This window comes from Kitasatospora sp. GAS1066B, from assembly GCF_041262605.1.
In the GTDB taxonomy this organism is placed as follows: domain Bacteria; phylum Actinomycetota; class Actinomycetes; order Streptomycetales; family Streptomycetaceae; genus Kitasatospora.
Map to the genome: position 1 here is coordinate 1 of NZ_JBGCCO010000028.1, position 114367 is coordinate 114367.

A 114367-nucleotide genomic window follows, 5' to 3' on the forward strand; every position below is an offset into this window, starting at 1 on the left:
GATCAGGCGAAGGCCGCTTCCGCGTACGGCGGTTACCGATACGAGTGATCAAGTTCGACGGCTCGTTCGAGGCGATTGCTTAAAGATCAAGCTAGCCCTCTGGGAGCTTCCATGACTGAATCCAGCCAGGTCGAGGTGTGGGCCGCCGGCGACCACGAACTCGGCGAAGGTGCCCGCTGGATCGACGGACGACTCGTCTACGTCGACATCCTCGCCGGCCGCCTCCTCGAAGTCGCCGACCTACCCGGCCCGCGAACTGCGAGCGAAATCACCCGCGTTGACGTACCACTGGGCGCCGTCGCCCCGGTCGTCGACCGCCCAGGACACTGGATCGCCGCCGCCGGCACCGGCATCGCCCTGCTCGCCCCGGACGGCAGCCTGGACTGGCTCGCCCGCCCCGAAGACCGCTCACCCGTCCCCACCAGGATGAACGACGGCGTCTGCGACCCGCACGGCCGCTTCTGGGCGGGCAGCATGCCCTACGACGGCACCAAGGGTGCCGGATCCCTCTACCGCACCGACTCCGACGGCTCCGTCCACCGTGTCCTCGACGGCCTGACCATCGTCAACGGCCCCGCCTTCAACGGCACGGGAGATCTCCTCTACGTCGCCGACAGCGCGGCCGGCATCATCCACCGCTGCACCCTCGACCCCGACGGCAACCCCACCGGCCGCGAGGAGTTCACCCGCGTGAACGCCGGCGGCTCACCCGACGGCATGACCGTGGACACCGACGGCTGCCTCTGGGTGGCGATCTGGGGACACGGCGCCGTCCACCGCTACCACCCCGACGGCACCCACCTGGCCACCCTGCACCTGCCCACCCCCCAACCCACCTCCGTCTGCCTCACCCCGACCGGCGGCCGCCTCCTCGTCACCACCGCCCGCCACGGCCTCACCGATCCCGGCAGCCAGGACGGATCCGTGCTGAGCGTTCCCGTCGAGGCCGCGGCCCCGCCCGCCTGCGCCTACCGACTGCAGTAGGACCTGCCGACCCTCGGCTCCGGCGCAGCGCGGCGGGACGCCTGGCGGGTCAGATCCAGCCGTGTTGGCCGGCTTTGAGGCCGGCTTCGAAGCGGGAGCCGGCTTCCAGACGGCGCATCAGCTCCTCCATCCGACGCTTCACGGTGCGTACGGAGACACTCAGGCGCTTGGCGGCGGCTTCGTCGGTCAGGCCTGTGGAGAGGATCCTCAGGAGCTCGCGTTCGCCGACGGTGATGCCGGTGTCCCGGTCGGGAGTGGGGGCCTGGTCCAACGGGACGGCGTCCGCCCAGATCCGGTCGAACAGCTCGGCCAGGGCAGCCACGATCCCGGGGGTGGTGACCAGCACGGCGCTGGGGGCCGCTGCGGCCGGGTCGAGCGGGACGAGGGCGGTGGCCCGGTCGACCACCAGCAGGCGGTGCGGCAGCGCCGGCGCGGTGCGCAGTTGCGCACCGACGGCGACCATCGAGCGCGCGTAGGCGAGGGAGCGCGGGTTGGTGCGCGCGCCCTCGTGGCAGAGGGTCTTGAGGGTGATGCCGCGTCCGAGCAGTTCCTCGTCCAGGGCGCGGGAGGCTTCCAGGGCCTCGGGGGGCATCTGGCCGGGGACGATCGAGCAGATCTCGGTGGTGGCGCTCTGGATCAGGGATTCCAGGCGGGACTGGATCTCGTCCAGGCCGTCGAGCTGTTCGGTGCCGGTGGGGATCCGCTGCTGCTCGCGGGTCGCCTGTTCGGCCGCGGTGGCGACTGCGATGCGGTTGGCCTCCAGGGCGGCGTGGCGGGCCCGGAGTTCCTCCTCCTGGCGGCGCAGCAACAGCGCGCGGGCGCGCTCCGGGCTGACCGGGCGCCGCTGCTCCGGTGCCTCGCGCGACATCCGCAACAGTGCGAGGTCGGCTAGCGTGTCCAGGCTCGCACCGACCTGATCCTGGCTCAGGCCGAGGCGCTCGGCCAGCAGCGTTGCGTCCAATGTCGGTTCGGCCAGCAGTTCTTGGTACACCTGCTCGCAGACCGCATCCAGCCCCAGAGCGCGCAGCACCGCTCCAGCCCCCGTCCCCTGTGTGATGCCGATGTGATGCCTGTGTGTGGCGTCCGAGCGTGACACGACCGGTCCGACCGGAGCAAGGTCCGCACCGGCCGCACCGGGCCTGGCCCGATCGTGCCATGGAACTTTCGGGCCAATGGCCGCCGCTTCCGCCCGCCTGAGCTGCGCGGAAGACTTCTGTTCACCGGAGGGCGCCGACAGCCCGACGGATCCGGCACCGGAGCGACCGGCCATGCCGACACCACACAGACACTCGACGGAGGCCCCGCCATGCCCGGAACACTGCGATTCGTCCTGTTCGGCCTGATCGCCCTGTTCGGCATCGGACTCTCCGCCGCGCCCGCCGTCGCCGCGCCCGCGGCACCCGCTCCGGTGACCACCGCCGCGGACACGGCCCCTGGCCTGGTCTGCGGCGCCTGCTGGAGCTAAGCGTTGACCGCGCGCTATGTGGTGGCCGCTCACCTGACCGGACCACCGGCCAGGCATCGGAACCCGCACCCCGCCACCGTGGTCGATCTGGTCTGGGCCCACGCGACCACGGCCGATGGGCTCGACCACGTCCGCGTCCAGGCCCTGGTGACCGCCGACGAGCTTGAGCTGGTCGTGCTCCTGCGGGCCGAGACCGCTGCCGACGCCGTCCGAACCGCCGAAGGTCTGTTCGGCAGAGCCACCCGAAGCCCTGCCCTCCTCCACTGGCACACCGACGACTTCAACGTGCTGCCGCTGGCGGCACTGGACAACTGACCCACACCTCGTCACCTACCGCTACCCGCCATCACTACAGGGGGAATCCCGCATGTTCACCAAGACCCGCTCCGCCCGCACCAAGTCCACCCGCCGTCGGCTGTCTGCCTCCCTGCTGGCCACCGCGACCATCGCGAGCCTCGCCCCCACGCTGCTGGGCGCCACCGCCGCACACGCCGTCGGCTCGTACAACAACGCGGACCTCGCCGACAAGGCGCTGGCCTACGTGGGCGGTTCGGGCACCACGGCCTGCGCCGACGCCCACGAGAGCGGCGGTGACCAGTGCAAGCAGTTCGCCAACTGCATCGTCTACATGGTCAGCGGCCACTCCCAGTGGCCGGTCGACGCCGGCGGCAACTACCAGCACAGCTACCTCGACGCCGGTGGCGTGGCGGTCACGGCGGCGACGGCGGTCAAGGGTGACATCATCCAGGAAGGCACCCTTGACGGCGACCAGCTGCACACCGCGATCGTGGTCGCCAACAACCACGACGGCAGCTTCGACGTGGTGGACGCCAACTTCGTCGGGCCGGGCCTCGTCGGGCACCACCGATGGGTGCCGCCCACCACCAACATCGGCTACTACCGGATGGGTACCGTCGCTCCGGTCATCCCGTCCGGCTTCAACGTGAACTTGTGGGGCTTCAACTCCGGCCAGACCCTCTCCGGCACCGTGAACCTCACCGCTCACCCCACCCAGAGCGGCGTCATCGAGTGGGTGGACTACGTGATCGCCGGCCCGGGGGGCTCCAGCGAGGTGCGCGCCGGAGGCGGCGCACTGAACTACCCGTACGCCCTCAACACCGCGAACATGGCCAACGGCAACTACTCGATCAGCATCGTCGCCAACGAGATCGACGGTCAGAACCACACGTACGGGGGCGGCTCGTTCACCGTCAACAACACCACGGCCCCCGCCCCCGTCTACAACACCGTCCTCGCCAAGAACGGCATCGGGCTCTACAGCTGGACCCAGGAAAGCGACCCCGTCGTCGTCGCCCAGGCGACCGGCGGTGGCGTCCAGATGATCCTGGACAACAACGGCGTCGTGTGGGCCAAGAGCAGCATCGGGCTCTACAGCTGGACCCAGGAGAGCGACCCCGGCATCAAGGCCATCGCGGTCGGCTCCGACGGCACCCAGATGATCCTCGACAACAACGGCACGGTCTTCGCCAAGAACAGCATCGGGATCTACAACTGGACCCAGGAGAGCGACCCCGGCATCAAGGCCGTCTCCACCAACGGTGGCGTCCAGATGATCCTGGACAACAACGGCGTCGTGTGGGCCAAGAGCAGCATCGGGCTCTACAGCTGGACCCAGGAGAGCGACGCCGTCGTCAAGGCCATCGCGGTCGGCTCCGACGGCACCCAGATGATCCTCGACAACAGCGGCACGGTCCTCGCCAAGAACAGCATCGGGCTCTACAACTGGACCCAGGAAAGCGACCCGGTGGTGGAGGCCATCGCCACCAATGGCGGCGTCCAGATGATCCTGGACAACAACGGCGTCGTATCGGCCAAGAGCAGCGTCGGGCTCTACAACTGGACCCAGGAGAGCGACCCCGGCATCAAGGCCATCTCCACCAACGGCGGCGTCCAGATGATCCTCGACAACAGCGGCACGGTCCTCGCCAAGGGCAGCGTCGGGCTCTACAACTGGACCCAGGAGAGCGACCCCGGCATCAAGGCGATCGCGGTCGGCTCCGACGGCACCCAGATGATCAGCAAGTGACCGCCTCAGCCGCGTACTGAGCCGTTCCGGGCCGGACTCGTCGAGTCCGGCCCGGAAGCGGTCAGGGGTTCCTCAGGGTCGATATCAGGGGCGGCCCGGAGGCGTCGATGCTGCATACGGCCGTAGCTTCGGTGCGGCGAGTGAGAGCGATGCCGCCGACCGATGCCCCCCATAGCGAAGGCGTGAGAGTGTTCCGGAACCAGGCTCCAGCAGCGTCGTCATGTTCTCCCGGCGATGGGTGGGTTTCGGGCTTGTCATGCGTCGGTGCGGCGAGCGTGGGCGACGTCGTCGGTCTGACCGGTGTGCACAAGACGTACGGCCGTGGCGACAACCGGGTGCAGGCGCTCGACGGGGTGGACGTGGACTTCGCGGCGGGCACCTTCACCGCCATCATGGGCCCCTCGGGGTCGGGCAAGTCGACGCTGCTGCAGTGCGCGGCGGGCCTCGACCGGGTCGACGCGGGTCAGGTCCTGCTCGACGGCGCGCCGCTGCACAAGCTCTCCGAGCGGGCCCTGACCGAGCTGCGCCGCGAGCACATGGGCTTCATCTTCCAGTCCTTCAACCTGATCCCGGCGCTGACCGCCCGACAGAACGTCGAGCTGCCGCTCCGGTTGGCAGGACGCCCGATCGACGCGGCGGCGATCGACCGGGGGCTGGCCGAGGTCGGCCTCGCCGAGCGCGGCGGGCACCGCCCCGCCGAGCTTTCGGGCGGTCAGCAGCAGCGGGTCGCCATCGCGCGTGCGCTGGTGACCCGGCCCAAGGTGATCTTCGCGGACGAGCCGACCGGCGCGCTGGACTCGGGTACCGCGCGCGAGGTCCTGGCGCTGCTGCGCGGCGTCGTCGAGCAGCACGGGCAGACGGTGATCATGGTCACGCACGACCCGGTGGCCGCTTCGTACTCGCAGCGGGTGGTCTTCCTCGCCGACGGCAAGGTGACCGGCGAGTTGTTCGAGCCGACGGCCGAGAGCGTGGCCCTGCGGATGGCCGCGCTGGAGCCCGGCGGGAGCGGGACGAAGCCGTGCTGAGGATTGCCGTAGCCACCCTGCGCCACCGTCTGATGGGCTTCGTGGGCGCCTTCCTCGCCCTCGCGCTCGGCACGACGATGATCGGCATGATGACGCTGACCCTGGCTGCCACCTTCGGCACGCCGCACCCAGGGCCGCAGCGGTTCAAGGAAGCCTCGACCGTCATCGCGCCGCAGGGCTTCGATGGGTACCCGATGAAGGCCCCCGCGGTGCTGCCGACCGAGGTCGTGACGAAGGTGACCGCGGCCGGAAAGGCCACACCCGACCGCAGCTTCCCCGTACGGCTGAACCCCGGTCCAGGGGGGACGACCGGCCACCCCTGGTCCTCGGCCGCCTTCGCGGGCTACCACCTGGTGGCCGGGCGCGCGCCGCAGGGCGCGGACGAGATCGTCGTCGGCGGCGGTGCCGAGTCGCTGATCGGGCGTCAGGCCGAGGCCACCACCTCCGCTGGCACCGGCCGCTACCGGGTAGTGGGGGTCACCGACGCGCTCTGGTTCGAGAACGCGGTCTTCTTCAGCGGTGCCGAGGCCGAGCGCCTGTCGCCGGGCGTCAACACACTGGTCACCGACCAGAACGCGAAGCAGCTGACCGCCCTCGTGGGCGGCCAGGCCGTGGTCCTCAGCGGCGGCGACCTGACCCGGATCGACCCCGACTCCACCGGCGGCGCCCAGGCGCTGGCCAGCGCCCAGGCGATGGCGGGCAGCACGACCGGACTCGCGGTGTGCGTCGCGGTGTTCGTCGTCATCGCGACCTTCGCCTTCGCCACCGAGCAGCGCCGCCGGGAACTGGCGCTGCTGCGGCTGGTGGGTGCCGCGCCCCGCCAGGTGCGGCGCATGGTGCTCGGCGAGGCGCTGCTGATCGGCCTGGCGGCGGCGGTCGCCGGCTGCGTCCTCGCCCCGCTGTGCACCGTGCCGCTGCGCTCCTGGATGCTCGACCACAACGTGGCCCCGTCCTGGTTCACCATCCCCTTCAACCCCCTGCCGCTGGCGATCTCCTTCGTCATCGGCGTGGCCGCGGCGCTGGCCGGCTCGGCCGCCACCCTGGTCCGGGTCTCGCTGATCCGGCCGATCGAGGTGCTGCGCGAGAGCGTGGTGGAGCGCCGCGCGATGACGCCGATCCGGTGGCTGCTGGGAATCGGGATGCTGATCGGCGCGGTCATCGCGGGGATCGTCATCGCCCGGACCGAGCCGTACCTCGCGGCCAGCGCCCGCAAGTACGAGGCGGTCCCGGTCCTCTACGTCGGCGCGGTCACCCTGCTGGCGCCGATCCTGTTGCGGCCGGTCACCCGGCTGCTGATCGGTCCGCTTCGCGGCTCGGCCAAGGCCGGCCCGCTGCTGGTGCGCGAGAACATCCTCACCTCCCGGCGGCGTACGGCCGCCACGGTGGCGCCGATCGTGGTGGCCGTCGGGCTGGTCGGCACCCTGCTGACGATGCAGAAGTCCGGTGACGCCGCGGTGCTCGCCCGGCAGCAGCAGGAGATCCACGCGGCGGACGTGGTCGTGCCCGACGGTTCCGGGATCGACGCCCGCACGCTGGGGCGGCTGTCGGCCGTTCCCGGGGTCCGGGCCACCCCGGTCACCTCGATGAACATCCGGATCGGCACCGCCCAGGGCAACCAGATCGACTCGCTCAGCACGAACGCGCTGCCCGCGGCGGCGCTGGGCGCCACCGTCAGGCCGCCCGTGCTCTCCGGTTCGCTCTCCTCGCCGCCCGAGAACTTCCTGGTCATCGACGAGCACGCGGCCGAATCCGACGGCCTGTCGGCGGGGGACGAGGTGGTCACGCTGCTGCCGACCGGTGCGCGGGTCCCGACCGTCATCGCGGCGGTCGTCGCACGTGGCCTGAACGGCGACGACACGTACCTCTCCTCCTCGCTGACCGGCGCGGTGCCCCCGAGCCGGGTCTACCTCGACTCCTCGACGGGCGCGGGCCTGCCGCTCGACGAGCAGCAGTCGGCCGCGGTGAACCAGGCGCTCGCAGGCTCCGGTGCGCACGTCATGACCTACGACGCCTACCTCGAGGCCCAGCGCGCGGACGCTGCCCAGCAGGCGGACAACGCCGCGGTGGTCATCCTCGGGATCGCGCTTGCCTACGCGCTGATCGCGGTCGCCAACACCCTGATCATGGCGATGGCCGGGCGGCGGCGGGAGTTCGCCCTGCTCGGGCTGGCCGGCGCGGTGCGCAGCCAGATCGTGAAGGTGACCGTGGCCGAATCGGTCGTGGCGGTGGTCGTCGGCACCGTGCTCGCCGCCGTGGCGACCGGGCTCGCCGCGGTCACCCAGCACGTCTCGCTGAGCAAGCTCGTGGCCGGCGCGCCGACGGTGATCCCGTGGACGCAGATCTGCGGAACCGTCGCGCTCTGCGCCCTCGTCACCCTGGTCACCGCGTCGGGAGCGACCGGACGGGCGACCCGCCAGCGGGCGATCGAAGCCGCCGGCATCCGCGCATAGGACACGGCCGGAACCACGCGCGAGCCGCGCCAGCTGGTTTTCAGATCTCGTCAGCGACGGCCGCCAGCGAGTGCACGGAGCCAACGCCCTTGGTGTTCTTGCCAAGCACTGGCGCTGTCGAAAGCGGTGAACATTTCGACTCGCTCGCGGCGGCCAAGCGCCTCCCGAACCGGCGCACACATGCTGTCCGTTCTCGCGGACAGAGCCATCGCATGCCTGGTGGACGCCGGACTGGTCCGCCGACAAGGCCGGGTCCGCACCGACTCGACGCACGTACTGGCAGCGGTGCGAGAGCTCAACCGCGTCGAGCTCGTCGCCAGGGCGGCGCTGCGGTCGGCTCGGTCTCTGCGGCGGCCGTCGTCCTGCGCGCCGTCACCGACCACGTAGGGGAGGAGCCCAAGAGCTGACCCCGTGCCCCGGGCCGGGCCGGCTCCGCGCGGCGGCATCGTCGCCGGCCGGCCCGCTGCTCGTGGCACCGCTCACAATCCCGGTCGAGACGTGCTCGAACAGCGGGTGGCAGAACGGATGAGCGCTGGTCACCTATCCGAATCGCTTGGATCGCGTCGGAGGCCACGGGCCGGAGGGTGCCTGCCCGAGCGGCCGTTGGCGTACCGCGATGACCAGGGTAGCCAGCGTGGTGGCCAGGTAGCCGAGCAGTGCGGCCTCGCCGAGTTCGGTGAACAACGTCGCCTTGTTCGGTGACAGCTCCCGTTGGCCGGTCAGGACACTCAGTGGGGCGTAGGAGTAGGAGTCCCCGGCGTCGGGGAGCAGCAGTGCGAAGGTGAGCAGGAAAGCGTCGGAGGTCAGGAAGAGCGCCAGCAGTGGTGCGCGGACGCGGCCGTGCGGGACCGGTACCAGGGTCGCGGCGAGCAGCGGCAGTGCGACGATGAGCGCGCCCAGCCCGAGGGTGAAAACGACCGCGAAGAGGAACAACCACCCGATCGCGAGCGACCGCAGGGCGAAGGCGGCGATCAGCACGGTGATCTGCACGGTGATATTGGCGCCACGAGGCATGTGGATCATCCTTTCAGATGGTCGCGCGGCCCGGGTTCCGGACACCATCATCAAGTGGTGCTGCGGTACCGGTCGGACCTGCACCTCGCTGGTGCCGGCCCAACCCGGTCCCGGTCGTCCGATTGCGCTCGGGAATCGAGAGCGGCGGGATCCAAGGGTGCATCGGCGGGGACGACGCGAGTGGGGACTTGCCGTTGACCCCGCCGGGCCACCTCGATGACCATGCCACCCCCTCCGGCCTCGATGTCACTGGCCGTCAGTACTGTCGACGGCATGGCAATCGTGATGTTCGTCGACGAGACGACTGCGGGGGACCGGAGCGAGGGGTGGGGCCTGGAGATCGCCGAGGAGAGGCTCACCGTGCGTGAGCTGATCCGGCGCCGGGTGTTCCAGGAGGTCGCCGAGTACAACGCGCGCACACCGCAGGTGTTCCAGGGGCTGGTGCAGCCGACGAACGCCGAGCGCGTGCTGAACGGGTTCGCGCTGCGCACGCCCCGCCGGATCGACCCCGAGGTGCAGAGCGAGCTGGCCCTCAGGGCCTTCGCGGGCAACGGCTTCCTGGTGCTGGTGGGGGACCGTCAGGTCACCGATCCGGCGGAGGAGATCGAGCTCGTGCTCGGCGCGGAGGTCACGTTCCTGAAGCTCGTGGCACTGGTCGGGGGCTGACGATGGGGGACATCGAGAAGATCGCTCACCTGGCCCGGCAGCACGCCGCCGCGGGGGAGTGGGACGCGCTCGCCGTCGAGCTGCTGAAGCTCGCGGTCGCCAACAGGGGCATCTGGAACGGGCCGTGGGCCCGCGTGCTCGACGAGCTGCGCGCGCTACCGCCGGAGAGCCGCACTGCGCTTGCCGACGCGCTGGTGGCGCAGTACCACTCGGCCGCGGCTGGCCCGGTCGCCCGCGGCAACGTCCTGACCCTGATCGGTGTCATCGGGCGTGGCCTGCCCGGCGACCGGCTCCCGGAGGAGCGCCGCGAGAAGCTCGACGAACTCGGCCGCCGGCCGTCCTTCTTGTACCTGGAGCGCCACGAGGTCCTCGCCGAGGCCGAACTCGCCGCCGGTCGTGCCCTCGCGCCCGCCGTCGTGGCCGTCTTCCGGCGGGCGGCCCTGGACTACCGTGACGACGCGCTCCGCGCGCTCGTCGAGAAGCTCACGGACCCGGTGCTCAACGTCGGCGAGGAATGGGCCGAGCAGGCGCTGCGGGACGCCGAGGACGCGCCTGAATGGCAGGCCCTGCTGCGGCATGTGACGACCGCCACCGCGGCCAAGCCCACCCGCACATGGGAGCAGCAGGCCCGCGCCCTGATCGAACCGCTGGGCGCCGACCGGGTTCGGGCGACCGTGGTGCCCTGGCTCGCCCTCGTGGGTCGTCGCACCTTCGAGCTGGAGCGCCGGGAGTTCGAGCCCGACATCAACAACGCCTACGACCCCTGCAACGCCAATGCCCTTCGCGGCCTGACCTGGGTGCTGGCCCTGCTGCCGTCGCACCAGGACACCGCCCGCGCCCTCGGCACGCTGGTCGAGACGTCGCTCAAGAAGGTCGCCGGGCTCGGCCCGCGCAACCCGAAGGTCGCCAACGCCGGTGTCAACGCGCTCTCCCGCATCGACGGTGAGGCCGCCCTCGCCGAACTCGCCCGGCTGGCCACCCGGGTGACCTACAAGGGCACGCTCAAGCTGCTCGACGCCGCTCTGGAGACCCGGGCCCAGGCGCTGGGCCTGTCCCGCGAGGAGATCGAGGAACTCGCCGTCCCCGCCTATGGATTGACCGAGGTCGGGCGAGCCGAGCGGCAGCTGGGCGAGGTCACGGTCGTGTCGGAGATCCGGGGCACCAAGGTGGTCCTCGGCTGGCGCACCTCGGCGGGCAAGGGGGTCAAGAGTGTGCCCGCCGCGGTCAGGCGTGACCACGCCGAGGAGCTCAAGGAGCTGAAGACGGCGGTCAAGGACATCGACAAGATGCTCTCCGCGCAGAGCGACCGCCTGGACCGGCAGTTCGTCGCCAACCGTAGCTGGTCCTACGCCGGTTGGCGCGAGCGCTATCTCGACCATCCACTGGTCGGCACCCTGGCCCGGCGCCTGCTGTGGACGGTCGACGGTACGACCGTCGGGTTCGCCGACGGTGAGCTGCGCACGCTCACCGACGACCCGGTGTGCGAAGGAGCCGAGGTCCGGCTGTGGCATCCGGTGGGCCACGAGCCCGCCGAGATCGTGGCCTGGCGCGACTGGCTGGAGCGGCACGCGATCACCCAGCCGTTCAAGCAGGCCCACCGCGAGGTGTATCTGCTGACCGACGCCGAGCGCGCGACGGGCAGCTACTCCAACCGTTTCGCCGCGCACATCCTGCGCCAGCACCAGTTCAACTCGTTGGCCGCGATCAGGGGTTGGCGCAACAAGCTGCGGCTGATGGTCGACGACTCGGCCCCGCCGGCCACGCGCGAGCTGCCGCACTGGGGGCTGCGCGCCGAGTACTGGGTCCAGGGCGAGGGCGACAGCTACGGCGACGACACCACCGACTCCGGCAGCTACCTGCGCCTGACGACCGACCAGGTCCGCTTCTACCCGATCGACGCCCCGGAGAACTCGGCGTCCTGCTACGGCGGCGACTACCGGATGTGGCTGCCCCATGGTGCCGAACCGGTGGAGTCCCTCCCGATCGCCGACATCCCGCCCCTGGTGCTGTCCGAAGTCCTGCGCGACGTCGACCTGTTCGTCGGCGTGGCCAGCATCGGGAACGATCCGACCTGGCAGGACGGCGGACCCGAGGGCCGCTTCCAGGAGTACTGGACGTCCTACGGCTTCGGGGAGCTCAACCAGAGCGCCGAGACGCGCCGCGTGCTGCTGGAACGGCTCGTACCCCGGCTGGCGATCGCCGACCGCTGCACCATCGAAGGCCGCTTCCTGCACGTGAAGGGCGAGCGCCACACGTACAAGATCCACCTCGGCTCGGGCAACATCCTGATGACGCCGAACGACCAGTACCTGTGCATCGTCCCGACGTCCAACCCGGCCGCCCCGCAGACCGGGTACCTCCCCTTCGAGGGCGACCGCATGCTGGCCGTGATCCTCAGCAAGGCCATGCTGCTGGCCGACGACACGAGCATCACGGACCCGACGATCCTGAGCCAGCTGTGACGCCCCGCGAGGCGGGCCGCACCCGAAGTTCGAGGAATTGGTTCTGAATCCGGAGAAGCCGGGAAGAAAGGACGGTGGCAAGCTACAGGAGGACGAGCAGCTTGGTACCCGAAACCAACTTCCGGTTGACGGAGGTCGATTGGACGAAAACGGTGTACGCCGGGTTGTCGCCCGGCTTCACCGTGACCTCCGACTCCGGCAGGCCGAGGAGCTGGCGGGCCGCCGGGCCCGAGAACACCCTGCCTGTCGTCCGTCCGGTGGCCGGGTCCTTCTCCGCCACGGCGAGTTGCTTGTTGCCCTGGATCTTCTCGCGCTTGGACAGCTCGTAGAAGGCGCAGCCGGTCTTGTACGGGTGCCCGGCGCGGGTGACGAAGTCGCGGATCGGCGTCTGCTGGTCGACCGGGATCAGGATGTACTTGCCGGTTTCCAGGGCGTCGAGATTGGCCTTCACCTCGGCGGTGCTCAGATCCTGGCCCATGGCGAACAGGTTCCTGGTACCGCGCACGCCCTGTTCGCGGCCCCGCAGGAAGCTCGTGGCAGCCGTCTTGACGGTGCCGATGGCCTCCTCGACGCCCTTGCTGGAGTCCGCGTCCCAGATCGCGATGTTGCCCGCCGGGAAGCCGTACTCCTGGGCGGTGCGCTTGGCCAGGGAGTTCGGGACCAGGATCGCCGAGGTCCAGTGGTCGGGAAGGGTGTCCAGGGCACCCTGAATGCGGCCCAGCCACCTGCTCAGGACGGCGCTGCCCTGGCTGCCGCCCATGCGGATGTGCATCTGGCCGGTCTCCGAGAAACCCGAGGCGTTCTCCTCGCCATCGGTGACGACGACCTGGAGGAAGGAGTGTTCCCCATATCCTTCCCAGATGTTCTTCAGGTCGGCGATGGATTTCACGGCCGCCTCGATCAGCGCCGTCGCACCGTTGTTGACCTCGTAAAGGCCTCGCAGGGACGGCAGGTGCTTGACGTCCATGTCCCAGACCAGGTTCTGCACCGCGTGATCGAAAGCGTAGAGGCTGATCCGGGTCTCGTGACCGAGCCGGTCGGACTCCTCCTGGAGGCCCTTCACGAATTCGTCCACCACACGAACAAGCTGCGCCTTGTGCTTGCGCATCGAGCCGGAATTGTCGACCACCAGCGAGACGTGGTTGACCTTGTGCTTGATCCTCTTCGCAGACATGGTTCTGCCCCTTTTCCAACGCTCTCCCGACGCCTTTCCGGCGTCCCCTCCAACGTTGGTTCCACACTACGAGGGAGCACTGACAATGCATTCCGACCAGGGGCCCCATAGCTGCTGACCGCCCGTCAGCGCCGGCCTTTCGGAAAGCTGGGCACTGACGGGCGGTCAGCAGTACTGGTCAGATGAGAGCCTGCGCTTCGAGCGCGGTGCTCGTCGGTGCCGGCGCGTCAGACGGCCGGCTTCTGGACGGGGGTCGGCCCGGCGGTGAGAAGTGCCGTGATCTCATCGGCGAGGCGCGGGCCGAGCTCGCCCCAGCCGTCCTTGTAGCCGTAGACGCCGGCCAGGGTGCGGGCCTCGTAGTCGCCGTTCATGATCTCGATGTCGTTGGCGGTGATGAGTGCCGGGTGGGCGACACCGACCGCCGACGAGACCTTGATCAGCTCCTTGCGCAGGGTGCGCAGGTAGACCGCGGCCCGGGTGGCCTTCGAGGTCGGGTCGATGCCGCGAGCCAGCCACGGGTTCTGGGTGGCGATGCCGGTGGGGCACTTGTCGGTGTGGCACTTCTGCGCCTGGATGCAGCCGATGGACATCATCGCCTCACGGGCCACGTTGATCATGTCGGCGCCCAGGGCGAAGGCGACCATGGCGTTCTCGGGCAGGCCGAGCTTGCCGGAGGCGATGAAGGTCAGGTCGTCGGTCAGCCCCAGCTCGGCGAAGGTGCCGTAGACCCGGGAGAAGCCCATCCGGAACGGCAGCGCCACCGAGTCGGCGAACATCCGCGGTGCCGCCCCGGTGCCGCCCTCACCGCCGTCGATCGTCACGAAGTCGACACCACGGTCGCCACGCGCCATCAGCGTGGCCAGCTCCTGCCAGAAGCTCATCTCGCCGACCGCGCTCTTGACCCCGACCGGCAGACCGGTCTCGGTGGCCAGCAGCTCGACGAAGTCGAGCATCGAGTCGACGTCGCTGAACGCGGTATGCCGCGACGGGGAGGCGCAGTCCTGGCCGACCGGGATACCCCGGATCGCGGCGATCTCCTCGGTCACCTTCGCGCCCGGCAGCATCCCGCCCAGCCCTGGCTTGGCGCCCTGGGAGAGCTTGATCTCTATCGCCTTGACCGGGGCGCCGGCGACCACGTCCTTGAGCTTGTCGAGGTTGAAGCTGCCGTCCTCGTTGCGGCAGCCGAAATATGCCGTACCGATCTGGAGGACGAGGTCGCCGCCGTTGCGGTGGTACGGCGAGAGGCCGCCCTCGCCCGTGTTGTGCATCGTGCCCGCCAGCGCTGCCCCCTTGTTGAGCGCGGTGATGGCCGCGCCGGAGAGCGAACCGAAGCTCATCGCGGAGATGTTCACCACGCTCGCCGGTCGGAACGCCTTGGCGCGCCCGCGCGGCCCGCCCAGCACCTTGGCCGAGGGCAGTGGGGCCTGTGGGTCGTGCGCGTCGGGCAGAGCGCCCGCGAACGTGCGCTGCTTCAGATAGGCGTGCCCCTGCACGTGCTCGACGTCGACTTCGGTTCCGAACCCGAAGTAGTTGTTCTCCTCCTTCGCCGACGCATAGATCCAGCTGCGCTGGTCACGACTGAACGGTCGCTCCTCCTCGTTGGAGGTCACGATGTACTGCCGCAGCTCCGGCCCGATCGTCTCCAGCAGGTACCGGGCGTGCCCGACCACCGGGAAGTTCCGGAGCAGCGCGTGCCGCTTCTGGATGAGGTCGCGGGCAGCCAGAAGCGCCAACGCCGTTGCGGCAGCCGTGCCGATCCTCCGGGCGTGCATGAACGTTCCTCCTCGATGCACGACTCCATCGCCGGGCGGCGGAGTCGTTGTGTCGTGTTGCTCGTTGGACGGCGGGCACACGACCAAGCGGGCATCAGCGTCCGTCGAAGAATGCGGAACGATAGTAAGAGGCGGCTTGGACAGGCAGGTGGCCAGGGGCTGGTCCGGGGTTCGACCTCCCACCTGCCCCGTGCGACATCGGCCTCTGCGACCTGGAAGGGTCGCAGAGGCCGATGTGGGTGTGGCGGTGTCAGGAGGTCGGGGTGCCCGAGATCAGGCCGGTGTTGGAGATCGTCACCTCGCGGCCCGACGCGCCGGTGCCTGCGCCGCCCGCACCCCCGGTGCCGCCGGTGCCCGTGGCCCCGCCGCCGGTGAACGCGCTGGTCCCGTTGGGCGTGCCGAGCCCGGTCGGGCCGTCGTAGCCGAGGCCCGCGGTGCACAGGTAGCCGGGGGAGCAGGACGCGGTGGCGCCGCTGGTGACGTCGTTGAGGGCGGCGGCGTGCGCGTACGGGTAGGCGGCCGGGATGGCGCCGACGGCCGGGGTGCCGGCCAAGGCGTAGACCGCGGCGATGATCGGGGCGGCGACGGAGGTCCCGCCCTCGACGTTCCAGCCGCCGTTGCCGTTGAAGGTGTCGTAGCTCGCGACGCCGGTGGCCGGGTCGGCGACGGCGGCGACGTCCGCGACGGTGCGCTTGGCGCAGCCCTTGTCGCTCTGCCAGGACGGCTTGGGGTCGAAGGCGGAGCAGCCGGAGCCCGCGCCCTCGGAGGGGGAGGTCGACCAGACCGACTCGCTCCAGCCGCGCGCGTTGTTCGCCCGGTTCAGCGCGGTGCCGCCGACGGCGGTCACGTACTGGGACGCGGCCGGGTACTCGACGCCGAACCCGGAGTCACCCGAGGAGGCGGTGATCGCTACACCGGGGTGGTTGTAGTACTGGGTGTCCTCGGTGGTCTCCCTCGGCGACTCGGGGCCGCCGTAGCTGTTGGAGACGTATTTGGCGCCGAGTTGGACGGCCGCGTTCACGGCCGTGCCGAGGTCGGTGTCGCTCGCTGAGTTCGCCTCGACCAGGAGGATGCGGCAGTTCGGGCAGATGGCCGAGACCATGTCGACGTCGAGCGACTCCTCGCCGGTCCAGTCGTTGTTCGCGGGTGCCGGCGCGGGCAGTTGGGAGGTCTGGCCGTTCTGACCGACCTTGCTGAAGCAGCCGCCGGCCGCGGTGCAGGCGGGGAGGCCGAACTGCTTGCGGTAGACGGCGAGGTCGCTCTCGGCGTTGGGGTCGTCGTAGGCGTCGACGATGGCGACCGTCCGACCGCTGCTGCCGGCGGAGGCGGCAGCAGCGGCGAGGCCGTAGGCGGACTGCAACTCGCTCGGGCCGTAGCCGGGCACGGCCGCGTTGCGGGTGGCGTCAGGCCGGGCCAACTGCGGCTTGAGGTCGGTACGAACCAGGGCGTTGCAGGAGTAGTGGCCCGGGGAGGCGGGCGGGCAGGCCTCGCGGTAGTGCTGGGCGGCGGCCGCGTCGAGGTGCACGGCGGGGGCGGCGATGACCGCCGCACCGGCCGAGTTGAGCGCGATGGCGCCGCCGGCGAGCAGTCCGGCTATCGAGGAGGCGATCCCCGCCACGCGAACCCTGCGCTTGAGCGTGGGGCGCCTGCGGGACCGCCTGGTCGGGGGCTGCTGAGAGTGTGACAAATCGAGTCTCCTGTCGGACGAGCGGAGCGGTTCCGGTGGGCGTGCCGGTCGGCGACGCGGCATCCTGCTCCGGCAGCGGGGGAGAGAGGCACGAGCGACCCGAGCTGGTGCGTCACCGGGTCTGCTGGGCCGATCCTAGGGGCGCCGAAACGGTCAAAAGCCGCATAACAGTCGGCAAGAGGAAGCCCTAAGGAACAGCTCACTCTCGCCTTCGGCAGCGCGGGCCATCGCTTGCGACCGGCCTCGACGGGCGACGGGTCGCCGGTTCGGCGCCCAGGTCGGCCAGGGGCTCTTCGACTTCCTCACCCAGCGCCTCGCGGCCTCCCTCACCGCGCGAGCCGGCGCCGGGCTGTGACCAGCGGTCCCGCCGTTCCGCGGCGAGCTCTTCCTGCCGGAGGCGGTTGATCTCGGCCCGGCGTTCGTGGGCGGTGAGCCCGGCCCAGATGGCACCGCCTGCAAGCGCGGGGTTGGCGAGCGTCCAGCTGAGGCACTCGGTGCGGGTGCTGGTCCGGCAGTCGCCGCACAACTGTTTCGCGGTGGCGGTGCGCGCCTCGGCCTCGGGGCCTTCGGGCCAGAAGGTCTCGGGGTCGACGCCGAGGCGCCGGCAGGGCTCGTCGCCGAGCAGCCGAGGAAAGGGGACGTCGGCTCGGGAGGAGGGCCGGGTGGACTCGGTACGTGGAGCCTGGTCACGTCCGGGCCGGCTGCCGGCGTCAGCGCTGGAGACGCGCGCATCGCCGTCCGAGCGGTCGTCCTGCGGGCCCAGTGCGTCGGCACCGGCGGCCGGCAGGACGATCTCGAAGCAGCAACCGCCGCTGACGTTGCGTACGCTGGCTCGCCCGGCATGTGCCTCCACGATTCCCCGGACGATCGCCAGCCCCAGACCGGCCCCGGCGCCCAAGGGCGGGCCGGCCGCCGCGCCGCTGGTGTTCAGGACGCCCGCGGAACGGGACGATCCCGCAGTTCGGGTACCGCCGCCTCGCCATCCGGTGTCGAACACCTTTGCCAGTTCTTGTTCCGGTATGCCGCCGCACTCGTCGGTGACGGAGACCACCACTTCGCATGCCAGCTGATGGGCGGCGACCGCCACCACGCCTTCGGCCGGGGTGTGCCGGATGGCGTTGGTCAGCAGGTTGGCCAACACCCTTGCGATCTCCCGGTCGTCCACCTGGACGGGGGCCGCCTCGACGTGCGCGTCCAGCAGCCGCACGCCACGCTCGCGGGCCAGCGGGGAGGCGCCGGCGATGGCGTCGCCGACCAGGTCGTCAACCGAGACCCGGGAGGGCGAGAGGCGCAGCGTGCTGCTCTGGAGGTGGGAGAGCTCGACGAGGTCGTCGACCATGCGGGTGAGGCGGTGCACTTCGGTGCGCATCTGGCCGTAGTAGCGGTGCGGGTCCTCGGCGACTCCGTCCTCCAGCGCCTCGGCCATCGCGCGAAGCCCGGCCAGCGGCGCGCGCAGGTCGTGCGAGAGCCACGAGATGAGCTCACGTCGGGACGATTCCAGGGTCTGGTCCCGTCGGCGGGCCCCGGCCACTCGTGCCTCGTCGGCGCCGACCCGCGTGGGCTCGCCTTCCGCCGGCCAGGTCAGGTTCGCGGACCGGGCACCGGTGCCGGCCGTTCGGGCCTCGCGTGTCAGCGCGCGACTGCCGGTCGTCGACCGCCTGCCCGGCAGTGCGGTGCTCGGGGATGTCAGTGGTGCGGCGCGTTTGATGGAAACGGCCTTGCGCGGGGCGTGGTCGAGGCTCACGGTCGTCGTCCGTTCACGGGTCGGGGTCTGGGTGCTGGTCTGAGCCGGAGTCAGGGCGTCCGCGGTGACGCGCCACGGCACCCGCATGCCGGCTAGCCGTGTGGGCCGGTGCGTGGACCCCGGTAGCGAGGTGATCGCGACGCGTTCTCCGGCGCCACGTCAGATTCCGTGGCGGATAAGGCTTTTCCTTCGGGCAGGACGCCACGAGTGAGAGCGAACCAGGCCCGCCATTCCAGCGGTGAGCCTACGGGCGACGCGACGCCGGAGCACCCGGGCACAGAATCCGCTAAGGAAGCCCTAAGCCCCGATTCACCGCCCGTGGACGCGGCCGACGAGTCGGCTACGGTGTGCGCCATGACGTCCGTCCTCGTCGTCGAAGACGACCCCACCATCCGAACGTCCCTGATAGAGATCCTCACCACGCACGGACTTCTGGTGCGCAGTTCTCCCGACGGGTTCGGCGCCCTGCGGGAGATCACCCAGTGGCCACCGGACGCGGTGGTGCTCGATCTGGGCCTGCCCGACCTGGACGGCGCCGACGCCCTGCGGATGATCCGCGGCCTGTCCCAGGTCCCCGTGGTGGTGGCCACCGCCCGCGACGACGACCGGGAGATCATCAAGCTGCTCAACGCGGGCGCCGACGACTACCTGGTCAAGCCGTTCTCCGGTGGTCAGTTGGTCGCCCGGCTGGCGGCCGTGCTGCGCCGCAGCGCCGCCCGCACCGGGGCCCTCGAAGCGGGCGACGTCAGCGTGTTGGGCAGCGGCAACACGCCGCTGGTCACCGGCGAGCTGCGGATCGACCCGATGGCGCGAACCGTTCATCTCGCCGACCAGGAGGTGAGGTTGACCCGGCGTGAGTTCGACCTGCTGGCGTTCCTGGCCCGCAACTGCGGTCGCGTCATCTCCAAGCGCGAGCTCCTCGACGAGGTGTGGCGCCAGCCGTACGTGGACGAGCAGACCGTCGACGTGCACCTGTCCTGCCTGCGCCGCAAGTTGGGCGAACGAGCCTCGCTGCCCCGCTACCTGCACACCGTCCGCGGCGTCGGAGTGAAGCTGGTGTCCCCGCTGTGAGAGCCACCCTGGCCATGGTCGCGCTGCTGGCGACCTCGATGGTGGCCGTGTCGTTCCTGATTCCGCTCGCCCTGCTGCTGCGCACACAGGTGCACGCCGAGGCGACCGCAGCCGCGCAGCAGCGGGCCGCGGTGGCGGTGGCCGCCCTCGCCCAGTCCAGCCAACCCGCTGACCTGGCACCGGTGGTGGCTCGGCTGGACTCCTCGGATCGGCTCTGCCTGCACCTGCCGGACGGGCAGGTCGTCGGCACCCCGCACGCGTCGGCCCAGCTGCTGGGCCAGGCCGTCCAGGACCGGGAGTCCGTCAGCCGTGACGTCGCCGGCGGGTGGGAGTACCTGCAACCGGTCTTCCTGAACCTCGACCGGGTGGCTGTCGTCGAGGAGTTCGTGCCGCGGGCAGAGCTCACCCGGGGCGTGACCCGCGCCTGGGCGGTGATGTCACTTCTGGCGCTGGGCCTGGTGATCGGCTCGGTGCTGGTGGCCGACCGGCTCGGTGCGCGGGCGGTGCGGGCGTCGCGCCGGCTCGCCCACGCCTCGGCGGCACTGGGGGCCGGCAACCTGGACGTACGGGTGGAGCCGGCGGGGCCCACGGATCTCTACGAGGCCGGCCTGGCGTTCAACTCCATGGCCGACCACGTGAAGCAACTCCTCGCGACCGAACGAGAGTTGGTCGCTGATCTGTCGCACCGGCTGCGGACGCCGTTGACCGCGCTGCACCTCGCGGTCGAGCAGATCGGCCCGGTCCAGGGGGCGGAACGGGCAGCCGCGGCGATTCACCATCTCGAGGCCGAGCTGGACTCGATCATCCTGGCCGCCCGGACACCGCTGTCCACCCGACCGGCGGGCCCGAGCGGCGAGATCGGGCGTCGGGAGGGCGGCGCCCGCTCCGAGCAGTCCGCCGCCCCGTCATGCCAGGTGGCCGAGCTGGCCGGACACCGCGTCGGCTTCTGGTCGGTGCTCGCCGAGCAGCAGGGCCGCGCGTGCGCCTTCGAGGTGACCGACGAACCGACGCCCGTTCGGCTGCCGGAGGACGACCTGGCCGCGGTCGTCGACGCCCTGGTCGGCAACGTCTTCCGGCACACGCCGCAGGGGACCGACTTCGCGGTGAGCGTGCAGCGGACGGCGCAGAGCGTCGTCCTGGTGGTCGAGGACGGCGGGAGCGGCATCGAGGACCCGGCCGGCGCGCTCTCGCGCGGGGTCAGTACGGGCGGGTCCACCGGCCTCGGGCTGGACATCGCCCGCAGCGCCGCCGACTCGACCCGCGGTGACGTGCGGATCCTGCGCAGCCCACTGGGCGGAGCGCGGGTGGAGGTGATCCTCGGCCTGGCCTCCGATCCGCGCCGGGTTCTCGGCCGGCCGTGGGGTCACCGGCGCCGAAGGGCCGGGGAGGCCCGGCGCGTCGCCCGGGGAGCCTGAGCGGCTCCGCGCTGTCCGGGAACTTTCGGTTCCGCTGAGGAGCACCTCAGCTGCGGCTTCGGCGCAGGTGTCGGGAAGCTCACCGGGCGGCCCCGAAATCGCGGGTGAGGGAAACCTTATGCGTTGGTTAGAGGCTCTCGTTGCCTGCGATTTCAGCCCCGAGCCGTTCATACGATCAACGGTGTCGGCAAGTGGTTCCGGACCGAGACCGACCTGCCTTTCCCCAGCACCGACATCGGCCAAAGGATCTCGTATGCCTCGACCGTCAGGAAAGCACCATTGCCCGTCCCGACGTGGCCGGGTGACCAACTGGAGCCTCGCGCTCGGGGGCGTGCTCGCCGCCGGCGCCTCGCTGCTCAGCGTCTCCTTCGCCGACACCGTTCCCACCGCTCCGCCGGTCGTCCTGTCCGATCCGAACTGCACCCTCACCGTGCCGGCCGACCCGCTCACCGCCCGAGGGTTGGCCACCCCCTACACCCTGACCGCCACCGATCCCGCGAAGGGCCCCTGCCACGAGTCGAACGCCGACCAGGCGGCGTTCGTCCAGGCCACCGTGCTCGACCCGGTCAGCGGCGCGGTCGCGGTCTACGACCCCCTGGTCATCGACAAGGGCAGCGAGCCCGCCGCCGCTCCGGTGCGCCCCGCGCTGCCGGAGCGGGCGGTGGTCGGCATCTGGGTCAGCTTCAACGGAGCCGCCCTCCGGCTGAACGGTCAGACCGCCGCCGGGAAGTGCGCCGGCCGATCCGCGAAGCAGCCGTTCAGCCAGTTCGCCTCCTGCAACGGCTCCGCGTTCTTCGCCGCCGCGACGGCCGCGGAGCGCGCCGGAAAGCTCACCGTTCCGCCGCTGGGCACGGCCCGTGACGGCAAGCCCTGCCCGACCACCCGCGACCTGGGCCTGGTCGACCAGGACCGCGCCGGCAACGTCACCACCGAGTACCTGACCACCGCACACGGCCGGACCGCGCAGAAGACCGCCGCGAACTCCGGGCGGCTGCACGACGGTGCCCTGATCCATGGCGGCGTCGCGCCGCTCAACGGCAGCGACAACGTGCTGCTGGACACCTTCCAGGACCCGGCACTGGGCTGCACCCCGTGGATGGCCCCCGACCTCGCCGACCCGGGCAGCAAGGCCACCGCGGTCGCCCTCGATGAACTCCAGGCGGCCAACTTCCAGGCGTCACCGATCGCGTTGGTCCCGCTCGGTGGCCCGCTGGGCCCCGGGGCCGGGCAGCAGAACCAGGGGCAGACGACGCGCTACGTCGCCGACGGAACACTGCCCCGCGACAGCGCCGGCGCACGCCGCGACCTGACGGCGTACTGCACGGACCTGGCCACCTTCGGTGCCCAACGCCTCAACCTGGACCGGACGTTCACCGCCGGGGCGGCGTCCCCGCAGGCAGCTCGGAGCCTCTTCGACTTCCTGACCCAGCGCCTGGCCGCCTCGCTGGCCAGCCTCGGCTGCCCGCCGGCCGGCCCCACCCCCGGCCCGACCGCGAAGCCCACCGCCACGCCGGGCACGACCAGCACGCCGAGCGGCAGCGCGATGGCGACCAGCACGCCGCCTCCCACCACGGCACCGACCGTCGCACCGCGTCCCACTGGGACGCCGACCCCCACCACGGCGCCGAGCCTCGCCACCTCACCGATCCCGACGATCACGGCCTTCGGCAGCCACTGGTAGGCCGGTGGCCGCACCTCTGGATCGGGCCGGACCGCTCCCCTGGGTCGCATACCTTCACCGGGTCGGCTGGACGGACCTCCGGCCGACCCGTCAGTACGGCACCCCTGTAGCCGCGCCCCCTGCTCCGGGGGATCGTCTTCGCGCCCTGCCCGGCGCCGACTTCAGCGGCTCACCGCGTTCGCCTGGCTGTCGCAGGTCCACAGCTGAAGCGGGGCACCATTGTCGGTGTACCCGTTCAGCACGTCCAGGCACAGGCCGAACTCGGCACTGACCAGGCCGCCGTCCGGCCGGACGTGCCACTTCTGGTTGTCGGCACCGGTGCAGGAGTTCGCCACCAGCCGGGTACCGGGCTGCGCGGGGTCCTCCGCAGGAGCCAGGCAGAGCGTGCCGCCCTCGGTGCTCAGCTCGGCGGCGGCGGTGAGGGCCCACTGCTGACTCGCACGGCCGTCGCAGGACCAGATGCCCACCTCGTTCCCGCCGGTCGTGACGTCGAGGCAGCGGCCGGACGCCGGCTCGACCAGCACGGCGGCGGGCACCGGGGCCGCGGTGATCGCCGGCGGGGGCTGGCTGACCGGCGGCATGCTGACCGGCTGCGTGGGTGCGGCTGGAGTGGGTGCCGCGGGCGTGGGTGCGGCGGGCGTGGGTGCGGCTTGAGTGGGTGCCGCCGGCGTGGGCGCGGCGGGCGTGGGTGCGGCTGAGACGGGCGCGGCCGGCACGGGAGCGGTGGGTCCGGACGTCGGCACGGCGGGCTGCGAGCCGTCCGGCCCCGGGGAGGGATCGCCGAACACGGCGACGGGCGTCCCGCCGGACTGGACGGCGGTCGGCGTGGTCAACGCGACGAGCTGGACGCTCACGGCGGCCGCCGCGGCCAACGCCACCAGGGCCATCGCCCCGGCGGCCCAGGGCCGGCGCCGGCCGCCGCCGACCGCCAGCAGGGCCCGGCGGCGGCCGCGCTGTTCCGCGTCGGTCGACTCGGCGGAGCGGACCGACGCCACGGACGGGAGAGGAGCGGTCTCCCACTCCGAGCCGGCCTGCGCCGGCACTCGTACGCCGTCCGCGTAAGGCGGTACACGGAGCTGCCAGTCGGCTTCCGGATCCGTCCGGTTGTTGCCTGTCATTGGCCCAACTCCTTCTCTTGGCGCGGAAGTACACGGCGCCGATGCGCGGTCTTCACGACCGCCTACGTGCTCGATCGTAGGAGCTGACCAGGGCCGAAGGGCCCCACCGCACGACCCCCTAAACATCGCTTAAGGTCCCGCTCACCCGGTCCGCCCGTCGTCCTCGGGTCAACACAGGCTTAGGGGTTGGTGAGACGCTCCTGTGCTCCGGGATTTCCGTCTCGCGACGATCCTACGATCGGTGTCGCCTTCCTCGGCACGACCGCAAGACCCTTACGGAGCAAGGAATCCATGACCTCGATTTCCGATGCTGTGCCGACCCTCGACGCCAAGGGCACGCTGCCGGGCGATGTCCGGGTGCGACTGCGCCAGGCCGTCCTGGTGCTCGTGGTGGCGGTGGCGCTCGTCGCGGTGCTGTCGCTGGTCTTCGCTCAGCCGGCATCGGCGGCGACCCCCATACCGGGCTCGCCGTTGGACGCCTACGACCGGCGGATTCCGTACGACACGGGCGTCCACGAGATCGCTCGCCTCTTCGCGATCATCTCCTACACGCTGATGGTGGCGACCGTCCTGCTCGGCATCGTGCTCCGCATGCGCTACTTCCAACGCAACGTCAACCGCAAGACGGTGTACGGGGCACACATGACCCTCGCGCTCTCCGCGTTGATCTTCGGAGCGCTGCACGGTGTGACCTTCTGCTACCAGAGCGTCTGGGACATCAGCACCGTCGACCTCCTCGTTCCGTTCACGGGCGGTCTGCAGCGGGTGCCGGTCGGTTTCGGCGTGCTGGGCACCGAACTGGCTATCGCGGCCGGGTGCTCGGTGTGGCTACAGCAACGACTCGGCTACGCGAAATGGCTGAGGCTCCACCAACTCGCCTACCTCGCCTTCGGGTTGATCTGGCTGCACATCTTCACCGTCCATCCGGAGCCGCGCCACGTCAACGTCGTCGCGGTCGGGGTCGCGGCAGGCGCCCTGGCCTGCCTGCTGGCCTTCCTGATCCGGGCACTGCCTTCCACCTCCAGGCTCCGCCAAGAGAGGCCGTGAGATGGCCACCGGCCACCGCGCCGTACACTCCCTCCGCACCCTGTACTCCTGGACCGCCGACGAGCCGAACCCGACGGCCCATGCCCGGCGTCGCCTGCGCGACGCCCTGACCGGTCTGCGCCTTCCCCCGGAGAGGGTCGAGGACGCCCTGGTCATGGCGAGCGAACTCACCGCCAACGCGCAGTGCCACGCCACAACTCCCTGCCTGTTACGGCTGATCCTCACCCGAGCCGCCGTCATCGTCGAGGTCCACGACAGCGACCCCCGGCAGCCGGTCCTCCCCGTGCGCGTCGACGGCGCGGGCACCCTCGACCCCGAGGACGACGACGTCGACAGCCGGTTACCCACCCTCGCCGAGAGCGGTCGCGGACTGCAGATCGTCGACGCCCTGTCCCAGGGCCGCTGGGGATTCCGGTCGGCGCACCTGGGGAAGGCGGCCTGGTTCGTGCTCGCCAGCGCGGTCCGCTGACCTGGCGGCCGGCCGGCGGCTCAGCAGAACCTTATGGCTTGGTTAGCGACTCCCGCCGCCCCGGACTTTCGCCTCGCAACGACTCTACGATCCGTCAAAAGCCCTGCCAGGGGCTCTTCTCGAGCGATTTGGACTCCACCCGATGACTATCCCGGCCATATGGTCGAACGAAGCATGGTGGCCGCAGGACGAACAGCGTCAGCAGGAACAACGGCCGCCGCAGCAGACCTCCCAGGCCCAGGGGCCATGGCCTGCCCAGGAACCGTGGGCCGCGCAGCAGACCGTGCAGCCGTGGGAGCAGTGGCAGCCGCAGAGCGTGCTCGACGCCTGTCAGCCCGCTTCCGCCCCGCCCGCCGAGTGGTCCCCCTGGTGGACCGAGCCCCAGCAGTGGGTCCCCGGCCACGACCAGCAGGTCCCGTTCGCCGGCACGATGCTCTCGTACGTGCCCGCGTACCCGGTCCCCACCTACCCGGTCCCCACCTACCCGGTCCCCACCTACCCGGTCCCCACCTACCAGGTCCCCACGGACGAGACGCCCGGCTACCCGATGCCCGCGCTCGAACTCGAGGCAGCGCCCGCACCCGAACTCGGCTTCGACCTCGGGCTCGAGACCGACCTCGACCTCGAGCTCGAGCCCGAAGCCGGGGCGGACCTGGAGCGCTGGCTGGAATACACCCCCGAGGAGTTCCTCCCCAAGCTCGTCGACGAGGCCGAGCCGGTGAAGGTCAGCGTGGACAACAACCGCTGCCACATCTACGGCATCTGCCAGCAGGAGGCACCCGAGGTCTTCCGGATCTCCGAGGGTGGTTCGCTGCACTACACCGGGACCGTGCCGGCGGAGTTCGCGGCCCAGGCCCGCCAGGCGGTCCGCTGCTGCCCGATGCAGGCCATCGCCATCCGCGGCGGTTCGCTGCCCGGCCCGGCCCGCCGTTCGCGCGGCGCCGCGGCGAGCCGGGACGGCTACCGGCGGATCGTGGTCGCCGGGGGCGGGCTGGCGGGGCTGAGCGCGGCGAGCCGGCTGCGCGAACGGGGCTTCGACGGCGAACTGGTCCTGGTCGGTGAGGAGGCGCGCCGGCCCTACAGCCGACCGCCGCTGTCCAAGCAGTTCCTGGCCGGCGAGCTGGTCGAGGACGATCTCACCTTCCGGGCCGACGAGTCCCTGGACGCGCAGTGGCTGCTCAGCACCCACCTGCTCGGGCTGGACACCGAGCGGCGGACCCTGGAGCTCCGCGGCGGCGAACGGCTTCCCTACGACGGCCTGGTGATCGCCACCGGCGTCGACGCCAGGCGGCTGCCCGAGACTCCCGTCGTCAGCGACCGGGTCCGCACGGTCCGTACCGTAGCCGACGCGGTCGCCGTCCAGCAGGCCATGCAGGAGGCTCAGGCCCACCACGTGGTGGTCCTCGGCGGCGGCTTCGTCGGCTGCGAACTCGCCTGCACCGCCCGCGAACACGGCATGGACGTGACCCTGGTCGTGCACAGCGCGCCGCTGCTGCGCCGGGTGCTGGGCGGCAAGCTCGGCGAGGTGGTCGGGCGCATCCAGGCCCGGGCCGGGGTCGACGTCCGGCTCAGCACACAGATCAGCGAGTGGACCGACACCGGCGCCGGACTGCGCCTTCGGCTGGACGACGGAGAGGTGATCGACGCCGACTTCGTCGTACTGGGACTGGGCAGCGTGCCCCGCACCGAATGGCTGGGCGGCAGCGGACTGGACATCTCCGACGGCGTGCTCTGCGACGAGACCTGCCACGCCGTGGACCTGACCGGCCGGCCGATCCCCGGCGTGGTGGCGGCAGGCGATGTGGCCCGGTGGCCCAACCTGCGGTTCGACGCCACGCCCCGGCGGGTGGAACACCTGATCCACGCGGTCGAGATGGGCCAGCACGCCGCCGACGCCCTGCTCCAGGGCCCCGCTCAGGCCGCGATCTTCACTCCGGTCCCGCGATTCTGGTCCGAACAGCACGGCAGGCGCCTGCAAGCGGTCGGGATGCCCGCGCTGGGAGATCGGATGGAGATCGTCGAAGGGTCGCTGCGCTCCGAGAACTTCGTGGCCGCCTATCACCGCGACACCCCACAGGGCAGCCAGCTGGTGGCCGCCGTCGCGTTCGACATGCCCCGCCAACTGCTCGGCTACCGCGACCGGATCGGCCGCACCGAGCGTCCCGACCGCACCCGTCCGCTCACGCGGTCCTCGGCACCGGCCGTCAGGAGGCGCCGATGAGCCGGCGACGATCCCGTCGTGGCCGCGGCTCCGCCCGGTCCCGGTCCCGGCGGACCGGCAGCCTGCTGCACCATCTGCTCAGCAAGCCCGCCCGAAGGAACGTCCGGTGGCGCTTCATCGCCACCGTCATGGTCGTCACGACGGGCCTCTACCTACAGGTCATGCTGACCGCGCCGCCGATGCCGCCCAGCAAGGCACCGGTGCCCGGCAGCAGCAGCGTCGCGCCGCAGCCCGCGGACGACCAGAACACCTGAGGACCACTCCTCTGGTCAAGCTGTGCGGGCGTCCCGTTGATGGCTCAAGCACAGTGCTCTTCAGCCCAGTTGGCCCACCGCAACGGTTCTGGCGCTCATTGACCGCCAGCTTTCGAGAAAGCGATCCCCATGTCCGAGAACACGGCCGCCGAAGCGCGGCAGTCCACCCCCTCCCGCCGTGCAGTGCTCTGCGGAACCGCCGGTATCGGCGGTGCGGCGGCACTGGCCCTGTGCGGTTGTTCGTCGTCCGCGTCAGACGGATCCGGCTCGATGGGCGCCGGGAACGCCGCCACTCCCACCGCCATGGGTGCGGGCGGCCCCGCAACCGGCTCCTCGGCCGCCGCCGGCTCCCCCTCGCCCGGCAGTGCCGCCGCGAACGGTACGGCCGACCCGTCGATGTCCGGCGGCCCCACCGTGCTCGGCAAGGCGATGGACGTTCCGGTCGGCGGTGGCGTCGTCTTCCCCGCCGCCAAGGTGGTGGTCACCCAGGCGACCGCGGGGCAGTACAAGGCGTTCAGCGCGGTCTGCACCCACAAGGGCTGCACCGTCTCCAGCGTCGCCGACGGAGTCATCAAGTGCCCCTGCCACGGCAGTACCTTCAAGATCGCCGATGGCTCGGTCGTCGGGGGACCGGCGATGTCCGCGCTGCCCACGGTCGGGGTCAAGGTCGACGGCGGCAACCTGGTGCTGGGCGACTGATCCGCCCGCGGTCCGGTGGCGCGAGAACGCACGAACCATGCGCGGAGCGGTCGGGTTCCGCCCGGTAGCAAGGGTTGGTGACCGTGGAGACGTCCGAGGTGGTGTCGGGAGCCGCGTCGGGGTCACGCGCCGTCAGGGGACGTGTGGAGCGGCGCCGCAGCGCGCGCCGGGCGGCCCGCCGACGGAAGCGTTCCCTCGTGCGCGAGCTGCCGGTGATCGCGATGGCGGCACTGGTGATGGCCCTGCTGCTCAAGACCTTCCTGGTGCAGGTGTTCGTGATTCCCTCGGGCTCGATGGAGAACACCATCGACGTCGGCGACCGGGTCATGGTGGACAGACTCACCCCGTGGTTCGGCGGCGGGCTGCGGCGCGGCGACGTGGTGGTGTTCAAGGACCCCGGTGGCTGGCTGGAACCCGGCCGGCAGAACGCCTCGGACCCACCGGTGCTGCGCGGGGTGAAGGAGGCGTTCTCCTACGTCGGCCTGCTGCCCTCGGACAGCGGGCAGGATCTGATCAAGCGGGTGATCGGGGTCGGCGGGGACACCGTGGCCTGCTGCGACGCCCACGGCCGGATCACCGTCAACGGCACCGGGATCAACGAGCCCTACCTCGCCGACGGCAACGTGCCCTCCCGACTCACCTTTCGCGTCACCGTGCCCGAGGGGCGGCTCTGGGTGATGGGTGACCACCGTGACGTGTCCGCCGACTCGCGCTATCACATGCGGAGTCCAGGCCAGGGGACCATCCCGCTGGCGAACGTGGTCGGCCGAGCGATCGCGATCGCCTGGCCCGTCTCGCGCGTCCAGCCGCTGGACACCCCGGCCGCACCGTCCTCGCTGCCGGCCGCCATCGGACCCGGGACCGCTCGCCGACCGCTCGGTCTCGACCCGCCCCTGCGGCAACCCCGGCCCACCGTCGGCCTGTTGGGAGCCCTCCCGTGCCCGGTGCGGCGGCGGCCGGCGGTTCGGCGGCGCGAGCGGTGCACCGGCTGAGCAGGAACACGCCCCACGTGCAACTGCGCAATGCCGCGACCGGGTTGTGCCTGGCCAACGCTGTTCAACGGCTCACCGGCCGCACCGAGGGAGTTTGGCAAAACTCCGGCAAAACGCCGGGATGCCCACCCGCAGGCCTACTCTTCTTTCCCTGTCGGGTGTCCCGGCGCGGCTCGCTCAGCGTCGCGTACGGGTCCCCGACCCAGCCGCACGATGAGCGGGGCAGGCTCCGGCCGCGCACCCGGCGGACCGGCGGGCGCCCTGCCGAGCACGGCATCGCTCCCGTCCCGCACCCTGCTGAAGGTGGGAGAGCAGTTGTCAGGCACGCCGATGGGCAGTCCTTCCGACGCCGTTCTGCTCGCGATCCTCCAGGCGGGGGCGCAGCCGTCGGTGGATCAACCGGTGCAGGGGGACCCGTCGTCGGGCGGTGTCGAGCCCACGGACCCCCTTGCCGAACTGCGCTTGCGTCATACGTCGGCCCTGCTCTGCTACGCCCGGTTGGCCGACGGCGACGGCGACCCGGCCCAGCTCGTGGACATGGCGTTCCAACGGGCGCTGTCCGGAGAACACTCGGGCGCCCTGCGGTACCGGTTGCTCGAACTCGTCCAGCAGTGCGCCCCGAGTCCAGCGCCGGCCGGCACGGGCCTGCCGCTGACCCGACGCGTCTTCACCGCACTGCCCGGGGTCACGCAGGCCCTGCTGTGGCACGTCCTGGTGGAGCAGGACGATCCCGAGCACGTGGGTGTGCTGCTGGATCTCGAACCCGACGAGGTGCCCGACCTGTGCGCCGACGCGTTGGGCCGGCTGCGCACCTCCTACCTGCGGGCGTTCACGGGTTGGGTGCCGCAGGAGACCTGCCGCCGGTTCACCGGTCTGCTGGACGCCGCCACCCGGCCCGTCGATCCCCGGGTGGACGAGGACTTCGAGCGGCACGTCAGCGGATGCCACGACTGCCGCCTGGCGCGCGGGGATCTGGAGGGCCTGAACGCGCGCCCCGGCCCGGTCCTGGCGCGTGGGTTGCTGCCGTGGGGCGGGGCCTACGTCGCCGCCCGGACCCTGCGCGCCGGCGACGTCCCGGCGCGGTCCGGCACACCTGCCGCGGCGGGCCTCCCGGCCGTCGCAGCCGCGCAGGAGTCGGTCACGAGGCGACCAGCGGCCCAGGCCCCGCGCGTTCCCCGTCGTGGCGCGCAGCCGTCCGACCGTGCGGCCGGCCGGCCGCACGACCCGGTGACGGCGGCGGCCCGACGTCCGTGCGGTCCGGCCCGGCGGGCGGTGGCGAGCGGTGTGGCGTTGGCCGCCATGCTGCTGGGCCTCGTGGTGGCCGGTACCGTGAGCGCCCTGCTGCCCCGCAGTGGCGGGGCCGTGGTCACGGTCTCCGCCGCGGCGGACGGTCCGCCGGCTGTCGGCGCGGTCTCGCCCCCTTCCTTCCCCACCACGTCCCCAGCCCACCAGGGTTACACCTACGTCCAGTTGGTCAACGCCGGGTCGGGTCTGTGCCTCGACGTCCGGGACGGGGTCCTGCGGGCGGGCGCGGACGTCGTGCTGAACCCCTGCACCGGGGACCCGATCCAGAAGTGGGCCGTCAGCCGCGGCGGGGTGATCCGCAACCTGGCCGACCCCACCTACTGCCTGGCCTCCGACACCGGTGCCAACGGTGCCGCCGGGATCTGGCCGTGCTTCGCCGCGGGCGTTCCCGAGCGAGCGGACGAGGTCTTCGCCATCACCGAGGCCGGTGCGATCCGTCCGGTCGCCGGCCCTGGATCCCCCTCCGCAGAAGTCGAGTTGGCCCCGGACGGCGACGATCCGGGCAGCGGCGTGACGGCGACCACGGTGAACGACGGGTCGTCCCGCGACTGGCGCGCGGGGGGTGCGGTGACCACCGCCGTCGGTTGAGCGGCGCCTTAGGTGTCCCTTAGGGAATCACCCGGCGGTGGGATCCGGCCCCGGACGCCTCCTACGATCGATCACATCGGCGTTCGCTCGATGTCGAGAGCCGAACTCCTCCTGTGGTCTCGAAGCTGACACCTGCGCGCCATTGAGCACCCGTCAGCGATCGGCCGTCGCCCTCATGGACGTGTCCCACCGTCATGGCACCTTCTTCAGAGGATCTCCCATGCCCCCAACACCAACCCGCCATCGCTCCCGTACCCGAAGCCGTCGGGTGACCACGCTCAGCCTCAGCCTGGCCGGTGTCATCACCGCAGGCGTCGCCCTGCTGGGGGTGTCCTTCGCCGCCACCACGCCGCCGGCCGCCCCGCCGGCCCAGCCCAACCCGAACTGCACCCTGCGGGTGCCGGCCAACCCGCTCACCGCCCAGGGCCTGGCCACGCCCTACAGGTTGACGGCCACCGATCCGGCCCAGGGCGCCTGCCACGAGTCGAACGCCAACCAGTCGGCCTTCGTCCAGGCCACCGTGATCGACCCGGGCACCGGCACCATCTCGGTCTACGACCCGCTGGTCATCGACAACGGGAGCACCCCGGCGGCCGCCCCCGTCGTGCCGACCCTGCCGGCCAACGCCGTGGTCGGCATCTGGTTCGGCTACAACGGCAACACACTCACCCTGGCCGGCCACACCGCCGCCGGAAACTGCGTGGGCGGCGTTCCGGGCGGGCAGCCGTTCGGCCAGTTCGCGTACTGCGACGCCCCCGCCTTCTTCACCGCGGCCGACACCGCCGAAGGCGCCGGCAGGCTCACCGTCCCGCCCCTGGGCACCGCGAAGGACGGCCGACCCTGCCTGACCACCCGCGACTTCGGCCTGGTCGACCAGGACCAGAGTGACAACGTCACCACCGAGTACCTGGCCACCACGCAGGGCACGATCGCCCAGAAGACCGCGAAGAACGGCGCCGCCCTCGGAGGCGGCGCGACGATGCAGCCCGCCGCGCTGCTCAACGGCAGCGACAACCTGCTGCTCGACAACTTCGAGGACCCGGCCCTGGGTTGTACCCCGTGGACGGCCCCGGACCTCGCCGACCCCGGCAGTATGGTCACCTCGCTCGCCCTCAACGAACTGCAGGCGGCCAAGTTCCAGGCGGACCCCGTCGCCGTCGTCCCGCTCAACGACCCGATGGTCACCGAGAACAACCAGCAGAGCCGGAACAAGACCAACCTCTACCGCGCCGGTGTCGATCAGCCCGCGCTCGGCGCCACCGCCAACGGTGACCCGGCCGCCTACTGCACCGACCTCGCCACGGTCGGCACCCGACGCATCAACCTGGACAAGCCGTTCACCTCCGTCGCCGCCTCCCCGCAGAACGGGCAGACCCTCTTTGACTTCCTGACCCAGCGCCTCGCGGCCTCGCTCACCAACCTCGGCTGCCAGCAGGCCGGTTCGACGCCAACCGCCACGCCGACAGCATCGGCATCGGCATCGGCCACCGCCGTCCCGACCGCGATGCCCACGTCCACCGGCCTGCCGACCGCGATGCCCACCTCCAGCGCCGCTCCCACCACCGGATCGACTCCCACCTCCAGCGCCGCTCCCACCACCGGATCGACTCCCACCGCCAGCGCCGCTCCCACCACGCCGGCCGGCGGCTGCACCCCGGCCCAACTGCTGGCCGACCCCGGCTTCGAAGCCGGCACCGCCCCGCCCTGGCAGGCCACCCCGTTCGTGATCGACAACTCCGGCGGGGAGCCGCCCCACTCCGGCACCTGGGACGCCTGGTTGGACGGCTACCTCACCCCGCACACCGACACCGTCTCGCAGCAGGTGACCATCCCGGCAGGCTGCAAGGCGAGCCTCAGCTTCTGGCTGCACGTCAACAGCGCCACCCCGAACAGCACCGCCGACACCCTGACCGTCGTGGCCGACTCGACCACCTTGGCGACCTACTCCGACCGGAACTCGGCCAGCGGCTACCAGCAGAAGACCCTGGACCTCTCGGCCCTCGCCGGCCGGACGGTGACGCTCACCTTCACCGGTGTCGAGGCCAAGGGCTCCTCGCGGGTCAGCTTCGTGCTCGATGACACCGCCCTCAACGTCTCCTGAGCGCTGCCACCCGCAGGTCCGTGGTGTCCCCGCCGTGCCCGCGCGCAGCGGGGAGACCACGCCCCGGCACTGCGCCCCGGGCCGACTCACCACGGCTGTGGACCCCGGCGCGAAAGCCTGTTCCAGGTTTTCCGTTATCCGCTGACGTCCTGGGGGTCTCCTGTCACGAAGGGCCGTCGATTGAAGGAGTGCCGATGACGCAGTTCACCACCGGAGCCGAGTCGGTTGCGCAGCCCTGGGGCGGTGAGGGGCCGGCAGGCTGGCACGACCCGGGTGCGGCCGCCCGCAGGCCCGGTGGTGGGGCCCATCGCCGGGTCGGCAACGGGCGGCACCGGGCGAGGCGGGCGGTGCCCGGCGCCAAGCCGCTGCTCGCCGCGGTCGCGGTGGCGGCGACGGCGGCGAGCGCGGTGATCGGCGGCGGGGCCCTGACGTCCGGCCCGCGGGACGGCAAGCCGCTCTCGGCTCCGGAGCCACCGCCGGCGACCGACGCCCTGGCGAGCACCGCGTCCGGCTCACCTGCCGGGGCTCCTGCCGTTTCGGCGGCCCCGGCTCCGCAGACCACCGGACCCACCCGGCTGCCCGGCCCGTCCGCCAGCACGACGCCGGTGAACCGTCCCACCACCGCTGCACCGTCGAGCGCGCCCACGCCGGCCGACTCGCAGACCGCCGCTGCCTCCCAGACCCCGTCCGGTCCCGCCCCAAGCTCGAGCTCCAGCACCGTCGCCGTCCCCGCTCCCGTCCCCGCGCCGAGCTCCACCGCCGCCGGAGCCCCCGGCTCCGACCTGGACGCGGCTGCCGCCCAGGTACTGGCCGTCATCAACCAGGCACGCGCCGCCCAGGGCGTCGCACCGCTGCAGATGCTCGCCGGCCTGCGGACCAGCGCGGACGCCCACAACCACACCATGGCCGCGGGCTGCGGACTGCAGCACCAGTGCCCGGGCGAGCCCGCCTTCGGCGCCCGCGAGAACGCCGGCGGCGTGCAGTGGACAACGGCCGGCGAGAACATCGGCGAGGGCGGCCCGGTCGCCGGCACCACGGCCGCGATAGCCGGCATGGCCGTCGGGCTCACCAACAGCATGCTCGCCGAGCAGCCGCCGAACGACGGCCACCGTCGCAACATCCTCGACCCCGCGTTCCACCACATCGGTATCGAGCTGCTGCGCGACTCCTCGGGAACGGTCTGGATGACCCAGGACTTCGCCGACTGACACGCGCGGCAGGACGACGACGCCCGGGAGCTCCGCTGCTGACCCGGTTCTCCAACGCGGTCCTCGGGTGCACGGCCCGACCTCCACCGTGGCAACGGGAGTTGACAGGGCACCAGCACCGGCACGCACGCGTTGTCGGGCCCGGCCGGCGGGTCCGCTCCGGTCCGGTCCGCCCGGGAAAAAGGTGGTGTGACAGGCTGGCGGTCATGCGAATCGGACTTCTGGGCACTGGTCCCTGGGCGCGACGCGTCCACGCGGCGGCACTGGCCGCGCACCCCGAGGTGGAGTTCGCCGGCGTCTGGGGCCGACGGCCCGAGGCGGCCGCGGAGCTCGCCGCCGGCCACGGCGTGCCGGCCTTCAGCGAGGTCGACGCGCTCCTCGCCGCGGTCGACGCCGTCTCGATCGCGTTGCCGCCCGACGTGCAGCCCGCGCTCGCCGTGCGCGCCGCCGAGGCCGGCCGCCACCTGCTCCTGGACAAGCCGGTCGCGATGGAGGTCGAGCAGGCCGCGGCCGTGCTGGCGGCCGCCGAGCGCAACCAGGTCGCCGGCCAGGTCTTCTTCACCCTGCGCTTCGACGAGGGGCAGTCACGCTGGGTCGAGGAACAGGCCGCGGCCGGGCCCTGGTTCACCGCGCACGCCCACTGGCTGTCCTCGGTCTTCAGCTCGGGCGACAGCCCCTACGCCGCCTCGCCCTGGCGGCAGCGCAAGGGCCCGCTCTGGGACGTCGGCCCGCACCTGCTCTCGGTGCTGCTGCCGACGCTCGGCGACATCGAGCAGATCACTGCGGCGCCCGGCGCCGGGGACACTCTGCACCTGGTCCTGCGGCACGCGGGCGGCGCCTCCAGTTCTGCCGCGCTGAGCATGACCGCACCGCCGAAGGCGGCCGAGATGGCCATCGAGCTGCGCGGCGAGGACGGCGTGACGCGGATCCCCGGCTCAACCGCGGGCCCGGTCGCCGCCTTCCAGCGGGCCGTCGACGCGCTGCTGGCGGACGTCCGCGGGGCGGGCGCTGGCGCCGCGCGGGCGGGTGTCGCACCGTGCGATCTGGCCTTCGGGCTGCGGGTGGTGCGAGTCCTGGCGGCTGCCGAGGAGGCTCTGCTCACCCAGCGCACGGTGCGGGTGACCGCGGGCTGAGAGCCCGGCGGCGGGGCCCACCTCCCGGTGCTCCCGATCAGCCGGCCGGTGCCGCGCTCGCGTCGGCCTGCCGCTGTGGCAACGTCCGCGCGCGTTCTCAGGCCCCTGCCGGGCTGCCCGGCCAGCGCGCTAGAGTCCCTGCCATGCGATGGCGGGGCGAGCAGAACACTCGATGGCGTTTGCGGCAGGACCGCCTGGCGTGGCGGGCCAGGGTCAAGCTCGGGATCATCGACGAGCTGACCCCCGGCGGCCTGGGTACCGACCCGATCTCGTTCGTCCTCGCCCTTCCCGCGTTGCTGGTGGCCGCCGTGCTGGTGCCGTTCTGGCTGGTCGAGTTCGCCCTTCGGCTGCTGCTCGCACCGGTCGCGGCGGTTCTCCGGGCGACCGGCGTGGTCCCGTACCGCCTGGACGTGCTGCGCAACGGCAGCGTCGTCGCCACACACACCCCGGTGGGCCGACGGCGCCGTCGCGAGGTGCGTGCGGCGGCCTCGCGCACCGGACGCAGCTCGCTTGCCGCGAACTGAGGACGTGCGGATCATCAACTCGCCTCGATGCCCACCCTGGTACGGGCCTACAGCCAGCGGTCGTACCAGGCGCGGATGCGCCGGAGGGCGTCGAGTTGATGAGCGCGCTCGTGAAGCCCGTGGCCCTCTCGGGGGTAGACGACGAACTCGTGCTCGACGCCGAAGTGGCGCAGTGCGCGATGGAAGTGGACCACCTGGCCGAGTGGGACGTTGGTGTCCTGCTCGCCGTGCAGGATCAGGACCGGGGTGCGGATCCGGGACACGTAGGAGATCGGGCTGTTCCGGTCGTGGACGTGCGGTCCCGGCCCGTTCCAGCCGGTGCTGCCGCCGAGCGCCGCGTCCATGATTCCGTCCTCGCCGGTCCCGGCCTGCATGCCCCAGTCGCTGATGCCGGCGCCCATCACGGCGGCCTTGAACCGCTCGGTCCGGCCGATGGCCCAGGCCGCCATGAAACCGCCGTGGCTCCAGCCGGAGATGCCCAGGCGTTCGGGATCGGCGACTCCCTCGGCGACCAGCAGGTCGATCCCGGCGAGGATGTCGGTCCACTCGTCGCCGCCCACCGCGCCCGCCACCACGGCGGCGAATTCATGGCCGTGGCCCGACCCGCCCCGGGGATTGGCCAGGAAGACCGCGTATCCGGCGGTCGCCAGCCACTGGCCGCAGTCGACCACAGTGAGGGTGAACTCGTCGGCATGGCGGAAGTAGGGGCCGCCGTGGACCAAGGTGACGAGCGGGAAGGGACCCTCGTCCCGAGTCCGGCCGGCCGGCAGGATCAGCAGGCCGTCCAACTGGAGTCCGTCGGACGCCTGGTAGCCGAGCCGCTGCTGGACACCCCAGCGGATCCTGCGCAGTTCGGGACTGGTGTCGCTGAGCTGGAGCAGTGGCCCGCCCGTGGGTCCCGCGTGGACGTTCTTGGGCTCGCGCGCGGTGCTCATCAGCACAGCGAGGGTCTCTCCGGAGTGACTCGCAGTGAGCCCGGCCAGCGTGCCGGTCGCGCAGGACAACCGGTGGAACCGTAGCGACTGCGGATCGAGCCGGTACAGCGCGGTATCCAGCCCCTCGGCGAACAGCGCCAGCGGCGGCCCGTCGGCGACCTGCACCAGCTCGGTGGGGCAGGCGGACCTGCCGACCGTGAGATTGCGCTGTTCGACGGTCGGGCCGGTCGCCGGCGGGACCGTGTCGATCACGGCGAGCGCGCCCACCAAGTGCCCAGGGGTCACCGCCAGGTGGGCCAGGTGCCAGTCACCGTCGTGATTCCACCAGACCGGGGACCGGGCCTCGAATCCGACCGGACCCAGGTCCTGGACGGCTCCCGTCTCCGGGGCGACCAGATGCAGTCCTGCCGTCGTGGCGCCGGGATCGAGCTCGGGGGTGGCCCAGCTCAGCACGGCCAGCGGGCCGCCGTCCGGACGCTGGGTCACCTCCACGACATGGCGGTCCCCGAGGCCGTCCACGGTGCGGGCCGCGCCGGTCGCCAGGTCGAGCAGGCGCAGCCGGGTGACCGGGAGGTGCCGGCCCCAGACCTTCGCGTCGTCACCCTCGGCCTCCCGGCGTTCGTCCGCCGCGGTGGGCTCGTCCTCGGCGAGCAGCGCGACGGTGCGGCCGTCGGCGAGCGGGTGGTAGTCGCAGATGCCCCCGCGCCACCTGGTCAGGGCCGCTGCCCTGGCGATGTCCGCGCTGCCGTCCAGCGGGATCCGCTGGAGTTGAGCGGTGCCCCGCTCCTCGCGGTCGGAGGTGAAGAACAGAGAAGCCGAGTCCGGCGCCCACCTCGGGGCGGCGTCGCAGGCCGTGCCGTCGGTCAGCCTGCGCGGGGCTGCGCTGCCATCGGCGGCGGCGACCCAGACAGAGCTGTGCGGATGTCCGTCCCTTCCGCTGTTCGCGACCACGCCGTAGGCGACCAGGCGACCGTCCGGCGAGATGGCCGGCGCCACGGGGGCGGCCATGTCCACCACCAGGTCCGCGGTGAGCAGGTCGGTCGACCCGGGAATCGGTCGCGGTGCAGGGTGCGGCATGCGGACTGCCTTCCACTCGTCAGTACGACAAACGGACATCCTGTCGCACGGACGCGTCTGTGTCAGTCGGGTTTCGGAGGCATCGGCCGGCACATGCGCTCTCCGTTCCGGTTGCTCGACCGGCTGCCGACGCCGGCCAACCGCCGCTTCCGCCAGGCGTGTGCCACCGTGAGCCAGGTGGTCGAAGACGCGATCGCCGCCCGCCGTCAGCCGCCTGGACCTCGCCCACCGGGTGGTGGCGGAGACGTTGCGGTACTACCCGTCCGCGTGGTTCTTCAGCCGCACCGTCACCGCACCTGTCGAACTGGCCGGCAGCAGGCTCCGGCAGGGCAGCGCGGTGCTGCTCTCCCCCTACCTCATCCACCACCGCCCCGACCTCTACCCGGAGCCTGAACTCTTCGACGTCGACCGGTGGTTGCCCGAGCGCCGGGCCGCTCTGGCGCGCGGGGCCTACATCCCGTTCGGGGCGGGCTCCCGCAAGTGCATCGGGGACGTCTACGCCCTCACCGAACCTCGGCTGGGCCCTCAACTCACGCCGCTACCTGGAAGTCGACACCCTCCGCCTGACCGACAACCCGGCACTGCTCACCTCGCGGTCCGGGCCGGATCCGTCGCCGACGCCCACCGCCACCGAGCAGGCCGGAGACCCTCGGTGATTGTACGGATGGTCTACCCGTAGGTAACTTACTTCGCAGTCAGAAGTGGGACCCACCTCACGACTTCGGGGAGCCATGTACAGAAGATCTGTCCGTCGCCTGGCCATCGTCGCTGCCACGGCGATGGCGTTGGCCACCGCCCCGTCGGCCTGGGCCGCGACGGCAAGCAGCACCGCGAGCGATTCCTTCTACACCTACGACGGGAGCGCGCCACTGTCCGCGTTCGCGCCCGGCACCGTGCTCAAGACGCGGACGGTGCGGTACCACATCGTGGGCATCGCCACACCGGTCACCGCGATCCAGCTGCTCTACCGCACGACCGACGCCCAGGGGCGCCCGGCGGCCAACGTGACGTCGGTGGTGCGCAGCAGCACGGGTGACAGCACGAAGGCGGTGTCCTACCAGTCGTTCTACGACTCCCTGAACCCGCAGGACGGGCCGTCCCGAGCCATCGCCGGGAAGGTGACCCTGGGCGGCACGCTCGCCAACTTCGAATCCGCGGCCCTCTCGGCGCTGTTGCTGCAGGGCGACAACCTCGTCATCCCGGACACCGAGGGCCAGTCCGCGGACTTCGCGGCCGGACCGGAGTACGGCTTCAACACCCTGGACTCGATCCGGGCCGCGATCAACTCCCCGTCGACCGGCCTGAACGGCGCGACCAAGTTCGGCCTGCTGGGCTACTCCGGCGGCTCCATCGCCACCGATTGGGCGGCGGCACTCGCCCCGACCTACGCGCCCGACGTCAACGAGAACCTCGTCGGCTTCGCGGAGGGCGGGCTGCTCGTCGCCCCGGCGCACAACCTGAAGTACGTCAACGGCTCCGTCGTCTGGTCCGGCGTCATCCCCATGTCGATCGTCGGGGTCTCCCGCTCGTTCGGCATCGATCTGACGCCGTATCTGAACAGCTACGGTCTCCAGGTCTACCACCGGCTGCAGAACGGCTCGCTCCTCGACGCGTTCGGCCACTACCCCGGCCTGACCTGGCAGCAGATCGCGAAGCCGCAGTACGCCGACCCGGACTCGGTGGCCCCGTTCGTCGAGGCGGTGAACAGGGTCAACCTGGGCTCGGCCCCCACCCCGACCGTCCCCGGCTACATCGCCCAGGGTGACGGGGGCGTGCTGGAGGGAACCTTCGCCGACCCGCCCGGCATCGGAACCGGCGACGGCGTCATGGTCGCCGGCGACGTGCGGGCACTGGCCGACCAGTACTGCGCCACCGGCGACCGCTCGATCAGCTACGACCAGTACGACCTGCTCAGCCACGTCGGAACGGCGCCGGTGTGGGCGCCCAAGGCGGTGTCCTGGCTCGACGACCGGTTCGCGGGCAAGCCGGCCCCGTCCGACTGCGGACACATCCCGGCGGGCAACTCGCTCGCGCCGGAGCGGACGGTTCCCCCGTCCTGACCGCCGGCCGGGGCGCACGCGGTCAGACGGGCTGGAGCCGGGTGTGCAGGAGGCAGAACACGTTGCCTTCCGGGTCGGCCAGGACGTGCCAGTTCTCGGTGCCGGTCTGGCCGACGTCGGCGCGCTTGGCGCCGAGGGCGAGCAGCCGCGCCAACTCGGCGTCCTGGTCACGGTCGGTGGCGTTGACGTCGATGTGGAGCGGGAGCTTCCCGGTCCGCGGGTCGCTGCTGGGGCTGAGGACGAGGGTGGGCTGCGGGCCGCCGAAGCCGGTGCCGGGCGGCCCGATCTCGATGCTTCCGTCGTCCTCCCGGCCGAGTTCGACGTAGCCGAGGACCTGGCTCCAGAACGCGGCGAGCAGGTCCGGGTCGGCGCAGTCGATGACCAACTCACTGATGCGGCATGCCATGCGCGTCAGTGTACGTGGACGACCCGAGATGGCTCTGTTCACGGCTTCGGGCACCACGGGCCCCTGCCGAGTCGGCAGGGGCCCGTGGTGTGGAGAGCCGGGACAACAACGTCCAGGCCGACGCCGCCTACCGGCTGCTGCCGGCCTGGCGGCCCGGTCTCACTTCAGGTGCCGAGCGAAGAACCCGGCCGCGTCGTCCCCGGCGAACTGCGGGACGCCGGTGTGCCCGCCCATGTTGGCGTGCAGCGTCTTCTCCTTGGAGCCGAAGGCGTCGAACAGGTCCAGGGCCGCCTGCCGGTCGTTGCCTTCATCGTCCCACTGCAGCAGGACGTGCAGCGGAATGGTGACCTGGCGCGCCTCCTCGAACATGGCGCGAGGCACGAAACTCCCGGCGAAGAGTCCGGCGGCCACGATGCGCGGCTCGACTACCGCAAGGCGAACGCCGATGGAGATCACTCCCCCCGAGTACCCGACCGGGCCGCCGATCTCGGGCAACGACAGGAGGGCATCCAGGGCGGCCTGCCATTCCGGGACCGACTTCTCGACCAGCGGGAGGATCAGGGCGTCGATGATCTCGTCGCTGACCGGCTCGCCGGCTTCCATGGCCCGGCGCAGGTCGGCGCGAGCCTGATCGGCGGCGGGCCAACGGGGCCGGTCACCGCTCCCGGGAAGCTCGATGGTGGCCGCGGCGAAGCCATCCGCCGCAGCGTGCAGGGCCCGCGCCACCAGTCGGGGGTACATCCTGTGCAGTCCGAGCGGGGGGTGGCCGAGCAGGATCAGCGGTGCCGGTGCGGTTGCGGAGGCGGATCCGGGCGTCCACAGGATGCCGGGGATCTCGCCGAGGGTGAATTCGCGTTCGAGGACGCCGTTGTCGAGGCGCTGCTCGGAAGTGAAGTGCATGGTCGTGCCTTTCGGGAGGGCTCTTGAACGGCGCTCCCGGACGACCTATCGCCCGACCGTGACCTCGGAGAGGAGCACCCATGTCGAAACTGCGTTCACGGGTACCACCTCCTCGTTCTCTCGCACGGCCTCCGGAAAGGTAGCAGGGGTCGCGGGGGTCCGCCAAACGAATTTCCGCCGGGTGGAGCGCGGTGGCGCTCACTCGCCGCGCAGCTCCTCGATGACCGGGGCGAAGGCGGCCATGGCGGGCTCCACGACGGTGATGTACGTGAAGCCGTACCGCTCCCGCTGCGCCCGCAGCTGGTCGGCCATCTGTCGCACCGTGCCGACGAGGAAGGTCGGCAGCTCGAGGGCCTCGTCCTCGGTGAGGTCCGGGATGGTGAGGTACGGGACGCTGCCGAGGGATCGCCGCAGGGCGGCCCGGCGGTCGTCGGTGACCATGACCGTGTAGATCAGGAGGTTCAGCTCGGCCGGCTCGGCGCGGTCGGCGGCGAAGCGCTGGTACGCGGCCACGCGTTGGTCCAGCTGCGCGGCCGTGATCATGATCGGCTTGCCGTTCGGGTCCGCGCGCCCCCCGGTGAACGCGGCGATCTCGGCGTGCCGGGCGGTCAGCTTGAGGACGCGGTCCCCGTTGCCGCCGATCAGCAGCGGCGGGCGGGGCCGCTGCAGCGGCTGCGGCGCGAAGTCGTCCGAGCCGTACCGAAGGTCCAACTCCTCGATCGTGCGCTGGAGATGGGTCACGCGCTCGCCGGGCGTGCCGAAGGGCAGGCCCGCCGCGTCGTGCTCCGCCTTCAAGTAGCCGGTGCCGAGCCCCAGTTCGAGGCGGCCGCCGGTGAGCTGGTCCGTGGTGGCGACCTCGCGGGCGAGCAGTGTCGGGTTCCAGAAGCCCGAGTCGAGCACGAACGTGCCGAGCCGGGGACGCTCGGTGGCCTCGGCCGCGGCGACCAGGGCGGGGAACGGCGCCGGCCTGCCCAGGTGGTCGGAGACCGTGATCACGTCGTAGCCGAGCAGCTCCGCTGTGCGGCACTTCTCGCGCCACTCGCCCCGCGCGGCCGGGGTGAGCAGGGTGACGCCGAAACGGAACGAGCGGGCCATGAATGCTCCATGTGCGTAGACGAATTGGCGGCGCTTGTGTCCAATCGGCAAGCACCGCCCGCCAGTCCATCACCTGTGCGCGATCACCGCCAGCAGATTCGTGCGGGGCGAACCGGGCCCGCACCGGCTTGCGGGAGTCGCCTCGGACCGCCCTGAGTGAGGCTCTTGACCCTCACGTGGCGTCAGGCCGCATAGTCGGTGCCGTGGAAGATCACTGGACCGTGGGACGCGTGGCCGAGCTGGCCGGCGTGAGCGTCCGCACGCTGCATCACTATGACGGGATCGGGCTCGTTCGGCCGTCGGCGCGGACCCTGGCCGGGTACCGGGCCTATTCGGAGGGCGACGTGGAGCGGTTGCGGGAGGTGCTGGCCTACCGGCGGTTGGGCTTCGGGCTGCGGGAGGTCGCGGACCTGGTCGGCGACCCGTCCACCGACGCGGTCGCGCACCTGCGCCGACTGCGCGGCCTGCTGTTGGAGCGGCGTGATCGCGCCGACGCCATGGTGGCGGCCATCGACAGGGAACTCGAGGCACGAGCGAAGGGACTGAAGGTGACACCGGAGGAGCAACTGGAGATGCTCGGTGCACGGCTGTACGACGCGATCGGCGGCGCCTACACGGCAACCCGGCGGACCGAGCCGCGGATCGCCGCGCAGGTCTGGGACGCGCTGGGGGACGCGCAGACGGTGCTGAACGTCGGGGCGGGCACCGGCTCCTACGAGCCCGCTGATCGCGACGTGATCGCGGTGGAGCCGTCGGCGGTCATGCGGGGGCAGCGACCTGCCGGCTCGGCGCCGTGCGTGGCCGCCGCCGCGGAGCGCCTGCCGTTCGAGGACCGCTCCTTCGACGTCGCGATGGCCGTCTCCACCGTTCACCACTGGGGGGACCCGATGGCGGGGCTGCGCGAGATGCGGCGGGTGGCCCGGCGCGTGGTGGTGCTCACGTTCGACACCGACGAGCCCGGCTGGCTGGACCGGTTCTGGCTCACCCGCGACTACCTGTCCGAGTTCGCCGCCGTCCTCGCGGAGTTCCCCTCGCTCGCTGGGATGGCCGACGCGATCGGCGCCCGCGCTGAGCCGGTGCCCGTCCCGTGGGACTGCGCTGACGGTCTGTTCGAGGCGTACTGGCGCCGGCCGGGGGCGTATCTGGAGGATCACGTGCGCCGTGCGATGTCGGTGTGGACGAAGGTCGGGCCGCAGGCCGAGCGCCGGGCGGTTCGAAGCCTCGGCGACGACCTCGACTCCGGCCGGTGGGCCGAGCGCAACGGCGACCTCGCCGACCTCGACGCGGCAGATCTCGGCCTGCGCCTGCTCATCGCCTGAACCACGGCGCGGCCGCCGATGATCGGTGGATCTGCCCGGACGGGCAGTCAGCGTTGCCCGAGTGGCGACCCGTTGGACCATCCTGGCTGGAGGCGGTGGTGGCTACCGTTCGACGGTGAGTATCTGGACCTCCCTGGAACCCGCGTCGGCAACGGTCGACGCCGGCGCGAGCACCACCGTGGCCTTGCGGCTGCGCAATACCGGCGACGTCGTCGAGGAGTACCGCATCCAGCTGGTGGGTGACCCGGCCCTGTGGGTTCGGGTCGAGCCCGCCACGCTGAAGCTGTACCCGGGCACCAGCGGCACGGTCGAGTTGACCTTCGTCCCGCCGCGCACCCCTGACGCCACCGCCGGGCCCAACCCGTACGGCGTGCAGGTGCTGCCCGTCGAGCAACCCGACGCGACCGTGGTGGTCGAAGGGATGCTGTCGATCACGCCGTTCACCGAGTTCTTCGCCGAGTTGCTACCGCCGGTCTCCCGGGGCCGGCTGCGCGGGCGCCCGCGGCTGGCGCTGGACAACCTCGGCAACACCCCGCTGACCGCCTCGCTGGTGGGCCGCGACCGCGCCGACCAGCTGGACTTCGAGCTGCAGCCGTCCTCGGTCCAGATCGCCCCCGGGCGGGCGGCGTTCGCCAAGGTCACGATGCGCCCGAAGCAGCGGCGCTGGATCGGCGGCAAGCAGGACCTGCCGTTCGGCATCGCGGTGCAGCGCTCCGGGTTCGAGCCGACCACGGTCGACGGCACCTGGATGCAGGGCGCGCTGCTGCCCCGGTGGATCATGCGGTTCATGGCGGTCCTCGCGGTGCTGACGGCGGCGGCGGTCGCCCTGTGGCTGGCGGCCGCGCCCCACGTGAGCACCAGGGCCGCGGAGGTCGCCGCGACGGTCGCCCCGTCGGCGATCCCCACCACGGGCGCCGCGGCCCAGGCCGCGGGCGCGCCCAGCACCCTGCCGCAGACGCCGGTCGGGCAGCCGAGCACCGACCCGGGCGCTCCGCTGTCGGTGCCCGCCGGGGGCGGCAACGTCGCTCCGGCGCAGAACCCGGCCCCGCTCCAGGCCCCTGGCGGTGGCGGCGGCGGTGGCGGTGGCGGCGGCGGTGGTGGCAACCCGCCGGCTCAGCCGGCCCAGCAGCCGGCCGGTGGCGGTGGCGGCGGTGGTGGCGGCGGTGGTGGCGGTGGCGGCGGTGGTGCCGCGGCTCCGTCGGGGCTCGCCCTGCCGATCACCACGACGAGCAGGACCCCGGCCAACCTGATCGTGCAGTTCGCCCAGCAGCGGCTGGCGAGTCTGTCCAGCAACAACCCGTGCAAGCTGACCGCGGCCGTCACCCCGGGGGTGCTCGACCAGGCCACCGCCGCCCAGATCGCCTGCTTCCAGGCGGCCACCGACCGCAACGCGCAGCACCCCGGGAACCTGGGGGCGAGCGATCCGAAGGGCGCCCTCGGGCGGGCCACCATCACCGCGATGATCATGTTCCCGGTGATCGGCACGCCGGACAACGTCGAGGGCGACAAGACCACCTGGGAGAACGCCTGCACCAACGCGGCCCTGGTCTGGGCCGACCAGGACAGCCTCAGCCAGAACGACCTGAACACCGAGGCCACCTTCCTCCAGCAGGTCATGGCCAACCTGAGGCACGCGACGGCCAACCCGACCGCGGGCTACAACACCCAGGGGATCCACCAGTACCAGCAGGACGTGCACCCCCCGGCCGGCACCTCGGGGACCACGAACATGGTGAACGCGCTGGTCGGCGGCTGGGTCAAGGACTACAACACGCAGCCCGGCGTCATCAACGCCTCGGGCTGGCCCGGCCTGTACACCGGCTGAGGCCGGTGCGGAACGGGTCCGCCGGTGGTCGGCCCCGAGCCGGTCGCCGGCGGACCGGACCTACTTCCGCTAGCTGTTCTTCCTGTTCCACCGTCACCCACGCTGCTTTGCTTGAACCGTTGGGCAGCCGTGAGTCGACACAGGGAAGGACGCCTCCGTGCAGGACACGATCGCGACCGGTCACCTCCCCCGCTACGCCCCGGTCGGCGCGGCGCGGCCGGTCGGACCGGCGCAGACCGTGCTGAGAGCCCTCGAAGCTGCCCGTTCGGGCACCGCGGGGGCTCTGTTGGTGCGCGGCGAGTGCGGCATCGGCCGGACCACCTTCCTCGCCGAGGCCGCACTCGCCGCCACCGGCGCCGGCTTCCGCACGGCCCGGGCTCGCTGCCACCCGCAGGGCCACCAGGAGCAGTTCTCGGCGGTGCGCCAGCTGCTGGAGGATCTGGGCTCGCTGCCGCAGACCGCCACCGGCTTCGCCCGGCGGGTGACCGCGGCACAACTGGAGCGACCGGTCCTGCTGCTGGTGGACGACCTGCACTGGTGCGACACCTGGTCGCTGCAGGCGCTCAGCCACCTGCGGCACCGGCTGGCCGGGTTGCGCGTGGTGCTGCTCGCCTCGATCCGCGGCGACCTGCCGGCCAGTCACCCCGAGCCCTGCCGCGACCTGGTGACGGAGCTCCGGCAACTGCAGCTGCGCGGCCTGGACCGCAACGACGCCGAACAGCTGGTGTGCGAGATCCTGCCCGGCGACCCCGATCCCGGCTTCGTCACCGAGTGCCTGCGCCGCACCGGCGGCAACCCCCGGCTGCTGGAGGCGCTGCTCACCGAGCTGGCCGAGCACGAGGTCGCCCCCGACCGGGTCGGCGCCGGCCTGCTGCCCCGGTACGCGCCGCAGAGCGTGGCGCAGCACGTGCAGGCGATGGCCGGTGGTCCGGGCAGCGCGGCCTGGCAGCTGGCCGGGGCGCTGGCGGTGCTGGGTGGGCAGGCGAGCCCGGCGTGGACCGCGCAGGTCGCCGGGCTGGCGCCGGAGCGCGCGGTCGAGGCGGCCGACCTGCTCTTCCGGGCCGAACTGCTGGCCCCTGGAGGGACGCTGACCTTCCGACACCCGGTGCTCGGCGACGCGGTGGCCCGCCACCAGCCGGTCGGCTCGGCCGCCCGGCTGCACGACCGAGCCGCTGCGCTCGCCCGCGATGCGGCGGCGGGCACCGGGCTCGGTCGGCCGGCGGGAGTGACCATCCCGCTCGCCCGCCCCGGTGCGCGGGGCGTCACCGGTCGCCTCGGCAGTCCTGATACGCCGACGGTACCCGTACCCGTACCCGCGCTGCCCGACCCGTCGGATTCGTCGGGCCTGTCCGGCCAGGGCGTCGTGCCGCCGGTCGTCGTGCCGCTGATCGTCGACCGACGGCGGTCGGCTCCGCCGCTGCTGGAGCTGCGCTGCCTGGGTGGCTTCCGGATGTTGATCGCCGGGGCGCCGGTGGACTGCTCGGCGGCCCGCCCCAAGACCCGGCGGCTGCTGCGGCTGCTGGCGATGAACGGTGGTCGACCCGTGCACCGCGAGGTCCTGCTGGAGGCGTTCTGGCCCGACCTGCCTCGTGTCACCGGGATCCGCAACCTCCAGGTCACCGTCTCGCGCCTGCGCGAACTGCTGGGCGCGGGGCTGCTCTGCCGCACCGGTGACGCCTACGGACTGGCGCTGGGAGCGCAGCAGGAGGACCAGGTGGTCAGCGACGTGCGTGAGTTCGAACGCGCGGCGGACGCGGCCCGGCCGCTCGACCGGACCCGCGACGCGGCTGTGGCCCTCACCGCGCTGCGCACCGCGCGCACCTGGTACGTCGGCGACCTGCTGCCGGAGGAGGGCCCGGCCGAGTGGGTGGTCCAGGAGCGGGAGCGGCTGCGGGCCCGGGCGGCCGAGGTCGGCGCCTGGCTGGCGGACGCCGAGCTCGCGGCCGGCCGGACCGGGGCCGCCGTGGAGGCGGCCGAGTACAGCCTGCGCCTCGAGCCCTTCCACGACGGAGCCTGGCGCGCGCTGATCGGCGCCTACCACCGGGCCGGTGACCTGGCCTCCTCGGAGCGGGTGAGCCGGCAGTACGACAGCCTGCTCGCCTCCCTGGACTGATCCCCGGCCCGGCTAGCGGACCCCGGCTACCGGACCCCGGCTACTCGGGCAGCACCTCGACCCGGAAGTCGACGTGGGCCGGGCGCTCGCGTTCCACCACTGCCTCGATCCGGCGCAGCGGCACCGCGCCCGCGGCCCGGACCCGCACCAGCACCGCGGGCCGGGGTGTGCCGGGCAGCGGGCCGTTCGGGGTGGCGGACCAGGTGGAGCCGCCGCTGTCGAGCACCTCCGCCTCGACCCCGAGCAGCCGCAGCTGTTCGACCAGGCCGCGGTTGGTGCCGCGCAGTCGGTGTGCGGGGATGGTCTGCGCCACCAGCGAGCGGCGCTCGGCCAGCGGCACCGGCTCGCCGTCGACGCGGGCGGTGTGCTCGGCGGCCACCCAGCCGGCCAGCCAGTCCAGGAAGTCGGCCGGCGCCTGGCTCGGGGTCCAGTAGGCGTCCATGCAGTCCAGCACCGCGTGGACCGGGGCGAGGACGTCGTCGAACGCGCCCAGGAAGCGCTGGGTGAAGTCGTCCTCGGCGTAGACGCCGGGCAGTCGGGCGCCCAGCGGGTGCGGCGAGGCCAGGCCGTCCACCGCCCGGCGCCCGCCCGGGTCCGGCTCACCCGCCGGCACGGCAGCGGTCGTCACAGCTCCTCCACCCTGACCTGGTGCTGGTGCGAGAAGACCAGCGCGTTGCGGTCCAGGTCGACCCGGTCGCTCGGGTCGCCGCGCTCACCGGTCAGCGGGTTCGCCGGGAACAGCTGGACGTGGTCCACGAGTTCGACGCCGGGCAGCCGCTGCAGCACCGCGTACGCCTCGCCCGCCTGCACCGGACGGCCGAACGGCCAGCCCTGGCCGTCCGGGCCGCCGGTCAGCGGGTTGAGGTAGCGGTAGAGCGCGTCCAGTGCCCGCTCGCGGACCTGCCCCACCGGCACCCCGCGCCGGGCCATCACCCGGGCCACCACGGTGACGCCCTGGTAGAACGGCGGCTCCACCACCAGCCGGGCGCCGATCGGGCGCCGGTCGTCCAGGTAGCGCGCGATGGTGTCGAGCAGGTCGTCCGGCGGCACCATTTGCTCGAAGCGCAGCCGGTCGCCCGCGTCCGCGGTCACCCCGGGCACCACCAGCACCCGCACTCCGCCCTCCGCGGCGCCCGGGCCGGCCGCCAGCGCGCGGATCCGGGCCGTGGACGGCGCCGCCCGGCGGGCCAGCAGCTCGTAGTCGGCGGCGGTCACCGCCCGGTCCTGGGTGCGCAGTTCGACCGGTCCGCGGAGCATCGCGGACTGCACCGTCTCGCCGTCCACGCCGCCCGTCGCGCCCTCCCGGTTGGCCACCCGGGAGACGTAGGGGACCGAGCTGCGCAGCACGCTCAGCGCGCCGCGCGCCACATTGCCGCGCCGCCCGCCGCCGGTGCGGTAGCGGCGGACCCTGATCCGGGCTCCCTTGGCGGGCACCGCACCGTAGTGGCGCAGCGTGCCGTCGGCCTCGCGCACGGCCGGTCCGAAGGCGACCTCGCCGGTGGTGCGGTCCAGCGTGAAGTGCGGGTCCGCCGGGCCGGTGTCGCCGAAGGTCTCGACCTCCGTCCACTCCTGCCAGCCGTCGCCGTCGGCGACCTCGACCACCAGCGGGCCGGGTTCGGCCAGTACCGGCGGGCGGGCGACCGGGAAGCGCTGCCCCGGGGTCCCGCCGGAGTCGCCGATCCACTCCTCGTCGACGGTCTCGGCGTGCAGCGCGCCCACGGTCCCGCCCACGGTGCCGGCCGAGACGGCGCGCACGGTCGGTGTGGCGGAGTAGAACGGCTGGCCGGGGCGGCTGCTGACGGTCCGGCAGCGCAGCCAGCCGGCCCGCCGGCCCGAGACGGCGGCCACCGCGTGGCCGGCCGGCACGTGCAGCACCACCTCGCCCGGGCGGTTCAGGCCACCGGTGCCGTCGCTGTCCACCTCGCAGGGCAGCCAGGTGTCCCCGTCGTAGGCCTCCCAGACCAGCGGCGGCTGCCGGGGGTCGACGCCGACGCCCTCGACCTCGCTGTCCAGCGCGAGCAGCACCGCGCAGTTCGGCACCGCGGCGGACAGGCCGAGCAGCATCACGTCGCCGACCTGCGGGCTCTCGGTGAAGCAGGCGACGTCCCGGCCGTCCAGCAGCTCCTCGGTCCGGTCGCTCGGCCGGCCACCGGCCGGCTGGGTCAGCAGCGCGCTGAACTCGCATGGCACGATGGCCAGTTCGCGCTCGGTGGCGAAGACCACCCGGTCGTCCTGCCCGGTGCTGACGGTGGAGACCTCGGTCCCTTCGCGCAGGCGCAGTTCGGCCTCGCGCGGTGCGGAGAGCCAGAAGGTCAGCCCGGCCCGGGCGGCCGAGGCGGGGAAGAGCTTGACGCCGATCAGGTCCAGGAAGGCGAGGTAGTTCTTCTCGGGCACCCGGTTCAGCCGGTAGATCAGTTGGTCGGTCATGTGCGCGAACGCCTCGATCAGCGTCACGCCCGGGTCGGAGACGTTGTGGTCCGACCACTCCGGGCAGCGTTGCTGGACGAACCGTTTGGCCTCGTCGACTAGTTGCTGGAAACGGCGGTCGTCCAGGTTGGGCGCGGGCAGGGACATCAGTGGGAGCTCTCCTGCTCATGCTCGGGGATCACGTAGAAGGGGAAGACCAGGCTGCGCGGGTTGTTGGTGCCGCGCACGGTGTAGCGGATGTCGATGTAGAGGGTGCCGGTCTCGACCCGGTCGTAGGAGACGTCGACGGAGTCGACCTCGACCCGGGGCTCCCAGCGGTCCAGCGAGCGGCGCACCTCGGCGGAGATCCGCCCGGCGGTGTCGGCGTCGGTCGGTGCGAAGACGTAGTCGTGGACGCCGCAGCCGAACTCGGGCCGCATCGGCCGCTCGCCGGGCGCGGTGCCCAGGACCAGCCGGATCGACTCGACGATCTCGCGGTCCGAGTCGACCAGGGCGATCGCCCCGGTCGGGTCGGTGCGCAGCGGGAACGCCCAGCCGGAGCCGACGAACTGCTGGGGCATCTCAGGCACCCCCGATCAGCACGGTGGGGTCGCCGAAGCTGACCGACGCCTGGCAGAGCGCCTTGTCGCCCTCGCGCGCCGCCGGGAACCCGCCGATCAGCACCTGGCTGCCCAGTGAGAGCGCGGGCAGGATCACGTTGGGCTCGATCTCGGCGTGCAGGGCGCAGAGGCACTCGGCACCGACCACGGCGGCCGGTGCGCCACCGATCCGCACCGAGGGCACGCCGAGCAGCGGCTCGAAGACCGGCATCGGGGGCAGCAGTTGGCCGCCGGGCAAGCCGACCGTCCCGTTCGGCAGCCCGCCCACCTCGGGTATGTACTCATGGCTGATGGGGTCCCCCACCCTCGCGGCCGGCGGCATCGGTCGTACTCCCTTGTTCTGCTGCGGTGCTGGCAAGATGACGCGGCCGCCTGGTCGGCCGAGTTGACGTGACGTCAGTTGAGCTTGATGAGCGGCGCGTTGACGCTGACCTCGGCCTCTCCCTTGATTGAGACACTCCCGCCGCTGAGGCTGAGCGGACCGGCTCCCGCGTCCAGGGTGATCCCGGTGGCGCCGCGGATGGTGACCTTGCCCTTGCTGTCCACGGTGATCTCGGTCTGCTGCCGGTCCAGCCGGACCGTCAACCCGTTGTCGCCGGTGGAGATCAGCACGCCCTTGCCCTCGCCCATGGCGCCCTGCAGCTCCAGCCGGTCGCCGTTGCGCGAGGAGAGCGTTCGGCCGGCCACTTTGCCCGAGGGGTCGATGAGTTGGCCGCTGGCCGGGGACGGGCTGTCCTTGCCGTTGTAGAGCCCGCCGAGCACCACCGGGCGGTCCAGCAGCCCCTGTTCGAAGGCGACCAGCACCTCGTCGTCGATCTCCGGGCAGAACAGGCCGCCGCCGCCGACCCCGCCGAGCTGCACCGTGCGCACCCAGTCGGTCACGTACACGGGCGTGCCCTCGGCCGGACTGTCCGACAGCCAGGGGAACTTGAGCTTCACCCAGCCCTGCTTGGCCTGCTCGCCGTAGCCGTCGGCCGGGATCTGCCCGGGCCGCAGCACGTCCACCACCACACCGATCGCCACCGACGGGACCCGGGGCGAGCGGGCCGGGGCCGAGGCGCCGGTGGCCAGACCGAAGAGCGTGCGGTCCTGGCGCCCGCTGACCGTGACCCGGGTCTCGTAGCCGAGCCCGCGCAGGTAGCTGTGCGAGACGGCGGTGATCGTGTAGCGCCCGTCGAACGGCGTGCCCGCCCCGCCGAGGGCGACCGGGGTACCGACCCGCAGCTGCGGGTTGCCGTCGACGCAGATCTCGAACTCGCCCAGCGCGGCGGCGTTCTCGGCGGCCAGCGCGGTCGCCACCGCGGTCACCTCGGCGTCCGTCCCGTACGGCACGTCGGCCACCACCAGGTCGGCCGGCGGGAACTTCGCGGTGGCCGCCGCCGGGGTCAGCCCGAGCTGCTGCCCCACGCTCGGCACCACCGGGGCCCGGTAGCCGACCGCCTTCTTGGCGCCCACGTCCCAGCCCCGCGCCTCCACCGCGGAGACCTGGTTCACCGAGGTCGCCGCAGCCCGCACCGACCGGGTCGTCTTGCCCAGCTCCACCACGAACGGGTTCTTGTCCGCATCGGTCGACGGATCGGGGGCACCGGTGGCCGCCACCGGCTTGCGGAAGTGGAAGATGCCGTTCTCGACCACCATCTCGCGGTCGTTCTCCAGCGCCAGCCCCTGCAGGAAGTCCCAGTCGGAGACGTTGGGTTGGGTGGCGTACGGATACACCATCGTGGTGGCGTCGATCTGCACCTGGCCGATGCCGGCCTTCTCGGCCACCTCGGCGGCGATGTCGGAGGCGGTGCTCTGCGGATAGCCCGCGATCCGCCGCCCGCGCCGCAGCCGGTGCGAGACGTCCATCGCGCGCACCGTGGTGAAGCTGCCGGCGCCGTCGAACTCGGCCTCCAGCGCGACCACTTCGCCGGTGAACAGCGGCTCCAGCGGCGACCCGGAGTCGCGCTTGGCCTGGATCGTGAAGAGCGCGCCGATGGTGATCCCGGTCTGCGCCAGCAGCGCGCGGCTCGGGTCGAGGAACCGCACCACGGCGACGGCGGCGAGCCCGCCGCCCTCCTCCACCAGGATGTCCATCGGAGCGGAGTCCCAGACCGGTGGCAGCGCGCCGGGGACGCCGATCTCGAAGCCGCTGGTGTCGGCGCCCATCAGGCCGCCCCCGCCCGGCGCTCGGTGCCGGAGGGCACCAGGACCTCGGTGCCCGGCCGCAGCCGCATCGGGTCGTCGATGTCGTTCGCCTCCGCGATCCGGCGCCAGGCGGTGGCGTCGCCGTACTCCTGGTACGCGAGCATCTCCAGGCTGTCGCCGCCGACCAGCCGGTGCACCCGGCGCGCTGTCAGCGCGCCCGAGGTGGGGTTCTGACCCGGTGTCGGCTCGCCGGACTCGGCGAGTGCCACCGTGCAGGTCGCGCGCAGCGGCTTGCCGTCGGTGTCGAAGAGCGTGAAGGTCGCGTTGACGCTCTCCAGGTAGCCGGCGAAGGTCACCGCCTGGAACGTCCCCCAGGTGAACACCACACGCGGCGGGCAGGGCGCCTTGGCCGCGATCGAGGCCTCGGTCGGGGTGCACCAGCCGAGCACGGTGTCCACCGCCCGGGCCACGCTGTCGTCGTGGGTGGCCGTCGCGTCCAGGAAGAGCTCGACGTTCAGGCGGCGCGGCTCGGCACCCTGGAACTCGGGGGTGCCCACCTCCGGCGACTTGGCGGCCGGATTCTGCAGCCAGCGCGCGCCCTTGCTCATCGCGAGGGTGTGCGGGTTGAACTGGAAGGTGACCGGGCTGCCGATCTTGCCGCCGGGCATGGCGCCCGGGGTCTTCGGTGGCTCGTAAGCCGTCAGGATGGCCTTGGCCGGCGCGACGGTCATGGTCTCCGCTCCCCTCGTTCTGCTGGTGGGTGGTGGGTGGTGGGTGGTGGGTGGCTGCGGGCGGTCGGTGGTGGGCCGCTCGATGCTCAGATGAAGCCGTGGTGCGCGATCTCGATGGTCTCGACGGCCGCTTCGGAGCGGCCGGGGTCGAAGGACGGCCCGCTCCAGCGCACCAGGATCACCTCGCGCAGCGACCAGGTGGCGATCGGCGACTGCAGGTTCGCGGTGAGCGCGGTGATCTGCGCCGTGCCCCGGGTGACCTTCTGCTGAAGGCTCGCCAGGTAGGCGGCGATCTTGGTGCTGTCCGCGGTCAGGCCCCGGGTCATCGTCACGTTGGGGTAGCTCACCCGGGTGGGCAACTGCCAGACGAACCCGTTGTTGCCGCCCTCCGGACGCTGCTCCACCTCCACCTGCGCACCCAGGCCGCTGCACGTGGTGAAGACGCCGAGGTCGACGCCGGTGAACTGGAGGCGGAAGTGGACGCTGGTTCCGGGGTCGGGGGTACTCATCGGGTCGCTCCTGCGGGTGGTGGTGCGGTCTCGTTCATCGCCCGCCGTCCGTCAGGCGGCCGGCCCGCTCGCGGCCGTGACGCAGCTCCGAGCGCAGCAGCCGGCCGATCGGGCCGGCCAACCGCCGGGCCAGCTCGTCGAGATGGCCGCGATCGAGGGCGGCGAGCACGCCCGCGCCGTCCGGGGCGGGCGACTGGGGCGCGTTGTCGGGGGTGGCGGTGGACGTGGTGGCGGTGGGCGAGCTGGCTCGGGTGGGGGTGCTCGGGGTGTGGGGCGCGGGGGAGTGGCCGAAGAGCTGCACGGTCGTGGCGCCGGTGGGGGCGGGGGGCGCGGGCGGGGTCGGCTGCTGCACCTTGCGGAGCACCACGGGAACGGCCGGCGGGGCGGCCGGCGCGCTCGTGACCGGGTGCTCCCGCAGCCGCTGGACCATCGGCGCCGCGGGGCCGGCCGATCGACCCGGGCCGCCCGCGGACTGCGGGACCGGAGGCGCCCAGTTCGCGGTCTGACGGTGGGGGGCCGCCGCGGGGAGGGGGGTGGGAGGGGTGGTGGGGGTGGACGTGGGCGTGGGGGTGGGGGCGGCGGGGCGCAGTGGGACGGGGGGAGTGGTCTGCTGGGCGCGGCGCTGCACGGGCGGGGTGGCGGGGGCTGTGGGCGTCGCTGGGGAGGACGGGGCTGTCCGGCGTTGCGCCGTCATGGCTGTGGCTGTGGCGGTGGCTGCGGTTGGGGCTCCCGTGCCGTGGGCCTGGGCCTGGGCCTGTGTCGCTTCCCGGGTGGTGCGGCGGGCGAGGGTGCGCTGGGCGACGGCGCGGAAGCCGCCCGAAGCGGGGTGTCCCGGGCTCGGCCGCACGTCGCCGCCGGCGATCGGCTCTTGCGACGCACCGTTGCCCGGGTCGGCCAAGCGCTGTACCAGCGGCGTGGCGCCGGTGCCCGGGGTGCTGTCGCCCGGCTCCGGCGCGCTCGCGGCCACCGAAGCCCGCGCGGTGCGGGTACCGCGCCGCTGGACGACGGAGGAGGCGCTGACCGCCGACCCGCCCTGCGCAGCGCTGCCCTCGGCGGCCGAAGCCCGACCAGTGCGTCCGATCCGGCGCTGAACCGCCGAGACGACGCCGGCCGGCGACCGCGACGCACTGGTGCTGCCCCCCGATTCCGGTGCGCTCCCGGCCGCCGTTGCCCGAGCACCGCGCGCACCGCGCCGCTGCACGACGGGCGCGCCGCTCGGTTCGGCCGGGCTCTCGGCCGCCGCCGACCGCCCGGTGTGCCCGAGTCGTCGCTGGACCGCCGAGGCGGCACGGGCGGTGGCACGAGCGGTGGCACGCGAATCCGCGCGCTGCGCCGTTACGCCGGAGTCGGCAACGTGCGCACCTGCCACCGTGCTCGTGGCGCGCCGTGCTGAAGATCCGTCACTCGTCGGACCCGCCGGTGCCCCGGCGCCTGCGACCGTGGCGGACTCGCCCGACGGCCGGAGCCACCGCAGCGGCACTGCTGCGGGCGCCGCCGGGCTCGCCGGCCCCGTGCCGGCCGCCGCCGGGCCGCTCTCCGCTGTGAGCAGCGGGGCGATCGGCCGGGAGGAGAGCAACTGAACGCTGGGCACGGGTCGTTCGGTGCGTCGCTGCACGGAGGGGGTGCTGCTGCCGGCCGCCGCAGCGGTGGCATCCGCCCGCCGAGCCGCCTGCACCAGCGGCACCACCGGCGTCGCGGCCCGCCCACCGGCAGGTGCACTGTCCGCACTGCGCTGCACCGCGCTTGCGCCGGGCACGCCGGCCGCGCCGCCCGGTCCGTCTGCGGCTGCGCCGGCGCCGGCGCGCCCCGAGCGGTCACCCGTCACCAACGGCGTTGCCGGCGGCACGGGCGCGGCCTGCGCAGGTGTGCCCGCCTCGTCGGCACTGCGCTGCACCACGGCCGCGCGGCCCGCGCCGTCCGCACCGATCAGCGGTGCGACGGCTTCCGGGGCAGCGGCCCGGTCCGCGCCCGACGCCGCCGCTGCGCTGCGCTGCACAACTGCGGCCGCAGGCGCGCTCGATGCAGGCACGGTCGATGCAGGCGCGCTCGCAGCTGGTGTGCTTGCAGCAACCGCGCTCGCAGCCGCACGCGTGCTCGAGTCCGCGCCCTGCGTGGCACTGCGCTGGACGGGCGAGCCCGGACCCGTCGGCGGGCTCGGCACGGCTGCCGTCTGCGGCAACGCCGACAGCGGCTTGCCCAGGCCGACCCGCCGTTGCGGCAACTTCGGCGACTCCGGCGCGGCGGGTGGGCTCGGCTGAGCGACCGGGCTCGCGGCAACGGCCGTTGGGGCCGGGCGAACGGCCCGCTGCACCAGCGCGGGCCCGCCCGCCGCCGATTCGGCCGACCCGGCAGCCGGCCCCAGGGGGAGAGCCGGCACCGCCGAGCTCGGCACTGTGGTCATGGGGGCACCAAGTCCGCTACGGGACACCGGAGATGTCCCGCCAGGTGCTGATGCCGATGGTGATGCCGTGGACGGGGGCGTGGACGGGGTCGTGGTCGCCCCGCCGGTCGCCCCGTGGCCCCGGTGCGCGCTGGCCACCGTGAGCGGCAGCGCGGGCAGCGCCCGCGCGTTCCCGGCGACCGGCTGAGCCGTCGTCAACGGCCTTGCCGGAGCGGCACTCCTGCCGTCACGTCCCGCCGTGCCGGCTCCGGCCCCAGCTCCAGCCCGGCCGCCGACCGTCGCGCGCTGCACCGCGAGCCGCGGCAGCGCGGGCGACTGGCCTGCGCGGGCCTCGACGGTCCGATGAGTCGCTCCACCGTCACCCGCTCCACCGTCACCCGCACCGTCCGGGTAGCCGCCCCCGCTCGCCCCGTCCGCCGCCTGCTCGGGCAGCGGCCGCACATAGCTCAACGCCTCCTCGCCCGCCCGCTGCACCGGCACCCCGGCCACCGGGCGCAGCACGCCGTGCAGCAGGCCGGCCGGTGCCGAGGAGCTGACCAGGTGGCCGAGCGAGCCGTGAAAGGAGGGGTTCTGCCGGGTCGCCAGCCGGCTCACGAACCGGTCGGGGTCGTCCAGGTCGCCCGAGGCCGGCCCAGCGCCCGCCGAGGCCCGCTGGATCGCGGGCAGCGCACGCCACTCGGCCCGGGCAGCTCCGCCACCCGCGTGGTCGCCCACGGTGGCCGCCGGTGCGTCGACAGGTGCGTCAACGGGCCCGTCCACCGGCCCGTCCACCGGCGCGGATCCGGACGCGTCCACCGCGGGCGCGCGCCCGGGGCGTCGCCGTCCCAGTCGGTCTCGCAGTGCCACGTCCGCTCACTCATCCTTCGTTGATCCTGGTGTTGATCCGCGCGATCTCCTCGACCCAGCGCACCCGTTCGGCATGCGTCAGGTCGAGGATCTGCTCCTGCTGCCAGTGGAAGTGGTACGCGATGTACGCGGCCTCCTCGTACAGACGGTCGGCCGCGTACGTCACGATTCCCCCAGGCGCCCGCCCGCGAGGTCGACTTCGAACGGGCTCTCGCAGGACGGGCAGGTCACGGCGGCGCGGGTGTGCCCCTCCGCGTTGATCCGCCGGTAGAAGTCCTGCAGGAAGGCGAGGTCGGAGGCGAACAGCTCCTCCACCACGCCGGGCCCCGGGGCGGACAGCGTGCCGAGCCGGGTGATCACCGTGCCGAGCAGTACCACGGTCAGGTACGCCGGGTTGCTCTTCACCCGCAGGTCGATCAGCGGCATCAGCTCGTCGCGCGCGGTCGCCAGCCGCATCGAGCCGTGCCGGTGCACCGTGCCCCCCGCGTCGACGTAGCCGCGCGGCAGCTCGAACTCGAACTCGGTGCGCAGCGGTTCGACCGCTGCCACCGCGGGCGGGGCGGCCTCCTCGAATGCCTCTTCGGGGTCGAACCCGGCTGCCCCGCCCGCGACCGTACGTCGCCTCATGCGAAGTCAACATCCTCGAAGACCAGGGTGACCTTCTCGATGGCGGCCGTGGCTCCGCCGGCCGTGAGGGTCGGCCCCTCCCACTTCTTCGCCCATGCCTTCTGCAGGTTGATCGTTCGGATCGTCTTGTCCGCCGAGTCCTTGATGATGATCGAGATCGTCTGCCGGGCTGAGGCCACGTCGCCGCTGATCAGTGACTTCTTGAGCCACTCGGTGAACGTCGAGCTGGTGTCGACGCCGCGGGAAATCGTGACCTCGCCGCCCTTGCGCGCACCCGCGAGCTTGCGGACCAGCAGCTTGCCGGCGCTGGTCACCTCGGCGTGGTCGATCGAGTCGAGCTCGAAGGAGAGCCCGCTCACCTCCTGGACGGTCTCCACCTCGTAGGCACCGAGCTTGACCGTGAAGATATGGGTGGCAACCGCGTAACCGGCGTCCGTCATCTCGGACCACCGCCTTTCTGAGTCTGCTGGGATTCTGGGGAACTACGGCTACTCGGCGACCAGGCTGGTGCTGTCCGAGAACTGCGCCAGCCGGAAGACCACGAACTCGGCGGGCTTCACCGGGCAGATGCCGATCTCGCAGACGACCTGGCCGAGGTCGACCGAGGACGGCGGGTTGGTCTCGGCGTCGCACTTCACGTAGAACGCCTGGGCGGCGGTGGCCCCGAAGAGCGCGCCGCGCCGCCACTCCTCGGTGAGGAAGGCGGTCAGGTCGCGCCGGATGCTGATCCAGAGCAGCTCGTCGTTGGGCTCGAAGACGGTCCACTGGGTGCCCAGCAGGATCGATTCCTCGATGTAGTTGAAGAGCCGGCGGACGTTGATGTAGCGCCAGGCCGGGTCGGAGGAGAGCGTGCGGGCGCCCCAGATCCGGATGCCGCGGCCGGGGAACGCCCGGATGCAGTTGACGCCGATCGGGTTCAGCAGGTCCTGCTCGCCCTTGGTGACGTTGACCGCCAGGTCGATCGCCCCGCGCACCACCTCGTTGGCGGGCGCCTTGTGCACGCCGCGCTCGCTGTCGTTGCGCGCCCAGACGCCCAGCATGTGGCCGCTCGGCGGGACGAACCGGTTCTGGCCACTGGCCGGGTCGAAGACCTTGATCCACGGGTAGTAGAGCGCGGCGTACTTGGAGTCGTAGCCGGCGCCCTCCTGCCGCCACTCACGGACCTGGCGGGGCGTCATGTCCGGCAGCGGGTCCAGCACCGCGATGCGGTCGCCCATCAGCTCGCAGTGGGTGATCATCGCGCTCTGCACGGCCTTGACGCCCTCGGCGTCGATCAGACCCTGCTGGTGGGCGGCCATCAGGTCGGGCACGGCGAGCATGGTGATCTCGTCGATCGCCTCCAGGCCCGCGAACCCGGTGCGGGCGTCGGCGTCGCCCACGTACTCGGCCACCGAGATACCGGTCGGCACCACCTCGGCCGGGCCGGCCGGCACGGCGAGCGTGACGGTCTGCTTCTGCGGCTTCGCCAGCGCACCGCCGGCGGCCGCCGCCTCCTCGAGCAGGATGAGCGCCGAGCGCTCCTTGACCTGCGTCACCACGTAGTTGCGGGCGCTCTTCTTGGCCGATACGTCGAAGGTTTCGACCGGCTTGCCGCCCTGCTTGACGACCAGCTTGAACCGGTCCTCGCTCGGGCTCTCACCCTCGGCCTCGGCCACCTCGACGGTGAGCTCACCCTCGACCCCGGCCAGCGCGGCGACCTTGAACGCGCCCAGCGCCACGGCCTCGCCGACCGGCAGCGCCTTCGGCTTGGCAAGCGCGCTCTTGGCCTTCGCCGCCTCGCCGACCTCCGAGCCGACCCGCACCACGTACGCGATACCGCCGCCGTTGGCGAAGTACCCGTACACCGAGTGCGCCAGGTAGGCCCCCTCGGTGAACCCGCCGAAGGCCTGCACGTACTGGCTCCACGTGGTCACCAGCGTGGGCGTGTGGAACTGCCCCTTCTCGGCGAACCCGACGAAGGCGGCCACGGACGTGCCGACCCCTTCGATCGGGCGAGGTCCGCTGGAGACCTCCTCCACATACACGCCTGGGGACAGGTACGACGGCATCCTTGGCACTCCTCTTCGGTGGACTCCGATCCACTCAGAGCCTCGCCCAGCGCCCCCATCCCCTGAAACGCCCGCGGGGCAGGGGGTGGGGCACCACCTGCTGCCCGATCAGGCACGCGCCCATCCGGGCAGTCGTCGCTGCCCCCGTGCCTGCCCGTCTCGGCATTTACCACCCGAGCCGTCCACGCCAAGGCTTGACTCGACGTCCACCCACACCCAGGAGCCCGTCCATGCGCGCCCACGACGAACACCCGGACCGCGCCGACCCGCGCGCCCGGCGCACGACCCCACGCTCCAGCGAGACCCCTGCGGCCGCCGAACTCCTCGCCCTCCAACGGGCCGCCGGCAACGCCGCCGTCACCGCCGCGCTCGGCCAGGAGCAACACGCCCACAGCGACTCATGCGGCCACTCGGCCGCTGTGCAGCGCTCGGCCTTGCACGACGTCCTGGGCTCTAGCGGCCGCTCCTTGGCGGAGCCCGTGCGCACGAACATGGAGGACCGGATGGGGGTGGCGCAGGGCGCCTTCCAGCGCGTCCGGATCCACGACAGCCCCAGCGACATCAAGGCCGCCAACAGTGAGGGCGCCCTCGCCCTCACCTCCGGCTCCCACGTGGTCGGCGATGTCTCCAACCCGGTGACCCTCGTCCACGAACTCACGCACGTGATCCAGCAGAGCCAGGGCCCGGTCGCAGGGACCGACAACGGCCGGGGGCTTTCCGTCAGCGACCCCAGCGACCGTTTCGAACGCGAAGCAGAGGCCAATGCGACGCGGGTGATGCGGAGCAGCACGTCGCTTCCGCAGCAGAATGCGGCACCCACCGAAATGGGCGGCGGCCCGGTTGAGGGCGCGATCCAGCGGCGGGTGAGCCTCAAGGATGCGCAGGATCCGCAGAAAACTCGGGATTTGAGCAACGAGCCGAGCGTTCGGGCATTCTTCAAACAGTACGATATCTCGGTATTCGAATCCGTCAAAACCCTTATGCGCGCGCCCCTCGGTGTCGCGGCGGCGGTGGCGGTGGAGATCAAAGCCAAGAGTGTGATCCAAGACTTCACAGCCGATGAAAAGACTCGTGTCTACGAGGACAGCAAGGCTGGCGCGCAGGAGCTGGCCGACGCCATCGGCAAGCAAGTCGTCAGTTCCCTCGCGGCGCCACACGCGCGGTCCGCCCGCCCCCTTCCAAGCGAGATGGTGCGGCAGATGAGTCAGCGGCAACCGAGTAGCAGCAATCTCGAACCGTCCCTGGGCGGTCCGGGGCACGGGGCCGCCGACCTGCTGTCGCAGTTGGCCCGGCAGAAGATGGTCGAACACACGCCGGAGAACCCGCTCTTGACTGGGCTGGGGGAGGGAGTGAAGTCGGCTGTCACTGGTCGTGCCGCCGGGCTCACCGGGTCTATGCCGAGTTCAGAGAGCATGTGGGAAGGGATGCGTTGGGCTGCCTGGGTCGCGCTTGAGGGTGAAGATAAGGTGCTCCAGGCAGTGAACCAGTCCGCACAGCACGTGAGTCCGGAGGAGGGCCGGAGGCTTCGGGAGCAATTCGATGACACACTGGCGGCGAAGAAGCAGGAATTTGAGGGGAGCATCCTCGGCTCCGTGGCGGCGGGTGGGGCGATCGGCAAGGCTGTGGATTTCCTCCCGATAATCCCGCCTCCCGCCAAGGTGGCGGTCAAGGCTGTCTCGACGGGCGCCGGACTTCTGGGGACGGCCAAGAAAATCGGCGACGGCGCGGACGCCGTCAAGAAGATCGAAGAGGTCAGCCCCCAGGCCTACGGGAAACTCCGGAAGACTCGTGACGAGGCTCTGGACCAGGCCATCAAGGAGCTCTCGGAGAGGAGCAGGGAGAGTACGATGGAGCAGATGAGGGACTTCGGCAACTTCGGGTGATCCCCTGTGCCCATGGCAGGCCCCGTCCCCGCGATCGAGCGGGGGCGGGGCCTGCTTCGTCGTGTGCGGAGGCGAGCTGAGATCCGTGCTGGTACTGCAACGGTGCTTGCCGTGACTGGTGGTCGGCTTGGTCGTTGATGCAGTTTCGGGTGGGGACCTTGGTGATGTCAGGTTGTGGGCGGGTGAGATCGAGGCGGTGCATGAGCGGTTTGTGCACCGGTTTAGCCGGGAGGAGCCGTGTCAGTCGGCGCTGGCCTATATGCGGGGGCTGGTTGCTCCACTGGAGCGGAAGAACGGCTGGACGCTGGCGGAGGAGACCGGGCATGCCGGTCCCGATCGCATCCACCGGCCGCTGAACCGGATCAGGTGGTACGCCGACGAGGTTCTGGAGAGCGTGCGTGACTTCGTCATCGAGCACCTGGGTGACCGGGATGCCGTCCTGATCGTCGATGACACCGGCTTCCTGAAGAAGGGGGGTCCGTTCGGCCGAGGTCCAGCGGCAGAACTCCGGCACCGTGGGACGCACCGAGAACTCCCAGATCGGGGTGTTCCTCACCTACGCGACAGGCCGCGGACGCACGCTGATCGACCGCCGTCTGTATCTGCCCACGTCGTGGACGGACGACGGTGAGCGGTGCTTCCAAAGCGCGAAGCCGGGCTACCGGTCGTTGCCTCACCAGGTCGGGGCATCCCCCCACGCCCCGAACTCGCTCGGCAGCACCAGTCGCCCCAGCTTCCGGTACTCCCGCTGCACCGCCGCCACCAGATCGCCCATCCCCACCGGCCGCTCGCCCGCCGCCGCGAGGTACGCGGCGGTGACCACGCACGCTCGGATCGAGCCGCCCGCCAACTCGAAGCGGGCGCAGAAGTCGAGGTCGAGGTCGTCGGCGCGGGGGACGGCGGGGCCGAGGCAGCGGTCCCAGAGGGCACGGCGGCCGACCGGGTCGGGGACGGGGAAGTCGACGATGACGTCGAGGCGGCGGGTGAAGGCCTCGTCCAGGTTGGCGCGCAGGTTGGTGGTGAGGATGGCGATGCCGTCGAAGGACTCCATGCGCTGGAGCAGGTAGGCGCTCTCCATGTTGGCGTAGCGGTCGTGGGCGTCCTTGACCTCGGAGCGCTTGCCGAAGATGGCGTCGGCCTCGTCGAAGAGCAGGATGCCGTTGATACCGGCGGCCTCGGTGAAGATGCGTTCCAGGTTCTTCTCGGTCTCGCCGACGTACTTGTCGACCACGGTGGAGAGGTCGACCACGTAGAGGTCCAGGCCGAGGTCGGCGGCGACCACCTCGGCGGACATCGTCTTGCCGGTCCCCGAGTCGCCCGCGAACAGTGCCATCACGCCCCGGCCGCGGCCGCCGCCCGGGCGCATCCGCCAGGCGCCGAGCACCTGGTCGCGGTGCCGGGCGCGCAGCGCGAGGTCGCCCAACTGCTCGGCGGTGGCGGGCGGCAGAACCAGGTCGTCCCAGCCGACGGCGGGCTCGACCCGGCGGGCGAGGCGCTCCAGGCCGGCGGCGTTCTGGGCGCGCACGCCGGTGCGCAGGTGGCGTGCGTCGATCGGGACGCCGCCGTCGAGCAGGGCCTGCCGGCCCGCGGCCTGGGCGGCGCGGCGCAGCTGGTCGGGGCTCAGCAGGTAGGGGGCGAGCAGTCCGGCGGGGTCGGTCGACGGGTCGACGGCGGCGCCGGCCAGCGCGTCCCGCCAGAGCACGGCCCGCTCCTCGACGGCGAGTTGAGGGGCCGTCAGCAGCAACGGGCTGTCCTCGGCCCAGAGCGGGTCCCAGGCGGTGTGGCCGGTCAGCAGCACCGGTACCGGGAGCTGGGCCAACCGCCGCAGCAGCCGGGCCCGTTCGGGGCGGCCAGCCGGCTCCAGGGCGTCGACCGGGCCGGCCACCAGGCCGCCGCCGCGCAGCCGTGCCTCGCGGGCCGCGCTCGGCAGCAGCAACTCGGGGTGCGGTTCGGCGGCCAGCGCGGCGAGGTCCAGGCAGACAGCGGGGCGGCCCGCCAGGCGCAGTGCGGTGGCGGCCACGGCGGCGGCCGAACCGCCGCCCTGCTCGCGCAGGTAGACCAGCCGGACGCCGCAGGCCAGCGCCTCGGCGAGGGCAGCGGCGGCGGGGGAGGAGGGGAGCTTGGCCGCGGTGGTCAGCAGGCCGCGCAGCTCGGGGTCGGGATGGTGCTCGCCGAGCAGGTGCGCGACCACCCGGTCGGGGACTCGCAGCGGGCGGCTGAGGAAGGGGCGGTCGGGCTCCTCGACCAGCAGCAGGCCGCCCGCCACCAGGGGAGCGGCGGGCGACAGCCGGGAGCGGACGGACTCCTGCAGCGGGCTCGCGCCGAGCAGTTCGAGGGCCAGGCCGGTGCTGGCTCGACGGCGCGACACGTCGTCGTTGAGGTAGCCGTAGAGCTGCTCGAAGCGGGCGTCGGCGTCCGGGAGCAGGGCGATCAGCAGCAGCTCGGTGTCCAGCGGGCCGAGGCCGAAGTCGGCGGCCAGCGCGCGCAGCGGGAGCACGGCGCCGGCGGCCTCGGCCTGGTCGGCCCACTCCTCGACGGCCGCGCGCTCGACGGCCTCGACGGCCGCGCGCTCGACGGCCTCGACGGCCGCGCGCTCGACGGCCTCGACGGCCGCGCGCTCGACGGCCTCGCGCTCGCCGGCCGCGCCGGACGCGCCGGACGCGGGGTCCGGGTCGAGGGCCGGCGGATCCTCGGGGGCGGCCCGGTCGAGCAGCCGCTGCGCCGACTCTGCGGAGAGGTAGAGGCCGCGGAAGGCGTCGTCCGGCTTGGGGTCGGTGGCCTGCCGCGCCGCGACGGCCGCGCGGACCCGGTGCTCGACCAGGGCCAGGCGCTGGAGCAGGTACTGCGTTCCGGGCGAAGTTCCGGACACTGTCGCCGTCGTCCTCACGCGTCGTGCCCCGCTCCGCCGATTCGCCCCGGCCGGGCCGTGCGGGCGGCCGCCCCGCGGGCCCGGCGGGCGCCGAGCGGCGTTGCGGCCGGCAGCGCCGAGCGGTCCGGCTCGTCCTCGAAGCGCAGCCGCCTGACCTCCAGTTGCTCGTCCGTGGCGACGTCGGCGACGCTCAGCAGCAGCGCGTCGGTGACCTGCGGCGCGGCCTGGTGGCGGGCAGCGGCCAGCGGTGCGCTGACCACCAGGTCCAGCGAGGGCTTGAGTTCACCGCCGAGCGCCGACCAGATCTCGGCCAGCGCGCGCTTCTCGGCCGGCGGCACGGCGACCGTGTACGGCAGCGGCAGGCCGAACTCGGCGATGCTGCCCGCGAGTCGCTCCGGCACCAGGGCCGACTGGCGCAGCAGGCCCGCCAGCAGCGCGGAGAGCAGCCGGTGCTCGTCCTGCGGACGGGCGGTCCAGGCCGTCACCAGGTAGGAGAGCGCGTACCAGCGCGGCGGTTCGTGCTCGGCCACGACCTCGCCCGCCGGGCCGTACTCGCGCACGCCGCCCACCTGGCGCATGCCGAGGTCCTCGCGCAGGTCGTAGAGGAAGACGTTGATGGTCGGCCCGGTGCGACGAGCCGACCAGTCCTTGGTCGGGGCGTCGAACGCCACCTCGATCTCCCCGCCGCCGAGGACGTCGTCGCGGAGCAGTGTGTGCAGGGCCTCGTCGACCTCGTGGATCATCGGTTTCCGTCTACCCCTCGTCTGCTCCGGCCGGCCCGGCGGATCCGACCGACCTGGCCGCACCTTTGAGCCTGCCCGTCCCCGGCCGGGACCGGAGCGGGCGCTGGTGCGGGCTCGCGGGCAGGGGGCGGTGCCCGTTCGGGCAGGGAACGCGCCGAGCTGGCGTCAGATCAGGCCCTGGCGCATGGCGTAGGCGACGGCGTGCGAGCGGTTGCGCAGCTGGAGGCGGCTGGTGACGTCGTGCAGCACGTTCTTGACCGTGCGCTCGGAGTAGGCGAGGTGCTTGGCGATCTCGCGGGTGTCGTGGCCCTCGGAGACCAGTCGCAGCACCTCGATCTCGCGCTGGTGCAGGCCGGAGAAGGAGAGCCCGCGCGGGTCCAGGATCTGCCGCTGCAGCCGGCCCATCTGCTGGAGCAGCCGGCCCAGCAGGTCGGGCGGGATGGCCCCTTCACCGCGCACCGCCGCCGCGAGGGTGCGGACCAACTGGTCGGCGGTCGCCTCGGCGCGGCGGACCAGCCCGACCACCCCGCACTCCACGGCCGTGGCCATCGCCGCGTCGTCCATCGTCGACACCACCAGGACCAGCGCCGAGGGCACGGTGCGCCGCAGGCTGCGCAGTTGGGTGGCGACCTGCTGGTCCACGCTTTCCGCGACCACCAGCACCGCGTCCGCGTGCTCGGTGTCGGCAGCCTCCAGCAGCCGCAGTTCGGGCCGGATCCGCAGCTGGGCGGCGACTCCCGACTGCGAGATGGGGTCGTCGGCCTGGATGCGGACGGCGATGCGCTGCACGGACATGGATCAGTCTCCGGTGGGGCGTAGGTGCGGTGGCGGGACAAGGCAGGGGGAACTGTCGGGTTGCCCTTGCGGACCGCCCCTTCGGTCCCGGGCGGTTGCCCGGAAGTCTGGCGGGCGGCTCCTACCAGGCACTTACCAGGTACCTACCAGGAAGCTGCCAGGGACTTGCCGGGGACCTCCCGAGCCGGATCGGTTGCCCGAAGCGCTGCCCCGGCGTCTCTGCCGGTGCCCGTGACGGCCCTGGCGGCGGCTCCCGCGCCGGTGGTGGCCACGGCACCCGCAGGGCCCGCGAGTTCGGTGGCGAAGCACTTGACCAGCGGGTCGATCCGGTAGGCCCAGGGGTGCTCGGGAGCGCGGGCGCCGCGCGATCCGAGGGGCCCGAGCGTCCCGAGGGCGCCGCGGGTGTCCAGCGTCTCCAGCGGGCCGAGCGTCTCCAGCGGGCCGAGCGCGTCCATCGGGCCGGGTGCGTCCAACGGGCCGAGCGCGTCCAGTGGTCCAGGCAGCTCGCCCGCGTCGTGCTCGTCGACCGGTTCGAGCAGGTGGCGGTCCGCCAGCGCCGCCAGCGCCGCCCTGACCTCGTCCTCCGGCAAGCCGGAGCGGGCGACCAGGACGCGCCCGTGGATCCGCTCGCCCGGCAGGGTGCCGATCAGTCGGAAGAGTGCGGCGGCGAAGGCCCCGGAGCGCTCCTGCTCGGCGGGCAGCGCCAGGTAGCTCTCCCGCAGGGCCCGACGGACCGACAGGTCGCCGGCCGTCAGCTCGTCCAGCAGCCGCCTCGGGTCGGCGAGCCGGCCGGCCAGGGCCGCGATGCCCCAGGCCGGCCGGGCCGCCAGCCGGGCCCCGACCACGCGCAGCGCCAGCGGCAGCCCCTGGCAGGCCGTCAGGACGGCCGCCGCCGCCGCCGGCTCGGCCGCCGTCCGGGCGGGACCCACCAGCCTGGCGAGGAACGCGCCCGCCTCGGCCCGCGGCAGCGGGCCCAGCCCGACGAGAGTGGCACCCGGCAGTCCGCGCAGCCGGACCCGGCTGGTGACCAGCACCGCGCAGGTCGCGGAGGCGGGCAGCACCGCCGCCACCTGGGCGGTGTCCGCGGCGTCGTCCAGGACGAGTAGGAAGCGACGGCCGGCCACCAGCGCCCGGTAGCGCTCCCAGCGGTCCGCCGCCGCGGCGGGGACCTGCGTCGCGGGGACGCCGAGGGTGCGCAGCAGGGTGCCGAGCAGCTGGCCGGTGGTGGCCGGGACCGGGGCGCTGCCCCGCAGGTCGAGGTGGAGCTGCCCGTCCGGGAAGTGCTCACGTGCCCGGTGGGCTGCGCGGACGGCGGTCGCGGTCTTGCCCACGCCGGCGGGGCCGGTGAGCACCGCGACCCGCGGGCGGGCCTCGGGGCGGACCGGGCCGGCTGCCCCCGTGGCGGCCGGCCCGTGCGGCCCGAGGATCGCGCACAGCTCGGCCACCGCCTCCGCCCGCCCGGTGAAGTCGGACAACTCGGGCGGCAGCTGGGCGGGCCGGACGCCCGGCACCGGCTCACCGGCGCGCGGCATCCGTTCGGCGATCGCGGCGCGCAGGAATTCGCTGCGCGGCTCGCCGGTCAGCTGCAGCGTGTCGGCCAGAGCCGCCACCGAACGCCGCTGGGGCACCTTCGCGCGGGCCCGCTCCAGGTTGCCGACCGTCCGCGAGCTCAGCTCCGCCGCGGCCGCGAGCGACTCCTGCGTCAGCCCCGCCGCCTTGCGATGCCGCCGGAGCAGTTCCCCGAACCGCACTGTTCCGCGCCGATCCGCCATCCCGTGCCGCGTCTCCATCCTGTCTCCTGCCGTTCCCGTCCTGTTCATCGGTCCGCACCCGCGCGGCCGTTCCAGGGTCCCCCTCTCCTCGAGACGCGCTGACGGGGCCCCAGGTTCATAGGCGAACTGATGATCTTGTATTTTTCTGTCACTGGCTCTTCACGTTCGGTGCGTCGGGTGCTTGCGTCCGGGTCAGCAGAACAGGGGGGCCGATCCACCATGGTCGTACACAATTCGAACCAGCAGACGCCGACGGTCAGCTTCGGCCGCCTGCTGATCGCCCACCGCCAGTCGGCGGGGCTCACCCAGAGTGAGCTGGCCGCCGCCTCGGCACTGAGCGTGCGGGCGATCAGCGAACTGGAGACCGGGCGCAGCCGGGCCCCGCAGGACCGGTCGGCCCGGGCGCTGGCCGAAGCGCTCGGGCTCACGCCGCAGGACCGGTCGGCCTTCCTGGCCGTCGCCGCCAGCGGCCGCACGCGTACCGCGCAGCGGAAGAACGCCGCGGCCGCCCACCCCGGGAGCGGGTCCGCCACCGGGGCCGGCCCGGGATCCGCGGCTGCCGCCCCAGCCCATGCCGGGCCGGGGGCGGCGGCAGCCGCGGGATCGGCCCAGCCGACTGGCGCACCGTCACCGACACCGGCACCGGCAGCGTGGCCGCTGACCGCGCTGTCGTCCCGTCCGCCGGCCGCGCCCACCGACTTCACCGGCCGGCGCGCCGAGCTCGACCGCCTGCGCGCGGTGGCCGAGGCCGGCGCCTTCACGGCCGGCCGCGGCTCCACCCTGGTCATCGCCTCCGGGCAGCCCGGCCTCGGCAAGACCTCGCTCGCGCTGCGGCTGGCCGAGGAGCTGGGCCGGCGCTTCCCGGACGGCGCGCTCTACCTGGACCTACGAGGCGTGGACGTCCGCCCGCTGACCACCGACGAGGCGCTGGCCCGGCTGCTGGGCTCGCTCGGCGTGCCGCACGACCGGCTGCCGCTGGAGACGGCCGAGCGGACCCGGCTCTACCGGTCGCTGCTCTCCGAGCGGCGGGTGCTGGTGCTGCTCGACAACGCCCTCGACGAGAGGCAGGTCCGCCCGCTGCTGCCCGGCGGCCCGCACTGCCTCACCCTGGTCACCAGCCGCCGCGCGCTGGCCGGCCTGGAAGGCGCCGAACGGCTGCTGCTGGAGGTGCTGCCGGCGGCGGACGCCATCGCGCTGCTCGAACGGATCGGCGGTCCGCGGCCCCGGCGCCAACTCGCCGAACTGGCCTCGCTCTGCGGCTACCTGCCGCTCGCCCTGCGGATCGTGGGCCGCCGGCTGGCCGTCGCCGAGGACGGCAGTGCCGAGCTCCTCGCGGAGCAACTACGCGACGAGGAGCGGCGGCTGGACGGCATGGCCGCGGGCGAGTTGCAGGTGCGGGCGGCGTTCCAGCACTCCTACCGGCAACTGGCCGCCGACCGGCAGACGTTCTTCCGGCGGCTGGCCCTGGTGCCGGGCGCCGACTTCGGGCCGCAGACGGTGGCGGCGCTGTGCGACCTGTCGGCCCCCGCCGCCGAGGAGCTGCTGGAGGGCCTGGTCGAGGTCGGCCTGCTGGAACCCGCGCACGCCGCCTTCCGCTACCGCTTCCACGACCTGGTCAGGCTCTTCGCGGGCGAGGCGCTGGCCCGCGACGAGCCGGCCGCCGAGCGCGAGCGGGCGCGGGTCCGGCTGATGAGCGCGCTGCTGGGGACGGCGATCGAGGCCGGGCACGCCTTCGACCCCGCCGCGCAGCGGCCGGCTTCCGGGCAGGGGTGGAGCGGCGCCGCCGACTGGCTCGACGGCGAGTTCGCCCACTGGACCGAGGCGGTCCGGTGGGCGGCGGAGCAGGGCGAGCACCGTCTGGTGCTCGACACGGCCGTGGCCATGCACTGGTACTCGGACGTCCGCCTGCACCAGGCGTACTGGTGTGAGCTGTTCGGGTTCTCCGCCGCCGCGGCCGCCGCGTTGGACGATCTGCCGGCCGCCGCCGTCCACCTCAACTACCTCAGCTGGGCGCTCAGCTGCAGCACCGGCCAGCACGCCGAGGCGGTCGAGGTCGCCGAGCGGGCCGCGGCGGCGGCGCGGGCCGCCGGGGATGTCCTGCAGCAGGCGTGGGCGGCGATGTACCGGGCCGCGGCGCTGCGCCGGCTCCGGTCGCTGCCCGAGTCCGCGGCGGAGTCCGCGCGGGCGGCCGCCCTGATGATCGAGGCGGACTTCCCCCTCGGCCGCTGGGTCGCCGAGCGGAACCGGGCGACGGCGCTGCGCATGATGGGCCGCGCCGAGGAGGCCGCCGCCGTCCATGAGCGGGTGGTGCTCACCTACGACACCCCGAACGGCGCGGCGGCCGACGCGCCTTCCCAGCACGGTCTGGCCCTCGCCCTGCGCGAGTTGGCCGAGGACCACGCCGAGCTGGGCGACTGGGCGAAGGCCCTGGCGGCCTACCGGCGCGCCATCGGGCTGTACCGGACGATCGGTTTCAGCTACGCCATCGCACAGCTCCAGGTCGCGGCGGGCCGGGCGCTGCACGAGCTGCGATCCGCCGAGGCCGCCCGCGAGCTGGACGCGGCCCTGGACTTCTACACCGGGCAGCGCGACCTGGCCGCACCCGCCCGGACGCTGGCCGGGCTCGCCCAAGCGATCCGCAGCGGCGAGGCACCCGAACGGCTCGACCAGTACTGGGAACGGGCCGTGCGGGAGTGCTCCACGCTGGCCTGAGTACCCGGTTCGCGGTGCGTACTCGGCGTGCGGACCGGGGCGGTGCTCACTTCGTCGTGCCGAAGAACTCGACTTCGCCGATCGCGACCTGCTTGTCCGCGGCCGCCCCGTAGGCGCTGAGGATCACCAGCCGGGCGCTGACCACCTGGTGGAGGCGGAGGCTGAAGGTCTGCGGACCGTCGGGGGAGAGCTCGATGTGCGTGGTGGTCTTCTGGCCGCCGTTGTCGGTGGTCACCAGGTCGACCTGGTGCGGTCGGGCCTGTGCGTCCAGCTCCTCGGGGGAGGTCCCGGTGCCGGGGGTGATGATCACGTCCAGCAGGCGGACCGGTGCGGTGAACTTGGCCTCCAGCCAGGTGTCCACCGGCTGTCCGGCATAGCCGTTGCCCCACCAGGTGTTGGACTGGCGGTCGATGGTCAGCTCGGGGCCGTGGCCCGGGTAGGAGTGCGAGGCCGTCATCGAGTCCACCTGGATCGGGGCCGGGTCAGCGAAGTGGTCGCTGACCGCCTGCACGGCCGGTCCGGTCCAGATCACCGCCGTGCAGACCAGGGCGATCACCAGCACGCCCGTGACGATCCAGCGCACCAGCTGCCACGGGCCCCGGCTCAGTCGCGGCCGCTGCCCGGCCCAGGGTGCCTCGCGGCCGCGGAAGTCGAGCACTCGGCGCCACCAGGGGCGGTGGGCCTGGATGGGCTCGGCCGTCGAGAAGCGGGTGGCGCAGCGGCGGCAGAAGTGCCGCTCGCGCGGGTTCACGGTGGAGCACCACGGGCAGGCGATCCCGTCCAGGACCTGATCCTCGACCACCCCCCTGACCCGCGGGCCGTTCTCCTGCGGCCGCCCCGGCAGCACCGGCGCCACTGCGGGGCCGACCCCGGCGGGATCGGGCACGGGCACCAGGAGGGCCTGCGCCCGCTCCGTCGCGAGCACGTCGGCCAGGCTCACCGGCGGCATCTCGGTGGTGTCGGCCTCCACCTGACGCGCGGGAACCTCGCGGGCGGGGACCTCGCGCACGGGAGCGGGGCTCGGTGCGCCGGCGGCGGGCTCGGCCGCGGCTGCCGCCGGCGCCGCCGTCGTCGCCTTCGCGGCGCCGGGCTCCTCGCCCGCCCGGCCGCTGCCGGCCGCCACCTGGCCGGCTGTCGCTTTGTCGGCTTTTGCTTTGCCGGCTTTCGCGGTGTCGGCCGGCCCGGTGTCGGACTCGGCGGACCAGCTCAGGAAGGCACCGCAGGCGTCGCAGAACGAGCGCTCCGGCTGGAGGGCCGCACCGCACTCGGGGCACTCCCCGCGGTCGGCACGGGACCGAGTCTCACTGACGCTCACCGGCAGGGTCCTCTCCGGCGCGGGACTCTCGGACCGCGCGGGGCATCGGGCGTACAGAGCTGAAGGGCCCCCGCCGACCGGCACTCGTCCGGCGCGGCCGCGGGACCGCGGAGGCATGGCGCATCGCCCCTGATGGGATACGCGCGCCGCCTCACGCCACCACCCTGGCCCGCCCGGTCTCTCGCGGACAGGACCGGAGGTCCCCCCGCGCAGGCACCGACGGCCGCCCGTTCGCCCTCCCCGAACTGCCCGAAAGCGCAGCCGGGCTGCCGGAAGGACACAGCGGGGCTCGCAAGGCACCGTGGCCTCGCGGCGCCTCCCACGCGCCTCGGCCGGATGGTCGTCAGAACTGAGAGCGACCGGCAATCGGTGGGGTGCCGGACGGGTGAAGGGGCGTCATCTACCAACGGCCATGGGGAGTTGACGCTGAGTTATGGCCCACCCCCTACTGCGTGAGGAGATCAACTTCGCGTAAGCTGGCGGGGCTTTGGCATGGCACGACCGAGGCGCGACAGCGCCCGGCCAGTACTGGCACCGGCTTCCCATTGTCCTCAACGGAGTTCTGATGGACCTGATCACCTGGTATCTGCGGCAGGCATCGTGTGGCGGCCCTGTCAGAGACCGGTGGAAGCACCGCTGCTGATGAACCGTCGGCCGTCGGAGGCACGTTCCTCCGATGGAGCCGCCGCGCCGGCAGCGCCGCGAGAGATCCCCGCGGGCGTGGCCGGCCACTCGCTGCTCAGGCGGCTCCCCTGACCGGCCTGAGCGCGCTTCGCAGCAGCCACAACCTGCCGCGAGGTCTGCACCACCTCCCTCGTCCGCTGGCGTCCCGGAGGCCGGCGCCCCGCCGAGCCGAACCCGGGGCCCAACCCCTACCCCCTAGGACCCCTCCCCCGTGACATCCCACTCAGAACTGGCTCTCGGGCTGGGCGCCGTGGCTGTTCTCATAGCCATCGCAGCGCTGCTGCTGGCACGATCGCGCAGGGAACTCGCCCGTCGCAACCAGGTGCTGGCGGCATCTCTGAAGTCCGCCGAAGAGCTGGCCCGGTCCGCCGAGGAGCTCGCCCGGTCCGCCGACCAGCGCCGGCTCACCGCGGACTCCCAGGCGCAGGACGCGGCAGCCCGCGAGGCCGGGCTCCGCGACGAAGTGCGTCACCTGCGCTCCGTCCGGCTTCCCTCCCTCGCGCTGCACCTGATCAGCTCCCATCTCCCCGTCCCGGGGCTCCTGCACGAAGACCTGGCGGGGTCGGAGGGCGCGGAGCTCGTCGATTCCGTGATCGAGGTCGTGACCGGCATCGTCCTCAAGGAACGCCGTCGGGTGGACGCCGCGGCCCGGGCGGCGCTGCGCGGTTCGAGCCAGGACTCGCAGGCCCTGTCGTACCGTCTGCAGACGGAGATCGAGGCCCTGCAGAACGAGTTCAGCGCGCCGCGGCGCCTGACCGAGCGGCTGCTCGCCACGGACCACCTCAACGAGCAGAACCTGCGCCTCATCCAGCGGACCGCCATCGTCTGCGGGGCCTGGCCGGGCCACGTCCGCAAGGACACCTACGTGGCGGAGGTCGTGCAGGGCGCCTCGTCGCGACTGCGCGGCTTCGACCGCGTCAAGATCAACTCTCGGCTCGGCTCCTCCGACATCGGTGTGGTCGGGCGCGCGGCCGAGCCCATCGCGGTGGTCTGCGCCGAGCTCATGGCCAACGCGCTGGAGCACTCGCGGGACGACCTCGCCGTGGAGGTCAGCCTGATCCAGACCGGCAACGGCAGCGTCTGCATCACGATCGACGATGCGGGCATGGGCATGACCTCGGAGGCTCTCGCCCGGGGTGTCCGGCTGACCTCCGGTGAGCAGCAGGAAGTGATGCTCACCGAACTCGGTGACCCGCCGTCCCAGGGCTTCGCCGCCATCGGCCGCCTGGTCGCCGACTACGGGTTCCACGTCTCCATCGACCATCCGTCTCCCTATGGCGGGGTGCGCGCTGTGGTGTCTGTTCCCCCGAACCTGCTGACCTCGATCGACCAGGAAGCCGAGCCCCCGTCGGCGATGGCTCCGATGCCCACCGTGGCTCCCCAGGTCGCCAAGCGGCCCGCACCGGCTGCCCAGGCCGCGCAGGACGCCCAGGCCGACTGGGACGCGGGCCCCACCGCGCCGACCGCCGCCGGGGCCGCGCCGGAGCTGCCGCAGCGCCGCCGTCGCGCCGCCACGGCGCCGACCACCGCGAGCGCCGCCACTGCGACGACGCCGCCGCCGTACCGCGCCCCGGACCCGGAACGCGAACGCGACATCTGGACGGCCTTCCAGGAGGGCCACGCCAGCGGCCGAAGCGACACGAATTCAGAGGGAGAGCTGTGACCGCGCCCGACAACTACACCGGAACGGACCAGTCCGCCTGGTACCTGAATCCCATCACCGAGATCAGGGGCGTGCGGCATGCCCTGATCATGACGCTCGATGGGATGGTCCGGGGCAAGTCCCAGAACCTCACGGTCGACGAGGCCGACGGCATAGCCGCGATGACCGCGGCGATGCATGCCGCCGCCCGCGCCGCCACGAACACGGCGCTGGGTGCGGGGGAGAACCTTCCCATCCAGACCGTCACCGCGGTGAACGCGCTGGGCACCTACATGGTCATGCCGGCAGGTGCCGGGACCAACACCTTGATCGCGGCCGCCGGCGACGAGGAGATGCCGATGGGTGTGGTCGCCCACACGATGGCCCGCCAGGCGAAGAAGCTCGGCGAGCAGGTCATGTCCGTTCCCGTCCGCAGCGGAGAGGCCGGGTCGTGAGTCGCGGTCAGCAACAACGACGTCTGCTGCCTGCCTATTTGGCGACTGGAAGCAGCAGCATTCCCGTCCCCAGCACTCTCGATTCGCTGACTGCCCTGCGTGCCACGGATGTTCCGCTCGCCTCGTACCACACGGCGGTGCACCAACGACTGGTCCAGCTCCTCGCCGACGGTGCGCTCACCGTCGTCGAGGTGGCGGGCTATCTCGGTCTACCGGTCAGCGTCAGCCTCGTGTTGGCCGAGCAACTCGTCAGCGACGGTCGGTTAAAGGCCACTGTGCCGCTCCCGGGCGCCCTCGCCCCGTCGAGCGCCGGGCGCCCGTCGAAGGAAGTTATGGAAGAGGTCTTGAGTGGACTCCGCGCCCTCCTTGTCTAGCCCGCGTCCCGTCTACCTGCCCGAGGGGGACCACCGAAGGGTCAAGATCCTCGTGGCCGGCCCGATCGGCGTCGGCAAGACGACGGCGATCAGAACGCTCTCGCAGATCCCGACGCTGCACACCGACGAGGTCATGACGGACGCCGCGGTCGGCGTCGATGACCTCAGCCTGGTCGGACTGCGCAACAAGAGCACCACCACGGTGGCCATCGACTTCGGCCGGCTGACCCTGCCCGGCAACCGGGTGGTCCTCTACCTGTACGGCACGCCGGGGCAGCGCCGGTTCCTCCCGCTCTGGGACGGCATCGCCCACGGTGCTCTCGGTGCGCTCGTCCTGGTCGACACGCGGCGCCTGGACGAATCGTTCGAAGTGATGGATCTCATCGAGGAACGCGGTTTGCCGTACGCCGTCGCGGTGAATGTGTTCCCGGAGTCTCCCGACTACGACTTGGAGCTGTTGCGTTCGAAGCTGGACCTTGCCCCGGACACCCCCCTGGTGACCTGTGACGCTCGCGTGAAGAACAGCAGTCTGACTGCTCTGGTCGAGCTGACCGCCCACTCCTTGTCCTTTACTGGAGCAGAAGCGTGACGATGACACCTGCCGCCGTGCCGGTGCCCCTGCACGGCGCCGAGCACGCCGCCGACCCCCAGCGCAGCTACGAACTGCTGCGCCTGCAGGGGGCCGTCGGCCTCGCCGAGATAGCCCCCGGTGTCGTGGTCCACCTGGTCACCGACTACCGCGCCGCACTCGACCTCCTCCAGGACGTCGAAACCTGGACCAAGGACACCCGCGGCTGGCTGCCCCAGGTGCCGCAGGACAGCCCGATCCGGCCCAACGTGGAGTGGCGGGACAGCCTCTTCTACGCCGACGGCGAGTACCACGCCCACCTGCGCAAGGTCATCACGGACAGCTTCGGGCTGCTCGACCCGCACGACGTGCGCATGGTGACCTTCCGTTACGCCGACACGCTCCTCCAGGAGTTCGCCGACGCCGGCACCGTCGACCTGGTCAGCCAGTACGCGCGGCAGCTGCCGTTGATGATCTTCAACGCGCTGTTCGGCATGCCGGACGAGTTCGGTCCCCAGCTCGTGGACGCGCTGTCGGCCATGGTCGACAGCGACCCGGCGCGACAGGCGGCGGGCGGCCAGGCGTTCGGCGCGTACCTCGGCACCCTGTACCAGACCAAGGCCGCACAGCGGGGCCACGACCTGACCTCCTGGTTCATCGACCACCCCAACGGTCTGAACCAGGAGGAGGCCGTCAATCAGATCCTGATCACCCTCGGTGCCGGGAACGAGCCGCTGTCGAACCTCATCGCGAACACCTGTGTCCGGATGCTGAGCGACGAGCGCTACTTCGGCACCCTCACCACCGGCAGCCTTCCCGTCCAGCACGCCATCCACGAGGCGCTGTGGAAGAACTCGCCGCTGGCCAACTACAGCCTCCACTTCCCCAGGAAGGACCTGACCTTCCACGGCACGTTCCTGCTGGCCGGCTCGCCGGTCATGGTCTCGTACGCCGCCGCCAACACCTGCCCGCACGCCGGCGTCCCGGCCGACGGCTACCGCTCCGGCACCAAGGCGCACCTGGCCTTCGCCGCCGGTCCGCACGCCTGCCCGGCCCGTGACCTGGCCATGCAGATCGCCACGGCCGCCATCGAGCGGCTGGCCAGCTACCTGCCGGACATCGAACTGGCCGTTCCCGCCGATCAACTGACCTACCAAGAGGGCCCCTTCCACCGGACACTCACCGCGCTTCCGGCCCGTTTCACCCCGCTGGCCCCCGATGCCAGGGGAGCCACCCCCTGGAGCCGGAGCCCGGCCGACACCGCACCGGGCACGTCATCGGGCACGTCACCGAGCTCGCCGGCGGGCCCGCTGGCCGCCACGGCGTCGCCGTAGCCGGCCCGCCACCACCGTGACGCCGGCGGAGAAACCGCCGGCGTCACCACGCGCGGAGCGGCGCGTGCCGTCCCCCTGTCCTCTGTCCGGGCCGAAGCCACCGTTGTCCAGGCGGAAACCCCCAGCACGGCCACCGACCGAAAGGGAACCCAGGATCCAATGACGGACACGCTGCCAGAGACCGCGCTGCCCGACCTCGTCTCACTGCGGGACCAGGTCGGTGCGGCCCTCACCGGCTTCCTGCACGCCAAGGACAGGAACCCGCCGGGCATCGAGGTGATCCACCTCACCAGCACCCTCCGCAAGCTCCTCTCCGGCGGAAAACGACTGAGATCCGTGCTCTGCCTCTACGGTTGGCATGCCGCCGGAGCAACCGGCGACGCGACGGCCGTCGTCCGCGCGGCCGCCAGCCTCGAACTCTTCCAGGCCTTCGCCCTGGTCCACGACGACGTGATGGACAACAGCGACATCCGTCGCGGGACGCCGTCGGCGCACCGTGCGCTCGCCGCCGCCTACAGCGCCGACGGCGGTCCGCGGGACCGGGCCCAGGCGTACGGGCTGGGCGCGGCCATCCTGCTGGGCGACCTGGCCCTGGTGTGGTCCGGTGAACTCCTGCACACGGCGGGCCTCGACCCGGACCGCCTGGCCCAAGTGCTGCCCCTGGTCCACGACATGCGCAGCGAGGTCATGTACGGCCAGCTCCTCGACCTGCAGACCACCGGCCGGCTCTCCGCGGACATCGACACGCCACTGCACGTGATCCGGTACAAGACCGCCAAGTACACCATCGAACGGCCCCTGCACATCGGAGCCGCCCTGGCCGGGGCCGGCGCTCCGGTCCTCGACGCGTGCACCGCCTTCGGCATCCCGCTGGGAGAAGCGTTCCAGCTGCGCGACGACCTGCTCGGGGTGTTCGGCGATCCCGCCGAGACGGGCAAGGCGATAGTGGACGACCTGCGCGAGGGCAAGGCCACCGTGCTGATGGCGCTCGCCGTCCAACGGGCCTCCGCCGCCCAACTGCGCACCCTGCGAAGCCTGGTCGGCCGAAGCGATCTGAACGACGAACAGGCCGCCGAGGTCCGCGAAGTCCTCGAGTCCACCGGCGCTCGGCAGGCCGTGGAGCGCATGATCACCACTCGCTACGACGCCGCCCTCACCGCCCTGGACCAGGCCCCCTTCCCGGAGGCCGTCTCCGCCGGTCTGCGCCGGCTCGCCCAGGCCGCGACCACGAGGCAGATGTGACGGACCGTCGGAGAGCAGGTGTCACAGCCGTGAGAGGAGAGGGCGTTTCGATGGGTACCGCGCACATGAGTACCGAGCAGACGAGCACGGCCTACGCCGAGCAGGCCACCCGTCTGGTGGCCCGGGTCGACCAGGACGGCTGGGGCAGTGTCCGCCCGTCCCTGTACGAGACGGCCCGGGTCATCTCGGCCGCGCCCTGGCTGCCCGGGGAACCGCGCAGGCTCGACTACCTGCTCCAGGCGCAGGCGCCCGACGGCAGTTGGGGCGAGGGGCCGGAGCCGTACCGGCTGCTGCCGACGCTCAGCGCGGTGGAGGCCGCGCTGGCGGTCCTGCTGCGCGGCGCCGGATCCGACCAGGTCGGTGCCCGGCTCAGGGCGGCGGTGGAGAAGGGGATCGCCGCCCTGCGGCTGTTGCCCTCGGCAGGCCCCTGGCCGGACACGGCCGCAGCCGAACTGCTCGTCCCCAGCCTGGTCAGCAGGATCAACGAGCAGCTGGACCTGGCTGCCACCGAGGGACTCGCGGGTCTCGGGCCCTGGCAGGCCGGGCCGCGGCTCGCGGTCCCGGGCGGCTACCACGAGGCGGCGCCCGGGTACGTGGCGCAGCGCTACGAGGCGGCCGGTCGACTTCCCGTCAAGTTCCACCACACGTTCGAGGGCATAGCCGCGCACCTGGCGCCGGTGCTGATACCCGAGGCGCAGGGGCTGCTGGGCAGTTCACCGGCCGCCACCGCCGCGCTGGCCGCCGCCTCGCCCACCGGCGCCGCCACCGCGCGGGCGGCCGCCGAGCTCGGCGCCGTGGCGCAGCGCTACGACGGCCTCTTCCCCGAAGCGGCTCCGATCCTGGTCTTCGAACGCCTCTGGGTGGCCGCCGCGCTGGCCCGCGCCGGACTGCCCGCCGCCACGCTGCCGACCATCCGCGGGTGGGTCGAGCGGATCTACGATCCCGCCGGGGTCCGCGGCGCGCCCGGCCTCATGGTGGACGCCGACGACACGGCCATGGCCGTGCTGGTGGCCGCGCTCGTGGGTCGGCCGCAGGACCCCGCGCCGCTCGCGCTGTTCCACAACGGCAGCCACTACGACTGCTACATCGGCGAGGACACCGGGTCGGTCACCGCCAACGCCCACGCGCTGCAGGCGATCGGCGGCTACCTGGAGCAGTGTCCCGAGGAGCAGCACACCTACGGCCCCCGGATCCAGCAGCTGGCCGCCTGGCTGGTCGACGCGCAGCAGCCCGAGGGGCACTGGCCCGACAAGTGGCACGCCTCCCCGTACTACGCCACCGAACGGTGCGTGACCGCGCTCGCCCGGTACGGCGGCGAGGGCGCGACCGCGGCCGTCGACGCGGCCGCCGCCTGGACGCTGGACACCCAGCGCGACGACGGTTCCTGGGGCGTGTGGGGCGGCACCGCCGAGGAGACCGCCTATGCCGCGAAGATCCTGCTGGCCGCTTCCGGACCCTCGCGCCCGGCGCGGCAGGAGAGCGCCCTGGACCGCGCCGAGACCTACCTGGACGCAACGGCCCCCGGCCACCGGCACCCCGCCCTCTGGCACGACAAGACCCTGTACGCACCGGGCGCGATGATCGAGGCGGAGGTGCTCGCGGCGCGGGAGCTGCTGCGCACCCGGCACGGCTCAGCCGGTCAGCGGACGGCCCGCGCGGACCGCTCGTACGGATCCGACCTGCAAGGAGCACACACGTGACCGCCGACCTCCGGCACCCGCCGACCGCACCGGGGCGACTGCCGCTCGTCGGCCACGCCGTACCGCTGATCAGGGACCGTCTGGCGTTCATCCAGCGCCTGCGCGCGTACGGGCCCATCGTCCGCATCACCATCGGCCCGAAGTCGGTGACCGTGGTCAACTCGCCCGAGCTGATCCAGGAGATGCTCACCGCCAAGGCCGACCAGTTCTCCAAGGGGCTGCTCTTCGAGAAGCTCAAGCTCTTCGGGAAGGACGCCCTGCCGGTCGCCGAGGGCAAGCCGCACCTGCAGCGCAGGCGCCAGATGCAGCCCGCCTTCCACCGGGAGAAGATCAGCGGCTACGTCGACACCATGCGGGACACGGTGGAACCGTCCATCGCGGGCTGGCACGACGGGACCGAGCTCGATCTGAAGACCGAGATGCAGCTGATGACCCAGGGCGTCATCCTGTCGGTGCTCTTCTCCTCGAACCCGCGCAGCAGCGCCGCGCGCGAGATCCTCGACAGCGTCGACCTGGTCTTCATGGTCGCCCTGCGGCGCGCGCTGCTGCCCGTGCCCCTGCTCGAGCGGCTGCCCACCCGGCGCAACCGGCGGGTCAAGGACGCCGGCGACCTCCTGCGCACCAAGGTCGCGGAGATCATCGAGGACCACCGGGCGAACCCCGACGCCTACGACGACATCGTCTCGCTGCTGCTCTCCGTCGGGGACGGGAACGGGCAGGCGCTCACCGACGACGAGATCCTCTCGGAGGTCACCGGGCTGCTCGCCGCGGGCTCCGAGACCACCGCGGTCGTCCTCGCGTGGCTCTTCTACGAGCTCGGCCGCAACCCCGAGTTGGAGCAGCGGCTGCACGAGGAGGTCGACGCCGTGCTCGGCGGCGACCGGATCACCGTCGAGCACGTTCCGCGGCTCACCTTCACCAGCCGGCTCGTCAGCGAGACGCTGCGCCTGTACAGCCCCGCGTGGCTGGTGACCCGGCAGGCCGTCTCGGCCATGAGCCTGGGCCCGTACGAACTGCCGGCGGGGGCGGACCTGGTGTGGAGTCCGTACGCGCTGCACCGGGACCCCGACCTCTACCCGGACCCTGAGCGGTTCGACCCCGACCGCTGGTTGCCGGAGCGCCCCCAGCCGCCGAAGGGCGCCTTCATCCCCTTCGGCTCCGGGAAGCGCATGTGCATCGGCGACGCGTTCTCGCGGACCGAGGCGACCATCATCACGGCGCTCATCGCCTCCCGTTGGCGGCTGCGGCCGGCCCACCAGAACGCCGTCCGCCCGGTCGGCGAGATCACCGTGCACCCCTCGTCGCTCCAGATGGTGGCCGAGACCAGGCAGCACGCCCCCGCCAGGGTGACGGCATGACCGACACCGGCCACCCGGCCCTGCGTCCGCTGCCGATGCCCGACCTCGGCCGCTCCTTCCCGGGGCCCTTCGCCATCAGCCCGCACGCGCACGCCATCGAGCAGCAGGCTCTCCAGTGGCTCGGCGAATTCCCGCTGATCAGCTCGCCGCGCGCCCGCGAGGTGTTGTGCAACATCACCGGACACGGCATCGCCCGCACCTTCCCGACGGCGGACCAGGACGGCCTCTTCCTCTGCGCCGACCTTCTGCTGTGGCTCACCGCCTTCGACGACGCGTACGGCGAGGCCACCGGAGCCCGTGACCCGGCCGCCCTGGTCCGCAGGATCGCCGAGTGCGTCCACCTGCTCGCCGGCCACGCCGAACCTCCCGGCGAGACCAGCGTGTTCGGCGCCGCCCTGCGCAACCTCCTGGACCGCCTACGGCAGCGGGCCACGGTCACCCAGTACCTGCGGCTCACCGCCCACCTGCGGGACAACCTCTTCGGCATGCTCTGGGAGGCCCAGCACCTCGACCACCCTGAGCTCGTCAGCCTGTCCGACTACCGCGCGATGCGACCGCACACCGTCTTCGTGCGCACCGTCATGGCAGCCGCCGAGGTCACGCTCGACTACGAACTGACCGAAGCCCAGCGCAGTTCGGCGGCACTGCGAGAGCTGGAGTCCGCGGTCGCCGACCTCGCCGGCTGGATCAACGATCTCGCCTCCTACCGCAAGGAGGCGGCCCAGGGCGGCCCGGCCCCCCTGAGCCTGCCCACCCTCCTGATGCGGGCGCACGACTGCGACCTCGGCGAGGCCTTCCGCCTGGCCTCCCGGATGTGCGAGGACGAGGCGGCCAGGGCCGGCGCTCTGATCACCGACCTGACCGGCACCGGCGATGGCGAGGGTGCGCTGGGCGAGCACGCCCGGGCCCTGCAGTCCATCGCGTCCTCGTACGTCTGGCACATAGCCCACTCCCGCTACCGGTCCTGACCGGCCGGATCGCCTCCCGCAGTCACGTTCCGGCGCCGGGTGCCGCCGGCGTCGGGCCGTGGCACAGCGGGGCGGTGGGGCACGCGGCGGTCTGGGGGCGGAGCGGGACGCCGTTGGTGCGCAGCACCTCGCGGACGTCCAGGATCAGGGGGAAGACCTCGTGGTTGCGGTCCTCGCCCTGCTCGTCCCACGCCCGTTGCTCGGCTTCGACGGCCATCCGGTCCTCGGCGAACACGCGCTCGGTGAAGCGCCTGATCAACGGCCAGGCGAGTTGGAGAACACCGGGAATTCCGGGCTTCTCGATCATGAGCAGGCCGTAGGCGTGGCAGGTGCGCTGCGCGGCGTCCTCGGGGACATACGCGACCCAGAGGCGGAAGGCCGGACGTTCGGCGTTCTCCGGGACCAGGTCGAGGGTCTGGTACGGGTACTCGGTACGGATGGTCATGACGTCGCTGGAGTCGCGGCCACCGAGGCCCTCGCCGGCCAGCAGACCGGCGCCGCGGTTCCGCTTCCCTCCGGCGTGGGTGAACAGGTACCTGGCCTCCACCGACCGCGCATCGGTCCGGTAGCCCAGCAGCTCGGGACGGAGCTTGCCGACGACGCCCCGGTGCAGGAACTGGTGGTTCATGTCGAGCAGGTTCTCGTGCATGAACGAGTAGTGGCAGCGCACGGTCCGGGAGAAGGTCATGGTCTTGTATGCCGGTGAATCGAAGGCCGGCAGCTCCGGCAGCGCGGTGACCGCCGCCTTCTCCGGGTCACCCGGGAAGACGAACACCAGACCGTACGCCTCGCGGACCGGATAGCCCCGCACGCCGCGTGGCGGCCGGCCGTCACCCTTGGAGAGGTACGGAATCTGCGAGATGCGGCCGTCGCCACGATAGGCCCACGCGTGATAGCAGCAGCGCAGCGCCTCACCCTCCACGACGCCCATGCTCAGCGGCACCTGACGGTGCGCACACCGGTCCTCCAACGCGTAGACGGCACCGCTCGCGCCGCGGTAGAGCGCGATCCGCTCACCGGCGAACGTGGCCGCGAACACCCGCCTGCTGCGCACGCTCCCGGACAGCGCGACCGGGTACCAGAAATCCGGGTTCGCCCCGATGCGCCGCAGGTCGGCGATCCCGGAATCCGGATCGCGGCGCTCCGAGCGCCGGCTGCTCCTGGCCCCGTCCGAGTCGGTCTCGGTCATACCTCTGCCTTTCACGCGGGACGCAGGCACGGACGGTGACGGCTCCCACCAGGACATCACCGACCCGCCGATGCGGCAGACGAGCACAATGCTTCCCATCCTCGCGGCCACCGGCCGCCCACGGCCTGCCCAGTGCACCCGGAGGGATGAGCGGCCCATCGACCCGGCACCGGTTCACAGCGGGGACGGGTGTCTCGGACGGCCGGCCCGACCCGGACCTGCGCCGCCCGCCGGCTGACCAGCTCCGGTACCGGCGACTGTCTCACCGAGACCGTCCAGCGAGCCGAGCCGCCCGGCATGGGCCTTTCCTCGGGCCCCCCGTGAACCCGCGTCACCTCGGCATGGTCTGATGCTGATGCCGACCGGCTGTCGACGGTCGAGACCGAACTGTGGGACCCGAGTGGAACCTGATGGGCGGTCGGTTCGTCCAATGACTGACCGCAGCACCGTCGGAAGGAGTTCACGTGGCCGGGTGGATACGGAAACGCATGCTGTTCCAGACAGCCGGGGTGTTCGTCGCCCTCGCTGGCGCGGCGGCGCCGTCCGCACCCCTGACCTTCGCTTCACCGGTGGCGTTCGGTGCGCCCGCGACCGCCGCGGGCGGGGCGACGACGGCCGGTCAGCCGCCGCTGGACGGCGGTGGCCCCCGGCCCCTGCCGCAGCCGCCGGCCACGGTGGCCGGATCGCCCTTCGCGGCACCGAGCGGGACGCCGACCGTGCTGCCGACCGGGACGCCGAGCGCCGGACCGGTACCGCCTGCGATGTCGCTGTCCGTGGACGGACCCCGGCTGCCGGCCACGGTCTTCGCCGCCTACCGCAACGCCGAAGCATCCCTCGCGCGCACCGACCCCGGCTGCCACCTGCCGTGGCAACTGCTGGCCGGCATCGGCCAGGTGGAGTCCGGCCAGGCCGATGGCGGCCGGGTCGACGCCGCCGGCACGACGTACACGCCGATCCTCGGTCCGGCGCTGGACGGGACCAACGGCTTCGCCGCGATCCCGAACGCCGTCGGCGGCACCTACGACGGCAGCGGTTCCTGGGCTCGGGCCGTCGGTCCGATGCAGTTCCTCCCCTCCACCTGGGCGGAGTGGGGCGCCGACGGCAACGGCGACGGGAAGGCCGACCCCAACAACGTCTGGGACGCGGCCATGGCTGCCGGCCGCTACCTCTGCGCGGACGGTCGTGACCTGTCGGTGCCGGCCCAGCTCGACCGGGCGGTCCTCGGCTACAACAACTCCACCGACTACCTCAACACGGTCAAGAGTTGGATGGCCTACTACCGGACGGGCGCCTCGACCGTGCCGGACCTGTCGGCCGGGCCCGGGCCGGTGGCCGCCGTGTCGACCGCCTCCGGGTCGTCCGGTACGCCCGGGTCGTCCCCGGTGCCCGGCCCGGTCGCGGTGCCCACCACCGCGCCGCCGGCCACGGCCGCACCCACGGCGCAGCCGTCCGCCACCGCTTCGCCCACGACCACCCCCAGCGCCACCTCCACTGCCACTGCCTCGCCGTCGCCGAGCGCGAAGCCGTCGCCCACCCCGACCGCCACCGCCTCGCCGTCGCCGAGTGCGAAGCCGTCGCCCACCCCCACCGCCTCGCCGACGGCTACCCCGAGCCCGACGCCGACCGCCTGCCCGTCCCCGACGGCCGGCGCGTCCGCTTCGCCGAGCCCGTCGACCTCGACCTCGCCCACCGCCTCGCCGTCGCCTTCCGCGACCCCGACCCCGACGCCCTCCGCGTCCGCGACCCCGGGCTCCCCGGCGCCCTCCGGCACCCCCACGCCGAGCTGCGAGTCCCCCTCGCCCACGGCCGCCGCGCCGACGAGCTCCCCGAGCCCGTCGCCCTCCGCGACCGCCAGGTGAGCGAAGCGCCGGGCGCCGCGAGCAAACTCGCGGCGCCCGGCGCGATGGGGCGGCTGCCGCACCAGCTACCGCTACTCCGGCAGGAGTTCGGCGATGATCTCGGTACCGAGCGCGTAGGCGGGCACGCCCGCGGTGATCAGCGCGGTCTCGGCGACCCCGATGAGGTCGGCGATGCCGGCGCCGGCATGGAGTGCGCCCTGGGCGTGGATCCGGGCGGGATGTGCCCGGCCGAGGGCCAGCAGTTGGCCGAAGTGGACCAGTTGCTGCACCCGCCCGCCCAGCGGACTGTCGGTCAGCACGATGTGCCGCAGTGCCGCGACGGCCTCCTCGGTAGGCAGCCGCCCGAAGTCTCGGGCCAGGCGCAGCCGGTCCTCGACACCGCTGGGAACGGCTCCGAGGGTGGCGCGGTAGCGGTCCCGTACGGCCTCGGCACGTCGGGCGAGGGCGTCGTCCGTCATGACGAGACCCGTGCGATCGAGGCCCGCACAGCCTCCAGAGCTCCGTCGGGGAAGTCCACGGCGCCGCCGATGGCCACCGCGGCGAGCTCCGCCTCGGCGCTCTCCTCGATCGCCACCAGGAGGTGGGCGGTGGCCGCCGAGTCGGGGCCGAACACCAGCAGGCCGTGGTTGGCCAGCAGGACCGCGGCCGTCGTGGGCCGTCGTTCCAGGACCTCGGCGATGCCGCGGACCGATACGTCCGACCCGCGGGGTCCCCAGGGAACCACCGGGACGTCCTCGGCCTGTCCGAAGCGCAGCATCGGTTCGGTGCGGCACGGCAACGCCCTGTGCGCCACGGCGAAGGCCGTCGCGGCGGGGGAGTGGGTGTGGATGATCGCCCCCACCTGAGGGCGGGCGCGGTAGACGGCGCTGTGCATGGCGATGATCTCGGCGCTGACGGACCGCAGTTCTCCCGCGAGGACCCGCCCGTCGAGACCGACGGTCGCCAGCTGCTCGGGCCGCAGGCCGCGGACGAACCCCGGTGTCAGCAGGAAGCGTTCGCCGTCGAGCCTGGCGCTCAGGTTGGCGTGTCCGGAGTGGGACATCACCCCTGCCGTGAAAAGTTGCCCGGCGGCTGCGACGAGCTGCTGGGCCTGCTCGTTCGCCGTGTGTGTGTCTGTCATCCCGGTACCTCGAAGTCTGTTGCCAGCGGCCGCTCGTTCGCCGCCGTCCACGTGCCGACCACTCTTCAACTTGAACTAAGGTTCAAGTCAAGACCAGGCGAGGCGAGGGAGGATCAGGGTGTGCGCGATGACGATCGGCCGGCTCGCCGAGGCGACCGGGGTGCCCGCGTCCGCGATCCGGTTCTGGGAGCGCCACGGCCTGCTGCCCGTGCCCGAACGGCAGGGCGGGCAGCGGCGCTATCCACCGGAGGCCGCCGAACGGATCGTGCTGCTGCGCAAGTGCCAGCAGGCCGGACTGACGCTGGTCGAGATCGGCGAACTGCAACAGGACCAGCCGCGCAGGCAGGCGATGATCCAGGCCAAGATCGCCGAGATCGAGCAGCGCGTGGTCGATCTCGACCACGCGCACCAACTCCTCACCCACGCCCTGCACTGCGGTGAGGAGGACATCGTCGGGTGCCCGAAGTTCCGGGAGCAGATGGCGCAGTGGCGGACGCCGCCCCCGGGGTCCTGAACTCGGTGGGCCGCGTGCTCGCCCGCCGACCCGGGCGGGCGGGTGTTCAGCGTGCCGGGGCGTGGACGGTTCGGCCGCCGACGAGGGTGTGGGTGGGGTCGAGGTCGCGCAACTGGTCCGTGTGGCAGGTGGTGGGGTCGGTGGGCCACAGGGTGAGGTCGGCGAGGCGGCCGGGGGTGAGGGTGCCGCGCAGGTGGCTCTCGCCGGTGAGGCGGGCGGCGTTGACGGTGTGCAGGGCCAGGGCCTCGGCGCGGGTGATGGCGTGCTCGGGTCCGCGGACGCCGGTGACGGTCTGACGGGTCGTCATGCCCCACACCGAGCGCATCGCTCCGTACGCGCCGACGGGGTAGTCGGAGCCGCCGGTCACCAGGGCGCCCTGGTCGAGCCATTCGCGGGCGGGGAAGAGGCGGTCGACCCGCTCCCGTCCCCAGAAGCCGTCCTCGACCTCGGCGGTGTCGTGCAGCAGCGGCTGCTGGATGGTGACCGGGATGCCGAGTGCGATGGCGCGGGCGCGCTGCTTGTCGTCGGCGAGGCCGCCGTGTTCCATCACGAGCATGTTGGCGGGTAGGCCGGGGTTGCGTTCCAGGACCTGCTGGTAGGCGTCGAGCAGGGTGCGCACGCCGCGGTCGCCGTAGGCGTGGGTGCCGACCCGCCAGCCGCGCCGGACCACGGCCTCGACGGAGCGCACGAGGGCGTCGGGTTCCCAGGTGAGGGTGCCGTAGAAGTCGCCGTGGTCGCAGTAGGGCTCTTCGGTGGCGCCGGCTTCCAGGCCGCCGTCGAGGACGAACTTGACGCCCCAGACGCGCAGCAGCGGGTCGGCGGTGTAGCGCCAGTCCTGCATGCCGTCGAGGAGGTCCTCGATCTGGGCGGGGTCGGTCATGCCGATCGCGGAGACCAGGGCGCGCATCCGGACGTTGAGGGCGCCGTCGCGCTGGGCGGCTTGCAGGACGGCGAGGTCGGGCAGCGGGACCATGCAGTCGCGGACGGTGCCGATGCCGGTGGCGGCGTAGTCGAGGGAGGCGCGGCGCAGGCCGTCGACGCGGGTGGTCAGGTCCGGCGGCGGGAGGAGGCGCTCGACCAGGCTCATCGCGTTGTCGATCAGGCGGCCGTTGAGCTGTCCGTGTTCGTCGCGGCCGATGACGCCGCCGGGCGGGGTGGGAGTGTCCTCGGTGATGCCCGCGAGCTTCAGGGCGAGGGTGTTGACGACGTCGTTGTGGCCGCCGCGCTTGACCAGGATCGGGTGCCGGTCGCTGGCCTGGTCGAGTTCGGCGGCGGTGGGCATCCGGCGCTCGGCGAGGTTGAGTTCCTGCCAGTTGGTGGTGGTGCGGATCCACTGGCCCTCGGGCGTGGTCGCGGCCCGCTGCCGGATCAGGTCGAGGAACTCGGCGATGGTGTGGGCCTGGTGGACGGGGACGTCGTGGGCGCTGTGGCCGGCCAGGATCAGGTGGGTGTGGGTGTCGTCGAAGGCGGGCAGCACGGTGGCGCCGGGCTGGTCGATGACGGTGGTGCGCTCGGTGATCCAGTCGTCCAGGCCGTGCGGGTCCGGTGACAGGGCGGCGATGCGGTCGCCGACGATCGCGAGGGCCCGCTGCGGCTTCGGCCCGGCGACCAGGGTGTGGACTGCTGCGGCCCGCAGCACGGTGTCGGCTCCTCGAACTGCCATGACCAACTCCAAAGTAGACTAGATGATCTAATCTAGAGGCTAGCACTGAGCAGCCATGATGAATGTTGTTAGACTGGGTGATCTATTGCGTGGCGGATGTCCGCACGCCAAGAGCAGGAGCGCCGATGCCAGCATCCCCCACCCCACCCACTGCAGGGCGGCGCAACGCCAAGCAGGACGCGATCCGCCAGGCCGCCATGCGCGTCTTCCTGCGCCACGGCTACGCCGGCACCAGCGTCGACGCGATCCTCGCCGAGGCGGGCGTGTCCCGCCAGACGCTCTACAACCACTTCGGCGGCAAGGAAGGACTCTTCCGCGCCGTCGTCCAGGACGTCCTCGACCAGGTCCTCGGCACCCTCGCCGACCAGGTCGAGGAGACGGCTCTCGGCGAATCCGACGACCTCGAAGCCGACCTCACCCGCCTCGGCACCACCTGGGCCACCGTCATGCTCCAGCCCCACGTCCTGGCCCTGCGCCGACTCGTCATCGGCGAGTCGACCAACTTCCCCCACCTCGCCCAGACCTGGAACGAACGCGGCCCCGAACGCCTCCAGCAGTACCTGCTGCGCGCCTTCGGCCGCCTCGCCGACCGCGGCCTCCTGCGCCTCGACGATCCCCAGGTCACCGTCACCCTCTACGCCCACAGCATGGTTCTCGTCCCCGACCAGGCCATGCTCCAACTCGGCGCGACGCCCGACCCGGCCACCATCGACCGCTACATCACCGCAGCCGTCCGCATGTTCCTGGCCCGCTACGCCACCACCACGGGCTGACCACCACGGGCTGACCGGCACGGCTCGCCGACGTGGTGCGGACGGCTGGCTCAGCTGCCGTGGCTCTCCGGCGTTCCCGTTGCGGTCGGCATGGCGGTGGCGACGGCGGCGAGCAGTCTGTCGAGCTGGGCCAGTTCGGCGTCGGGCAGGGAGCCGAAGATCTGGCGCAGCAGGTGCTCGCCCGCCGCGGTGCCGGCGGCGAGGGCGGCGGCGCCTTGGGGGGTGAGGGTGACGAGCTTGGAGCGCCGGTCCTCGGGGGAGGTGGTCCGCTCGACGAGTCCCTCGCGCTCCAGGGCCTCGACGGATTGGGTGACGGAGCGGGGAGCGTGGCCGAGTGCTTCGGCCAGTGCCGACTGCTGCAGGGGGCTGCGGCGGGCGAGGATTTCCAGGACTTTGGTGCGGGCCAGGGAGAGGCCGCCCGCTGTCATGGTGTCGTCGACCACCTTGCGCAGGTGGTGGCCCACCGCGAGGTGGTGTCGGCGACCCGCAGCACGGCGCCGACATCATCGTGCGGTTGGCGACCGATCCCGCGTTCGCCGCGAGTAGCGGTGGGTTCTACGGCGCCAAGGGCGCCGAGCCGCTGGCCTGCCCGCGGGCGGGACACGACGAGCAGGTCCAGCGCGAACTGTGGGAGGCCACCGCCGACTTCCTCCAGGAGACCGGTGCGGTCATGCGGAGATGAACGCGAGCAGTTCCTTGTTGACCTCCTCGGCGTGCGTCCAGATGAGACCGTGCGGGGCGCCCTCCAGCACCACCAGCCGGGCGCCGGCGATGCGCTGGGAGAGCGGAATCGCGGTCGAGCGCAGCGGCAGCGTGCGGTCCGCGTCACCGTGGATGATCAGCACGGGGACGTCGATCCTCGGCAGGTCCGCGCGGAAGTCGGTGAGCCAGGCCGGGACGCAGTCCAGGGTGGCCTTGGCGGAGGCCGAGACGCCGACGTTCCAGCTGTACTGGACCACCTGGTCGCTGACCCGGTCGCCGCCGAGCACGTCGACGTTGTAGAAGTCGGCGAGGAAGTCCGCGATGAAGGCGGGGCGGTCGGCGCGGATGGCGCCCTGGATCTCCTCGAAGACGATGCCGTCCACGCCGTCGGGGTTGTCGTCGGTGCGCAGCAGGAACGGCGGCACCACGCCGAGCATCACCGCCTTGGCGACGCGCGCGGAGCCGTAGGCGCCGAGGTAGCGGGTGACCTCGCCGGTGCCCATCGAGAAGCCCACCAGGACCACGTCCCGCAGGTCGAGGTGGGTCAGCACGGCCTCGAGGTCGGCCGCGAAGGTGTCGTAGTCGTAGCCGAACGCCGGCTTGTCGGAGGCGCCGAAGCCGCGGCGGTCGTAGCTGATCACCCGGTTGCCGGCGGCCAGCAGCGCGGCCACCTGCTTCTCCCAGGACGCCCCGTTCAGCGGCCAGCCGTGGATCAGCACCACGGGCCGGCCGGTGCCGTGGTCCTCGTAGTACAGGTCGATGCTGCTGGAGTTCTCTTCGCCGACCGTGATGAAGGGCATGGTGCCGGTCCTGTCGTTCGGGCCGAACAGCGTTGGCTGCACGGTTCGTTGATCTTGGCGGGCACCAAACTAGGTCGGCGTCGGGCTGCGGCTTTCCTCTGCACGCACCGGCTCTGTCCTGCGCGGGTGATTCGCGCCGGGCAGTGCACCAGGCCTGTCCTCGGAGCGCACAGGAGCACTCGTCGCTCTGGTCACGACGCGGGCGGCCCATACATTGAATTCGTTCGAGCACTCTCAGTGTGCGCGTGGCGAGTTCACGGTCACTCCCCGCAAACAATCACGAGGCGCAGAGGTGGAGTCGTGGAGCAATGGACCAGGCGCGAGGACAGGCGGCTGCTCACCGGGCAGGGCCGCTTTGTCGCCGATATCGCGGTGCCGGGTTGTCTGGACGCGGTGTTCGTCAGAAGCAGGGTGGGCCACGGCACTTTACGTGCGGTGGACTGCGCCGCCGCGCGTGCGGTGCCCGGTGTGGTGGGGGCCTGGTCCGCCGCGGACCTGGCGGAACTGCCCGCGGTTCCGTACACGTTGCTCGCCAGGCTCTCCACGGAGGAAGCCGTGGCCGGTCGGGAGTGGCCGGCGCTGGTGAAGGACCGGGTGCGGTACGCGGGCGAGGCGCTGGCGGTGGTGCTGGGGGAGGACCGCTACCGGGCCGAGGACGGGGCGGCCGAGGTCTCCTGCCAGGTCGATCCGCTGCCCGCGATGGTGACGCCGTCCGCCGCGGTGGACGATTCGGTGCGGCTGTTCGACGGGTTGAGCAACATCGCGTTCCAGGGCGAGGCCGGGAAGCCGGTTGAGGAGTCGGTGTGGCGCGAGGCGGCGGCCGTGGTGGAGGGCCGGTACCGCCAGCAACTGCTCATGCCCACACCGATGGAGTGCCGCACGATCCTCGCCGTGCCCGAGGGGGACCGGCTGACGGTGTGGTCGGGGCACCAGATGCCGCATCGGCTGCGTCGTGAACTGGCGGCGCTGCTGGGGTGGTCGGAGGACCGGGTGCGCGTGGTGGTGCCGGACACCGGCGGGGCGTTCGGGTCGAAGAGCGCGGCGTTCCCGGAGTTCGTCGTGGTCGCGTTCCTGGCGGTGAAGCTGGGCCGGCCCGTGCGGTGGATCGAGGACCGGCTGGAATCCATGCTGGTCGCGACCCGGGGACGGGGCCAGGACCAGCGGGTGCGGCTCGCGGCCGACGCCGAAGGGCGGTTGCTCGGCTACGAGTTGAAGATCGACGCCGACGTGGGCGCCTATCCGCACCTCGGGGCGGGGCTGCCGATGCAGACCGCCTGGCTGGCGACGGGCCCGTACACCACGCCTCAGGTGCATGCGACCGTCCGCTCGGTGCTGACCAACACGATGATGACGTACCCCTATCGCGGTGCGGGCCGGCCGGAGGCGACGATCGCGCTGGAGCGGGCGATGGATGTGATGGCACGTCAGCTCAGGCTCGATCCGGCGGAGTTGCGGCGGCGCAACTTCATCCCACCCGAGAGCTTCCCGTACCGGACGCCCACCGGTCGGTGCTACGACAGCGGGAACTACGTCGCCGCGCTGGACCTGGCGTTGGAGACCCTGGGGTACGACAAGTGGCGGGCCGAGCAGGCCCGGCGCCGCACCGATCCGGCCGCCCTGCCGCTGGGCATCGGCCTGTCCTGCTACGTGGAACGCTCCGGCGGCGAGGCAGGCGGACTGCACGAGTTCGGCAGCGTCGAGGTCGGCGAGGACGGCACGATCACCGCTCGGTGCGGTGCGGCGCCCAGCGGGCAGGGGCACGAGACGGTCTTCGCCGCGCTGGTCGCCAGGACGCTGGGGGTCGCCGAGGAGCGGGTCCGGCTGGTCGAGGGGGACACCGACGAGCAGCCCGAGGGCCTGGGTTCGTTCGCCAGCCGCTCCGCCCAGGTGGTCGGCGCGTTGCTACAGCACGTCGCACGGCGGCTGGTCGACGAGGCCCGGGAGCGGGCCGCGCGGCTGTGGGAGTTGCCGGTGGACGAGGTGGCGTGGTCCAACGGCCTTGTGCATGCCCTAGGTCCTGTCCTGAAGGACGGCTCGGCAGCCATCGAGGTGGCGGAACTGGTGAAGGTCACCGGGCCGTTGCGGGTGGCCGACCGGTTCGAGTCGGGGATGGCCTTTCCGTTCGGCTCCCACGCGGTGGTGGCCGAGGTCGATCCGGAGTTGGGCACGGTGCGGCTGCTGCGGGTGGTGACCGTGGACGACTGCGGCGTGGTGCTCAACCCCGTGCTCGTGCGCGGGCAGGCCTTCGGGTCGGCCGTGCAGGGCATCGGCCAGGCGCTGTACGAGGGGATGACGTACGACGAGGACGGCGTGCCGATGCTGGCCTCGGGCCTGCTGGACTACCTGCTGCCGACGTTCACCGAGGTCCCGCCCATCGAGGTCAAGGACACCTGCACGCCGAGCCCGAGCACGCCGCTGGGCGCGAAGGGCGCGGGCGAGTCGGGGTGCATCGGCACGCCGGCCGCGATCGTCAACGCGGTGGCCGACGCGCTGCGGATCGCCGACCCCGACCTGTTGCAGATGCCGCTCACCCCGGACGTGGTCTGGCGGGCGGCCCGCGCCCCGAAACTTCAGGAGGTCCGGTGAAGCCCGCCGCTTTCGACTATGTCGTGCCGCGCACGGTGCCCGAGGCCGTTGCGGCGCTCGGCGACACCGGGCGCAAGGTCCAGGTGCTCGCCGGTGGGCAGAGCCTGATCCTCGAGATGCACCTGCAACGCATCCGCCCCGAGCTGGTGGTGGACATCAACCGCATCGCCGGGCTCGACCGTTTGAGCGTGGACGGCGGCACGCTGCGGGTGGGCGCGCTGGTCCGCCATGGCGTCTTCGAGTCGGCGCGGGCCGTGCCGGGCCCGCTCGGCACGCTCTTCGCACGCGCCGTGGTCAACATCGCGCATCCGCCGATCCGTTCCCGCGGCACGATGGTGGGCAGCTTCGCCTGGGCGCACCCCGCCTCGGAGTGGTGTGCGATCGGCACCGCGCTGGATGCCGACATCGAGGTGCAGGGCCCGGCGGGCAGGCGGGTGGTCGCGGCTCGCGACTGGTTCCACGGTCCGTACCGGACCGCGCGCCGACCGGAAGAACTCATCACCTCCGTACGGTTCCCGTTGCTCGGCGACGACACCGGGGTCGGCTTCATCGAGCACCGGCGCACGCACTTCTGCTTCGCCCAGGTGGCCGTCGCCGCCGCGCTGACCGTGCGCGACGGGGTGATCTGCGAGGCGCGGATCGGCCTGGTGAACTGCGCCGACCGGCCGCTGCGGGCCCGCGCCGCCGAGCAGGCGCTGATCGGCAAGGAGCTCGGCCCGCCCGTGGACGGCCACCGGCTGCCCGAGGACCATCCGTTCGCCCACGCGGGCCGGATCGCGGCGGCGCGGGACGCCGCGCCCCTGGCGGAGCCGTACGCCGACGTCGAGTACAAGCGGCAGGCCATCGCGGTCCTGGTCGGCAGGACGCTCTGCCAGGCGGCGAACGACCAGCGGTCGCGCGCCGCCCAGCTCAAGGGAGACCAGCAGTGAAGATCACCCTCACGGTGAACGGTGCGGCGTATCCGCTCGACGTGGAGCCGCGCCGCATCCTCGCCGACGTGCTGCGCGAGGACTGCGGGCTGACCGGCACCCACCTGGGCTGCGAGCACGGCATCTGCGGGGCGTGCACGGTGCTGGTGGACGGCGAGGCGGTCCGCGCGTGCCTGATGTTCGCCGTGCAGTGCGACGGCAGCTCGGTGCGCACCGTGGAGGGGCTCGCCGCGCCCGACGGTGAACCGCACCCGCTGCAGCGGGCGTTCTCCGCCGAACACGCCCTGCAGTGCGGCTTCTGCACCCCGGGCTTCCTCATGGTGGCGGCCGGGGCGCTGGAGGCCGATCCGAACATCGGTGACGACCCGGAGCGCGTCGACGGTCTGGTCGGCTCCAACATCTGCCGGTGCACCGGCTACGAACCCATCCGTCGCGCGATCCTGCGGGCCGCGCGCGAGCAGCAGGGAGATCGAGATGGCGTCAACAGGTGAGATCCGCGCGGGGATCATCGACGTCCACGCGCACTGGCTGCCACGCGACCTGCTCGCCCTGCCGCCCGGCTCCCCGCTGGGCGGGATGAACGACCGCGACGGCGAGCTGTTTCTGGGCGATCGTCCGCTGTCGCTTCCGACGGCGGCGATGACGGACATCGGCACCATCGTCGCCGACACCGTGCGGGCCGGTCTCGGCTGCCGGGTCATCTCGGCGCCGCCGTTCGCCTTCCCGGTGCACGCGCCGGCGCAGGCGGACGACTACATCACCGCCTACAACGAACAGTTGGCACAGGCGGTGTCGACCACCGACGGCACGCTCGTCGGACTGGGGTTGGTGCGGCTCGACGATGTGGGTGCCGCCCGACGGCAGTTGACGCACCTGGCGGCGTTGGACGGCGTCGCGGGCGTGGCCGTCCCGCCGCTCGCCGACGGTCGCTCCTACGGCTCCGGCGTCATGCGCGAAGTGCTGGCCGTCGCAGCGGAGTTGGATCTCGCCGTGCTGGTCCACCCGATGCAGCTGCCGCGGCCCGAGTGGGCGGAGCACTATCTGGTCAACCTGATCGGCAACCCGGTGGAGAGCACCACCGCCGTGGCATCGGTGCTGCTGGACGGCGTCCTGGAGGACCTGCCCGACCTGCGGATCTGTTTCGTCCACGGCGGCGGCTGCGCGCCGTCGCTGATCGGCCGTTGGGAACACGGCTGGCGATCACGGGCGGACGTGCGCCGGGGGAGCAGCCGCCCGCCGGCCGAGTCGTTCGCGCGGCTGTACTTCGACACGATCACGCATGATCCCGAGGTGCTGCGGTTGCTGCGCGCCCACGCCGCGCCGGATCGAATCCTGTGCGGCAGCGACTACCCCTTCGACATGGCGCAGCCGGACCCCGCGGGCTTCGTGCTGGCGGGCGGCATCGATGCCGCGACGCTCGAAGCCAACGGCCGCGCGTTCCTGGGGATCGGGTCCTGATCCGACAACTGGTTCGTGTCCATGGTGCCGCGTCAGCACAGCCGGGTCAGCAGTCATGAACTGCGGTTTCCGTGACAGCGGGGCCACTTCCTGTGACAATGGTCGGCGCAGGTCTGTCGCACCAATCCGGGGGCACATCATGGCGGTTGAGCACAGCTCACATCAGCAGCGCGCGATCGCGTTGGCGGTGTCGGACCCGGCTGAGCTGCGGTCGCTTCGCGAGCACCTGCGCCGGGTGTCCGGCGCGGAGGTCGTCCAGCTCCCGGGTCGGCCCGGCCCCGGGGAACAGGGAGCCTGGGACATCCTGGAAGTTCTGGCCGGCAGCAGTGGTGTGCTGGCGGTCGTGATCAAGGCTCTGCCGGACTTCATCCGGTCCCGCCGCTCGGACATCACGGTGACCGTGACGTCGGGGGAGCGCAGTATCACGATCAACAGGACCAACGCCGTCGGGGACGCGTGGGCAGCCGAGGTGAAGCCTGCTCTTGACGAGTGGTTCGGCGATGCCTGATGCCCTGGACGGCGACTTCTCCCGGTCCAGAGCCGTCCTCATCGGCACCTGGGAGTACCGGAATCTGAGCGCCGTGCCTGCGGCCGAGCACAGCCTGAACCGGATGCGGGCGCTGCTGGCCGGCCCGCTGTGCGGCGGCTGGCCCGAGGACAGCATCCTGGTCGTCCGCAACCAGAGCAGGCCGGGTGACCTGCCGGAGCAGCTGACTCGGTGGTTCCACCAGGCAGCGGACGTCGCGTTGTTCTACTACGTCGGGCACGGCCAGTACGACAACGACGACGAACTCTGCCTCGCACTGGCCGAGTCGAGCGACGACGCCTACCTGCGGACCAGCACCAGCCTCACCTTCGACGCCGTTCGCAGGGCGTTCCGGTCCAGCGATGCGGCCACGAAGATCGCGATCGTGGACTGCTGCTACGCCGAACTGGCCGCAGGCCGGAACACGTTGGGACCGCAGCAAGCAGAGTTACCGCGCTCGGCGGGCTTCTACCTGATGATGGCCAGCGGCGCCTCCTACACGGCCTGGTTCCAATCGGCAGCCGACATCCCCGCACCACAGACCTACTTCACCAAGTACCTGGCTGACGTCATCGAACGCGGCATCCCCGGTCAGCCCGCCGCACTCACGCTCGGCCCGATCTTCGACCGGGTCGCCGACGGGCTGGTACGCGACGGCAAGCCCGAGCCCAGAAGCCGCGTGAGCAATCACGCTGCCGGTTACGCCTTCGCTCGCAACACCGCGGCACCGACAGCGGACCCGGCCGAGGAACGGGGCCGTCCGACCGGACCTCCCGAGCCGCCTGCGCGCATCGAGCCGATCCCGCCGGCCGAACCGGCGCGGCTTTCCCGGAGCGTGAATCCCAAGGACAGGGCCCGCGTTGACCGGGAGTCGACCATCGGGTCGGTCATCCTGCCGGTCGACCGGATCGATCTGCGCCACCTTGCACTGGCAGGTGGGGCACCGCCGCTGGATGCCGCGGCGGACGCACTGATGCACGAGGTGCATCAGCAGTGGAAGCAGGCCGCGCACGACCGGAAGCTGTATGCCCCCGCGCCGATACCGGTGCGGTGGCGGTGGTCTCGCCGCGGGCTTGCCGGCCCGATGGTGGCGGCGCTGGGGGACTCCGAGGGCTCGGTTCCCTTCGCACCGCTGCCCGGCATTCCGGTGACGGACTCCCGCACTCTGGGTGGGGGTGAGCTGGTCGACCTGCTCCGGGTCTACGGCGGACTGCCCTCGGGCCGCGTCGCTCTGCTCGGCCGCCCGGGCAGCGGCAAGTCCGAGGCGGCGCTCCTGACGGTGTTGGAGGCGCTGAATCACCGCAGCGAACTGGACAACGCGTTCGAGCGCGCCAAGGTGCCGGTCCCGGTGCTGCTGAGCGTCAGCGGATGGGACGCGAGTCGTGAAACCCTGACCGACTGGGCGGCCGCCCGACTCGCCGAGGACTATCCCTTCCTGAAGCAGCGCAAGTACGGACGCAGGATTCCCGCCACGCTGGTGCAGCATGGTCGGGTCGCGCTCTTCCTCGACGGATTCGACGAGTTGGAGCCCGGACTGCGCCAGGCCGCCCTGAAGGGAATCGGTCACCATTCCGAATCCCGGGTGATGGTGTTCGCGCGCACCGACGAATTCACCGACACGATCCGCGCCGGTCACCTGCCCGGTGCCGCGGTGCTGGAACTGGCACCGATTCCCGGCGCGGACGCTGCCGAGTACCTGCGGCGCTGCCAGGTGGAACCCGCGCCCGAACCGTGGGAACGGCTGATGGACCACCTCAGGAACCAGCCGGACAGTGCCCTCTCCCGCGCCCTGGACATACCGCTGGGCCTCACGCTGGTCCGCGATGCGTTCCCCCATTCCGACGCCCTCACCGATCTGCTGGACCGGGACCGGTTCACGACCACCGAGGAGGTCATGGCCTATCTCCTGGACCGGTTCATCAGCATCGCCTACCAGCCACAGCAGTTCTCCGACCCGGTCCCCTACAAGGCGGCGCAGGCTCGACGGTGGTTGAGCTATCTCGCGGCCACGATGGCGGAGCACGGCACCTACAGCCTTGACTGGCGGTATCTGCCGCGGTGGGCGCGGGCGTTGCCCAGGATCGTCATGCTCAGCATCGTGTGCACGCTCGCCGGAGCGTTCGGCGGCGCCCTGTGCTACGGCTGGGGCGGTTTCGACACTCAAGGATTCGGTGGCGCGAGCAGCGGGGCTCTGGTCGGGGCGGCGTTGGGCGTCGTCATCGGCCTGGCGGCAGGGGCGGCCTCGGAACTGCGCGACTCCAGACCGGGTGGACTCGGCTGGCGGTTCGCCAACGACAGCAGGCGGCGGTTGAGCTTCAACCCGGGGATAGCAACGATCGTCGGGGTCGTCATCGGAATGCTGTCCGGCGACTACTGCTTCAACACCACCCACGACCTCGCGGCGGCAGCCGCGGTCTTCCTCGCCGCCGGAACCGGAGCCGGCGCCGTGGCCGGCATGACCGCGATACGTGTCCACCCGGCTCCCGGACGGACCGCGTGGTCACGTTGGAAGGCCCTGTACTCAAGACTGCCCCTGCTCCCCGGCGCCGTCGCCGGCGGCCTGCCGCTGGGCTTCAGATACGCATTCCCGCACGGCATTTCCCACGGACTCCATCCGGTCGAAGGCCCGCTGAACGGACTGTGGGGCACGCTCATGGTCTCCCTCATCATCGGAGCCGCGCGACTTCCCTACCAGGTGGCCATACGAAGCGGCCGGCATGCCGTCTGGAGGCAGGAGCGCCGCCGGGCCATCGTCTTCGGAGTGCTGTTCGGACTCTGCGTCGGCCTGGGGTTCGGTCTGCGCGAGGCCTTCATGTGGAACAAGGACCTCGTCGCCGCACTGTTCCAGACGATCGGTATCGCCGTTCCTTGCGGAATATGTGTCACGATCGCCAGTTCCGACGCCTGGCGCAGCTCCTTGCTGTTCCTCCAGTGGCGTCTCCAAGGCGCGTTCCCCGGCCGTGGCATGCGCTTCCTGGAAGATGCCTACAACCGCCAGGTGCTACGGGCGGAGGGGCCCAGATACCAGTTCCGCCACGCTCTGCTCCAGGACAAACTCACTCAGGACTCCTGAGCGTGTTCGCCAGGTGGGCGGTGATGCCCTCGTGCGGGTGCCGCATGTCGGCGAGCAGCGGGTCGAGCACGCCGGGACGACGCCGACGGTGGTACGGCCCGAAGAGCCGCACTGCCGTCGGAGCCTCCCGGCATCCGCTCTACTGCTCCGGGCCGGCGCTGGTCGGGCAGACCAAGGTGGCCCGGGCGATGGTGTGGCTGTTGATGGTGAAACCGAGCAGAGCGCCGCTGGTGGCGGAGTTGAGGCCGGTCTTGGGGATGTCGAGCGCGGTGACGGTGAGGTAGTAGTCGTGGACGCCGGAGTGGGCCGGCGGGGCGCCGCCGATGTAGCGGGGCGTGCCGGCGTCGCCGTTGAGCTGGAACGCTCCGGCGGGAAGGTCCGTGCTGTCGGGTGCGCCGGCGTTCTCCGGCAGGGAGTGGGTCGTGGCGGGGAGGTCGGCGACGACCCAGTGCCAGAAGCCGCTACTGGTGGGGGCCTCGGGGTCGTACATCGAGACGACGAAGCTCTGGGTGCGCTCGGGGAAGCCGGACCAGGACAACTGCGGTGAGATGTCCTTTCCACCCGGGACGCCGAAGACGCCCGACAGTTGCGGCGTCGGAAGCGGCTCCCTGTTGCGCACGGTCGTGCTGGAGAGGCGGAACGAGGGGACCTTCTTCAGGTACGCGTACGGGTTCGGACGATCCCGGTCCGTCCGCTGCGCGGAGACGGTGGACTGCTCACCATTTCGCACGGGTTGGCTTCCGGTGAAGCCGGCCACGGCGCACACGGTCGCGACGAGGGCGGTGGCGGTCGCGGCGAACTTGAACCTGGTGCGGATCACTTCTGATGTCCTTGTCTGTCGGCTTGTCGGAGTGTTCTGGTGGGTCCTCATGCGGCCATGCGGTGGAGAAAGCGCGTCACCTCGTCGCGAATGAACGGAGCGCCGGGAATGACGTGGCCACCGGAGTGCTCAAGGACGGTGGGGGAGCTGAACTGCTCGGCGAGCACCCGTGAGTCGCCGATCGGGACGATGGTGTCGGAGCGTCCCATGATGTGCAGGGACGGGAGGCGGTACCGCTCGGTGGCGGCGTACAGCCCCGCATGCTTGGACGAGTCGCTGCGGAATCCGCCGACCATCATCGCGAACTCGAAGGCGACGGGCGGGCGTTCGTCGACGCGCCCGTGCGGATCGCGCATCCCCACGAGCAGCGAGGCGAGTGCGGCGCCCTGGCTGAAGCCGAAGACGCCGTCGAAGGGGCGCTGCTGTTCGAACAGGTCGACCATCCAGTCCCGGGTGCGCTCCCAGCCGCGAAACTCATGGTGCCACCAGCCGAAGTCTCCGGTGGCCAATGACGGGGCATCCACATAGACGAATTCCACGGTATCTTGCAGGCCGTCGGTCAGGGGTGCCATCTGCTCACGCAGCACGCGGCCGCTGCCGTGATAGCCGTGGAGGCAGAGCACTCGAATATTGCGCATATCTGAACTTCCGCCGTAGGTCGAGATACTGACTGGTCGCCATCTGCACATCATGGTGCGCCTTCTTGCGCCATTCGTCCAACAAATGGCTGTTCTTGCGGTGATAACCTGAGTGCATGGCAGTTTCGTTGCGTCAACTCGAGTACTTCGTTGCGGTGGTCGACGAGGGGTCGTTCACGGCAGCGGCCCAGCTGCTCCATGTCAGCCAGCCGGGCCTCTCCCACCAGATCCAGGCCCTGGAGCGCGAACTCGGTGGTCCGCTGCTGGAGCGCCTGCCGCGCAGGGTGCGCCTGACCCCGGCCGGCCGCACCGTCCTGCCGCACGCGCGGGCGAGCCTCGCCCACGCCGAGCGGGCCGGCAGCGCGGGTCGCCGGGCCAACGGCATCGCGACCGGTGAGCTGCACGTCGGCACCCTCTACTCCATCAGCACCGGCATCCTGCCCCACGCGCTGCGCGCCTGGCGTCGCAACTACCCCGAACTGCGCGTCCAGCTCGTCGAGTTCCGCCACAGCGACGACCTCGTCGCGGCCATGGAGGCCGGCAACGCCGACCTCGCGGTCGGCCCCACGCCCCCGAACTGGGACGGCCCCACCCGCGAGATCGGCACCGAGGAGTTCCTGATCGTGGCCGCGAGTGACGCCGACCTGCCCGCCGACACCAACCGGATCCGGCTGGCCGACCTCGCCGAGCACGAATGGATCCACTTCACCCCGCAGAGCGGCCTGTCCGAGATCCTCGACCACGCCTGCAACGCCGTCGGATTCACGCCGCGCGTAGCGGTACGCGCCGAGCAGAGCCCCACCGCACTCAACCTCGCGCTCGCCGGCCTCGGCCTCGCGCTCATCCCGGGCAACAACATCCCACCGCGCTTCGAAGGCACCCTGCTGCGACCCGACCCGCCGGTCCTGCGGCCGCTGTCGGTCTACACCCGGGTTCGCCCCGACCCGATCACGGCCGCCTTCGTCGAGGCCATCGCCGACCGGACCCTCGTCACCCCGCCGCACATCGAGCACAGGCTGCGGAGCGGGTCCTGAGGCGGTGCGTTCCGAGGCGCCGCGCCCGCGCCGCGCCGCGCTGATAGCCTCGCAGGATGACCACGCCCGAGCCGTCGCCGCAGGCGGACGAGCACGCCGACTTGTGGCTCACGTCCGCCGAACTGGCGTCATGGATGTCGGTGGTCCGCCTGATCACCCGGCTTCCGTGGGCCATCGACGCACAGTTGCTGCGTGATGCGGATCTGAGCATGGTCGAGTACATGACCCTGGCGATGTTGTCCGAGGCTCCTGAGCGGAGCCTGCGGATGAGCGTGCTGGCCGAGCACACCAGCTCGTCGCTGTCCCGCTTGTCGCACCTGGTGAAGCGGCTCGAGCGCCGGGGCTACGTCCGGCGCGAAGCGGATCCGGTCGACGGGCGCTTCACCAATGCCATCCTGCTGCCCGCCGGCATGAGCAAGCTCGAGTCGGCCGCGCCCGGCCACGTGGCCTACGTACGCCACCTCGTGGTGGACAACCTGTCCGGCGAGCGCCTGCGCCGGCTCGGCCAGGACGCCGAGCGCATCCTGCGGCGCATCGACTCGCCCGCGCGCTGAGCGCATCCTGCGAGTCGTTCACCTTGTGCACGTGGCAATCGGCGTATTGCTCTTGCGCGTTCTCATGACTTGAGCATTAAAGTGATTGAGAGGGCAGGTGCCTCCATTGGCAAGCGGTGCCGACCGCACGAACCAGGAGAACCGAGATGTCACTGGACAACGAGAAGATCATTCGTGACGCCTACCAGGCCGCCGAGGACAAGGATGTCGCCGCGTGGGTCGCGGCCTTCACCGAGGACGGGACCTTCACGGACGAGTCCATCCCGCACACCTATCGCGGCGCGGAGGAGCTGGGTAGGACGGTCGAGGTCTACGCGAAGGCGTTCCCCGACATGCACCGGGAGCTCGGCCAGTTCTATGCGGTCGACAACATGGTCATCGTGCAGCTGCGGCTGCAGGGTACCCACCTCGGCCCGCTGGAGCTGCCCTCGGGCACCGTCCCGCCGACCGGCAAGCGCATGGACGCCCCCTGCTGTGACGTGTTCGAGTTGGTGGACGGCAGGATCAAGCGCTTCGACTGCTACGCGGAGGGCTCCGTGATCGCCGCCCGGCTCGGCCTGGCCTGAGAACTTGGCTTGAAGGTTCAACCATGATGGGAGCAGGCATGTCCGCTCACAGCTCGATCTCAGCACAGGAGGCCGCCGACCGGCTGGCCATCCGCGAGCTGATCGACGCCTACGCGCACTGCGCCGACCGCCGGGATGCCAAGGGTCAGATGGCCCTGTTCACCGAAGACACCCGGTTCCTGGTCCACCTGGACGCCACCGCGGCCGAGCCGACCCAGGAACTGCACGGGCGGGAAGCTCTCGCCCCGGTGTTCGACAACCTCAACTCCTACCGGGCCACGACCCACTTCAACGGCCAGAGCACGGTCTCCCTCGACGGCGATCGGGCGAGCGGCGAGAGCTACTGCCTGGCCCACCACATCTCGTCCGGCGCGGACGCCGAGCGCACCATCATGATCGCGTCCATCCGCTACCTCGACGAATTCGTCAAGCGGGACGGCGGGTGGTTCTTCGCCGAGCGCCGCCTGCTGGTCGACTGGACCGAGACCCGCCCCTGCGTGCCCTGAGCGCCTGGGACGGGCCGCCGTGGTGACGGGGCGTCAGCGGTCCAGGTGGCGCAGTTGATGATTGAGGGCGCGTTCGGTGGGGGTCAGCGGGAGGTCGGGGCGCAGTTCCTCGGGGTGCAGGGGCGAGGTGCCGCGGCGAGGGAGGTTCGGCGGCGGCAGGGGGGTCCAGCAGCCCCAGTGGATCGCGAGTGGCTGCAGGGCGGCGAGCAGGAGGCGGGCGATGCGCCGCGCCCGGTGGCGGCAAGGCATGTGGTGGGTTCCCTCCCCAACTCGGCGCCGGCCCGGTCGCGGAGGTCGCGGTGCGCCCGAGGTGGTCGCCTGGCAGCGTCGGCGCCGCTGCTTAAGGAGTGCTAACCCCGTTCTTGACTGGGAGCGGGCGGGGCGGCGGACGTCATGTGCTCTGTGTCACAGGTTCGGCGGCTTCGTCAACGCCTGGCCGGAGCGTGGCCGTCCGGCTGTCGAACCGTAGGTAGTTTCCCCTATTGCTGCCGACCCCGCGGCTCTTGCAGGCTGCTAAAGCGTGATTGCGACGCATTCAAGCGGCTTGTTTCGCCGTATGTTACTCGGGTGTTAGTGCACGGTTTCAAGGGGGGAAAGTGCGATACGAACTCCTGGGCTCGTTGCGTGTCATGGGGGATGGCGGGGTTCATGCGCTGAGTGCCAGGAAGAAGGAGATTCTCCTGGCAACACTGCTGATCAGGGCCGGTCAGGTGGTCACGAAGGATCAACTGGTCGACGAGTTGTGGGGGGACAAGCCGCCGAGCCGGTCCACGGCGGCACTGCACGTCTACATTTCACAACTGCGTGGTTTCCTGCCGTGTCGGGATCGCGAGCGCAGTCCGATCGTCACCCGATCGTCCGGGTACCTGCTGGAACTGGGCGAGGACGAGCTGGACTTCCAGATCTTCCAGCGGCTCACCATCCAGGGGCGCGGCCACGCCCGCGCGCAGCGCTACGAGCAGGCCGTCGGCTGTTTCGACCAGGCCCTGGCGCTGTGGCGCGGCCCGGCGCTCGGCGGGCTGAAGGAGGGGCGGATCGTCAGCGGGTTCGCCACCTGGCTGGAGGAACTTCAGCTGGAGTGCGTCGAGTTGAACGTCACCTCGAACCTGGCGCTCGGTCGGGACCACGAACTCATCGGGTTGCTCTACTCGTTGATCCTCGAACACCCGCTGCACGAGGCGTTCTACCAGGGGTTGATGGCGGCGTTGTACCGGGTGGGGCGGCGCGGGGACGCGCTCCAGGTCTACCGGCGGGCGCGCGAGGTGCTCCGTCGTGACCTGGGGATCGAACCCTGCCGGCAGCTGCGCGACCTGCACCAGACGATCCTGGCCGCCGAGGACGACCTCGGCAGCAGCCTCGTCCGGATGTCCGGCTGAGCGCAGGTCGGCCGGCCGTCCGGCGGGCGGCGGTCGCGTGCGCAGAGCGGCTTTAGGGCCGCTTTGCGTACCGTCCGCACGATGGCCGCACACGACGGGTGCCGCGGATCCCGCTCAGACGCCGTCTCCGGTCGGCTGCGGATCTCGTCCGGCCCGTGGAGACTCCTGAAAGGAGCACAATGGCCGCCTCTGACATCGGTGTCGCCGCCGTCGCCACCGCGCTTCCGGGCCCGCCGATCGACAATGCCACGCTGGGCCGCACGCTCCGGGCCGGCGGAACGTTCGAGAGCTGGGTGGACACCTTCATCGGTACCAGTACCCGGCATCTCGCGATGGACCTGGAGACCGGCGAGGTGCGGTTCAGCCTCGCCGACCTGGCGGAGACGGCCGGTCGCAAGGCGTTGTCGGCGGCGGGCGTCGCGCCGGGCGAGGTCGACCTGGTGGTGATGGGCACCTCGATGCCGGACTCGTTGCTGCCGACCACCGTCAACGTGGTGGCGGACCGGCTGGGGATCGACGGCGTCGCCACCTACCAGCTGCAGTCGGGCTGCACGGGGGCGATGCAGGCCCTGGACGTCGCCCACCAGATGCTGTTGACCGGTCGGCACCGCACCGCGCTGGTGCTCGGCGGGGACGTCTGCGCCAAACACGTGGACCTCGGTGTCGAGTTCGAGACCCTGTCCCCGGGGGAGTTGGTGAACACCGTGCTCTTCGGGGACGGCGCGGGTGCCCTGGTGCTCACCGCGGACCCGGCACCCGGCAGCGTGCTGCTGCGCCGGGTGCTGGTCCGGTTCGTCGGTCGTGGCCGGGCGCCGGGGCAGATCGTGGAGTGGTTCGGGATGGGCGACCGGCACGAGCAACGGCCCGCACTGCACGAGGACTTCAAGGCGATCGAGGAGCACGTGCCGACGCTCGCCGCGCAGGCGTTGACCGAGCTCATCGAGGCCCAGGGGTGGCAGCCGGCGGACCTCGACTACCTGTTGCCGCCGCAGCTGTCGGTCCGGATGACGGACCGGATCGTGAAGCACCTCGCGCTGCCGCGGGCCGAGGAGGTGAGCTGCGTGGGCGAGACCGGCAACACCGCGAACGCGCTGCCCTTCTTCCAGTTGGAGCGGATGCTGTCCAGGATGTCGTCCGGGCAGCGGGCGGTGGCCGTCGCGGTGGAGTCCAGTAAGTGGATCAAGTCCGGATTCGTGCTGGAAGCGGCCTGAGGCGATGACCGACACCGAACTCGCGACCACGGCCCAGGACACCCTCGGCCGGTTGAACCGGGAGGGCCGGCTCGCCGCCGAATACCACTTGGTGCAAGGGCTGTTGCACGAGGTGCCGGACGAACTGCTGCCCAGGTTCGGGCAGTTGCTCGCCAGGCTCGACGTCGACGAGGTCCTGGCCCACCATCCGGCGCAGCCCGTGGTGCGCATCGCGATCACCGGGCACGGCACGCTCGCCGCCCTGGTGCCCGCGCTCACGGCGGAGCTGGCCCGGCACGGCCTGCTGTTGCGCCCGCAGTTGGCCGACTTCGACAGCTACGTCTTCGACCTGACCGATCCGGACAGCGAGCTGTACCGCTTCGCGCCCGACCTCGCGCTCTGCCTGCTGGACCCCTTCGTGGTGCTGGACGAGCTACCGGTGCCCTGGAGCCCGGCCGATGCCGAACGGGTGCTGGCCGCCAAGGTGGCGTTGGTCGACCGGCTGGCCACCTCCTTCGAGCAGGCCGGCGGAAAGACGCTGGTGGTCAACACCCTTCCGCTGCTGCGGGAGACGACCGCGCAGCTGGTGGCCGACCGGTCCCGCGCGCAGCTGGCCGCCGTCTGGCACGAGGCGGCGGCCCGGCTGCTGCGGCTGGGCGAGCGGCACCCCGGTCTGCTGGTCGTCGATCTCGACCCGATCCTGGCCGATGGTGTTCCCGCCCGTGACCCTCGGATGAGCGTCTACGCCAAGGCCCACCTGTCACCGCAGCTGCTGGCCGGCTACGCCCGCGAGGTGGGCGCGGTTGCCCGCGAGGTGGCCGGGCGGACCAGGAAGTGCCTGCTGCTCGACCTGGACGGCACCCTGTGGGGCGGCATCCTCGGTGACGACGGCGCGGAGGGCATCGAGGTCGCGGACGGCTACCGCGGCGAGGCCTTCCACCGGTTCCAGCAGGTCGTCAAGCAACTCGGCTCGCAGGGTGTGCTGCTGGCGGCAGTGAGCAAGAACGACCTCGAACCGGTCCGTCAGGTGTTGCGCGAGCACCCCGACATGGTGCTGCGCGAGGAGGACTTCGTCCGGGTGATCGCCAACTGGCAGCCCAAGCACGACAACATCAAGGCGCTCGCCCAAGCGCTCAATCTCGGTACGGACAGCTTCGTCTTCGTCGACGACAGCCCGTACGAGTGCGGCCTGGTGCGCCGGGAGTTGCCCGAGGTCGCGGTGGTCCAGCTCGGTCAGGACCCGGCGCAGCACGTCGGGGCGGTGCTGCGGGACGGCTGGTTCGCCGTGCGCGAGCTGACCGGCGAGGATCGCGGACGGACCGTCAAGTACCGCGAGGAGCTGGCCCGTCAGGACTTCCTCACCAGCTTCTCCAGCATCGAGGACTACCTGCGCGAACTGCGGATCGAGGTGCGGCTGGGCACGGTGACCGCCGAGCAGATCGCCCGCGTCTCGCAACTCACGCTGCGCACCAACCAGTTCAACCTGACGACGACCCGACTGCAGGCGGCGGACGTCAGCCGGCTCGCCGGCAGCCGGGACCACCTGGTGCTCGCCATCCAGGCCGCGGACCGGTTCGGCGACAACGGCCTGGTCGGCGCGGTCTTCTACCGGCGCGAGGGCGACACCGGGTACCTGGACAACTTCCTGCTCAGCTGCCGGGTGTTCTCGCGGGGGATCGAGGGCGCCTGCCTGGCGGCGGTGTTGCGGCACGCACGGGACAGCGGCGTGCGGGCCGTCGAGGCCGGCTACCGGCCCACGGCCAAGAACGCCAAGGTCAAGGCGTTCTACCCGCGCAACGGCTTCGTCGAGATCGCCGACCGCGATGCCGATGCCGCCGAGCGCGACGGCGCGACCGTCTTCCGCCACGAGCTGACCGAGATCGCCGAGACCCCCGCGAACCTGCGGCTCACCGAGAACTTCGAAGGGATGCGATCGTGAACAGCGCCGAGGACTTCGTGGTCCTGATCCGGGACGAGATCGGCCTGCCGGTGACCCGCGCCGACCTGGAGCTCGGGTTCGACCAGGTACCGGGCTGGGACTCGCTGCACATGCTGCGACTGGTCACCGTCCTGGAACGGGAGACCGGCCGGACGATCTCCTTCCCGGACGTCCTCCAGGCGCAGAGCCTCGGCTCGCTCTACCGGCTGGCGGTGCCGGCGTGACCAGGATCGAGCCGCTGCCCCGGCAGCGCCGGCACACCCTGCGCTTCCTGGAGTACGCGCGGGACTTCGCACCGGTCTACCTGGACACCGAGGTGGACCTGACGGCGGTCCGCGCGCACCGGGCGGCCGCCGCCGAAGCCGGGCTGCACTACTCGTGGGTCAGCTATCTGCTGCACACCACGGGCCGGGTGCTCGCCGCGCACCCGGACGCCAACGCCGCCCTGCGCGGCCGCCTGCGCCCGCGGCTCGCCCGTTACGACTCGGTGGACGCCAAACTGGCTCTCGACAAGACGCTCGACGGGCGCCGGGTCGTGCTGTCGGCGCTGCTGCCCGGCGTCCAGGCCGCCACCCTGGCGCAGATCCAGGCCCAGGTGGACCACTACCGGGACGGCGATCCGCAGACGATGCCCGAGTTCGCCCCGACCCGGGCGCTGCAGCGGCTGCCGTGGCCGCTCGGCGCGGCCGCCTTCAACGCCGGGATCCGCCCGCTGGGCGGTCGGCGGCGCCGGATGGGCACGGTCGCGGTCAGCTCGCTCGGGCACCGCGCGGTGGACGGTTTCCACTCGGTGGGCGGCACCACGGTCACCCTCGGCGTCGGCCGGGTCGTCGACCGGCCGGTGGTCCGGGACGGACAGCTCGCCATCGCGCCGGTGCTGCGGCTCAGCCTGGCCTTCGACCACCGGGTGATCGACGGTGCCGAGGCCGCGGACGTCCTGACGGAACTTCGGGACGGGCTGCAGGACTTCGCCCAGCCGCAGCCGCAGCCGCAGCCGCAGCCGCAGCCGCAGCAGCCGTCGGCGGCGCCGCCGCTGGCCACCGGGCGGACCGTTGCAGCGGTCGCCGGCGGGCTCGCCGAGGAGCCGTCAGGCCGGGGCAGCGCGTGAACGACGTCGGGGAGTTGAAGCACTTCGCGCAGACCCACGCCCGCGCCCAGCGCATCGCGCACTGCGAGCGGATCCTGGCCGGCATCAGCACCGACGAGGACGGCCGGCCGGGCTCGTGGGGCACCGAGTGGACGCGGCACGGCGACGCGCTGCGCGAACGCGGCCGGCTGCTGGCGGCCTTGCGACACTACAACATGGCGCGCTTCCCCTACGTGGACGGGCCGGCCCGGGCGCTCGCGCACCGGCGTTCGCTGGAGTCCTTCGCCGGCTGGGCGGCCGGTCGGTCCCTCGAGCGGCTGGAAGTGGCGCTGCCGGGCGGGCGGGTGGCCTGCTGGGCGAGCGGGCTGTCCGCCGAACGGCCGCGTCCGCTGGTGCTGCTGTGCGGCGGTATCGTCAGCGGCAAGGAGCAGTGGGCCCCGGCGCTCGGCGCCCTGGACCGGTTCGGGATGGCCGGCGTGGTCCTGGAGCTGCCCGGGGTGGGCGAGAACCCGCTGCGCTTCGACGGCGACAGCTGGCAACTGCTGCCGCGGATCATCGACGCGGTCGCCGACCGGGCCGAGGTGGACACGGTGTACACCGTCACGCTCAGCTTCAGCGGCCAGTTGGCGCTGCGGGCGGCTGCCGAGGACAAACGGATCCGCGGCGTGGTGACGGCCGGCGCCCCGGTCAAGGCGTTCTTCACGGACGCCGACTGGCTGGCGCGGCTGCCCCGGATCACCGCGGACACGCTGGCCCACCTCACCGGCGCCAGGGTCGACGAACTGCCCGAGCTGCTGGCGCCGTGGGCGCTCGAACCCGCGCTGATCGCCGACCTGGACATCCCGATCGCCTACAGCGCGAGCCGCCGCGACGAGATCATCCCGGCGGCGGACGTCCGGCTGCTGCGCGACCACGCCCGCCGGCTGCGACTGGTCGAGCATGACGACGTGCACGGCGCACCCCGGCACGTCGCCGAGACCCGGCTGTGGGCGCTGCTCTCCGTGCTGCGGATGCACGGCGTGCGCGGCCCGCGGACCGCCGCGTTGGGCGCCGTGCTGCGGTTGCTGAGCGCGCGCGGCCAGAACCGCTCCCACGACTCCCACGGACCTCGCTGATCACTCCAACTCGCCCATTCTTCGTACCAGTTCGAGCCGCGAGTTGACATTGAGCTTGCGGTAGATCCGGGTCAGGTGGACGTCCACCGTCTTCGGGCTGAGCCCCAGCGCCTTGGCGATGTCCCGGGTGCGGATGGCGGTGCTCGCCAGGCCCGCGACCTCGCGCTCGCGTTTGGTGAGCGGCGACAGCAGCTCGCGTGGCGGCTGCTCCGGCGGCGCGGCCGGTGGCCGCTGCGGTGGTCGGGCGGGCTGCTCGACCACCGCAGCGGCCACGACGATCGCCTTGGTGCCGTAGCGCAGCGCCGAGCGGTCGGCCGCCGCGGTCAGGCTGTCGGCCTGGCCTGCCTGCCCGGCGGCGGCCAGGCAGGCCGCACCGAGCGCCAGCATCCGCGCCTGGTCACCGATCAGCTCGGCCTGACCGAAGCCGCCGGCGGCCTCCTGGTAGAGCTGTGCGGCACAGGGGAGGTGGCCCGAGCCGCGCGCGCCGTGCGCCTGGGCCGCGAGGGCGTAGGAGGCCCAGGACGGCCCCGGCAGGGCGGCGGCGGCGGCCCGCGCCGCGACTGCCCACTGGTTGGCGTTCTGGCCGGACTCGACGGCGGCGGCCGCGAGCAGCTCGAAGCACGACGGGCGCAGCACGGCGAGCAGCTCGGGCAGTTCGGGGCCGCCGAACGCGTCGAGCAGCGTGCTGACGCAGCGCTGCGGATCGCCGTCCAGGCGGGCGGCGCGGGCCAGCACCAGAGCGCTCTCCAGGCCCCAGCGGTCGGAGTTCGGCGGCGCGGCCTTGACGGCCTGCTCGGCGATCCGCAGCGCGGCCCGGCTGCCGTCAGGACCGGCCCAGCCACGCTCGATCGACCGCAGGGCCAGGGTGCTGCCGTACAGCCGGTTGGCGCCGATCCGCAGGCTGATCTCCTGGGCCTCGTCCACCGCCTTGCGGACCTGCTCCAGCGGACCGGTGCGCAGGCAACTGCTCGCCAGACCGATGAGCATGACCGGGAGCAGGTACTGGTGCCCGGGGGAGCGCAGCAGCACCACGCCACGCTCGAAGTGCCGCCTGGCCGCTTTGAACCGCCCGATGAACAACTCGGCGCGCCCCAGCAGGGCGAGGTACTCCGGGTGGTCGCGCAGGCGCTGGTCGGAGAAGCCGTCGAGCAGCGCGGCACTGCACGACAGGCTCTGCCCGGCGACCTCGACCTCGCCCGCCATGGCCTCGGCCAGGCCGCGCAGCGCCAGCGTGCCCCCTTCGGCGAGCCAGTCGTGGTGCTGGGCGGCGATCCGCACGGCCGCCTGGACCTGGGCGGGTTCGGGGGCCCGGCCGGCCAGCAGGCCCACCAGCCCCTGGACGACGTGCAGTCCGACCGCCTCGACCGGCGGCCGTGGCGGCAGGGCGGCCAGTTCCTCGGCGAGCAGCGTGGTCGCCTCGGCGCGGTGGTCGAGCAGGCTCTCGACCATCGCGTGCAGCGCCACGGTGGGCAGCCGGACCCGGGCCGGCACGGTTCGCAACAGCGGCCGGATCTTCCGGAACAGGTGGCTGCTCTCGGTGAGTTGACCGGAGAAGGCCAGGGCGTAGCCGAGCGTCTGGGTCAGCCGCAGGTAGTGCCGGTCCGGATCGGTCGGCTCCCGCAGGATGCGCAGCGCCGCCTTGGCCCAGCGGATGGAGAGGTTCGGCGCCGACCACAGCGCGTCGCGCGCCGCGCGCTCCAGGACGTCGAGGTCGTCGAGGCCGATCGTGTCCAGCAGGAACTCGAGGTGGTCGGCCAGTTCGGCGGCCGGCGCCCCGCGCCGGACCAGCAGTCGCAGCGCCCGGCGGTGCGCGCCGGCCCGCCAGGACGATGTCATGTCCTCGCGCAACAGGGTGCCCAGAGCTGGGTGACGGAGCGTCAGCCGACTTCCACAGCTCGAGTGTTGGAGCAGGTCCTTGCCGGCGAGCCGGTCGATCGCGCGGGCGGTCTCGTCCAGCGGCAGGTCTGCGACGGTGGACAGGGTGGCCCAGTCGAAGCCGTCGCCGAGAATGGCGCCGGCCGACAGCACCGCGATCTCCCCGGCTCCCAGCGAGGCCAGCTCGCCGATGATCAGCGGCGTCTGGTCGGCGGTGAGCCGGGCCGCACAGTCGCCGGGCGCGGGGGCGGGCGAGCAGGCGGGTGGACCGCTGGCCCCATCGGTCGGCGGTGCCGCGCAGGTCCGGTGGTCGGCCAGGGCCAGCAGGTAGAACGGGTTGCCGGTGCTCACCCGGTGCAGCCGGTGCAACTGCGGGTGGTCGGCCGGCAGGTCCAGGATCTCGGCGGACTGATGCAGCGTCAGGAGGCCGAGCCGGAGGTGTTCGACCGTGCCCATCTCGATGCCGTGGGCCAGCGCGGCGCGCATCCGCGGGGCGCTCTGGCGCGGACGGTGGGCGAGGATCAGCAGGAGCGGCGCGTCGAGCGGGCTGCGGATGAAGTGTTCGACCACGTCGACCGAGCAGGTGTCGGCCCAGTGGAAGTCGTCGAGGAGCAGGACCAGCCCGTCGCGGGCGCAGCGGGCCAGCAGCAGGCGGGCGCGCAGTCGGGTGTCGAAGGGTTCGGGGATGGCGTTCGGCCGGGGCCGCGCGGGCTGCGGTGCGGCGGTGGCGGCCAGCGGGAACGGGCCGATGGGGAGTGCGGCCGGGTCGCGCATGGCCTCGGCCATCAGGCGGCTGCCGACGATCGGGGCGAAGGCGCTGAGCGGCGTCTGCTCCTCCGCCTCGGCGCAACAGCCGCTCAGCGTGGCCAGGCCGAGCTCCTCGGCCGCGCGCTTCGCCTCGGCGAGCAGCCGGGTCTTGCCCGAGCCCGGGTCCCCCGAGATCTCGATGATGCCGCCGTCGCCGTGGCGTAACCGCTCCAGGGCCGACTGGACGGAGCGCAACTCCGTGCGGCGGACGGCCGGTCGCCGGGAGGCCTCGATCCGTGCGGCGGCCCTAGGCATCGGAGCGCACCTTCGCGGCCGGGTGCGTGCCGGTGTTCGCCGCCGTGACGGACGACGCCCGAGTGGCCGGCGATGCGCTACCGGCCGTCTGCGAACGGGTGTTCGTCCGGCTTCGCCGGCCTGGCAACGTCATGGGCTGACAAAGTGCGTCGGTGGATTCCGGCTGCCCGGGCGAAAATTCTGCGAAGGTTCGGCAAAGGTGCAGCTGCCGTAACAGATCCACGGTTGGTGAAGGGCCCCCGGGACGACTCATGATCCCCCGTCAAAGCTGAGCGTTGCCTTATGACCGGTTTAGATGCTAGGCGCGGCTTCCTTCGTGGGTCAAGGAGCCTCCCTGCGGCGGTGACCGGGCTCGATCGCCGCCGAAACCGTCTCACCAGTATTGTCCGCCGGCTGAAGCCGGCCCAAAGCCGTTCCGGGTGCGGCGGGATGAACCGGTGGATACCGGACGCTTCGGCGGATCCGGCGCCGACGGCCCGGAGCGCGGATTCGGGACCGTGCCGGATCAGGAGTGCGTTTAGGCCTGCTTTAAGAACCCGGTCGACGATTACCGGTCAGCATTGCCAGCCGCGTCCGTTGCCCGCTCGCCGGAAACTCGCAGGAAGCCGAGCCACGATGACGAACGAACAGAAGCTCAC

The 114367-nt window shown here is 72.2% G+C and carries 101 protein-coding genes and 1 pseudogene (1 of these 102 cut by a window edge); 63 read left to right on the forward strand and 39 right to left on the reverse strand.

Annotated features, from left to right (window positions below; all coding sequences use genetic code 11):
- The first annotated feature begins 111 nt into the window (after positions 1-111).
- Complete coding sequence (locus tag ABH937_RS27670) at positions 112-984, forward strand: SMP-30/gluconolactonase/LRE family protein (protein ID WP_370219879.1); 873 nt, start codon at positions 112-114, stop codon at positions 982-984.
- A 49-nt stretch (positions 985-1033) separates the two neighbouring features.
- On the opposite strand, the gene ABH937_RS27675 is transcribed toward ABH937_RS27670, so the two are convergent.
- Positions 1034-2014 carry a LuxR C-terminal-related transcriptional regulator gene (locus ABH937_RS27675; RefSeq protein WP_370219880.1) on the reverse strand — a complete coding sequence of 327 codons (981 nt, stop codon included), beginning with the start codon at positions 2012-2014 and terminating at the stop codon, positions 1034-1036.
- Positions 2015-2290: 276 nt separating this feature from the next.
- Between ABH937_RS27675 and ABH937_RS27680 the strand changes: the two genes are divergently transcribed.
- From ABH937_RS27680 to ABH937_RS27700, 5 genes are all read left to right on the forward strand, one after another.
- Entirely contained in the window at positions 2291-2449 is a 159-nt protein-coding gene (locus ABH937_RS27680) for a hypothetical protein (protein ID WP_280690533.1), read from the forward strand.
- Positions 2450-2452: 3 nt separating this feature from the next.
- The gene (locus tag ABH937_RS27685) at positions 2453-2764 is read left to right on the forward strand and encodes a hypothetical protein (RefSeq protein ID WP_280690532.1); all 312 of its coding nucleotides are present in this window, start codon (positions 2453-2455) and stop codon (positions 2762-2764) included.
- A 52-nt stretch (positions 2765-2816) separates the two neighbouring features.
- Complete coding sequence (locus tag ABH937_RS27690) at positions 2817-4496, forward strand: hypothetical protein (RefSeq protein ID WP_370219881.1); 1680 nt, start codon at positions 2817-2819, stop codon at positions 4494-4496.
- A gap of 275 nt (positions 4497-4771) precedes the next feature.
- Positions 4772-5521, forward strand: coding sequence for an ABC transporter ATP-binding protein (locus ABH937_RS27695; protein ID WP_280690530.1), 750 nt, complete (start codon positions 4772-4774; stop codon positions 5519-5521).
- Positions 5515-7971, forward strand: coding sequence for an FtsX-like permease family protein (locus ABH937_RS27700; protein ID WP_280690529.1), 2457 nt, complete (start codon positions 5515-5517; stop codon positions 7969-7971). The genes ABH937_RS27695 and ABH937_RS27700 overlap by 7 nt, the downstream gene beginning before the upstream one ends.
- A 540-nt stretch (positions 7972-8511) precedes the next feature.
- Here the strand turns inward: ABH937_RS27700 and ABH937_RS27705 are convergent.
- Complete coding sequence (locus tag ABH937_RS27705; protein WP_370219882.1) at positions 8512-8985, reverse strand: hypothetical protein; 474 nt, start codon at positions 8983-8985, stop codon at positions 8512-8514.
- Positions 8986-9258: 273 nt separating this feature from the next.
- On the opposite strand from ABH937_RS27705, the gene ABH937_RS27710 reads away from it, so the two are divergent.
- Positions 9259-9651 (forward strand): hypothetical protein, encoded by a 393-nt coding sequence (locus ABH937_RS27710; protein WP_370219883.1) that lies wholly within the window; start codon positions 9259-9261, stop codon positions 9649-9651.
- A gap of 2 nt (positions 9652-9653) precedes the next feature.
- Positions 9654-12113 carry a DUF4132 domain-containing protein gene (locus ABH937_RS27715; protein WP_370219884.1) on the forward strand — a complete coding sequence of 820 codons (2460 nt, stop codon included), beginning with the start codon at positions 9654-9656 and terminating at the stop codon, positions 12111-12113.
- 82 nt (positions 12114-12195) lie between these two features.
- On the opposite strand, the gene ABH937_RS27720 is transcribed toward ABH937_RS27715, so the two are convergent.
- The 4 genes from ABH937_RS27720 to ABH937_RS27735 form a co-directional block, all read right to left on the reverse strand.
- Positions 12196-13287, reverse strand: coding sequence for a VWA domain-containing protein (locus tag ABH937_RS27720; protein ID WP_280690525.1), 1092 nt, complete (start codon positions 13285-13287; stop codon positions 12196-12198).
- Between the two features lie 227 nt (positions 13288-13514).
- Positions 13515-15059 carry an FMN-binding glutamate synthase family protein gene (locus ABH937_RS27725; protein WP_280690524.1) on the reverse strand — a complete coding sequence of 515 codons (1545 nt, stop codon included), beginning with the start codon at positions 15057-15059 and terminating at the stop codon, positions 13515-13517.
- Positions 15060-15309: 250 nt separating this feature from the next.
- Positions 15310-16677: a peptidase S8 gene (locus tag ABH937_RS27730; protein ID WP_370219885.1), complete on the reverse strand. Its 1368-nt coding sequence runs from the start codon at positions 16675-16677 to the stop codon at positions 15310-15312.
- Between the two features lie 268 nt (positions 16678-16945).
- Positions 16946-18490, reverse strand: coding sequence for an ATP-binding protein (locus ABH937_RS27735; RefSeq protein ID WP_370219886.1), 1545 nt, complete (start codon positions 18488-18490; stop codon positions 16946-16948).
- A 354-nt stretch (positions 18491-18844) separates the two neighbouring features.
- Here ABH937_RS27735 and ABH937_RS27740 point away from each other — a divergent pair, with 354 nt between their 5' ends.
- The 3 genes from ABH937_RS27740 to ABH937_RS27750 all read left to right on the forward strand — a co-directional run bounded on the left by ABH937_RS27740 (position 18845) and on the right by ABH937_RS27750 (position 22657).
- On the forward strand, positions 18845-19561 hold the full coding sequence (locus ABH937_RS27740; RefSeq protein WP_280690523.1) for a response regulator transcription factor: 717 nt from the start codon (positions 18845-18847) through the stop codon (positions 19559-19561).
- Positions 19558-20976, forward strand: a complete 1419-nt coding sequence (locus ABH937_RS27745) for a HAMP domain-containing sensor histidine kinase (protein WP_280690522.1) — start codon at positions 19558-19560, stop codon at positions 20974-20976. Before ABH937_RS27740 ends, ABH937_RS27745 begins: the two co-directional genes overlap by 4 nt.
- Before the next feature lie 301 nt (positions 20977-21277).
- A complete protein-coding gene (locus ABH937_RS27750) occupies positions 21278-22657 on the forward strand; it encodes a hypothetical protein (protein WP_370219887.1) in 1380 nt (459 codons plus the stop codon).
- Positions 22658-22818: 161 nt separating this feature from the next.
- On the opposite strand, the gene ABH937_RS27755 is transcribed toward ABH937_RS27750, so the two are convergent.
- On the reverse strand, positions 22819-23775 hold the full coding sequence (locus tag ABH937_RS27755) for a ricin-type beta-trefoil lectin domain protein (RefSeq protein ID WP_370219888.1): 957 nt from the start codon (positions 23773-23775) through the stop codon (positions 22819-22821).
- 291 nt (positions 23776-24066) lie between these two features.
- On the opposite strand from ABH937_RS27755, the gene ABH937_RS27760 reads away from it, so the two are divergent.
- The 11 genes from ABH937_RS27760 (at position 24067) to ABH937_RS27810 (ending at position 36316) form a co-directional block, all read left to right on the forward strand.
- On the forward strand, positions 24067-24822 hold the full coding sequence (locus tag ABH937_RS27760) for a ferric reductase-like transmembrane domain-containing protein (protein WP_370219889.1): 756 nt from the start codon (positions 24067-24069) through the stop codon (positions 24820-24822).
- A 1-nt stretch (position 24823) separates the two neighbouring features.
- Entirely contained in the window at positions 24824-25291 is a 468-nt protein-coding gene (locus tag ABH937_RS27765) for an ATP-binding protein (protein ID WP_370219890.1), read from the forward strand.
- A gap of 142 nt (positions 25292-25433) precedes the next feature.
- Positions 25434-27512, forward strand: coding sequence for an FAD-dependent oxidoreductase (locus tag ABH937_RS27770; RefSeq protein WP_370219891.1), 2079 nt, complete (start codon positions 25434-25436; stop codon positions 27510-27512).
- Positions 27509-27766: a hypothetical protein gene (locus ABH937_RS27775; protein WP_280690516.1), complete on the forward strand. Its 258-nt coding sequence runs from the start codon at positions 27509-27511 to the stop codon at positions 27764-27766. Before ABH937_RS27770 ends, ABH937_RS27775 begins: the two co-directional genes overlap by 4 nt.
- Positions 27767-27895: 129 nt before the next feature.
- Positions 27896-28465: a Rieske (2Fe-2S) protein gene (locus ABH937_RS27780; protein WP_280690515.1), complete on the forward strand. Its 570-nt coding sequence runs from the start codon at positions 27896-27898 to the stop codon at positions 28463-28465.
- Positions 28466-28662: 197 nt separating this feature from the next.
- Complete coding sequence (gene lepB, locus ABH937_RS27785; protein WP_348533657.1) at positions 28663-29457, forward strand: signal peptidase I; 795 nt, start codon at positions 28663-28665, stop codon at positions 29455-29457.
- A gap of 330 nt (positions 29458-29787) precedes the next feature.
- The gene (locus ABH937_RS27790) at positions 29788-31350 is read left to right on the forward strand and encodes an RICIN domain-containing protein (RefSeq protein WP_280690514.1); all 1563 of its coding nucleotides are present in this window, start codon (positions 29788-29790) and stop codon (positions 31348-31350) included.
- 268 nt (positions 31351-31618) lie between these two features.
- Positions 31619-33451 carry a hypothetical protein gene (locus tag ABH937_RS27795; protein ID WP_280690513.1) on the forward strand — a complete coding sequence of 611 codons (1833 nt, stop codon included), beginning with the start codon at positions 31619-31621 and terminating at the stop codon, positions 33449-33451.
- A 194-nt stretch (positions 33452-33645) separates the two neighbouring features.
- Positions 33646-34659: a CAP domain-containing protein gene (locus ABH937_RS27800; protein ID WP_370219892.1), complete on the forward strand. Its 1014-nt coding sequence runs from the start codon at positions 33646-33648 to the stop codon at positions 34657-34659.
- 206 nt (positions 34660-34865) lie between these two features.
- Positions 34866-35792, forward strand: coding sequence for a Gfo/Idh/MocA family oxidoreductase (locus ABH937_RS27805; protein WP_280690511.1), 927 nt, complete (start codon positions 34866-34868; stop codon positions 35790-35792).
- A 143-nt stretch (positions 35793-35935) separates the two neighbouring features.
- On the forward strand, positions 35936-36316 hold the full coding sequence (locus ABH937_RS27810) for a hypothetical protein (protein WP_370219893.1): 381 nt from the start codon (positions 35936-35938) through the stop codon (positions 36314-36316).
- A gap of 47 nt (positions 36317-36363) precedes the next feature.
- Here the strand turns inward: ABH937_RS27810 and ABH937_RS27815 are convergent, their stop codons facing one another.
- Positions 36364-38328, reverse strand: coding sequence for a S9 family peptidase (locus ABH937_RS27815; RefSeq protein ID WP_280690509.1), 1965 nt, complete (start codon positions 38326-38328; stop codon positions 36364-36366).
- A gap of 214 nt (positions 38329-38542) precedes the next feature.
- On the opposite strand from ABH937_RS27815, the gene ABH937_RS27820 reads away from it, so the two are divergent.
- Positions 38543-39007, forward strand: a complete 465-nt coding sequence (locus tag ABH937_RS27820) for a cytochrome P450 (protein ID WP_280690631.1) — start codon at positions 38543-38545, stop codon at positions 39005-39007.
- Positions 39008-39059: 52 nt separating this feature from the next.
- A complete protein-coding gene (locus tag ABH937_RS27825) occupies positions 39060-40388 on the forward strand; it encodes a lipase family protein (RefSeq protein WP_370219894.1) in 1329 nt (442 codons plus the stop codon).
- A gap of 22 nt (positions 40389-40410) precedes the next feature.
- Here ABH937_RS27825 and ABH937_RS27830 read toward each other — a convergent pair whose 3' ends face one another.
- The 3 genes from ABH937_RS27830 to ABH937_RS27840 all read right to left on the reverse strand — a co-directional run bounded on the left by ABH937_RS27830 (position 40411) and on the right by ABH937_RS27840 (position 42789).
- The gene (locus ABH937_RS27830) at positions 40411-40794 is read right to left on the reverse strand and encodes a VOC family protein (protein WP_280690506.1); all 384 of its coding nucleotides are present in this window, start codon (positions 40792-40794) and stop codon (positions 40411-40413) included.
- Positions 40795-40953: 159 nt separating this feature from the next.
- Positions 40954-41694, reverse strand: coding sequence for an alpha/beta hydrolase (locus ABH937_RS27835; RefSeq protein ID WP_280690505.1), 741 nt, complete (start codon positions 41692-41694; stop codon positions 40954-40956).
- 198 nt (positions 41695-41892) lie between these two features.
- Complete coding sequence (locus ABH937_RS27840) at positions 41893-42789, reverse strand: TIGR03621 family F420-dependent LLM class oxidoreductase (RefSeq protein WP_280690504.1); 897 nt, start codon at positions 42787-42789, stop codon at positions 41893-41895.
- A gap of 221 nt (positions 42790-43010) precedes the next feature.
- Between ABH937_RS27840 and ABH937_RS27845 the strand changes: the two genes are divergently transcribed.
- From ABH937_RS27845 to ABH937_RS27855, 3 genes are all read left to right on the forward strand, one after another.
- Positions 43011-44108, forward strand: coding sequence for a MerR family transcriptional regulator (locus ABH937_RS27845; RefSeq protein WP_280690630.1), 1098 nt, complete (start codon positions 43011-43013; stop codon positions 44106-44108).
- Between the two features lie 115 nt (positions 44109-44223).
- Positions 44224-45933, forward strand: a complete 1710-nt coding sequence (locus ABH937_RS27850; protein WP_280690503.1) for a peptidoglycan-binding protein — start codon at positions 44224-44226, stop codon at positions 45931-45933.
- Positions 45934-46090: 157 nt separating this feature from the next.
- Complete coding sequence (locus ABH937_RS27855; RefSeq protein WP_280690502.1) at positions 46091-48046, forward strand: BTAD domain-containing putative transcriptional regulator; 1956 nt, start codon at positions 46091-46093, stop codon at positions 48044-48046.
- 40 nt (positions 48047-48086) lie between these two features.
- Here ABH937_RS27855 and ABH937_RS27860 read toward each other — a convergent pair whose 3' ends face one another.
- The 8 genes from ABH937_RS27860 to ABH937_RS27895 form a co-directional block, all read right to left on the reverse strand.
- Complete coding sequence (locus ABH937_RS27860) at positions 48087-48674, reverse strand: phage tail protein (RefSeq protein WP_280690501.1); 588 nt, start codon at positions 48672-48674, stop codon at positions 48087-48089.
- Positions 48671-50620, reverse strand: a complete 1950-nt coding sequence (locus tag ABH937_RS27865; protein WP_280690500.1) for a putative baseplate assembly protein — start codon at positions 50618-50620, stop codon at positions 48671-48673. The genes ABH937_RS27860 and ABH937_RS27865 overlap by 4 nt, the downstream gene beginning before the upstream one ends.
- Positions 50620-51033, reverse strand: coding sequence for a GPW/gp25 family protein (locus ABH937_RS27870; protein WP_280690499.1), 414 nt, complete (start codon positions 51031-51033; stop codon positions 50620-50622). Before ABH937_RS27870 ends, ABH937_RS27865 begins: the two co-directional genes overlap by 1 nt.
- Position 51034: 1 nt before the next feature.
- Positions 51035-51394, reverse strand: a complete 360-nt coding sequence (locus ABH937_RS27875) for a PAAR domain-containing protein (protein WP_280690498.1) — start codon at positions 51392-51394, stop codon at positions 51035-51037.
- 74 nt (positions 51395-51468) lie between these two features.
- A complete protein-coding gene (locus ABH937_RS27880) occupies positions 51469-53220 on the reverse strand; it encodes a VgrG-related protein (RefSeq protein WP_280690497.1) in 1752 nt (583 codons plus the stop codon).
- Positions 53220-53930 (reverse strand): LysM peptidoglycan-binding domain-containing protein, encoded by a 711-nt coding sequence (locus ABH937_RS27885; protein ID WP_280690496.1) that lies wholly within the window; start codon positions 53928-53930, stop codon positions 53220-53222. The genes ABH937_RS27880 and ABH937_RS27885 overlap by 1 nt, the downstream gene beginning before the upstream one ends.
- Before the next feature lie 86 nt (positions 53931-54016).
- Positions 54017-54439, reverse strand: coding sequence for a phage tail protein (locus ABH937_RS27890; protein ID WP_370219895.1), 423 nt, complete (start codon positions 54437-54439; stop codon positions 54017-54019).
- 34 nt (positions 54440-54473) lie between these two features.
- Positions 54474-55133 (reverse strand): hypothetical protein, encoded by a 660-nt coding sequence (locus tag ABH937_RS27895; RefSeq protein ID WP_370219896.1) that lies wholly within the window; start codon positions 55131-55133, stop codon positions 54474-54476.
- A 220-nt stretch (positions 55134-55353) separates the two neighbouring features.
- Here ABH937_RS27895 and ABH937_RS27900 point away from each other — a divergent pair, with 220 nt between their 5' ends.
- The 3 genes from ABH937_RS27900 to ABH937_RS27910 all read left to right on the forward strand — a co-directional run bounded on the left by ABH937_RS27900 (position 55354) and on the right by ABH937_RS27910 (position 56697).
- Positions 55354-55530 (forward strand): hypothetical protein, encoded by a 177-nt coding sequence (locus tag ABH937_RS27900; protein ID WP_370219897.1) that lies wholly within the window; start codon positions 55354-55356, stop codon positions 55528-55530.
- 348 nt (positions 55531-55878) lie between these two features.
- Positions 55879-56019, forward strand: coding sequence for a hypothetical protein (locus ABH937_RS27905; RefSeq protein ID WP_370219898.1), 141 nt, complete (start codon positions 55879-55881; stop codon positions 56017-56019).
- A 42-nt stretch (positions 56020-56061) separates the two neighbouring features.
- On the forward strand, positions 56062-56697 hold the full coding sequence (locus ABH937_RS27910; protein ID WP_370219899.1) for a hypothetical protein: 636 nt from the start codon (positions 56062-56064) through the stop codon (positions 56695-56697).
- Between the two features lie 999 nt (positions 56698-57696).
- On the opposite strand, the gene ABH937_RS27915 is transcribed toward ABH937_RS27910, so the two are convergent.
- From ABH937_RS27915 to ABH937_RS27930, 4 genes are read right to left on the reverse strand one after another with little or no spacing between them, the layout of a single operon-like run.
- Positions 57697-57852, reverse strand: coding sequence for a DUF6760 family protein (locus ABH937_RS27915; RefSeq protein ID WP_280690490.1), 156 nt, complete (start codon positions 57850-57852; stop codon positions 57697-57699).
- On the reverse strand, positions 57849-58313 hold the full coding sequence (locus tag ABH937_RS27920; RefSeq protein WP_280690489.1) for a hypothetical protein: 465 nt from the start codon (positions 58311-58313) through the stop codon (positions 57849-57851). The genes ABH937_RS27915 and ABH937_RS27920 overlap by 4 nt, the downstream gene beginning before the upstream one ends.
- The gene (locus tag ABH937_RS27925) at positions 58310-58753 is read right to left on the reverse strand and encodes a phage tail protein (RefSeq protein WP_280690488.1); all 444 of its coding nucleotides are present in this window, start codon (positions 58751-58753) and stop codon (positions 58310-58312) included. Before ABH937_RS27925 ends, ABH937_RS27920 begins: the two co-directional genes overlap by 4 nt.
- 48 nt (positions 58754-58801) lie before the next feature.
- Complete coding sequence (locus ABH937_RS27930; RefSeq protein WP_280690487.1) at positions 58802-60361, reverse strand: phage tail sheath subtilisin-like domain-containing protein; 1560 nt, start codon at positions 60359-60361, stop codon at positions 58802-58804.
- Positions 60362-60591: 230 nt separating this feature from the next.
- On the opposite strand from ABH937_RS27930, the gene ABH937_RS27935 reads away from it, so the two are divergent.
- On the forward strand, positions 60592-62244 hold the full coding sequence (locus ABH937_RS27935) for a DUF4157 domain-containing protein (protein ID WP_370219900.1): 1653 nt from the start codon (positions 60592-60594) through the stop codon (positions 62242-62244).
- Between the two features lie 127 nt (positions 62245-62371).
- A pseudogene (locus ABH937_RS27940) lies at positions 62372-62882 on the forward strand (IS701 family transposase); the annotation flags it as partial.
- Between the two features lie 35 nt (positions 62883-62917).
- Here ABH937_RS27940 and ABH937_RS27945 read toward each other — a convergent pair.
- From ABH937_RS27945 to ABH937_RS27960, 4 genes are all read right to left on the reverse strand, one after another.
- Positions 62918-65113, reverse strand: a complete 2196-nt coding sequence (locus ABH937_RS27945) for an ATP-binding protein (RefSeq protein WP_370219901.1) — start codon at positions 65111-65113, stop codon at positions 62918-62920.
- A gap of 14 nt (positions 65114-65127) precedes the next feature.
- Positions 65128-65856, reverse strand: a complete 729-nt coding sequence (locus ABH937_RS27950) for a DUF4255 domain-containing protein (protein WP_280690484.1) — start codon at positions 65854-65856, stop codon at positions 65128-65130.
- A 165-nt stretch (positions 65857-66021) separates the two neighbouring features.
- Positions 66022-66651, reverse strand: a complete 630-nt coding sequence (locus ABH937_RS27955; protein ID WP_370219902.1) for a response regulator transcription factor — start codon at positions 66649-66651, stop codon at positions 66022-66024.
- 143 nt (positions 66652-66794) lie between these two features.
- On the reverse strand, positions 66795-68441 hold the full coding sequence (locus ABH937_RS27960) for a helix-turn-helix domain-containing protein (protein WP_370219903.1): 1647 nt from the start codon (positions 68439-68441) through the stop codon (positions 66795-66797).
- Positions 68442-68642: 201 nt separating this feature from the next.
- Here ABH937_RS27960 and ABH937_RS27965 point away from each other — a divergent pair, with 201 nt between their 5' ends.
- The gene (locus tag ABH937_RS27965; RefSeq protein ID WP_370219904.1) at positions 68643-71135 is read left to right on the forward strand and encodes a helix-turn-helix domain-containing protein; all 2493 of its coding nucleotides are present in this window, start codon (positions 68643-68645) and stop codon (positions 71133-71135) included.
- Between the two features lie 46 nt (positions 71136-71181).
- On the opposite strand, the gene ABH937_RS27970 is transcribed toward ABH937_RS27965, so the two are convergent.
- Positions 71182-72450, reverse strand: coding sequence for a zinc ribbon domain-containing protein (locus tag ABH937_RS27970; protein ID WP_370219905.1), 1269 nt, complete (start codon positions 72448-72450; stop codon positions 71182-71184).
- A 934-nt stretch (positions 72451-73384) separates the two neighbouring features.
- Here ABH937_RS27970 and ABH937_RS27975 point away from each other — a divergent pair.
- From ABH937_RS27975 to ABH937_RS28015, 9 genes are all read left to right on the forward strand, one after another.
- On the forward strand, positions 73385-74797 hold the full coding sequence (locus tag ABH937_RS27975) for a sensor histidine kinase (protein WP_370219906.1): 1413 nt from the start codon (positions 73385-73387) through the stop codon (positions 74795-74797).
- Positions 74794-75231, forward strand: coding sequence for a roadblock/LC7 domain-containing protein (locus tag ABH937_RS27980; protein ID WP_280690478.1), 438 nt, complete (start codon positions 74794-74796; stop codon positions 75229-75231). The genes ABH937_RS27975 and ABH937_RS27980 overlap by 4 nt, the downstream gene beginning before the upstream one ends.
- The gene (locus ABH937_RS27985) at positions 75228-75605 is read left to right on the forward strand and encodes a DUF742 domain-containing protein (protein ID WP_280690477.1); all 378 of its coding nucleotides are present in this window, start codon (positions 75228-75230) and stop codon (positions 75603-75605) included. The genes ABH937_RS27980 and ABH937_RS27985 overlap by 4 nt, the downstream gene beginning before the upstream one ends.
- Complete coding sequence (locus ABH937_RS27990; RefSeq protein ID WP_370146207.1) at positions 75580-76194, forward strand: ATP/GTP-binding protein; 615 nt, start codon at positions 75580-75582, stop codon at positions 76192-76194. Before ABH937_RS27985 ends, ABH937_RS27990 begins: the two co-directional genes overlap by 26 nt.
- Positions 76191-77507 (forward strand): cytochrome P450, encoded by a 1317-nt coding sequence (locus ABH937_RS27995; RefSeq protein WP_370219907.1) that lies wholly within the window; start codon positions 76191-76193, stop codon positions 77505-77507. The genes ABH937_RS27990 and ABH937_RS27995 overlap by 4 nt, the downstream gene beginning before the upstream one ends.
- A 159-nt stretch (positions 77508-77666) precedes the next feature.
- The gene (locus ABH937_RS28000) at positions 77667-78749 is read left to right on the forward strand and encodes a polyprenyl synthetase family protein (protein WP_370219908.1); all 1083 of its coding nucleotides are present in this window, start codon (positions 77667-77669) and stop codon (positions 78747-78749) included.
- Between the two features lie 50 nt (positions 78750-78799).
- Positions 78800-80449, forward strand: a complete 1650-nt coding sequence (locus ABH937_RS28005) for a prenyltransferase/squalene oxidase repeat-containing protein (RefSeq protein WP_370219909.1) — start codon at positions 78800-78802, stop codon at positions 80447-80449.
- Positions 80446-81807, forward strand: coding sequence for a cytochrome P450 (locus tag ABH937_RS28010; RefSeq protein WP_280690473.1), 1362 nt, complete (start codon positions 80446-80448; stop codon positions 81805-81807). Before ABH937_RS28005 ends, ABH937_RS28010 begins: the two co-directional genes overlap by 4 nt.
- Positions 81804-82775, forward strand: a complete 972-nt coding sequence (locus ABH937_RS28015) for a terpene synthase family protein (RefSeq protein ID WP_280690472.1) — start codon at positions 81804-81806, stop codon at positions 82773-82775. Before ABH937_RS28010 ends, ABH937_RS28015 begins: the two co-directional genes overlap by 4 nt.
- Before the next feature lie 22 nt (positions 82776-82797).
- Here the strand turns inward: ABH937_RS28015 and ABH937_RS28020 are convergent, their stop codons facing one another.
- Positions 82798-83964 (reverse strand): Rieske 2Fe-2S domain-containing protein, encoded by a 1167-nt coding sequence (locus tag ABH937_RS28020; RefSeq protein ID WP_370219910.1) that lies wholly within the window; start codon positions 83962-83964, stop codon positions 82798-82800.
- 488 nt (positions 83965-84452) lie between these two features.
- On the opposite strand from ABH937_RS28020, the gene ABH937_RS28025 reads away from it, so the two are divergent.
- On the forward strand, positions 84453-85823 hold the full coding sequence (locus ABH937_RS28025; RefSeq protein WP_370219911.1) for a lytic transglycosylase domain-containing protein: 1371 nt from the start codon (positions 84453-84455) through the stop codon (positions 85821-85823).
- Between the two features lie 71 nt (positions 85824-85894).
- Here ABH937_RS28025 and ABH937_RS28030 read toward each other — a convergent pair whose 3' ends face one another.
- A complete protein-coding gene (locus ABH937_RS28030) occupies positions 85895-86281 on the reverse strand; it encodes a carboxymuconolactone decarboxylase family protein (protein ID WP_280690469.1) in 387 nt (128 codons plus the stop codon).
- A complete protein-coding gene (locus tag ABH937_RS28035) occupies positions 86278-86943 on the reverse strand; it encodes a class II aldolase/adducin family protein (RefSeq protein ID WP_370219912.1) in 666 nt (221 codons plus the stop codon). Before ABH937_RS28035 ends, ABH937_RS28030 begins: the two co-directional genes overlap by 4 nt.
- A 127-nt stretch (positions 86944-87070) precedes the next feature.
- Between ABH937_RS28035 and ABH937_RS28040 the strand changes: the two genes are divergently transcribed.
- Positions 87071-87457 (forward strand): MerR family transcriptional regulator, encoded by a 387-nt coding sequence (locus ABH937_RS28040; protein WP_280690467.1) that lies wholly within the window; start codon positions 87071-87073, stop codon positions 87455-87457.
- A gap of 46 nt (positions 87458-87503) precedes the next feature.
- Here the strand turns inward: ABH937_RS28040 and ABH937_RS28045 are convergent, their stop codons facing one another.
- The gene (locus tag ABH937_RS28045) at positions 87504-89120 is read right to left on the reverse strand and encodes an amidohydrolase (protein ID WP_370219913.1); all 1617 of its coding nucleotides are present in this window, start codon (positions 89118-89120) and stop codon (positions 87504-87506) included.
- Between the two features lie 125 nt (positions 89121-89245).
- On the opposite strand from ABH937_RS28045, the gene ABH937_RS28050 reads away from it, so the two are divergent.
- Positions 89246-89893: a TetR/AcrR family transcriptional regulator gene (locus ABH937_RS28050; RefSeq protein WP_370219914.1), complete on the forward strand. Its 648-nt coding sequence runs from the start codon at positions 89246-89248 to the stop codon at positions 89891-89893.
- A gap of 50 nt (positions 89894-89943) precedes the next feature.
- On the opposite strand, the gene ABH937_RS28055 is transcribed toward ABH937_RS28050, so the two are convergent.
- Positions 89944-90357 carry a MarR family winged helix-turn-helix transcriptional regulator gene (locus tag ABH937_RS28055; RefSeq protein ID WP_370219915.1) on the reverse strand — a complete coding sequence of 138 codons (414 nt, stop codon included), beginning with the start codon at positions 90355-90357 and terminating at the stop codon, positions 89944-89946.
- A gap of 50 nt (positions 90358-90407) precedes the next feature.
- Here ABH937_RS28055 and ABH937_RS28060 point away from each other — a divergent pair, with 50 nt between their 5' ends.
- Positions 90408-90575, forward strand: coding sequence for a hypothetical protein (locus ABH937_RS28060; protein ID WP_280690463.1), 168 nt, complete (start codon positions 90408-90410; stop codon positions 90573-90575).
- On the opposite strand, the gene ABH937_RS28065 is transcribed toward ABH937_RS28060, so the two are convergent.
- Positions 90562-91395 (reverse strand): alpha/beta hydrolase, encoded by an 834-nt coding sequence (locus ABH937_RS28065; protein ID WP_280690462.1) that lies wholly within the window; start codon positions 91393-91395, stop codon positions 90562-90564. The two genes, ABH937_RS28060 and ABH937_RS28065, sit on opposite strands and share 14 nt — an antisense overlap.
- A gap of 300 nt (positions 91396-91695) precedes the next feature.
- On the opposite strand from ABH937_RS28065, the gene ABH937_RS28070 reads away from it, so the two are divergent.
- From ABH937_RS28070 to ABH937_RS28095, 6 genes are all read left to right on the forward strand, one after another.
- On the forward strand, positions 91696-93981 hold the full coding sequence (locus tag ABH937_RS28070; protein WP_370219916.1) for a xanthine dehydrogenase family protein molybdopterin-binding subunit: 2286 nt from the start codon (positions 91696-91698) through the stop codon (positions 93979-93981).
- Complete coding sequence (locus tag ABH937_RS28075) at positions 93978-94910, forward strand: xanthine dehydrogenase family protein subunit M (RefSeq protein ID WP_370219917.1); 933 nt, start codon at positions 93978-93980, stop codon at positions 94908-94910. The genes ABH937_RS28070 and ABH937_RS28075 overlap by 4 nt, the downstream gene beginning before the upstream one ends.
- On the forward strand, positions 94907-95401 hold the full coding sequence (locus ABH937_RS28080; protein WP_280690459.1) for a (2Fe-2S)-binding protein: 495 nt from the start codon (positions 94907-94909) through the stop codon (positions 95399-95401). Before ABH937_RS28075 ends, ABH937_RS28080 begins: the two co-directional genes overlap by 4 nt.
- Entirely contained in the window at positions 95385-96368 is a 984-nt protein-coding gene (locus ABH937_RS28085) for an amidohydrolase family protein (protein ID WP_370219918.1), read from the forward strand. The genes ABH937_RS28080 and ABH937_RS28085 overlap by 17 nt, the downstream gene beginning before the upstream one ends.
- A 139-nt stretch (positions 96369-96507) precedes the next feature.
- On the forward strand, positions 96508-96876 hold the full coding sequence (locus tag ABH937_RS28090) for a hypothetical protein (protein ID WP_280690457.1): 369 nt from the start codon (positions 96508-96510) through the stop codon (positions 96874-96876).
- On the forward strand, positions 96869-99967 hold the full coding sequence (locus ABH937_RS28095; RefSeq protein WP_370219919.1) for a caspase family protein: 3099 nt from the start codon (positions 96869-96871) through the stop codon (positions 99965-99967). The genes ABH937_RS28090 and ABH937_RS28095 overlap by 8 nt, the downstream gene beginning before the upstream one ends.
- Here ABH937_RS28095 and ABH937_RS28100 read toward each other — a convergent pair.
- The 3 genes from ABH937_RS28100 to ABH937_RS28110 are packed head-to-tail and all read right to left on the reverse strand — an operon-like array spanning position 99951 to position 101425.
- The gene (locus ABH937_RS28100) at positions 99951-100079 is read right to left on the reverse strand and encodes a hypothetical protein (protein ID WP_370219920.1); all 129 of its coding nucleotides are present in this window, start codon (positions 100077-100079) and stop codon (positions 99951-99953) included. The genes ABH937_RS28095 and ABH937_RS28100 overlap by 17 nt on opposite strands.
- A 27-nt stretch (positions 100080-100106) precedes the next feature.
- Positions 100107-100787 (reverse strand): YbhB/YbcL family Raf kinase inhibitor-like protein, encoded by a 681-nt coding sequence (locus ABH937_RS28105; RefSeq protein WP_370219921.1) that lies wholly within the window; start codon positions 100785-100787, stop codon positions 100107-100109.
- Positions 100788-100834: 47 nt separating this feature from the next.
- Positions 100835-101425 (reverse strand): hypothetical protein, encoded by a 591-nt coding sequence (locus ABH937_RS28110; RefSeq protein WP_280690455.1) that lies wholly within the window; start codon positions 101423-101425, stop codon positions 100835-100837.
- 116 nt (positions 101426-101541) lie between these two features.
- Between ABH937_RS28110 and ABH937_RS28115 the strand changes: the two genes are divergently transcribed.
- The 4 genes from ABH937_RS28115 (at position 101542) to ABH937_RS28130 (ending at position 104085) form a co-directional block, all read left to right on the forward strand.
- Positions 101542-102459 (forward strand): LysR family transcriptional regulator, encoded by a 918-nt coding sequence (locus ABH937_RS28115; protein WP_370219922.1) that lies wholly within the window; start codon positions 101542-101544, stop codon positions 102457-102459.
- Positions 102460-102515: 56 nt separating this feature from the next.
- Complete coding sequence (locus tag ABH937_RS28120) at positions 102516-103013, forward strand: MarR family winged helix-turn-helix transcriptional regulator (protein WP_370219923.1); 498 nt, start codon at positions 102516-102518, stop codon at positions 103011-103013.
- Between the two features lie 146 nt (positions 103014-103159).
- Entirely contained in the window at positions 103160-103579 is a 420-nt protein-coding gene (locus ABH937_RS28125) for a nuclear transport factor 2 family protein (protein ID WP_370219924.1), read from the forward strand.
- A gap of 38 nt (positions 103580-103617) precedes the next feature.
- A complete protein-coding gene (locus ABH937_RS28130) occupies positions 103618-104085 on the forward strand; it encodes a nuclear transport factor 2 family protein (protein WP_280690451.1) in 468 nt (155 codons plus the stop codon).
- Positions 104086-104118: 33 nt separating this feature from the next.
- On the opposite strand, the gene ABH937_RS28135 is transcribed toward ABH937_RS28130, so the two are convergent.
- Positions 104119-104334 carry a DUF6059 family protein gene (locus ABH937_RS28135; protein WP_280690450.1) on the reverse strand — a complete coding sequence of 72 codons (216 nt, stop codon included), beginning with the start codon at positions 104332-104334 and terminating at the stop codon, positions 104119-104121.
- A gap of 380 nt (positions 104335-104714) precedes the next feature.
- Here ABH937_RS28135 and ABH937_RS28140 point away from each other — a divergent pair, with 380 nt between their 5' ends.
- From ABH937_RS28140 to ABH937_RS28165, 6 genes are all read left to right on the forward strand, one after another.
- Positions 104715-105461 (forward strand): AfsR/SARP family transcriptional regulator, encoded by a 747-nt coding sequence (locus ABH937_RS28140; protein ID WP_348533663.1) that lies wholly within the window; start codon positions 104715-104717, stop codon positions 105459-105461.
- A 179-nt stretch (positions 105462-105640) separates the two neighbouring features.
- Positions 105641-106672, forward strand: coding sequence for a 3-oxoacyl-ACP synthase III family protein (locus ABH937_RS28145; protein WP_370219925.1), 1032 nt, complete (start codon positions 105641-105643; stop codon positions 106670-106672).
- Between the two features lie 4 nt (positions 106673-106676).
- A complete protein-coding gene (locus ABH937_RS28150; RefSeq protein ID WP_370219926.1) occupies positions 106677-108590 on the forward strand; it encodes an HAD-IIIC family phosphatase in 1914 nt (637 codons plus the stop codon).
- Positions 108587-108814: an acyl carrier protein gene (locus ABH937_RS28155; RefSeq protein ID WP_280690446.1), complete on the forward strand. Its 228-nt coding sequence runs from the start codon at positions 108587-108589 to the stop codon at positions 108812-108814. The genes ABH937_RS28150 and ABH937_RS28155 overlap by 4 nt, the downstream gene beginning before the upstream one ends.
- On the forward strand, positions 108811-109698 hold the full coding sequence (locus ABH937_RS28160) for a 2-oxo acid dehydrogenase subunit E2 (protein ID WP_370219927.1): 888 nt from the start codon (positions 108811-108813) through the stop codon (positions 109696-109698). Before ABH937_RS28155 ends, ABH937_RS28160 begins: the two co-directional genes overlap by 4 nt.
- A complete protein-coding gene (locus ABH937_RS28165; RefSeq protein ID WP_370219928.1) occupies positions 109695-110792 on the forward strand; it encodes an alpha/beta fold hydrolase in 1098 nt (365 codons plus the stop codon). The genes ABH937_RS28160 and ABH937_RS28165 overlap by 4 nt, the downstream gene beginning before the upstream one ends.
- Here ABH937_RS28165 and ABH937_RS28170 read toward each other — a convergent pair whose 3' ends face one another.
- Positions 110793-113729 carry an AAA family ATPase gene (locus ABH937_RS28170; RefSeq protein ID WP_370219929.1) on the reverse strand — a complete coding sequence of 979 codons (2937 nt, stop codon included), beginning with the start codon at positions 113727-113729 and terminating at the stop codon, positions 110793-110795.
- Positions 113730-114344: 615 nt separating this feature from the next.
- Here ABH937_RS28170 and ABH937_RS28175 point away from each other — a divergent pair.
- The coding region annotated (locus tag ABH937_RS28175) for a type I polyketide synthase (protein ID WP_370219930.1) crosses the window boundary (this coding region is incomplete at its 3' end): on the forward strand, positions 114345-114367 show 23 of its 7025 nt. 7002 nt of the annotated region lie beyond the right edge of the window.

What these genes read in the sequence shown, in the direction of transcription:
- ABH937_RS27760 (WP_370219889.1), top strand. Translation starts at nt 24,067, where the DNA reads ATGACCTCGATTTCCGATGCTGTGCCGACCCTCGACGCCAAGGGCACG.
- ABH937_RS27805 (WP_280690511.1), top strand. Translation starts at nt 34,866, where the DNA reads ATGCGAATCGGACTTCTGGGCACTGGTCCCTGGGCGCGACGCGTCCAC.
- ABH937_RS28150 (WP_370219926.1), top strand. Translation starts at nt 106,677, where the DNA reads ATGACCGACACCGAACTCGCGACCACGGCCCAGGACACCCTCGGCCGG.
- ABH937_RS27825 (WP_370219894.1), top strand. Translation starts at nt 39,060, where the DNA reads ATGTACAGAAGATCTGTCCGTCGCCTGGCCATCGTCGCTGCCACGGCG.
- ABH937_RS27740 (WP_280690523.1), top strand. Translation starts at nt 18,845, where the DNA reads ATGACGTCCGTCCTCGTCGTCGAAGACGACCCCACCATCCGAACGTCC.
- ABH937_RS27710 (WP_370219883.1), top strand. Translation starts at nt 9,259, where the DNA reads ATGGCAATCGTGATGTTCGTCGACGAGACGACTGCGGGGGACCGGAGC.
- ABH937_RS27965 (WP_370219904.1), top strand. Translation starts at nt 68,643, where the DNA reads ATGGTCGTACACAATTCGAACCAGCAGACGCCGACGGTCAGCTTCGGC.
- ABH937_RS27935 (WP_370219900.1), top strand. Translation starts at nt 60,592, where the DNA reads ATGCGCGCCCACGACGAACACCCGGACCGCGCCGACCCGCGCGCCCGG.
- ABH937_RS27950 (WP_280690484.1), bottom strand. Translation starts at nt 65,856, where the DNA reads ATGATCCACGAGGTCGACGAGGCCCTGCACACACTGCTCCGCGACGAC.
- ABH937_RS28135 (WP_280690450.1), bottom strand. Translation starts at nt 104,334, where the DNA reads ATGCCTTGCCGCCACCGGGCGCGGCGCATCGCCCGCCTCCTGCTCGCC.
- ABH937_RS28115 (WP_370219922.1), top strand. Translation starts at nt 101,542, where the DNA reads ATGGCAGTTTCGTTGCGTCAACTCGAGTACTTCGTTGCGGTGGTCGAC.
- ABH937_RS27835 (WP_280690505.1), bottom strand. Translation starts at nt 41,694, where the DNA reads ATGCACTTCACTTCCGAGCAGCGCCTCGACAACGGCGTCCTCGAACGC.
- ABH937_RS27790 (WP_280690514.1), top strand. Translation starts at nt 29,788, where the DNA reads ATGGGCAGTCCTTCCGACGCCGTTCTGCTCGCGATCCTCCAGGCGGGG.
- ABH937_RS28015 (WP_280690472.1), top strand. Translation starts at nt 81,804, where the DNA reads ATGACCGACACCGGCCACCCGGCCCTGCGTCCGCTGCCGATGCCCGAC.
- ABH937_RS28130 (WP_280690451.1), top strand. Translation starts at nt 103,618, where the DNA reads ATGTCCGCTCACAGCTCGATCTCAGCACAGGAGGCCGCCGACCGGCTG.
- ABH937_RS27690 (WP_370219881.1), top strand. Translation starts at nt 2,817, where the DNA reads ATGTTCACCAAGACCCGCTCCGCCCGCACCAAGTCCACCCGCCGTCGG.
- ABH937_RS28025 (WP_370219911.1), top strand. Translation starts at nt 84,453, where the DNA reads ATGCTGTTCCAGACAGCCGGGGTGTTCGTCGCCCTCGCTGGCGCGGCG.
- ABH937_RS27960 (WP_370219903.1), bottom strand. Translation starts at nt 68,441, where the DNA reads ATGGAGACGCGGCACGGGATGGCGGATCGGCGCGGAACAGTGCGGTTC.
- ABH937_RS27800 (WP_370219892.1), top strand. Translation starts at nt 33,646, where the DNA reads ATGACGCAGTTCACCACCGGAGCCGAGTCGGTTGCGCAGCCCTGGGGC.
- ABH937_RS28020 (WP_370219910.1), bottom strand. Translation starts at nt 83,964, where the DNA reads ATGACCGAGACCGACTCGGACGGGGCCAGGAGCAGCCGGCGCTCGGAG.
- ABH937_RS27955 (WP_370219902.1), bottom strand. Translation starts at nt 66,651, where the DNA reads ATGTCCGTGCAGCGCATCGCCGTCCGCATCCAGGCCGACGACCCCATC.
- ABH937_RS27775 (WP_280690516.1), top strand. Translation starts at nt 27,509, where the DNA reads ATGAGCCGGCGACGATCCCGTCGTGGCCGCGGCTCCGCCCGGTCCCGG.
- ABH937_RS27725 (WP_280690524.1), bottom strand. Translation starts at nt 15,059, where the DNA reads ATGCACGCCCGGAGGATCGGCACGGCTGCCGCAACGGCGTTGGCGCTT.
- ABH937_RS28065 (WP_280690462.1), bottom strand. Translation starts at nt 91,395, where the DNA reads ATGCCCTTCATCACGGTCGGCGAAGAGAACTCCAGCAGCATCGACCTG.
- ABH937_RS28125 (WP_370219924.1), top strand. Translation starts at nt 103,160, where the DNA reads ATGTCACTGGACAACGAGAAGATCATTCGTGACGCCTACCAGGCCGCC.
- ABH937_RS27830 (WP_280690506.1), bottom strand. Translation starts at nt 40,794, where the DNA reads ATGGCATGCCGCATCAGTGAGTTGGTCATCGACTGCGCCGACCCGGAC.
- ABH937_RS28040 (WP_280690467.1), top strand. Translation starts at nt 87,071, where the DNA reads ATGACGATCGGCCGGCTCGCCGAGGCGACCGGGGTGCCCGCGTCCGCG.
- ABH937_RS27890 (WP_370219895.1), bottom strand. Translation starts at nt 54,439, where the DNA reads ATGAGTACCCCCGACCCCGGAACCAGCGTCCACTTCCGCCTCCAGTTC.
- ABH937_RS28005 (WP_370219909.1), top strand. Translation starts at nt 78,800, where the DNA reads ATGGGTACCGCGCACATGAGTACCGAGCAGACGAGCACGGCCTACGCC.
- ABH937_RS28045 (WP_370219913.1), bottom strand. Translation starts at nt 89,120, where the DNA reads ATGGCAGTTCGAGGAGCCGACACCGTGCTGCGGGCCGCAGCAGTCCAC.
- ABH937_RS27770 (WP_370219891.1), top strand. Translation starts at nt 25,434, where the DNA reads ATGACTATCCCGGCCATATGGTCGAACGAAGCATGGTGGCCGCAGGAC.
- ABH937_RS27705 (WP_370219882.1), bottom strand. Translation starts at nt 8,985, where the DNA reads ATGCCTCGTGGCGCCAATATCACCGTGCAGATCACCGTGCTGATCGCC.
- ABH937_RS27815 (WP_280690509.1), bottom strand. Translation starts at nt 38,328, where the DNA reads ATGCCGCACCCTGCACCGCGACCGATTCCCGGGTCGACCGACCTGCTC.
- ABH937_RS28110 (WP_280690455.1), bottom strand. Translation starts at nt 101,425, where the DNA reads ATGCGCAATATTCGAGTGCTCTGCCTCCACGGCTATCACGGCAGCGGC.
- ABH937_RS28085 (WP_370219918.1), top strand. Translation starts at nt 95,385, where the DNA reads ATGGCGTCAACAGGTGAGATCCGCGCGGGGATCATCGACGTCCACGCG.
- ABH937_RS27895 (WP_370219896.1), bottom strand. Translation starts at nt 55,133, where the DNA reads ATGACGGCGCAACGCCGGACAGCCCCGTCCTCCCCAGCGACGCCCACA.
- ABH937_RS27715 (WP_370219884.1), top strand. Translation starts at nt 9,654, where the DNA reads ATGGGGGACATCGAGAAGATCGCTCACCTGGCCCGGCAGCACGCCGCC.
- ABH937_RS28090 (WP_280690457.1), top strand. Translation starts at nt 96,508, where the DNA reads ATGGCGGTTGAGCACAGCTCACATCAGCAGCGCGCGATCGCGTTGGCG.
- ABH937_RS27870 (WP_280690499.1), bottom strand. Translation starts at nt 51,033, where the DNA reads ATGCCCCAGCAGTTCGTCGGCTCCGGCTGGGCGTTCCCGCTGCGCACC.
- ABH937_RS27880 (WP_280690497.1), bottom strand. Translation starts at nt 53,220, where the DNA reads ATGGGCGCCGACACCAGCGGCTTCGAGATCGGCGTCCCCGGCGCGCTG.
- ABH937_RS27670 (WP_370219879.1), top strand. Translation starts at nt 112, where the DNA reads ATGACTGAATCCAGCCAGGTCGAGGTGTGGGCCGCCGGCGACCACGAA.
- ABH937_RS28050 (WP_370219914.1), top strand. Translation starts at nt 89,246, where the DNA reads ATGCCAGCATCCCCCACCCCACCCACTGCAGGGCGGCGCAACGCCAAG.
- ABH937_RS28120 (WP_370219923.1), top strand. Translation starts at nt 102,516, where the DNA reads ATGACCACGCCCGAGCCGTCGCCGCAGGCGGACGAGCACGCCGACTTG.
- ABH937_RS28095 (WP_370219919.1), top strand. Translation starts at nt 96,869, where the DNA reads ATGCCTGATGCCCTGGACGGCGACTTCTCCCGGTCCAGAGCCGTCCTC.
- ABH937_RS28170 (WP_370219929.1), bottom strand. Translation starts at nt 113,729, where the DNA reads ATGCCTAGGGCCGCCGCACGGATCGAGGCCTCCCGGCGACCGGCCGTC.
- ABH937_RS28000 (WP_370219908.1), top strand. Translation starts at nt 77,667, where the DNA reads ATGACGGACACGCTGCCAGAGACCGCGCTGCCCGACCTCGTCTCACTG.
- ABH937_RS27925 (WP_280690488.1), bottom strand. Translation starts at nt 58,753, where the DNA reads ATGACGGACGCCGGTTACGCGGTTGCCACCCATATCTTCACGGTCAAG.
- ABH937_RS27765 (WP_370219890.1), top strand. Translation starts at nt 24,824, where the DNA reads ATGGCCACCGGCCACCGCGCCGTACACTCCCTCCGCACCCTGTACTCC.
- ABH937_RS27780 (WP_280690515.1), top strand. Translation starts at nt 27,896, where the DNA reads ATGTCCGAGAACACGGCCGCCGAAGCGCGGCAGTCCACCCCCTCCCGC.
- ABH937_RS27840 (WP_280690504.1), bottom strand. Translation starts at nt 42,789, where the DNA reads ATGGCCCGCTCGTTCCGTTTCGGCGTCACCCTGCTCACCCCGGCCGCG.
- ABH937_RS27875 (WP_280690498.1), bottom strand. Translation starts at nt 51,394, where the DNA reads ATGCCGCCGGCCGCGAGGGTGGGGGACCCCATCAGCCATGAGTACATA.
- ABH937_RS27930 (WP_280690487.1), bottom strand. Translation starts at nt 60,361, where the DNA reads ATGCCGTCGTACCTGTCCCCAGGCGTGTATGTGGAGGAGGTCTCCAGC.
- ABH937_RS27810 (WP_370219893.1), top strand. Translation starts at nt 35,936, where the DNA reads ATGCGATGGCGGGGCGAGCAGAACACTCGATGGCGTTTGCGGCAGGAC.
- ABH937_RS27680 (WP_280690533.1), top strand. Translation starts at nt 2,291, where the DNA reads ATGCCCGGAACACTGCGATTCGTCCTGTTCGGCCTGATCGCCCTGTTC.
- ABH937_RS28035 (WP_370219912.1), bottom strand. Translation starts at nt 86,943, where the DNA reads ATGACAGACACACACACGGCGAACGAGCAGGCCCAGCAGCTCGTCGCA.
- ABH937_RS28030 (WP_280690469.1), bottom strand. Translation starts at nt 86,281, where the DNA reads ATGACGGACGACGCCCTCGCCCGACGTGCCGAGGCCGTACGGGACCGC.
- ABH937_RS27920 (WP_280690489.1), bottom strand. Translation starts at nt 58,313, where the DNA reads ATGAGGCGACGTACGGTCGCGGGCGGGGCAGCCGGGTTCGACCCCGAA.
- ABH937_RS28145 (WP_370219925.1), top strand. Translation starts at nt 105,641, where the DNA reads ATGGCCGCCTCTGACATCGGTGTCGCCGCCGTCGCCACCGCGCTTCCG.
- ABH937_RS27755 (WP_370219888.1), bottom strand. Translation starts at nt 23,775, where the DNA reads ATGACAGGCAACAACCGGACGGATCCGGAAGCCGACTGGCAGCTCCGT.
- ABH937_RS27720 (WP_280690525.1), bottom strand. Translation starts at nt 13,287, where the DNA reads ATGTCTGCGAAGAGGATCAAGCACAAGGTCAACCACGTCTCGCTGGTG.
- ABH937_RS27885 (WP_280690496.1), bottom strand. Translation starts at nt 53,930, where the DNA reads ATGACCGTCGCGCCGGCCAAGGCCATCCTGACGGCTTACGAGCCACCG.
- ABH937_RS27865 (WP_280690500.1), bottom strand. Translation starts at nt 50,620, where the DNA reads ATGTCCCTGCCCGCGCCCAACCTGGACGACCGCCGTTTCCAGCAACTA.
- ABH937_RS28140 (WP_348533663.1), top strand. Translation starts at nt 104,715, where the DNA reads ATGGGGGATGGCGGGGTTCATGCGCTGAGTGCCAGGAAGAAGGAGATT.